A 115343-nucleotide genomic window follows, 5' to 3' on the forward strand; every position below is an offset into this window, starting at 1 on the left:
GCGCTGGCCAAGATGCTCACGATCGGCGGCGCCTACCAGACCTCGGTGGGAGCGGGCATGAACACGACCGTCGCGCTGATGCAGGCCGAGGAGGTGGGCCTTTCCAAGACGGTGGTGGTGGGCCAGAAGATCTCGTTTACGGCCGGCGAGGAATTCAGGATCGAGGTCGGCGACAGCACCTTCGTGATGCGGGCCGATGGCCGCATCGAAATCTCGGGCAAGGAAGTCATCGTCCGCGGTTCGAAGAAGGTCGAGGTGCATGGCGACGATGTCGACATCAACCCGCAAGGCTGACATGCCTGCCATTCCGGATATCCCGCCGCTGCGCTTCAGGAACGACACCGGCTTCGACGCGCTTCACTTCGATACGCTGGACCAGCATGACGTGCCGTTCCATGTGATCGTCGCCAAGACCGGCTACGCGTTCGGCCAATGCGCCAGCGATGGACTGGCCGCGCTGGTCCCGCTCGATCCCCCGGCGCCGCTGCACCAGCAGGACCGCCACTATGATGACGATATCGATTGCAGCGTACGGGCGGAAAGCGACCTGGCGCCGTACAAGCCGCGCTGCGACGTGGTTGTGGTCGGCGATGCGCATGCGCCGGCGGGCAAGGCCGCGGCTTCGTTCCAGGTTGCCTTGCGGGTGCAGTACCCGGACCAGCCGGGGCCGGTGCCGGAACCGCCTCGCCCGCTCAACCCTTTCCAGCCCGTGTCGCCGGCGGCGCAGCAGCGCTGGCGCACAGCGGCGGAGCAGGCCGCGCGGCAAGTCATTCCCGGCCGGAGGCTCATCGACAAGGTGCTCCATGTAACAGGGCCCCGCGAGCTGCGGCGGCGCACGAAGGCGCTTGGCCTGCTGCGGCCGGCCACCCTGGGCGCTGTCGGACCGAGCCCATGGAAGCTCACACGCGCCGCGCCCGCACTGCGCGTGCCTGTCCGCTACGAACATGCCCAGGGCGGCGAGGTCATCGTGGACGGCAACAGCGAGGCTGCGGCACGGGTGCCGCAGCGCTGGCGCCTGGGTGCCGGACAGCAGGCGCAGTACGGGCATAAGGAAACCATGCCCGTCGCCCACGACGCATGCCAGGCCAACCCGGCCGGCAAGGGCTTCGCTCCCGCGTGGTACCTGGATGCCGCCGCCCCGGCAAGCCTTCCTGCGCCGCAGATCGAATACCCCCGCGCGCCTTTCACGGCCGATCTGTTCTGGGCGAGCAGCCGCGGGAAAGCCGGGCTGGCGCCAGCCGGCTTCGGTTTCGTCGGCCGCGCATGGCTGCCGCGCCGGGAGCTTGTCGGCACGGTGGACGGCAAGGCGTCGTGGGATGCCGACGACGTGCCGCGCCTGCCGCCCGACTTCGACTTCGCCTACTGGAACGGCGCGCCGGCCGACCAGCAGTGCGGCCATCTCACCGGCGAAGAGCGCTTCACCCTTGTCAACTTGATGCCGCACGATTCGCCATCCATCCGGACCGATGGCGATGGTAACGGCGTGCTGGCGTTCACGCTGCCGGCGCAGTCGCTGTTCGCGCTGGCGGCCGGCGACGATGGCGCCGTGGCCGCCATGCCGCTTTCCATCGACACGGTGCTGATCGACACGCTGGCCGGCACGGTCGAACTGACGTGGCGGCTCTGCATCGTTGCCGACGGGGCATTGGCCGAAGCCCGCCTGCTGCATGCCAATACCCCCGAGCAGTTGCAGCGGCTGCAGCAGTGGAACGCGCCGTCCGCCGCCGAAGACGCGCCACAAACCGTTCTCGCCTGATTTCCCCGACCGACATGGCCCACGAAACAGTCACGAAATCCAAGCGCTTCTACTGCGTGAGCACCATCCCCGACATCTGCAAGACCCCGGTCGGCAGCAGCGTCGTGCCGATTCCCTACACGATCACCGGCGAATTCTCCGATGCGCAGTCCGTGTCGGCCAACGTGAAGACCCATGGCGAGCCGGCCTTCCTGCACGGCCGCAGCTTCATCCCGGCGGTGAAAGGCGACGAACGGGGCACGGTGGGCGGCATCAAGAGCGGCACTAACCTTAAAAAGGTGGAAAGCCAGGGCAACAGCTCCACCAAAGGCGCCAACGGCGCGCAGACGGTGCAGGAATCGCGCTTCGTGTGGATGAACAATCGCAATACGATCGGCCGCATCTACGAGCGCGGGGTGCAGGCGCCGCGTTCGCGCCTGCAACGCCTGAAGGACATGGCGTGGGAAGGCATGCAGGACGCCGCCCAGTACTACAAGGACAATGTCTCCGCCGACATGCACGCGGCCGGCCAGTACGGGATGGACAAGGGCGGCGACCTCGCCATGGCCAGCGCGGCGACCGGCGTTGCCGGTGTGGCAGTAGGCGCGACCGGCGTGGGCTTGCCGGTGGCGGCCGCAATGGAAACGGGTGCCGCGATCGGCGGTGGCGTCAGCGCCGCGATGGTTGGCGGCGGCTATGCGGCCGACAGCACGGCCACGGTGCTCGACCAGGCGTCGGACTATATCCTGACCGGCAAGACGCCCGATTGGGCCGGCACGGTGGCGGACATGGCAAGCAGCGCGGTGGAGAACCTGGCGCTCAGGAAGATTTCACGCGTCGGCAACCTGTTCAAGAAACTGCTGCCGAAGGGCGGCAAGGACGTACCAGGTTCCACCTCGCCGCCCGCCAGGGCGCCAGCCAGGACGGGCGGCGGCAACGACAAGGATGGCCACGACGGCGGCAAGACCAAGCAGACCAGGGAACCGAAAGGCGACAAGCCCTCCGACTGCTGCCCCAAGAACGGCGCCCCCGGCGGCAAGCCGGTGCAAAGCGCACACCCGGTGCACTTCGGTACCGGCGAGGAAATCCTGCCGCAGACGGACTTCGTGCTGGACGGCCCCACGCCGCTGGACTGGACCCGCACCTATCGCTCCGGCTCGGAGACGGAGGACTGGGGCCTGCTGGGCGCGCGCTGGGCCACGCCCTATACCAGTTCGCTTTCCGATTGCGCGCGGGGCATCGTCTACCACGAAGCGAGCGGCCGCGCGCTGCGCCTGCCGGCGCTGGCGCCGGGCGAGCAGCACGACCACCGCGCCGAAGGTTTCATCCTGCACCGCGACAGCGACACGCAGTTCACGCTGACGTGGCGCGACGGCAGCACCGACACCTTCGTGCTGGGCGGCGACGGCTGGCTGCCGCACGGCTATGATGGCGTGAACGCCATGCTGAAACCCCGCGAGCCGGTACGCACCCGGCGCTTTTATCTGACCCGGCGCGCCGAGCGCGATGGCAGCGGCATCACCATCGAGCGTTTTCAGCAGGCGCGCCCGGGCGAAGTGCTGCTGCGCGTGCGCACGGACGATGGCATGGTGATCGAGGCACTGCGCGACGCTTATCTGCCGGTCGAGATCGAACAGGACCGGGCTGCCGCGCCCCGCATCGGTCAGGTCGATCAGGTACTCGCCGATGGCACCCGCGTGTGCCATGTTCGCTATCGCTATGAGGCCGATGTGCTGCCGCCTGCCGATGCGGCTTCCGGCTCCTTCGACGCACTGCCGCTGCGCTGCGACCTGGTCGAGCAGTTCAATATCGCCAGCCAGTCGCGTAGCTACGCGTATGAACATCATCTGCTGGTGCGCTACACCACGTATTCCGGCTTTGCCCACGGCCTGCAATGGGTGAGCCTGGCCTTCCTGCGCGAGCGCTGGTCCGGCATCTCCCTGGACGACGCGCGGCTGATGGAACGCAATCCGATCGGCCTGCATAACAGCTACCAGGCGCGCGCCGTGCGCACCACCACCGCCGATGGCCGCAACGAAACGGCCATCGCCTATCTCGATGAAGACACCACGCGCGTAACGGAGCCGGACGGCGGCATCCTGGAATACCGCTTCAACGCCAACTGGCTGGCCACCTCCGTGCGCCGCATCGGCCCCGATGGCAGCGTGCGCCAACTGGGCCGCCGCGAATGGGACCGCGACGGCATGCTGCTGGCCGATATCGACGCCGATGGCGCGGCCACGCGCTATGGCTACGATGCCGCCGGCAACCTGACCACCGTCACCGATGCGCAGGGCCACGTCACCCGCATCGACTACGGCGCCGACAACCTGCCGGTAACGGTAACGGACGCGCTGGGCCACGCCACGCACAGCCGCTATGACGCCGCGGGCCGCCTGGTCGAACGCACCGATGCGCTGGGCCGGCGCACCGGCTATGCCTACGACGACAAGGGCCGGCTCGACATGGTGACGGACGCGCGCGGCGGCAACAAGCGCCTGGCTTACGACAGCGCCGGGCGCCTCGCGTCCTACACCGACTGCTCGGGCTTCACGTCGCGCTACCACTACGACGCCAGCCACCGCCTGGCCGAACAGGTCGACGCGATGGGGAACACCACCCGCTATCGCTACGACACAATGGGCCGCGTCGTCGAAGTGATTCACCCGGACGGTACGAAGGAAGGTTTTGAATACGACGCCGACAGCAACCTGCTGGCGCATATCGATGGCAAGGGCCAGCGCATGTGTTACCGCTACGACGGGCATGGCTTACTGGTGGAGCGCATCGATGCCAAAGAGCAGACGCTGGGGTACCGCTACGACAATGCGTTGCGCGTCACGGAACTCGTCAACGGCAACGACGAATCGTATTTCTTTACCTACGACGCCGAAGGGCGCCTGACCAGCGAGACCGGATTCGACGGCAAGGTCACCCGATACCTCTACAGCAACGCCGGCCATCTGGTTGCCAGCGAAAGTGCTGGCGTGCGCGTGGATTTCGCGCGCGATGCGCTGGGCCGGCTGCTGGCGAAAATCGATGCCGATGGCGCCGTGCGCTACGCCTACGATGCGCTGGGCCGCCTGATCGCCACGTCGACGCGCGAAGCCGAGCACCGCTTCATGTACGACGCGGTCGGGCAGTTGATCGACGAGCGCGCGGCCTACGCGCCCGGCCCGGCGCTTCTGCCGGGACAGGAAGCCGAGCCCGTTGCAGCGTTCACGATGACGCATGCCTACGATGAACTGGGCAACCGCATCCAGACCATCCTGCCGAACGGCCGGCGCATCGACACGCTGCGCTACGGCAGCGGGCATTGGCATGGCACGCTGTGGCAGGGTAAGACGCTGGTGGACCTAGAGCGCGATCACCTGCATCGCGAGGTTGTGCGGGAGCTGGGCAGCGGCCGCGAAAGGCTGACGGAGCGGCGCAGCTACGATCCGCAGTCGCGGCTGAGCGGCTTCACGCTCGACCTGGGTTCGAAGCGGCTGCGCGAGCGTCTTTACGAATACGACGCCACCGGTAACCTGGTGCATATCGATGACAAGGTGCGCGGCAGTATCCGCTATACCTACGATCCGTTGGGGCAGCTATTGTCGGCCGTGCAGCGCGATCTGACGGAAACGTTTGCGTTTGATCCGGCGGGTAATTTGCTCGATCCGGAGAGCGCTGCCGCGCCGATCGACACGCGGCAGGTGTTGCGTGAACTGGATGAGCAGCCTGCCGCTGGAACCAGGCCCCCCGCGCGGCTTGCCAAGGTGACGCATAACCTGCTGCGGCAGTACATGGGGTATGCGTACGAATACGATGTGCAGGGCAATACGGTGGTCAAGCGGCCGCGCCTGGCTAGGACGGCGAATGAAGAGGGTGTGCTGACATTTGAATATGACGCCGAGAATCGGTTGACGACGGCTGTGCGGACGTTTGCTACTTCACGTGTCGTTGCGCGGTATAGCTACGATGCGTTCGGGCGGCGGATTGCGAAGCGAGTCCATGAACAGAGGTGGGCGGAAGGGGAGGAGCCGCCACCTGTCGGCAATGCACATACCGGCAAGCTCACGCTGTTTGTGTGGGATGGCGATGTGATGGTGCAGGAGGTTGTGGCCGATAAAACGGTTACTTACGTTTATGAGCCGGACAGTTTTGTGCCGCTGGCAAGAATTGCTTCGGCAGGCGGCATCGACAACTATGCGCCGTTGACCGCGCATGTGAGGCAGATTCCGAGTTGGCAGCTGTCAGCAGTAGATAAGCAGCCGGATGCACATGTGTGGCTATGGCGGAGGCACCTGGACAACGAGCACGAACAGCTCCAACAGGTGCGTTGGCAGGCTCGACGAGCTAATGCCGACATCTCGGGTAGTCACGATGAAAATTTGTACTATCAGTGCGATCAGCTGGGTACGCCACTGGAATTAGTGGACGATCACGGCAGGGTTGCCTGGGCCGTACGTTATCGCGTCTGGGGCAAAGTGTTTCAGCATTTGATCCAGAGCGTTGAACAGCCACTGCGTTTCCAAGGCCAGTACTATGATCCAGAGACAGGTAATCACTATAATCGGAATCGATACTACGATTCGGCTGCTGGTCGCTACATAAGTCAAGACCCAATAAAGCTCAAAGGGGGGCTGAATCTCTATCAGTATGCGCCCAATCCGGTAAGCTGGCTAGACCCGCTGGGACTGGAGAAATACGTTGTAATCGGAGAAGGTCAATCGACAGTGGAGGCGTATGCTGCTGCCATGAGGGTTAAGCTGCCTTGCGTCGAATTTAGAACGATCAAGAAAGACTGGCCGAGAATGATGAAACAATCTGGAGCTCAAGATTTCCCAATTGGTGAATTCGATTGGGAAGCCAGGGCGGTTCAGGCGAATGCGGATTGGATTAAGAAAATGCATTCTGAGGGGTATTCATTCATAGATATCGGCGGAGATGAATCGCCTAATCGAAGCGCATTTTATGCGGTTGAAAAAGATACGTTGAGAGAAATCGGCGCGAAAGTCCATAAAGGCGCATCGAAGGCTATTGCTGAAGCGAAGAAGCTATCAAAGCCAAGTAATCGACCACCTAGCAAGGTATTATGTAAGCTATGACAAACGTAACTATAATTATTCCCGCTGAAAATGTCGCCGAAGTTAAGTCATATTATCGCGATGTGCTGTTATTTGTTGAGGAGGACGGTGTCTTTCTTCTGCCGGTTGGCAATTCGTCGATTGCTTTGCAAGTAATGGCTGTTACTCAAGAATCCATGCAACGCTATCCGCCGAAGAAGAATTTCCCCATATTCAATTGCATGGTAGAGAAAAACTTTCTGTCATACTGTTGGATGATCTATCAAAATGGCGGTTTGTTTGATGAGGTTTGTAAATGTGAAGAGGGTTATTATGCACGCGTTCGCGATCCGGCTGATAACCTGTTTGAAATTTCGTGTGCAAGCTTTGATGAAGATAGTGCCGGCTTTGATGTAGAAGAGATTTCGAAATGCTTGAAGTTAACTTTTAAGCGATCTCAGTCGTGCATGAAAGCTTCTCCGAGTGTCTTTATAATTTTGCCAGTCGATAACTGCGCGGAGGCGAAGCTATACTACCGTGATGTGTTATCGTTCAAAGAGATGAACGGGCTACTTTATTTGCCGGTAGATAATTTTGCGGCCTGTATTAAGTTAACAAAAATTGACGAGCAAGAGGAAAAATTCTTTCCCCCTGAAAGGAGATACATGAGCTTTTCCTATGCGCTGGAAAGAAATTTCCTCTCACATTGTTTAACAATGTACAAAAAAGGCGCTCTATTCGATACGGCGTGTGAGTTGCCGGGAGGCTATTTTGCAAGGGTTTACGATCCTGCAGGGAACCAATTCGAAATATTTTGTGAAAGCTTTGACGAAGACGATGATGCAGTTAGCTCTGCAGAAATGCCATTTTTTTTCCGTTATTAGCCTTACCAGCACGGGGTGCGTCACGTGGCTTGGCTTCAGAATTACTCGGCTTGTCACCGAAATTTCAGAAAGCAGTTAGATCCAGGTAGATCGAGGCGAATCGAATCTATTAGGACGCACGCCCCTCGATTTGAACGGCGCGTTGAGCAACATGAGCCATTGCTTGCTGAGACCAGCATATTCCACAAACAAAACCATGCTTGACACTCAACCTACTAGAAGGTAGGCTGTTCGCATGAACAAGTTGTCCAACACCTCCGAAGAAATCCTTTCCTGCGCGCGAGCCTTGATCGTCGCAGGTGGCTATAACGCATTCAGCTACGCCGATATCGCCGGCGTGGTGGGCATCCGCAAGGCCAGCATTCATCACCATTTCCCCAACAAGGTCGACTTGGTGAAGGCGCTCGTCGTGCAGCATCGACAGGCGACCGAGGAAGGGCTCGGCAATCTGCGCCATGCCATTCCCGACGCAATGGAACAGTTGCGGGCGTATGTCCGGCACTGGGAACAATGCATCGGCGATCTGAGTGCGCCGTTTTGCGTGTGCGCATTGCTGGCTGGCGAGCTGCCGGTCCTGCCGGAAGAAGTAGCGGTAGAGGTACGGTCGTATTTCCGGTTCCTGTCCGGATGGATGGCCTCGGTGTTCCAGCAAGGGGCGTCCCACGGGACGATTCGCTGCACGTATGCCCCGGAGGTCGAGGCGGAGATCTTCATGGCCACGATTCATGGAGCGATGCTGTCGGCCAGGGCGTATGGCGATGTAGCTGTCTTTGCAACGGTGGCGGAAAGCCAGCTGGCTCGTTATTTACCGCAGTCGTAGTTTGTTGCGCTTGTCATCGTATTGACGAGTGCATGGCTGTCGCACTATCCCACGCCATGATTTGGCGCCCAGCAGCGCCATTTCATTTGTCATCAAAGCCTACCAACTAGTAGGTATATACCTCAAACTTCAACGATTGGAGAAACACCATGACCCGACAACAAACTGGATCCGTGCCAGCGGCACCTGAGCACTGGCTGAAGCGCTACTACTTCATGCGCGCGGCGTTTTCGATCACCTGGATTATCGCGGTGCTGACGATCGCACAGTCTTCGGCTATGGCAGGCGCGATCCTGCTGGTCGGCTACCCTGTCTGGGATGCCGTTGCCAACTATCTCGACAGCAAGCGCAGCGGCGGGCTGGCGGCGAACCGCACGCAGTTGCTGAACGTCGTCGTCAGCATCGTCGTGGCGCTGCTACTCGCCGTCACGTGGCCGAACATGCACGGGGTGCTGGCTGTGTTCGGTGCCTGGGCCATCCTGTCCGGGTTGCTCCAGCTCGGCACTGCGATGCGCCGCTGGAAAAACCACGGGGCACAGTGGGCAATGGCCCTGAGCGGCGCGCAGTCCGCGCTGGCCGGTGCCTTCTTCATCTTCCAGGCGCGGATGCCGGCTGAGCCGACTGTTGCTTCCCTCGTGGGTTACGCGGGATTTGGCGCGTTCTACTTTCTGGCATCGGCACTGTCGTTGAGTGTTGTCGGGCGGCGCAAACGCCCATGATACGGCTGCCCTGCGTTGTGGGTCTGCAACCGCCTGATCGCTGGCGCCGGGAAACTGCGCCAGCGAGAGGGTTGCTACCCTCATCTTATTGTGTTCGTCGATTTGATATTTCGCGCTAGTTTGATGAAAAACCTTAACAGATTCTGGTGGGTATTTTCCGTACTTTAAGATTCACACTTGTTGATATCTCAAAAAAGAAACCCGTTAAAGAGTTTAGCAGCTTTCGCGTTTTCGCCTCTTGTAGTTTGAAATATTGACACCTCGCAAACGGGAATAATACGCAGCTGCACAGTAGTTAATTAAGGGAATTTTCTAAAAAATCATGACTTAAATTGGGAATCAATAATCTCGTAGAAAATTTTTCGTTTTTCGCAAAAAAACTACGTTTTGGCTCTGGCTAGTGTAATTTTTTTTTACTTATGATAGTCTTTGATTATTAATGGGAGGTCTATCATGAAGAAGCGTGGTGTCACGCATCGAATTGTTGTACTCTCTATTGCTTTGTTATCAGTGCAGTTGCCACACGGCGCATATGCACAACAAATGTCGCCAGTCGGCGTCCACGTCACTTCGCAGAGCCTGATCGAAGACCTCAGTGCCCCACTCGGCGTTGCGACCTCAGGCACAGCCCGCCCGCTAACTCCAATCACCTTGCTCATGATTAAGGACTTTGAAGGCTGGGCGGCATTGCACTACGACGACCCAGCGGGGTACTGTACTATTGGTTATGGGCACCTTATCTCTCTGAAGCGCTGCATGCATACTCCATTAGGAAAGTTCGCAAATCAACTGTCCTTGGGAGAGGGAAACGAACTTCTGGAGTTCGACACACGAAGCGCACGCCGAACTGTTCAGCAGCTCGTCTCGACAGAGTTGACGGACGATCAATATGGCGCATTGGCGTCTTTTGTCTTCAATATTGGTAAGCGGAAATTTGCAGAGTCCACGATGTTAGCGCTGCTCAACATGAAGGAGTTTGATGCAGCATCTAAAGAATTTCGCCGATGGATAAAAGCGAAAGGAGAGGTGCTCGACGGTCTGGTGGATAGACGAAAATGCGAGGAAGCGCTTTTTAATAAGGTGCTCAGGCTCGATAAGGAGGGTAAATTCAATCGGAATATGTGCCAGTCCTTTGGCGCCGCTCCCTCGGAAAATCTCATCGATATAGAGATAGGTGAGCAACTGAAAGGCGTAAAATGAAGAGCTCACATATTCTGAGGCGCGCGCTTTTCAACTATTTCTTGATAACGCTACTGGGAGCATCGGGCCCCTCGATTGCGCAAGTGCCAACGCTTTGCGTTTCGCAACATCTTGCATTGATAAAAAAGGATGGAAAGCAGCTTGGTATTGCCCCCGATGAGGCATCTGAACTTATCGGTAGAGTTGCGCGTTCCATTGGTTTGAGCCAAACGGTTACGACAGTTCCTTGCCATTTTTTTAGCAAAGCTGCGGCGTGGAATGCCCGAGATAACGCCGGCATTCCTGACGGCGATTACGTAATTTATAATCCGGATTGGGTTCGGGAAGTCATCGGCAGCGATCGGACGCAAGCGATCGCGTTATTTGGCCATGAGCTTGGACATTTCGTAAATCGCCACTTCGATACACGTCAGTACTTAAGCAGTATCGACAAGGAAAAAGAGGCAGACCGATTTGCTGGATGTGCGGTTGCGCGTTTGAAAGGTGATTTCGCAGCGCTTGACAATCTGTTTAAGCGCCTACGCGGCGACGTCAGTGCTGACTACCCGGATCGCTTAAGCAGTCTCGAAAGCGCTAGGGGGGGCTATGGAGATTGTGGTGGGGACGCAGCAAGGCGCTGTCGCCGTCCAGAACACGGGCTGGAGCGGTGGGGCACGGAAACCATTGTCACCCGTAGTTCGAACTGGCGCGGGGGGGGCGGGTCGCAACCGGGTTACTGTGCCGAGCTTGCGGCAGTTGTGCGCGTGCAATCAGCGCCGCTGGCGTTAATTGAAACAATTAATTCCAGCGAAACCTCCCGTGATTCCTGTGCGCCCTTTCGTTGTATTCAGTACGAGTACACTTGTTCTGTATCGGTCAAGCAGGATCCGGTGTATAAGGAAGTTGAATCAGCAAGTTGCCCCTAGTCTGGGAGACGCTTCCAACGAACACATGCGAAATTGTTCCTGATTTTTTTGAGGACGACAAATTAGAGGATCATGATCTCGGCGGCTGGCATAAAGATTTTACGTAATACATTGCCGTTATGATGTCGAACGTACGGTGGCTGACTAGACAAAAATAATCGTATCTGCTGTTAGATGTTTAGGTTTGTGAGATCATATGTCTCGTCGCAGCATGGCTCGGTTCTGCGCTAAAACCATGCTTAACGAGTGATCGCCGGCTGTTCGCCGCGTTCGTCGATGTGTCGCAGCACGTCACCAGCCCGAGCATGAGTTCACCATCCGATCGTGCTGTTGTTACGCCAGACGCTACATCGGCCGCTTGACGACCTGCTCTATATCACCCGACAGTACAGCGACGCCGAGGTATCGCGTTCGGCTATCTCCTACCTACTCAAACGTGATGGCATGGCAAGGCTCGAGAATGTAATTCCCAAGGCCGAAAGAGAAACTGTATCGACGAAGAAGACCATCAAAGACTATGGAGCAGGGCTTTCTTCATGTCGGTATCAACTATTGCCACAAATTGCTGATGAGGGTTCACGCCGCTTTGTCCGTCGCCATCGATCGAGCTACACTCTGGGTGTTCCTGCACATCTATAGCGACATGAGCGATGGCAACAGCGTCGACATCCTGGCCGGCTCACGCTAATATCACCCATCAAATCCAGCAAGATCCTGACCGACAATGACTCGCAATTTATGAACCGTTTTGTAGCGAAAGATAAGAAACCGAGTGATGGAATGCGTTCGACAAAGGCTGCGCCGACATTGACGCGGACCACTGCCTGGCGTCAGCACGACATCTGTAACCAGCGATATGGTCACTGATCTAGTAACAGACACGCTTTGATAGTAGGGCTGACTTGGGAAAGACTTGCCCACTATCCCTAGCTCTACAATCACCATATTCCGTAGCGCGCCATCGGCTCGACAATGCGAGTACATGCTCTCAAAATTGGCAACGCTGGAGCCCGAATTATCTTTAAACACGTCTACGATCAGACGAGACTCGAAAGTTTAAGTACCGCATATAAAAAGAATTCTTGTCATTGCGTGACTCATCGATTGAGGGCGCGAGGGTTCTTGGAGTCCATCCACCTCGGTGAAGTTGGCCGTCTGATTTCTGATTACACTGTCCCGATTGAGAAGTTGTCAACAGCCCGCGATGCCGCGTAGAATGCTGCTGACGCGGGTGTAGCTCAATGGTAGAGCAGGAGCTTCCCAAGCTTAAGACGAGGGTTCGATCCCCTTCACCCGCTCCAGTATTCATACCCAGATCCACAATGTTCGCAGCCAGCCCGCAGGCGAGATCGCCAGTAGCGGGCCAGCCAACCGAAAGTCTTCCGAACAGCCGCATGTTCCCGCGCGTCGCCATTCAACTGCTGCTCTCCCTGCTGTTGCTGGTATCCCAGCAACTGGCGCTGGCGCACGGCTATACGCACGTTCAGCGCATCGGCACCGAGCAACTGCAGGGCAAGGACGATGGCGGCCAGCAGGCGCCCGCCGCGGACAGCCTGTGCGCGCAGTGCCTGTCGGCCGACCAGCTGGCGTATGGGCTTGGCGTTCCCAGTTACCACTTCAGGGTCGCCGGCAACGGCTACCTGCCATCGGAAGAAACGTTCGCACGGCCGCCCAGCGCCAAAGCTGTCCGCGCCTTCCAGCCACGTGCCCCGCCCCGGGCCTGACCAGCACAAGTCATCTGCAACTTGAGCCGCCGCGCATGCACTTGCGCGGCGGCGGCTCGTCATTCTCCCTATCGAGGTACGCATCACATGAACACCCAAAAAACGTTGCTGGCCAGCGCCATCCTGGCCGCCATTTCTTCCATCGCCCACGCCGATACGGCCAGTGCCGATCCGCAAGGCGCCGGTGCACAGGGCACCGGCCAGGTCCAGCAGGTCGTCGTCACCGCCAATCCATTCCGCAGTGCCGAAGGCGACCAGATCCTCACGCCGGCCAAGGTGCTGCAGGGCGACGAGCTGCGCGACAAGGCCGGCAGTTCGCTGGGCGAGACGCTATCGCAGGAACTGGGCGTGTCGGCTTCCGCATTCGGCGCCGGCGCGTCGCGCCCGATCATCCGCGGCATGGAAGGGCCGCGCGTAAAGATGCTGGAGAACGGCATGGCCGTGTCGGACGTGTCCGGCCTGTCGAACGATCACGCCGTCGCGGCTGAAGGTGCCGTGGCGCGCCAGATCGAGATCCTGCGTGGCCCGGCCGCGCTGCTGTATGGGTCCGGCGCGATCGGCGGGCTGGTCAACGTCGTCAACGAACGCATTCCCACCACGCTGGAGCCGAAACCGACCGGCCAGGCCGAAGCGCGCTACAGCACCGTCGATACGGGCAAGAACGCATCCGGCACGCTGGACGGTTCGGTCGGCAAGTTCGCGCTGCACGCGGACGGCAACTGGCGAAACGCGGACGACTACAAGATTCCCGGCACGCGCACGGCCGGCGATCCGGACTCGGGTTCCGGCCGCCTTGCCAACTCGTTCACGCGCGAGCGCAACGCGGGCATCGGCGGTTCGTATGTCGGCGACTGGGGCTATGCCGGTGCCTCGGTGTCGCACCTGACGAACCTGTACGGCATCCCCAGCGCGGAAGGTTCGCGCATCGACCAGGAGCAGACACGCTACGACATCGAAGCCCTGGTCAGGGCGCCATTTGCCGGTTTCGAAAACCTGAAATTCAAGGCCGGCCATACCAGCTACGAGCACGCCGAGCTGGGCGAGAACGATGCGCCCGAAGTCGTCTTCGACAACCGCTCGACCGAAACCCGCGTCGAACTGTCGCACCTGCCGGTGGCCGGCTGGCGCGGCACCTTCGGCCTGCAGACCGAGAACACGCATTTTTCGGCGCTGTCGGCGGAAGGCGGGCCGGATACGGTGCCCGTCACGCGCTCCACGTCGCAGGCCGGCTTCCTTGTCGAGGAAAAGGACCTGGGGCCGGTGCGCCTGTCCGCCGGCGGCCGGCTGGAACACGTAAAACGGCAGCCGATCACGGGGCTGGACCGTTCGTTCGACCTGAAGTCCGGCTCGGTGGGCGCGCAGTGGCCGTTCATGCAGGGCTATGCCGCCGGCCTGACGTACTCGTATGCGCAGCGCGCGCCGGCCACCGAAGAGCTGTACTCGCACGGCCCGCACGATGCGACCGTCACGTTCGACATCGGCAATCCCGATTTCCGCAAAGAGGTGTCGCGCAACGTCGAGCTGTCGGTGCAGAAGACGAATGGGCTGGTGCGGTGGAAGGCGAACTTGTACCGCAACAAGGTCGATGACTTCATCTACGGCAACGTCACCGGGATGCTGGTCGATGAAGAAGGCAATCCAGGCGAGGAACTGCGCGAGCGCATCTTCGAGCAGGCCAATGCGACGATCCGCGGCGCCGAGGCCGAGCTGACGGTCAACGAGCATGGCGCCGGCTGGTCCGGCCGGCTGTTCGCCGACACGTCGCGCGGCAAGCTCGATGCCGGCGGCAGCCTGCCGCTGCAGCCGGCCGACCGTGTCGGCGCTTCGGTTGCCTACAAGATGGATGCCCTGCGTGCCGGTTTGTCGCTGGTACATGCGCGCGGTCAGGACCGGCTCGCGTCGTTCGAAGGTACGCCGACGGACAGCTACAACCAGTTGAACGCCAATCTGTCGTACACGCAAAAGGCCGGCGCCTATGACCTGACCTATTTCCTGTTGGCGAAGAACCTGTTGAACGACGAAATCCGCGTCTCCACGTCGGTGCTGAAGGATATTGCGCCGCTGGCCGGCCGCGGCATCGTCTTCGGCGTGCGGGCGAAGTTCTGATGTTGCCTGATTTTCGGTTACCGGCAGTGCCTTAGCGTTCGTTACAGCACGCCTGCCGCGGGGCCGTGCGCGCCGTCCTGTCCGTTTCGCTAAGATGTTTCGGCATCAGCGTTTGGCATCACAGCGGAAGGAAGCACCGTGGCCCCGCAGCACCTGTACAAATACCGGCCGTTCACCAGCGAATGCGATATCGAGTTCACGCGGCAGATCGTGTGCGACAACACGATCTACTTCGCGCCGCCGTGCACGTTCAACGATCCGTTCGATTCGCGGCCCGCATTCACGTTCGATGCGCCGTTCGACGAGATGAAGGCGTATTACCGCCGCATGTGCAGCAAGCAGATGCCGCAGTTGACCGAGCGGGACTGCGAGGAAGAGCTGGAAAAGATCCTGGCCGATCCCGGCACGGACCTGCGCTCGCCGCAGGGACAGCAGAAGATCCAGCAGCTTCATTCGAGGATCCTGGCCGAGGAGGTGGGTGTGCTGTGCCTGTCCACGGAACGCGACCATATCCTGATGTGGTCGCACTATGCCGACTGCCACCGGGGCATCTGCCTGCGCTTCGATGCGCGCGCGGCATTCCTGCGCGACGCCCGGCCCATCGGCTACGAGCCGCGCCGCGAGCTGATCAATCCATTCCGCGATGCCGACGAGGACATGGCGGCCAAGACCTTCCTGATGAAGAGCCGGCACTGGGTGTATGAGGGCGAGTGGCGGGCAATCCGCTATGACGGGCCGGGGCCGGTGGAGTTCGCGCCGGAAGCGCTGACGGGCATCGTGCTGGGCGCGAGTGCGTCGAAGGAGGCGGAGGAGCAGGTGCGCGAATGGGCGCGGTGCCGCCGCGCACCGCTGGAACTGCTGCGCGCCTATCCGGACCAGCAGGAGTTCCGCCTGCATATCCGCCCGCTGGATCGTTGAAATCGCCGGGCCCGAACTTGCCGCAAGGTGCGTGAGCTAACTGACTATCAACGAGCCGCGCGCGATCCTTTCATGAACGACGTTTGTCGTGCTTCCGTTTATGGATCAAAGGAGAACATCATGTCGGATAACCTGCAAGAGCGCGGTCCGCAGGATCGCAGCCGCATCAACGTCCACGAAGAGTGGGAATTGCGTTACTGGACCAAGGAGCTGGGGCTGTCGGCGGACGAGTTGCGCCAGGCTGTGAAGGATGCGGGCCCCAGCGTCAAGGCGGTGCGCGAGCACCTGGGCAAGCCTGCTTGAACAGTGCTGTCCCCGCGGCAAGCGTGCGCGCGGCACCTGTCGCGCGTGCTAGCATCCGCGCTTTCAAAATGTCAAAGTAGCATGACCGAAGATATCTGGGTAAAGGGTTACGTCTACAGTGTCGAGGTGGCGGAAGAGTCCGGGCGTTATCGCGGCCGCATCCACATCAAGGCGCACCGTTATTCGGGCCGCACGTTCGAGCCCCCCATCGTCATCGATACGCCCGCGCTGTTCAAGCGCGGGCATGCGGCCGAGATCGAGGCGCGCGCACTGGCGCGCGAGCTGATCGACGGCGGCCATCTCGAAGAACATATCACCGCCATCCGGCAGGAAGCCGCATTGCCGGTCACTCCGGCCGCTCAGCCGCTCAGCGATACATCCAGCCACACCGAATAGGCAAGGCGCTTGCCTTCCCACGTGCCGCCGCCGCGCACCGCGGCGTCGGTGGACGTCGGCTTGCCTTCGATCTCATGGCGCGCCAGCATCTGGCGAAATGCCAGCGCATCTTTCGGCGCCAGGTAACCGACCATCTGGCCGGACAGGAACACGGCCACGGCCTTGTCTTCATAGGGGTTGGCATCGTCCGGCAACAGCAGCGCCGGGTGGCGCGCGTCCGCCTTGGTGTCGCCATGTTCGCCGGCCAGCGCGCGGATCGTGTCGCGGTAGCGCGATTCGCCCACCACTTCCAGTTCGAAGCGGCCGCCGTCGGTCCAGTGCCGCACCGGTTCGCCCTCCGGGACCGGTGTGTAGGAGCCGCCGGTGGGATGCCCCTGCCATGGCGCCGGCTTCGGCCGGCCCTTCAGCAGGAAGTACAGCGCCAGCAGCGCCACGATGATGATTGCGATGTTGAGGGCTTGTTGCACGGATCGGTCCGGAAATTGGCGGGGCCGCTATTATCGCAGCCCGGCCGGCGCCGAATAGGTAAATTCCGTGTGGCGGTCGCGCGAGACGACCTGCAGCGTGCCGCCATGGGCACGGGCGATTTCGGCAGCGATGTACAGGCCCAGGCCGAGGCCGCGCCGCGGCTGGGTGTCGTCGTCGCGCCAGTAGGGCTGGAACAGCTTGTCGAGTTTCTCGGGGGCGATCGTCTCGCCTTCGTTGGCCACGGTCAGCACGAATGCGCCATCTTCCACGCGAGCGGACACGCGCACCGGCGTGCCGGGTTCGCCGTAGCGCAGCGCGTTTGCCAGCAGGTTCGACAGCAGTTGCGTCACGCGGTCGCGGTTGCACCACACCGTGCCGGGGATGGCGATATCGCTGGCGACTGTGCGCTGCGGATGTTCGCTCCGGCATTCGATGACGGTCTGCGCCAGGGCGTCGGCCAGGTCGTCCACCGGCTCCAGCTCCAGCGCGATGCCGCCGCCCAGGCGGCCGCGGGTGAAATCGAGCACGTCCTCGATCATGCGGCCGATGCGCTGGCCGCTGCGCTGGATCGTGCGGGCGATCGTCAGCGTGGTCTCGTCGCCGCCGCGCCGCTGCAGGATCTGCGCACCGTGCAGGATCGACGACAGCGGCGTGCGGATATCGTGCCCCAGTACCGCGATGAAGCCCTCGCGCAGCAGGGCGGTGGTTTTCTCGTCCGTCAGCTCGGCGATCCGGCCGGCATGGCGCCGCTCCGCTTCGAGCTGCTTCGAGATCAGCTGCGCGAACAGTTCCAGCGACTTCACCGTCTTCGATTCGGACAGCACCAGCGGGCGCGGATCCAGGCCGCACAGCGTGCCGAAGAAGGCGCCGCTGCCGTCGTAGACGGGAATCGAGATATAGCTTTCGAAACCGTACTGGCGCGGGCAGGGGTGGTTGCGGAACAGCTCGTCCTGGCTGACGTGGTCGATCACGATGACCGCATCGGCCTTGCGCACGCTGTCGCACAGCGTGGTCGCGACATCGAGCGGATCGCCCGGTTGCAGGCCGAAACCCAGCTTGTCGAGCACCGCGCAGGTGGTCCAGCTGGTCGGTGTCACGTGCGCCACGCAGACGAAGCGCAGGCCCGTCATTTCGGCCATGACGGAGAGGATGTCCGGTACGCATGGCAGTGCCTGGACTGCCTGTACCGGAGGCGGCCATGCTTGCGTCATGTTCGTCCCGGAAACTGTTTGAAGGGAAAGTGTAGCAGACCAAGGGGTACGTCCGGCAGGGAGGCAACTGCTATAATCGCCCTTTTTTTCAGCAAAGTTCCATGTCTTCCGAAACCCCACCGAAGGGCCCCGCGCGGTCCATGCTGTACGACCCGACCGAACGCCGCATCAAGAGCTTCGTCACCCGCGCCGGCCGGCTGTCCACCGCGCAGGAGCGCGCGCTGAACGACCTGGGGCCGCAATTCATGATCGAATATGCCAAGGCGCCGCTGGATACCGTGGCCGCATTCGGCCGCACCGCGCCGGTCGTGCTGGAAATCGGCTTCGGCATGGGGCAGACCACCGCGCACATCGCCAGGCACATGCCGGAGAAGGATTTCATCGGCGTGGAAGTGCATACGCCGGGCGTGGGCAGCCTGCTGAAACTGATCGGCGAGGAAGGCCTGGCCAACCTGCGCGTGATCCAGCACGATGCGGTCGAGGTACTGAACAACATGATCCCGGCCGGCACGCTGGCCGGCGTGCACGTGTTCTTCCCGGACCCGTGGCACAAGGCCCGCCACAACAAGCGGCGCCTGATCCAGCCACCGTTCGTGAAGCTGCTGGTCGACCGCCTGCAGCCGGGCGGCTACCTGCACCTGGCGACCGACTGGGAAGACTACGCGGTGCAGATGCTGGAAGTGCTGTCCGCCGAGGAAGGCCTGCAGAACACCGCCGAAGGCTACGCGCCGCAGCCGGCCTACCGCCCGCTGACCAAGTTCGAGAACCGCGGCTTGAAGCTGGGCCACGGCGTATGGGACCTGGTGTTTACGAAGAAGTAAGCCTGCATTCGGTAAGCCTGCATTGCCGTCATGAGCGCGCCGGTGCCGCCCCCGCGGCGGCCGGCGTTTTCGTTTTCGCCGGCAGGAATGCCAGCAGGTTGCCGGCGATGACGAGCGCCAGCCCGGCAAGGGCCATGGCGCTCCACCGGTAATCCTCGTAGACCGACGACACCGTCAGCGCCACGACCGGGAAAAGCACCGTGCAGTAAGCGGCGCGGTCCGGCCCCATCCTCCCCACCAGCAGCAGGTATGCCGTAAAGCCGATCACCGAGCCGGGGATCGCCAGGTACAGCAGCGAACCCAGGTACTGCGGCGTCGGCTCGATACGGAACGGCATGCCCAGCGCCAGCGCGCCGAGCGTGAGGATGGCGGCACCGATGAACATGGCCCACGTGTTCGTCAGCCATGGCGTCAGGCCCAGCGCCTGCATTTTCGACGACAGCAAATTTCCCGCTGAGAAGCACAGCGTGCCCAGCAGCGCCAGCGCCAGTCCCGCCAGCATATCGCCGTCGTGCCAGTGGCCCTGCATCTGCGGCAGGAACAGCAGGGCGATGCCGCCCAGGCCCAGCGCCGCGCCACCCATCACTGTCGGGCGGATCGGCCGCCCCAGGAACAGCCGGCCGTTGATCGCGTTCCACACCGGCGCGGTGGAAAACACCACGGCCACGAGACCGCTCGGCACGTGCGCGCTGGCATAGTAGAAACACAGGAAATTGCAGCAGAACAGCGCCACGCCCTGCGCCACCAGGTAGCGCCACGCGCGGCGCGGCGGCCACACCGGCTTTCTCGTCACCACCAGGATCAGCAGCAGCACCGCCGCCGCCAGCCAGAACCGCCACGCGATCGACACCGGCGCCGGCACCTCGCCCAGCTGCAGCTTGATCGCGATCCAGGTGGTACCCCAGATCAGCACCGTTGTTATGTAAAGAAGAGCATTCATTGCCACATCCAAAAAGTTTCCAAAATTCGGGGTCTGACCCCGGTTTTGGGAAAGATTGCCTTGAGAAAGGTTGCCAGGAACCGGGGTCAGACCCCGGTTTTCGGCAATATTGCGCGGTGGGATCGTTGGCTGGTTGTCTGGTCTTGCGCATTTGCCAGGGCGGACGGTCGGCGAAGCGCGTGAGGGTGCTAGACTTTTCACCATGAACCTCGACTCTCTCCTTGCCGGCCCGATCGACGGCAGCCGCCTGGCGCCGGCGGCGCGGGCGGCGCTCGCGGCGGCGCCGCGCGATGCGATGGGGCATGCGGTGTTTCGCACGATGAGCGGCACCGATGCCAGGCTGGAACGCTTCGCGTGGCTGGGCGATGGCCTGGCGGCGGCGGTGTGGGAACGCCATACGGACGAGCAGCTCACCGTCTACAGCGAGCCCGGCCATCACACGCTGTCGTGCTACCTGACCGGCGGCTACAGTGTCGAGCGCAATGGCGCGCCCGGGCAGTTCGGGGCGCCGCATCGTTTGTGTTCGCTGCCGGACTGGCACGAGTCGCGCTGGCTGGTGCGCGATTCGCTGCGGCTGATGCACATCTACTTCATGCCGGACCAGCTGACCCGCCGGGCCGTGCTGGAACTGGACCGCGAGCCGCGCGAGCTGATGCTGCAGGACCGCACCTATTTCGACAACCCGGCGCTGGCGCGCCTGTGCACATCGCTGCTCGACGCGCCATGGCTGGGCAGCGACGGCCTGCTGCGCGCCAACGAGATCACGCACGAGGCGCTGTCGCAGCTATTGCGCGACCAGGCCACGCTGCGCCCGGACCTGCGGCTGAAGGGCGGGCTCGCGCCTTATCTGCGGCGCCGTCTGGCGGACTGGATCGAGGCGCACCTGCACGAGGCCATCACGCTGGGCCGGCTGGCCGAAGTGGCCTGCCTGTCCGAGTTCCACCTGGCGCGGATGTTCCGCAGGTCGTTCGGCATGCCGCCTTCCGCCTGGATCGCGGGGCGGCGCATCGATCGGGCGAAGATGTTGCTGAAGAGGGGGGCGCTGCCATTGCAGCAGGTGGCCGATGCGTGCGGCTATGCGGACCTGTCCCATTTCAGCCACCGCTTCCGTGCGGCCACGGGCGCGCCGCCGGGGCAGTGGCGCAGCGTCGTCAGCAGCTGATCAGGCCAGGTCGCCGATCAGGCGAACGATGTCCTCGCCGTACGAGGCAAGCTTTTTCTCGCCGACGCCGGAAACACCGCGCAGGTCGTCCAGCGACGTGGGCCTGGCCTTGGCGATCTCCCTCAGGGTGGCGTCGACGAAGATCACGTAGGCCGGCACGTTGTGCTCGCGCGCGGCGCCCATCCGCCAGGTGCGCAGGCGTTCGAAGATGGCCTGTTCCGCCGAGTCGAGATCCATTTCCACGTAGCCCTTCGGTGCCGAGCCGCGTTTCACCTTCACCGGTTTCTGGTACTGCCGCAGCTGCACCTTCTGGCCGCCTTTCAGCACCGGGCGGGCCGCATCGGTCAGTTTCAGTGACATGTACTGGTCGTGATCCACCGTGACCAGGCCCAGCGCGATCACCTGCCGCAGGATGGCGCGCCATTCCTGCTCGCTGCGGTCGGCGCCGATGCCGAATACCGACAGCTGGTCGTGGCGCCAGGTACGGATGCGCTCCGTTTCCGCGCCGCGCAGCACCTCGATCACGTGGGTGGCGGCAAAGCGCTGGTCGACACGGTAGATCGTCGACAGCAGCTTCTGCACCGGCACCGTGCCGTCGAAGGACACGGGCGGGATCAGGCAGGTATCGCAATTGCCGCACGGCGAAGACGCTTCGCCGAAATAATCCAGCAGCCGTACGCGCCGGCACGACAGCGTTTCGCACAGGCCCAGCATCGCATCGAGTTTCGCGCCCAGCACGCGCTTGAAATCCTCGCCCGCCTCGGATTCGTCGATCATCCGGCGCTGCAGCACCACGTCCTGCAGGCCATAGGCCATCCAGGCGCTGGCCGGCATGCCGTCGCGGCCGGCGCGGCCGGTCTCCTGGTAATAGCCCTCGATGCTTTTCGGCAGGTCGAGGTGGGCCACGAAGCGCACGTCCGGCTTGTCGATACCCATGCCGAACGCGATCGTCGCCACCATCACGATGTTTTCCTCGCGCAGGAAGCGGGCCTGGTTGGCCGCCCGTTTCGCATGGTCCATGCCGGCATGGTAGGGCAGGGCGCGGATGCCGTTCTCGTTCAGCAATTCGGCCGTTTCCTCGACCTTCTTGCGCGACAGGCAATACACGATGCCCGAATCGCCCGTGTGTTCGCCGCCGATGAAGTCCAGCAGCTGCTTGCGGCCATTGGTCTTTTCGACAATCGAATAGCGGATGTTGGGGCGGTCGAACGACGACACGAACTGCGCGGCATTGGTGAGATCGAGGCGGTGCGCGATCTCGGCGCGAGTCTGCTGGTCCGCCGTGGCCGTGAGCGCGATGCGCGGCACGCCGGGGAACTGCTCGTGCAGCACCGACAGTTTGATGTATTCGGGCCGGAAATCGTGGCCCCATTGCGATACACAGTGCGCCTCGTCGATGGCGAACAGCGCGATCTTCGAATCCTGCAGCAGGTCGAAGCAGCGCTGCGTCATCAGCCGTTCGGGCGCCACGTACACCAGGTCGAGCTGGCCGGTGCGCACCATGCGCTCGATACGGGCGGTTTCCTCCCACGTTTGGGTGGAATTGAGGAAAGCGGCGCGCACGCCCACTTCGGCCAGCGCATCCACCTGGTCCTGCATCAGCGCGATCAGCGGCGAAATCACCACGCCCACGCCATCGCGCAGCAGCGCGGGAATCTGGTAGCACAGCGACTTGCCGCCGCCGGTGGGCATCAACACCAGCGCATCGCCGCCATTGGCGACCTGTTCGACGATTTCAGCCTGCTGGCCGCGGAAGGCCGAGTACCCGAACACCGATTCGAGCAGGTGAAGGGCGCGTTGGGAGATGTCCAGTTGATCCATTGATATGCTTTTAAACCCGGGATGAGATTCGGCCCGGGCGTGATGCCAGGGTCTCAGTCGACCCAGGCAACGGTACCGGTATAGGCAGTGGCGAGAACCACGATGCCGAACACTATACGGTACCACGCAAAGATGGTGAAGTCATGCGTGCTGATATAACGCAGCAGCCACCGCACACACAGGAAGGCGGAAATGAACGCGGAAATCGCGCCGATGCCGAACAGCGGCAGGTCGGCCGCCGACAGCAGCGCGCGTTCCTTGTACAGCGAATAAAACGTGGCGCCCAGCAGCGTGGGAATGGCCAGGAAGAACGAGAATTCGGTCGCCGCCTTGCGCGACAGGCCCAGCATCATGCCGCCGATGATGGTGGCGCCGGAGCGGCTGGTGCCGGGAATCAGCGCGAATGCCTGGGCGCAACCCACCTTTAGCGCGTCGGCCATCGTCATGTCGTCGACCGAGTGGATGCGCACGGAGACCGGATTGTTCCGGGCGCGGCGCTCCACCCAGAGGATGACCAGGCCGCCGACGATGAACGCGGTGGCCACCGGCACCGGCGCGAACAGGTTTTCCTTGATCAGGCCGCTGAAGAACAGGCCCAGCAGGGCGGCGGGGAAGAAGCCGACGATCACGTTCATCATGAAGCGCCGTGCTTTCGGGTCGGAGGCCAGGCCGGCCAGGACCGCCCCGATGCGCACGCGGTACTCCCAGATCACGGACAGCATCGCACCGCCCTGGATCGCGATCTCGAATACCTTGACTTTCTGGCCGGTAAAGTCCAGCAGGCTTGCCGTCAGGATCAGGTGGCCAGTGGAAGAGATGGGCAGGAATTCGGTAAAACCTTCGACCAGGCCCATGATCAGGGCCTTCAGCGCGAGAACGATATCCATGTGTGTGGCAAGGAGGGTAGAGGGAGATGCGCGCAACATGCGAAACGACCAATGCGGAACGGCGCGCGCCGAAGCTTACCACGTTGCGACCTCGACAATAAGGCGCCAGGGCCGCCGCCCGGATTCCTGTGTGATCAAGGGCTGGTCAAGTCATCATCATGGTCGGCGGTCGGCGACACCTCCGATGATGTTATAAATCAATAATCAAAATTGCCTTATGGATAAAGATGACTTTCCATCTTTTCCAGGAGGCACCCATGAAAAACCATGCCAACGCGGCACGCGCCCATTTCATTTTCGCCGGGTGCTATGTGCTGCCGGTCATCGTACTGCTCGCCGCCGGGCCGCTGCTCGGCATCGAGATCGGCTGGCAACTGCCGGCATGCGCCGCCGCGCTGGCGGCCGTGCATGCAATGATGGGGTGGGGTGCGGCGAAGGCGAAAAACTGGGCGCGCGTGCTGACCCTGGTCCTGGCCTTTCCGGCGCTGCTGGCCGTGCCGCTCGGCACCCTGGTGGCGATCCAGCTGATTTCATACTGCTGGCTCGGCTGGGATGGCCGTCGGGCTTTGCCGGCACTGGCCGGTTTTTCGGCCGCGACGAAGTAAGGCCGTTCATCCGCAGATCCGGCATCGCCGCGTTCATCAGAGTTCCCGCTTTCGCCCTGTTCGGCGCCGTCGCATCGATTGCGACCGCGCGCTTTTTTGTTTTGACTTTCGGCATTACCCGGCTTACTATTTTCAGCAAAATTGGTAGCGGTACCACGGAAGTATTCCGAATAGCGTCCAAAACAAATAATGGAGACAAGATGCTGAACCGTTTTTCCGCTGTCGCCGTGGCCGCGCTGGCATGGCATTGCCTGGCGTTTGCCCAGACCGCCACGCCATCCCACCATCAGACTTTCCAGAACCAGCCCCTGCAAAACCAGACGTTACAGAATCAGACGTTACAGAATCAGACGTTACAGAACATCTACGGCCGCACCCACCAGAACCTCGACGGCCGCTGGCACTACATCGTCGATCCCTACGAAACGGGCTACTACGACTACCGCCGCAAACCCTACGACGAGTCCGAAAAGGGCACCGGCGGCTACTATGACGACCGCCAGCCGAAGGACAAAGGCGACATCGTCGAATACAGCTTTGACGGCTCGCCCACGCTGGCCATACCCGGCGACTGGAATTCGCAGGACGCCAAACTGGAATTCTACGAAGGCACCGTGTGGATGCGGCAGAAGTTCACTGCCGCGCCGAAGGAGGGGAAACGTTATTTCCTGTACTTCGGCGCCGTGAACTACGAGGCGCACGTCTACCTGAACGGCAGGAAACTTGGCAGCCACAAGGGCGGGTTCACGCCTTTCCAGTTCGAGGTCACGGGCAAGCTGGCCGCCGGCTCGAACACCGTGGTCGTCAAGGCCGACAACAAACGCCACCAGGATGAAATCCCCACCGTCTCCACCGACTGGTGGAATTACGGCGGCATCACGCGCGACGTGCTGCTGGCCGAAGTGCCGGACACCTACATCGCCGACTACAAGGTACAGCTGGCGAAGGGCGATGCGCGCCGCATCGAGGGCTATGTGCAACTCGACGGCAGCCGGAAGGAGCAGGAAATCACCGTCGCCATCCCCGAGGCAAACCTGTCGGCCAGGGTGCGCACCGATGCCAACGGCCGGGCGGCGCTCCGCATCCCCGTCGGCAAGCTGCGCTACTGGTCGCCGGAAGACCCGAAGCTGTACGGCGTGACGATCGCCGCCGGCAGCGACAGGGTGGCAGACCGCATCGGTTTCCGCACCATCGAAACGCGAGGCAAGGACATCCTCCTCAACGGCAGGTCGACGTTCTGGCGCGGCGTGTCGATCCACGATGAAAACCCGCTGATCCCGGGCCGGCTGCGCGGCGCCGGCGACATGCGCATGCTGCTGCAGTGGGCCAAGGACATGAACTGCAACTATGTGCGGCTGGCGCACTACCCGCACAGCGAGGAAATGATACGCCTGGCGGACGAGATGGGCCTGATGGTGTGGGCCGAAGTGCCCGTCTACTGGACGATCTCGTGGCAGAACCCGGATACCCTGCGCAACGCCCGGCAGCAGTTGACCGAGCTGGTCGTGCGCGACAAGAACCGCGCCAGTGTCGTGGTCTGGTCGATCGGGAACGAGACGCCGGTCAGCGAGCCGCGCAACGCCTTCATGTTCACGCTGGCCGACACGGTGCGCGCGCTGGACGATACGCGCCTGGTCGGCGCCGCGCTGGAGGTGCACCGCAACGGCAAGGAAGTGACGGTCGAAGACCCGCTGGCGGAAAAGCTCGATCTCGCCAGCTTCAACGAATACGCCGGCTGGTACTGGGCCAGCAACAAGGACATGCTGGACTTCCACTTCAACATCCCGTACGACAAGCCGGTGATGATCACCGAGTTCGGCGCCGATGCGCTGGGCGGCTTCCATGGCGACGCCGACACGCGCTGGAGCGAGGAATACCAGGACCAGCTCTACAAGAACCAGTTCAGGATGCTCGAAGCGATTCCCGGCCTGCGCGGCATCACCCCGTGGGTGCTGGTGGACTTCCGCTCGCCGCGCCGTCCGCACCCGTACTTCCAGGACTTCTGGAACCGCAAGGGCCTGATCTCGCAGACAGGCAAGCGCAAGCAGGCGTTCCACACCCTGAAGGCGTACTACGACAAGAAGCAGCAACAATACCAACAATATCAATAGGAGACCGTCGATGACGTTACGACCCATCGCGCTGGCCGCGTCGCTGATCGCGCTGCCGGCCCTTGCGCTCGCCCAGGACGCGATCGACCGCAAGGTCGATGCGCTGCTCAAGCAGATGACTTTGCAGGAAAAAGTCGGCCAGTTGCACCAGCTGTCCGGTGCCGAGGCCACCGGGCCGGAGGCGGCCAAGCGGGCCAGCCAGAACACCGAGATCCGGGCCGGCAATGTCGGCTCGATGCTCAACATCAAGGGCGCGAAGGAGACGCGCGAAGCCCAGGCGCTGGCGCTGCAGTCGCGGCTGAAGATCCCGCTGCTGTTCGGACTGGACGTCATCCACGGCTATAAAACCGTGTTCCCGGTACCGCTCGGCGAAGCGGCGTCGTGGGACCTGGAAGCGATCGAGCAGTCGGCGCAGGTCGCCGCGCGCGAGGCGGCATCGGCCGGCATCCACTGGACATTTGCGCCGATGGTCGATATCGGCCGCGATCCGCGCTGGGGCCGCGTGATGGAAGGCGCCGGCGAAGACACGTACCTGGGCTCGAAGATCGCCGCCGCCCGGGTACGCGGCTTCCAGGGTGCGAAGCTGGGCGCCACCGACCGCGTGATGGCCACCGCCAAGCACTTCGCCGCCTATGGCGCCGCCGTCGCCGGCCGCGACTACAACGCGGTGGACATGAGCCCGCAGCAGCTGCACGAAGTCTACCTGCCGCCGTTCAAGGCATCCGTCGACGCCGGCGTGGCCACTTTCATGAACTCGTTCAATACGCTGAACGGCATTCCCGCCACCGGCAGCGCGATGCTGCAGCGTGACATCCTGAAGGGCGCCTGGAAGTACAAGGGCTTCGTCGTTTCCGACTGGGCTTCGGTCAAGGAGATGGTGCTGCATGGCTATGCCAAGGACCTGTCCGACGCGGCCGTGAAGGCGATCAATGCCGGCAGCGACATGGACATGGAAGGCGAGGCGTTCATCGCCCACCTGGCGCAGGCCGTCAAGGACGGCAAGGTGCCGCAGAAGAATATCGACGACGCGGTGCGCCGCATCCTCCGCAAGAAATTCGAGATGGGGCTGTTCGACGATCCGTACCGCTTCTCCGATGCGCAGCGCGAACAGGCGGTGCTGGCCGATCCGCGGCACCGCGCCATCGCACGCGACGTGGCACGCAAGTCGCTGGTGCTGCTGAAGAATGACACGCTGCAGGGCACTCCTGTGCTGCCGCTGGCGAAGAATGCGAAAAGCATCGCCGTCATCGGCCCGCTGGCCGATTCGCGCCGCGACCTGGAAGGCGGGTGGGTGGTGTCCGACGTGCGCGGCGAGGTGGTTTCCATCCTCGACGGCATCCGCAATCGTGCGCAAGGCGCGCAGATCGTCCACGCCAACGCCTGCGCGCCGGGCTGCGCCACCGCGGAAGGATTCGACGCCGCGGTCGCCACCGCCAGCAAGGCCGACGTGATCGTGCTGGCCATCGGCGAAACCTGGGACCTGAGCGGCGAAGCGAAGTCGCGCACCGATATCGGCCTGCCCGGCCGGCAGACCGAACTGTTCCAGCGGCTGAAGGCCACGGGCAAGCCGGTCGTTGCCGTGCTGTTCGCCGGCCGGCCAATGATCTTCAACGACATCGCCGACCGCGCCGATGCCATCCTGTACGCCTGGTTCCCTGGTTCCGAGGGCGGCAACGCGGTGGCCGACGTGCTGTTCGGCGACTACAACCCGTCGGGCAAGCTGCCCGCCACGTTCCCGCGCAACCTGGGCCAGATCCCGATCTCGTACGCGCAGTACAACACGGGCCGCCCGGTCACCGACGAGAAGGACATCGTCTACCGTTCGGCCTACATCGATTCGCCGAACACGCCGCGCTACGCGTTCGGCCATGGCAAGAGCTACACGGAATTCGGCTACTCGGGCGTGCAGCTGGACCGCACGATCCTGCGGCCGGGACAGACGGCCACGCTGTCGTTCGACCTGCAGAACAAGGGCAAGGTCGCCGGCACCGAGGTCGCGCAGCTGTACATCCGCGATACGGTGGCCTCGGTGGTCCGTCCGGTGAAAGAACTGAAGGGCTTCACCAAGGTGCACCTGCAGCCGGGCGAACGGCGCCGCGTCACGTTCACGATCGACCGCGACACGCTGTCGTTCTTCAACAATGATTTGAAATGGGGCGCCGAAGCGGGCGAATTCAAGCTGATGGTCGGCAGCGCCTCCGACGACATCCGGCTGGAAACCACCTTGACCTTGCAATGAAAGACAACATGAGCAATACGCCCGTCATCACCGCCGTCCGCGTCATTCCCGTCGCGGGACGCGACAGCATGCTGCTGAACCTCTCCGGTGCCCACGCGCCGTTTTTCACCCGTAACCTGCTGATCCTCACGGACAGTTCGGGCAGGCAGGGCGTCGGCGAAGTGCCGGGCGGCGAAGCGATCCGCAAGACGCTGGAGGATGCCCAGGCGCTGATCGTCGGCCGCGCGATCGGCGACTACAACGCGGTGCTGAACTCGGCCCGTACGGCATTCGCCAGCCGCGACGCGGGCGGCCGCGGCGTGCAGACCTTCGACCTGCGCGTGGCCATCCACGCGGTGACGGCGATCGAATGCGCGATGCTGGACCTGCTGGGCCAGTTCCTCGGCGTGCCGGTGGCGGCGCTGCTGGGCGAGGGACAGCAGCGCGACCAGGTGCCGATGCTGGGATACCTGTTCTACATCGGCGACAAGCATAAAACCGACCTGCCGTATGCCAGCGAACCGGATGCGCCGGACGCCTGGAGCCGGCTGCGCCACGAGGAAGCGCTGACGCCGGAAGCGGTGGTGGCGCTGGCCGAGGCGGCGTATGAACGCTACGGCTTCCGCGACTTCAAGCTGAAGGGCGGCGTGCTGCGCGGCGAAGAGGAGATGGAGGCGGTGACGGCGCTGGCCGAACGCTTCCCGGAAGCGCGCATCACGCTCGACCCGAACGGCGGCTGGCTGCTGGCCGACGCGATCCGGCTGTGCCGCGACAAGGGCGACGTGCTAGCCTATGCGGAAGACCCGTGCGGTCCGGAGAACGGCTACTCGGGCCGCGAAGTGATGGCCGAGTTCCGTCGCGCCACCGGACTGCCGACGGCAACCAACATGATCGCCACGGACTGGCGCGAGATGAGCCATGCGATCGCGCTGCAATCGGTGACGATCCCGCTGGCCGACCCGCATTTCTGGACGATGCAGGGTTCCGTGCGCGTGGCCCAGCTGTGCCAGGCGTTCGGCCTGACGTGGGGCTCGCATTCGAACAACCACTTCGACGTGTCGCTGGCGATGTTTACGCACGTGGCCGCGGCGGCGCCGGGCAACATCACGGCGATCGACACCCACTGGATCTGGCAGGACGGCCAGCGCCTGACGAAACAGCCGCTGCAGATCGCCGGCGGCCTGGTCGACGTGCCGAAGCAGCCTGGCCTGGGCGTCGAGCTGGACATGGACGAAGTGGAGGCGGCGCACCAGCGCTACCTGGGCATGGGCCTGGGCGCGCGCAACGACGCGGCTGCGATGCAGTTCCTGGTCCCCGGCTGGCAGTTCGACAGCAAACGCCCATGCCTGGTGCGCTGATGGCCGACGAAAAAGAGAAGGACAGGGAGAAGGACAGGGAGAAGGACAAGGACGCCGACAACGGGGCCGGCAAGCGCCGGCGCCGCAAGGGCCTCGGGCTGACGCTGCGCGACGTGGCGCGGCTGGCCAACGTGGCGCCGATCACCGCATCGCGCGCGCTGAATACGCCCGATGCGGTATCGGACGAGATCCTCCAGCGCGTGAAAGACGCCGTCGAGCGCACCGGCTACGTGCCGAACCTGCTGGCCGGCGGCCTTGCGTCGCGCCGCTCGCGGCTGGTGGCCGCCGTGGTGCCGACCATCACCGGCTCGGTGTTCCTGGAGACCGTGCAGGCCCTGACGGAAACGCTGGCCGCCAACGGCTACCAGATGATGCTGGGCCAGTCCGGCTACCACGGCTCGCGCGAGGATGCGCTGCTGGAAACCATCATCGGCCGCCGCCCCGATGGCGTGATCCTCACCGGGATCATGCATTCCACGCTGGCGCGGCGCCGGCTGGTGGCCAGCGGCATTCCCGTCGTCGAGACGTGGGACCTGACGCCGACGCCGGTCGACATGCTGGTGGGCTTTTCGCACGACAAGGTGGGGACCGCCGTGGCGCAGTTCCTGCACGCGCGCGGCCGCCGCAAGATGGCCTGCATCAGCGCCAACGACGAACGCGCCATCCGCCGCAACAACGCCTTCGCCAGTGCGGCGCAGGCCCTGGGCGTGGAAGTGGTCCCCACGCACATGGTGCCGGCGCCCAGCTCCGTGGCCAGCGGCCGCGAGGGCTTGCGCGCGCTGCTCGCGAAGGATCCGTCGCTGGACGCGATCTTCTGCAGCTCGGACATGGTGGCGCTTGGCGTGCTGACCGAGGCGCAGGCGCAGGGCATCCGCGTTCCCGAGCAGCTGGCCATCATCGGGCTGGGCGACCTCGCCATGTCGCGCGAGCTGCATCCGGCGCTGACCTCCGTGCGGGTCGACGGCACGCTGATCGGGCATACCGCCGCGCAGTACATCATGCAGCGCGCCGAGGGGCTGGTGGTGGCGGAGCCGGTATGCGATGTGGGATTTACGATCGTGGAGCGGGCGACGACGTAACCGGGTTTATGCGGGCGCCGTCGCCCGCTCCAGCGCCGCCAGCCACACCATCGCGTATTCGCGATTCGTCCCGCACATCTCTTCGGAGGGCTGCAAGCCGCCGCAAAACGCCGGCCGCTCCGGCTTGCCGAACACGCGGCAGCGGTTGTCGTCGTCGAGCTGCACGCAGCGCACGCCGGCCGGCTTCCCGTTCGGCATGCCGGGAATCGGGCTGGTGATGGAAGGAGCGGTGCAGCAGGCACCGCAATGGTCGCGGCAGTTCATCGGCAGTTCGTCGGCGGAGCAGAGCAGGGAAGAGTAGCCGGCTATTGTACCGCGCACGTCCGGCTCAATCCCCGGCCGGCGCAGGCCGATCCCCGCTCAGTGCCCGCCTATCAACAGCGAAATCGTGTACAGCAGCACACCCACGACACCGCCGACCAGCGTGCCGTTGATGCGGATGAACTGCAGGTCGCTGCCCACGTGCAGCTCCAGCTTCTGCGAAATCGTCTCGGCATCCCACTTGTCGATGACCTTCTGCACCACGGCCACGATCAGGCTGCGCCGCTGGACGATCGCCTCGGCGGCGAAGCTTTTCAGCCAGTCGTTCAGTTTCGTCCGCACCGCCTGGTTCTGGGCCAGTGCGGTGCTGAAGATGCGCAGCGCGCCTTGCGTGCGCAGCAGCAGGCGCGATTCGGGCGATTCGCTGGCGGCCAGCAGCCGGGTGCGCAATTCGGTCCACACGCTCGAGACGTATTCGCGGAACAGCGGGTGCGTCAGGCCGCGGGCCAGCAGCCCGCGCAGCTTTGCTTCGTATTCGGGCGACTCTTCCAGCTTGGCGATCAGCTCGGTGACCGCCGTGTGGAAGCGCTCGCGCCATTCGCCCTGTTCGTCGGCCATGTCGTCGAGAATGCTCTGGATGCCGTCCATCAGCCGTTCGTAGAACTTCTCGTCGACCATCTTCGGGATCCATTTCGGACTGTGGTCGTGCACCTTCTGGCGGATGTAGGCGCGGTTCTCTTCCAGCGCGCTGGCGACGAGGCCGAGCACCTTCTGCAGCAGCCGCACGTGCTGGCCGTTCGCCACCAGTACCGACAGGACCTGCCCGGCCAGCGGCGCCAGCTTCACGTCCTTCAGGCTCGACGCCAGCGTGCCGCCCACGAACGTGGCCGCATCGCGGTCTTCGATCATGTTCAGCACAGCGGGAATGGTGCCGACGATGCGCTCGGCCACCGCGCGGTTGTTGGCGTCGTCCGCCAGCCAGCGCGCGCAGATGCCGGACAGGTCGACGTCCTTCAGCTCGTTACGCACCACTTCGGGCGTAATGAAGTTATGTTCGAGGAATTCGGCGATATTGGCGCCGATCCTGTCCTTGTTGCGGGGGATGATCGCGGTATGGGGGATCGGCAGGCCGAGCGGGTGGCGGAACAGCGCGGTGACGGCGAACCAGTCGGCCAGGCCGCCCACCATCGCCGCCTCGGCAAACGCGGCCACGAAGCCCAGCCAGGGGTAGTCGGACTGGAACAGCCGGGCGGCGAGGAACACGCCGGCCATCGCGGCAAGCAGGCAGGTGGCGATGCGGCGGATGCGCCGCAGCCGTCTGAGTGGATCCCTGGACGGCAAGACTGTTCTCCGGAAAAAGTAGGTAGCCCGATGATACGTCGACGCGACGGGACAATACCGTTCGGTACGTCACGATGGGGCGGCCTGGATTAGCATGAAGGCCCATACCCGAGGCGAGACAGGAGGCGAGCATGGATCGTGAACGACCGAAAGCCGGCGACGCGGTGCGGCCGATCGGCTGGCACCAGCAGATGATCGTCATCGCGGTGCGCGGCGACGCCATCGTCTGCCGCTGGAACGATGACGACGGCGAACACGAGCAGGAATTCCCGTCCGGCCAGCTGGAAACGGTACGCCGCGGCGCCGATTTTCCCGCCAATCCACAGCGCAGCCGGATCACGCATCGGCCGTAGGGCCGCCACGATGGTTGCCGCATCCTTGACGTTGCCATAGTGCAGGTCTAGAATTTAATGACCCGTAAGTAAGTAGCAACCCGGTAACAATCCGCCTGCAACCAGGTAGCAGGCAGATCATCGATAAGTGGCACCAACGAGTCATCGGGCAGCACGTCCTCACACAAGCCGTCATTTTCCGCCTCATATGCCATCCGACACGAAACCGCGCTGGGAGCGCCGCAAAGACGCCCGGCCGCAGGAGCTGCTGGCCGCCGCGCTGGACCTGTTCGTGGACCGCGGCTATGCCGCCACCCGCCTGGAAGACGTGGCCCGCCGCGCCGGCGTGTCGAAAGGCACGCTGTACCTTTATTTCGACAACAAGGAAGAGCTGTTCAAGGCGGTCGTGCGCCAGAACATCGTGGAAGTGATCGGCAAGGCGGAAAGCGACGTTGCCGCCGCCGACAGCACCTCCTGTACCGACCTGCTGCGCGCCATGCTGCGGCGCTGGTGGGCCGATGTCGCTTCCACGCGTGCGTCGGGGCTGGCCAAGCTGATGGTTGCCGAAGCCGGTAATTTTCCTGAAATAGCCCGTTTTTATAATGAGGAAGTGATCGAGCGCGGCTCCGCGCTGATCACCTCGATCGTCCAGCGCGGCGTGGAGCGGGGCGAGTTCGTGCCGGTCGATGCCGTCGTGATGACGCGCGTGCTGACGGCGCCCGTCACGATGCTGATGCTGTGGGCGCACAGTTTCGAACCGTGCTGCGGCGGCGTCGACGCCGAAGCGTTCATGGAAACGTACCTGGGCCTGGTCGAGCGCGGCATGGCGCGGCCTGCCTGAAATGGCAATGTTTTCGTAGCTTCAGCCCCGCGAAACTGCAGACTGTCGCAATTTCCTGCCTTATACCGTCGTTATCGTTAATATCCCGTCCAGACCAGTTCAACGATAAAATGACGGATTCTTATTCCTTCACCAAAGTCTAAAAGATGAATATCGAACAAGCCCGATTCAACATGATCGAACAGCAGATTCGCCCCTGGGACGTGCTGGATACCGATATCCTCGATCTGTTGATGGTCGTTAAACGCGAGAATTTCGTACCGGAAGCCTACAGGAAGCTGGCTTTCGTCGACACGTCGATTCCGCTGCCGGGCGGTTCGGCAATGCTGAACCCGAAGATCGAAGCGCGTATCGCCCAGGACGTGCACGTGAAGAAGCATGAGAACGTGCTGCTGGTCGGCGCCGGCAGCGGCTACCTGACCGCTCTGCTGGCGCACCGCGCCCGCCACGTGACGGCCGTGGAAATCGACCCGGCCCTGAAGGACATGGCGCAGAAAAACCTGGCTGCGAACGGCATCACCAACGTGACCGTGGAGCTGGGCAACGGCGCCCAGGGCTGGAGCAACGGCGCACCGTTCGACGTGATCGTGTTTGCCGGCGCGCTGCCGGTGCTGCCGGAAACGGTGCTGCAGCAGGTCAAGCCCGAGGGCCGCATCCTGGCGATCATCGGCGAATCGCCGGCCATGTCCGCGCACCTGATCACCCGCACCGGCGAGTCCAGCTACGACACGAAGAAGCTGTTTGAAACCGACGTGAAGCCGCTGCAGTCCGCGCTCACGCCATCGCATTTCACGTTCTGAAAGCCGGCAATGCAACAGATCACCGCTCCGGAACTGGCCGCCTGGCTGGCCGATGAAAAGCGCGCGCGCCCGTTCCTGCTGGACGTGCGCGAGAACTGGGAATTCGACACCTGCCATATCGAAGGTGCGACCCTGATGCCGATGCAGACCATCCCGGCCCGCATCGACGACCTGGACGAAGACGCGGAAATCGTCTGCATCTGCCACCACGGTGCGCGCAGCCTGCAGGTCGCGGCGTTCCTGGAGCGGCATGGCTTTGCAAAGGTGACGAACCTGACGGGTGGTGTGCACGCCTGGGCGCTGCAGGTGGATGAATCGATGCCGAAGTACTGAAAAGTACTGTGAGCATCGGGATCGGCGGCCGGGCAAAGCATCAAGGCCAACAAAAGCACTCAGGCCAACAAAAGCATTCAGGCCAACAGCAGCACGGCCACTACAAGACTGTTACGACTAGACTTTTGACCACGCGGAGAATGTAAATGCAGAGACCCCTTATCGCCGTGCTGATCGCCAGCGCATTGACGCTTACCGGACAGGCACAGGCGGCCGATCTTATCCAAGTCTACCAGCAGGCGCTGGCGAACGACGCCACATTCGCCGGCGCGCGCAATACGCTGACGGCTGGCCAGGAGCGGATCACCCAGGGGCGTTCTCAGCTGTTGCCTGCCGTGGCGCTGCAAGGCACCCACGCGCGCATTTACGACAGGGTCACGCCGCCCGGCGGCATCAAGGTCGAGAACGACTCGCACCAGAACATCTACACGCTGTCGCTGTCGCAGCCGCTGTTCGACTACGCAGCATGGCAGGCATACGAACAGAGCAAGCTGTCGCAGGCGTTTGCCGAAGTGCAGTTCGCCCAGGTGCAGCAGGACCTGATCCTGCGCGTGGCCCAGGCGTATTTCGACGTGCTGACGGCGCAGGACAACCTGGCGTCGATCCAGGCGCAGAAGTCCGCCACCACCGAGCAGCTGGCATCGGCCAAGCGCAACTTCGAGGTCGGTACGCAGACGATTACCGACACACACGAAGCGCAGGCCGCCTATGACCTGGTGGTGGCGCAGGAATTCGCCGCCATCAATTCGCTGGAAGTGGCGCGCACCGCGCTGCAGCAGATCATCGGTACCGCGCCGGCGGCGGTTTCCACGCTGCGCGCCGGTGTCACGATCGCCCCGCCGCAGCCGGCCAATATCGAGCCCTGGATCTCGGCCGCCGAAGCGGACAACTTCAACGTGGCGGCGCAGCGGCTGAACGTGGAAATCGCCAAGCGCGAGATCGCCCGAAGCCGTGCCGGCCACCTGCCGACGGTGGACCTGACGGCGAATTCGAACCGCACCAGCCAGCCTTCGCTAGGCATCAACCGCGGCAATTCCATCGGCGTGACGTGGACCGTGCCGATCTTTAACGGCTTTGCCGTCACCAGCAAGGTGCGCGAAACCATTGCGCTGGAAGAGCGCGCGCGCAACGACCTGGAAGTGAACCGGCGCGCCGCCGCGCAAAGCGCCCGGCAGGCCTTCCTGGGCGTGAACAGCGGCCTGGCGCAGGTCAAGGCGCTGGAAGCGGCGGAAGTGTCGAGCCAGTCCGCGCTGGAGTCGAACAAGCTGGGTTACCAGGTGGGCGTGCGGATCAATATCGACGTGCTGAATGCGCAGCGCCAGCTGTACTCGACGCAGCGCGACCTGTCGAAAGCACGCTACGACACGATCATGAACGGCCTGCGGCTGAAGGCGGCGGCAGGCACGCTGAAGCCCGATGACCTGGTGCCGGTCAACGCGCTGCTGACGAACTGACCGTCGCTCCAGCCCCAAAAAAAACGCCGGCCCGTGCATTGCACGGCCGGCGTTTTTCATGCGGGCGCAGAACCGTTACCGCAGTCCGCCACCCTCGCCATCGAATGAACGCTCGATCAGCTCGACCTTGTAGCCGTCCGGGTCCGTGATGAATGCGATCACCGTCGTGCCGCCCTTGACCGGGCCCGGCTCGCGCGTCACGTTGCCGCCGCTGGCCTTCGCGGCATTGCATGCCTCGACGATGTTGTCGGTGGAGATGGCGATGTGGCCGTAGGCATTGCCAAGGTCATAGCTGTCGACGCCGTAGTTGTATGTCAGCTCCAGTTCGGCGTGATCCGGATTGGTGCCGTAGCCTACGAAGGCCAGCGTGTACTTGTATTCCGGATTGTCGCTGGTGCGCAGCAGTTTCATGCCGAGCACCTTGGTATAGAAGTCGATGGAGCGCTGCAGGTCACCGACCCGCAGCATGGTGTGCAGGATGCGCATGCCGTTCTTCCTTGTTGCGAAAAACTGCGATTGTAGGGGTTTTCGCGGATCCGCGCCGATCTGCACCGATCCGCGCCGATGTCCGCCGACGATTGCCGAAGGGCCGCCCCTATTTCCCGGCCGGCGCCACGCGCCAGATCGTGTTGCCCACGTCGTCCGCCACCAGCAGCGCGCCATCGCTTGCCACGGCCACGCCGACCGGACGGCCCTTCGCCCGCTCGTCCTTGCTGAGGAAGCCGGTCAGGATGTCCTGCGGCGGGCCGGATGGCTTGCCGTCCGCGAACGGCACGAACACCACCTTGTAGCCGCTGTGCGGCTTGCGGTTCCACGAGCCATGCTGGCCGATGAAGGCGCCGCCGTGGTAGCTGGCCGGGAACAGCTTGCCGGTGTAGAACTCCAGGCCCAGCGACGCCGTATGGCCGCCCAGCGCGTAATCGGGCACGATGGCCTTTGCCACCAGGTCCGGCCGCTGGTCCTTGACGCGGGTATCGACGTGCTGGCCGAACCAGCTGTAGGGCCAGCCGTAGAAGCCGCCATCCTGCACCGACGTCAGGTAGTCGGGCACCAGGTCGTTGCCCAGTTCGTCGCGTTCGTTGACGACGGTCCACAGCGTTTTCGTCTTCGGTTCCCACGCCATGCCGTTCGGATTGCGCAGGCCCGTGGCGAACAGCCGCGACTTGCCGGTGGCGCGTTCCAGCTGCCAGATGGCGGCCCGGCCTTCCTCCTTGTCGATGCCGTTCTCCGCCACGTTCGAGTTCGAACCCACCGTCATGTACAGGAACTTGCCGTCCGGGCTGGCGGTGATGTTCTTCGTCCAGTGGTGGTTCAGCGGGCCGGCCGGCAGGCTCATCAACTTCACGCCGCTGGCGCCGATCGACGTCTTGCCTTCGTCGTAGGGGAAGCGCATCACGGCATCAGAGTTCGCCACGTAGAAGTCCTTGTTCACCAGTACCATGCCGAACGGCGAATTCAGGTTCTTCAGGAAGACGTGGCGCTGCTGAGCGACGCCGTTCGCATCGACGCCGCGCAGCAGCGTGATGCGGTTGGCCGGTGGCGTGACGGCACCGGCCTTCTTCTGCATGTGCTTCATGATCGCGCCCCTGACGCCCTTGCTGTCCTCGGGCTTCGGCGGGGCATTGGTTTCGGCCACCAGCACGTCGCCATTCGGCAGCACGTAGAGCCAGCGCGGATGGTCCAGGTTGCGGGCATAGGCCGTGACCGTGAAGCCGGCCGCGGCCACCGGTTTCTCGTCGCCTTGCCACACGTCCGTCGGCGCCACGTTCACGGTCGGGATCAGCGATTTTTCCGGTGCCGGCAGCTGCGGATTCGGACCCCAGCCGGCGGGATACTGCGTGGTCTGGGCCAGCGCGGCGCCGCTGGCGAGCAGGGCGCCGAGGACGATGATCGGTTTCATGGGGGCTTATGGGCGTGGGTAGGGCGGTCGCGCCTGATCGTCAGTCGCGCTTGATGACCGGCAGCGGGTCGGCTTCCGCCGATTCGCCGGGCGGTACCGGCTTCTGGATACCCGCATCGCGCCCGTACTCGTCGGTGTCGACCAGGCCCTGTTCGATGTCGCGCCCGGCCTGCTCGATGCGCGTGCGCTCCTTCTGGTGCTGGACGCCCTCGGGCGACTCGTCGCGCTCGTGGGGCAGGCGCTTGCCGGCATCGTCCTCGATGTGCACGTTGGTGTTGACCTGGCGGTCTTTCGTATTCGGTTCTCTCGTATTGCTCGTATTGCTCGTATCGCTCGTATCGCTCATGATGCAATTCTCCAATTTCTTAACTGAATCTCATCTTATCGGCAACTTTCAATCACGGTCGCCCGCTTGGAGTGTTGCAATATGGCCATTGCTGTAATGCATAAGCAGTGCATTTCCAACATGGAATCGTTAGCATGGAAGATTCGAAACGTCACTGGAAGCCGTCGCTTGAAACCTGTCGCGAAACATGAACAAGAGCACCAGCACGAGCACGAGCACGAGCACGAGCACGAGCACCACGCCATGCCAGCTGATTGCCCCAATTGCGGCACCGCCGTGTCGGACAATTACTGCGCCCACTGCGGCCAGGAAACCCGGCTGCACATGCCGAGCCTCGGCGAGTTCGTCCACGAATTCATTACCCACTACGTGGCGCTGGAAGGCAAGCTGTGGGGCACCTTTACGCGGCTGCTGTTCAGGCCAGGTGCGTTGACCAATGAGTACCTGGCCGGCCGGCGCCGGCGCTACGTGGAACCGCTGCGGGTCTACCTGACGCTGTCGATCCTGTTTTTCGCGCTGGTCAAGTTCTCCGGCGTGAACGTCTATAACGAAGACGATGTCCCGGCGACGGCGGGTGCCACTGCCGTGCACGGCCAGGCGGCAAGCGGCGGGGCGGGGGATGAGCGCGATGAGCGCGATGAGCGCATACGGCTGGGCGACGCGCTGGCGCCCGACGTGGACCGCTGGCTGCCCGCCGTGCGGCACACCGTCGACCGGTTCGATGCGCTCAGCGCCAGCGACAAGGCAACGGTGCTGAAGGACGGCTTCTTCCGCTACGCGCCCTACGCGATGTTCTGCCTGATGCCCGTGTTCGCGCTGTACCTGAAGGGCCTGTACCTGGGAACCGGCCGCCGCTACGGCGAGCACCTGCTGTTCGCGCTGCACGCGAACGCATTTGCGTATGCGCTGTTCACCGTCTTCCTGCTGATGCCGGACGGCTTCTTCAAGTTCGTGCTGTTCTGCTGGCTGATCGGCTACCTGCCATGGGCGATGCAGCGCGTGTACCGGAAAGGCATGATCGGCACCGCCTGGCGCTGGGTGGTGCTGATGGCGCTGCACCTGTTGTCGATGGCGGCCGCGATCATGGCGGCGATGTTCCTCGGCGTGGCGATGGCGCACTGATCTTGCACAACTGACCAGCGCCCCTTATACTGTTTAAATATACAGTAATCGCGAGCCCGGTTCGGCTGCGCGGATGGTGCTGCATGGCGAAATGGCGGCGAAATGAGTTACCCTTCGCCGTGCACGTATTTTGCATGACAATCGCCTGCAAAAATGATTGCCTGCGAATTGATTGCCTGCAATTAATGCCTGCAATCGATGCCTGCAATGATGCTTGCAATCGATGCCTGCAATTAATGCCTGCAATTAATGCCTGCAATTGATGCCTGCAAAATGATTGCCGCAAGATGACCAATTCCGCCGTCAAAGAGCTCCTTATGCCCGCCACCCCTGCCATGTACAACACGATCGCGCTGGTCGTCCGGCCCAATACGGCCGGCATCGAAGATTCCGTGCGCGATGTTCTCGGCTTCCTGCGCGAGGGCGGCTACAGCGTCGTGTTTGAAACCGACACGGCCGCCCACCTGAACATGCCCGAGATTCCCGCGATGAGCGCGCAGGGCATCGGCGAGAAATGCGATTGCGCGATCGTGATGGGCGGCGACGGTACGATGCTGGGCATCGCCCGCCAGCTGGCGCCGTTCGAGGTGCCGCTGATCGGCATCAACCAGGGCCGGCTGGGCTTCATGACCGATATCCCGCTGGAAGGCATGCTGCCCGTGCTGTCGCGCATCCTGGCCGGCACGCACAAGGCCGAGCGCCGCACCTTGCTGGAAGGGCGCGTGCTGCGCGACGGGAAGGCGATCCACGTCGGCCTGGCCGTCAACGACGTGGTCGTGGCGCGCGGCGCCGGCGCCGGCATGGTGGAGCTGCGCGTCGACGTCGACGATCACTTCATGTACAACCAGCGCTCCGACGGGCTGATCGTTTCCACACCCACCGGGTCGACCGCCTATGCGCTGTCGGCCGGCGGGCCGCTGCTGCATCCCACGCTGGGCGGCATCGTGCTGGTGCCGATCGCGCCGCATGCGCTGTCGAACCGCCCGATCGTGCTGCCCGATTCGAGCGAGATCGTCATCGAGATCAACCGGGGGCGCGACATCACGGTGAACTTCGACATGCAGACGTTCGCCAGCCTGATGCCGCAAGACCGCATCCATATCCGCCGTTCGCCGCACGCAATCACCTTCCTGCATCCGGAAGGCTGGAGCTACTACAACACGCTGCGCGAAAAACTGCACTGGAACGAGTATCCGTCCACGGACGGGAAAATCTAACAAGAAGGCCTTCTGCGAGAGCTATGCTGCGTACACTGTCCATCCGAGATTTCGTCATTGTCGATTCCATCGAACTGGAGTTTTCCGCCGGCTTCACTGTCTTTACGGGCGAAACGGGCGCCGGCAAGTCGATCCTGATCGACGCGCTCACGCTGGCGCTGGGCGGGCGGGGCGACGCAAGCGTGGTGCGCGAAGGCGCTGCGAAGGCCGACATCACGGCCGACTTCGCCGTCACCGACGCCGCGCGCCAATGGCTGGAGGCGAACGAGTGCGCCTCCGAGGATGGCGGCGCGCTGCTGCGCCGCGTGATCGACAATGCCGGCCGTTCGAAGGCCTACATCAACGGCATCGCCGCCACCGCCGCCCAGCTGCGCGAGCTGGGCGACCTGCTGGTGGACATCCATGGCCAGCATGCCCACCAGTCGCTGCTCAAGACCGACGCGCAGCGCGAGCTGCTCGACAGCCAGGCCGGTACCAATGGCAAGGATGTCGCCATCGCCTACAAGGCCTGGCGCGCGCTGGCGAAGCAGCTCGAGGAATTCGAGACCAATGCCGCCAACGTGCTGCTCGAACGCGAGCGCCTGGAGTGGCAGGTCGGCGAGCTCGACAAGCTGGCGCCGAAGCCGGGCGAATGGGCCGAGATCGGCAATGAGCACAGCCGGCTGTCGCATGCGGCCAGCCTGCTGGAAGGCGCGCAGGAAGCGCTTGCCCTGATCTCGGAATCGGACGAGCAGCCGATCGTGTCGCAGCTGTCGTCGCTGAACCAGAAGCTGGCCAAGCTGGTGTCGGTGGATGCGGAAATGCAGCCCATCGTCGACCTGATCGAATCGGCGCGCATCCAGCTGCAGGAATCGGCGTATGCGCTCAACACCTATCTCGACCGCGTGGAGCTCGATCCCGAGCGCCTGCGCGAAGTGGATGCGCGGATGGAAGCGCTGCATTCGTCGGCCCGCAAGTTCCGCGTCGACCCGGACGAACTGCCGGCCGAACACACGCGGCTGGCCGCGCAGCTGAACCAGCTGGCCGATGCGACCGACATCGACAGCTTGCGCAAGCAGGAAGCTAAGCTCAAGGACGAATACCTGGCGGTGGCCCGGCGGCTGTCCGCCACGCGTGCCGCCGCGGCGAAGGCGCTGGGCGGCGCGGTCACGAAAGCAATGCAGGACCTGAACATGACGGGCGGGCGCTTCGAAGTGGCACTGCATCCGTGCGAGCCTTCGGCCAAGGGGCTCGAGCAGGTCGAGTTCATGGTTGCCGGCCATGCCGGCGTGGTGCCGCGGCCGCTGGCCAAGGTGGCTTCCGGCGGCGAACTGGCGCGGATCTCGCTCGCCATCTCCGTCATCACGTCGAACGCGACCACCGTGCCCACGCTGATCTTCGACGAGGTCGACAGCGGCATCGGCGGCGGCGTCGCCGAAGTCGTCGGCCGGCTGCTGAAGCGCCTGGGCCAGGAGCGGCAGGTGCTGTGCGTCACCCACCTTCCGCAGGTTGCCAGCCAGGGCAACAGCCACTTCCAGGTGGCGAAGAGCACGCTGGCCAACGGCAAGACCGCATCGCGCATCGAAGTGCTCGATGCCAAGGCCCGCGTCGAAGAAGTCGCCCGCATGCTGGGCGGCATCGAGATCACCGCCACCACCCGCAAGCACGCCCGCGAGCTGCTGGCTTCCTGATTCTTCCAAAGCAAAGCCATCGCGGCTCGGCCCGTGTCCACCACGGGTCAACCCCGGTTTTCGGACACGAGCTGGGCCGTAAGGTATCGTTGCGTGCATCGTCATGCCGAGCTCGTGTCAGGTTCTGGGGTTGACCCCAGGGTGGACACGGGCTCGGCCATCGGCGCACGTGGCCGAAGCGGCGCTGCGGCGGGCCGCATATAATCGGGGTCTACCCTGATTGATAGAACGATTCCATGGCTTTCGCAAAAGAACCACCCCACCAGCACGGCGCCGTCAGCGGCAGCGCGGTCGTCCTGGTCAACCTCGGCACGCCCGATGCGCCCACCCGCGGCGCGGTACGCCGTTACCTGAAGCAGTTCCTGTCCGACCCGCGCGTGGTCGAGATTCCGAAAGCGCTCTGGTGGTTCATCCTGCACGGCGTGATCCTGCCATTCCGCTCCGGCCAGTCGGCAAAGAAGTACGCGTCGATCTGGACGGAGGATGGTTCGCCATTGCGCATCCACACGCAGAACCAGGCGATGCTGCTGCACGAGGCGCTGCAGGCGCGCGGCCACCAGGATGTGACGGTGGCAATGGCGATGCGCTACGGATCGCCGGCCTTGCCGGACGTGCTGGCCCGCCTGAAGGCCGACGGCTGCGACCGCATCGTCGTGCTGCCCGCCTATCCGCAATATTCCGGCACCACCACCGGCTCGATCTGGGATGCCGTGTTCCGGCATTACCGGAACATCCGCAACATCCCCGAGCTGCGGCTGGTAAAGAACTACCACGACCACGAAGCCTATATCGAGGCGCTGCGGCAGAATGTGCTGTCGCACTGGGAACACCATGGCCGCGCGAAAAAGCTGGTGATGAGTTTCCACGGCGTGCCCAAGCGTACGCTGCTGCTGGGCGACCCGTACCATTGCGAGTGCCACAAGACGGCGCGCCTGCTGGCCGCCGCGCTGAAGCTGCGCGACGAGGACTACATCGTTACCTTCCAGTCCCGCTTCGGCAAGGCTGAATGGCTGCAGCCGTATACCGCGCCCACGGTGCAGAAACTGGCGCGCGAAGGCGTGCGCAGCATCGACGTGATCTGTCCCGGCTTCACCAGCGACTGCCTGGAAACGCTGGAGGAAATCGCCATGGAAGTGCGCCATGACTTCCTGTCCGCCGGCGGCAAGGAATTCCATTACATCCCCTGCCTGAACGAAAGCCCGGCATGGATCGCCGCGCTGGCCCAGATCGCCGAGCAGCACATGATCGGATGGCCGGCGATGGTGTCGCCGTCGCAGCGCGCCATGCGCCAGCACGACGCCGCCATCGGCCGCGACCGCGCCATCGCGCTGGGCGCCGCCGAATAACCCTTCCGCCGCGCTGCAATCGCGCAACATTGCCCGGCTGTTAGTTCAGCCGAGCACTGTTAGCACTTGCCGTCGATGAGTGCCAGCCTGTTAAAATAACAGGTCGGCCGGGGCTTGTCCGGCCATGATTTGCCGGCTTTTTGTCAAGCGCTGTCCGAACAGTGCGATCGTGATCGGGGCGAATACCCCTTGAAATGACATGGGTTAGCCCCAGATTCGGCCAGTGCAGCAAGAGCAATGTCAAACAAACACGATTTTCAGGAGTCAAAGATGCAAGACCAGGAAAACCAGGCCAGCCCGAATCCCGAGGAAGTGCAGCAGGCAGCCCAGGCGCAGCAACAGGCTCCGCAGCAGCAGTCGCCTTTCGAGCCCGCAGCCAATCCGAGCCTGGAAGAGCAGCTGGCCGCCACGGAAGCCAAGCTGGCCGAAATGCATGACGCCTTCATGCGCGCCAAGGCAGAAGGCGACAATATCCGCCGTCGTGCCCAGGAAGACGTGGCCAAGGCCCACAAGTTCGCCGTCGAAAGCTTTGCCGAGGCACTGCTGCCGGTGAAAGACAGCCTGGAGATGGCGCTGAAGGTGGAAACGCCGTCCGTCGAGTCGCTGAAGGAAGGCGTGGAGATGACCTTGAAGCAGCTGACCTCGGCGTTCGAACGCAACAAGCTGCTTGAAGTGGTACCGGCCGCCGGCGACAAGCTGGATCCGAACCGCCACCAGGCCGTGGCCATGGTGCCCGCCGAGCAGGAAGCCAATACCGTCGTTGCTGTACTGCAAAAGGGTTACACGATCGCCGACCGCCTGCTGCGGCCCGCCATCGTCACGGCTGCCCAGCCGAAGTGACCCGTGGAAGCGCTGATTTATTCAGGACGCTTCCTAAGCACTTGAAAAGTAACAAGCTTTTCCGCATATAAGACTTATTCAGAAACTAATCCGTTACGAGGAAGAACAAACCATGGGCAAAATGATCGGTATCGACCTGGGCACCACCAACTCCTGCGTCGCCATCATGGAAAATGGCCAGCCGAAGGTCATCGAGAACGCTGAAGGCGCACGTACGACGCCTTCCATCATCGCTTACCAGGAAGATGGCGAGATCCTGGTCGGTGCGCCGGCCAAGCGCCAGGCGGTCACCAACCCGAAGAACACGCTGTTCGCCGTGAAGCGCCTGATCGGCCGCAAGTTCGACGAGAAGGAAGTGCAGAAGGACATCGGCCTGATGCCTTACTCGATCAACAAGGCCGACAACGGCGACGCCTGGATCAGCGTGCGCGACAAGAAACTGGCGCCGCCGCAGATCTCCGCCGAAGTGCTGCGCAAGATGAAGAAGACCGCCGAGGATTACCTGGGCGAGGAAGTCACCGAAGCCGTGATCACCGTGCCGGCCTACTTCAACGACTCGCAGCGCCAGGCAACCAAGGATGCCGGCCGCATCGCCGGCCTGGACGTGAAGCGCATCATCAACGAGCCGACCGCGGCTGCGCTGGCGTTCGGCCTGGACAAGACCGACAAGGGCGACCGCAAGATCGCCGTGTATGACCTGGGCGGCGGCACGTTCGACGTGTCGATCATCGAGATCGCCGACGTGGATGGCGAGAAGCAGTTCGAAGTGCTGTCGACCAACGGCGATACGTTCCTGGGCGGCGAAGACTTCGACCAGCGCGTGATCGACTACATCATCGAAGAGTTCAAGAAGATCAACGGCCTGGACCTGAAGAAGGACCCGATCGCCCTGCAGCGCATCAAGGCTTCGGCCGAGCGCGCGAAGATCGAACTGTCGTCGTCGCAGCAGACCGAGATCAACGAGCCGTACATCGCCATGGCGAACGGCGCGCCGGTCCACCTGAACCTGAAGATCACCCGCGCCAAGCTGGAATCGCTGGTCGAGGAACTGATCTCCGCCACGATCGAGCCATGCCGCACCGCCATCAAGGATGCCGGCGTCAAGGTCAGCGACATCGACGACATCATCCTGGTCGGCGGCATGACCCGGATGCCGAAGGTGCAGGAAAAAGTGAAGGAATTCTTCGGCAAGGATCCGCGCAAGGACGTCAACCCGGATGAAGCCGTGGCCGTGGGTGCCGCGATCCAGGGCGCCGTGCTGTCGGGCGAGCGCAAGGACCTGCTGCTGCTGGACGTGACCCCGCTGTCGCTGGGTATCGAAACGCTGGGCGGCGTGATGACGAAGATGATCCACAAGAACACCACGATCCCGACCAAGTTCGCGCAGGTGTTCTCGACGGCCGACGACAACCAGCCCGCGGTGACCATCAAGGTCTACCAGGGCGAGCGTGAAATCGCCGCCGGCAACAAGGCGCTGGGCGAGTTCAACCTGGAAGGCATCCCGCCGGCAGCGCGCGGTACGCCGCAGATCGAAGTGAGCTTCGACATCGACGCCAACGGCATCCTGCACGTGGGCGCGAAGGACAAGGCCACCGGCAAGGAAAACAAGATCACCATCAAGGCCAATTCCGGTCTGTCGGAAGAGGAAATCCAGAAGATGGTGAAGGACGCCGAGCTGAATGCCGAAGAAGACAAGAAAGTGAAGGAGCTGGCCGAGTCGCGCAACCAGGCCGACGCGCTGGTGCACTCCACCAAGAAGTCGATGACCGAGTACGGCGACAAGCTGGGTGCCGATGAAAAGGCCAAGATCGAAGCGGCCATCACCGACCTGGAAGGCGAGATCAAGTCCGGCGACAAGGCCACGATCGACTCCAAGGTGGCCGCGCTGACCGAAGCCGCGCAGAAGCTGGGCGAGAAGATGTACGCCGACATGCAGGCGCAGCAGGCTGCGGCCGGCGGCGGTGCCGATGCGGGGGCGGGCGCTGGCGGCCAGCAGGCAGGCGGCGCGGACAACCGCGCGCAGCAGGATGACGTTGTCGACGCCGACTTCAAGGAAGTCAAAGACAACAAGTAAGTGAGGGAACCGCGATCAACCTATTGCGCAACGCCATCTGCTGGTCTGCGGTGCTCCGCTGCGGCGGACCGGCCGTACGTAAAGTACGGCTCCGCGCCTCAACCAGAGCTGACGTCGCTCATTACGGTTTCTCGCGGTCCCGAACGGTCTCGGGACCATTAAAACTTACCGCCGAGCGGAGCGGCCGTAGTACGGTGGCCCGCTCGGCGTTTTTGCATAATCGGCAGGGTTTTGAGGTTGTTTCACAACGCCAACGCCGCAGTCGTCACTGGGCAGCGGCGGCAGGTGGCGGTAACCCCGGCCTCCTGCTAAAGTCCCCCTTCTATTCAGTTCAGTTAGGTGCCTGCATATGGCAAAGCGTGATTTTTACGAGATTCTCGGCCTGGCAAAAAATGCCTCCGAAGAAGAGATCAAGAAGGCTTATCGCAAGCTTGCGATGAAGTACCACCCGGACCGCAACCCGGACAACAAAGAGGCGGAAGAGAAGTTCAAGGAAGTCAAGGAAGCCTACGAGATGCTGACCAATCCGGAAAAGCGCGAGGCGTATGACCGCTATGGTCACGCCGGCGTGGATCCGAACATGGGCGGCGGCGGCTTCGGTGGCGCCGGCGGCTTCGGCGATGCGTTCGGCGACATCTTCGGCGACATCTTCGGCGGCGGTGGCGGCCGGCGCGGCGGCGGACCCCAGGTCTACCGCGGTGCGGACCTGCGCTACAACCTCGAGATCACGCTGGAGCAGGCCGCGCACGGCTTCGACACGACGATCCGCGTGCCGGCCTGGGACAAGTGCGATTCCTGCCACGGCTCGGGCGCCAAGCCCGGCACGTCGCCGGTCACCTGCTCCACGTGCGGCGGCCACGGCCAGGTGCGCATGCAGCAGGGCTTCTTCAGCATCCAGCAGACCTGCCCGAAGTGCCACGGCACCGGCAAGATCATCCCGGAACCGTGCCCCACGTGCTCGGGCGCCGGCCGCATCAAGCGCAACAAGACGCTGGAAGTGAAGATCCCTGCGGGCATCGACAACGGCATGCGCATCCGCTCGTCCGGCAACGGCGAACCGGGTACCAATGGCGGGCCGCCGGGTGACCTCTATGTGGAAATCCACATCAAGGCGCACGCGGTATTCCAGCGCGAAGGCGACGACCTGCACTGCGAAATGCCGATCTCGTTCGCGAAGGCGGCACTGGGCGGCGAAATCGAAGTGCCTACGCTGTCCGGCAAGGTGTCGTTCACGGTGCCTGAAGGTACCCAGTCCGGCAAGACGTTCCGCCTGAAGGGCAAGGGCGTGAAGGGCGTGCGCTCCGGCTATCCGGGCGACCTGTTCTGCCACGTGGCCGTCGAAACGCCGGTCAAGCTGACCGACAAGCAGAAGGAACTGCTGCGCGAGTTCGAACGCGCCACGACCGAAGGCGGCTCGAAGCACAGCCCGCAGTCGAAGACCTGGATGGACAAGGTAAAAGACTTTTTTGAATAAGGCTGCCGATACGGGCGGAAGCCCGTATCGCGTGACCGCTACCAAAAAAGTACGTTCGGCCGACCGGGCATTAATCGGGTAAACTGGCAATTGTATCTACGGCCGCCGCGTTGTGAGGCCTGCAACCGGCGGCCTTGTCACGTCTGAAAGGAAATCATGAACGATACCAAGCCTTCCGACCTGCGGGAACTGCTGAACAACAACCGCCGCTGGGCCGATTCGATGGTCCAGCGCGACCCGGAATTCTTCCAGCGCCTGGCCAACCAGGCTTCCCCCGAATACCTGTGGATCGGCTGCTCGGACAGCCGGGTGCCCGCCAACGAACTGCTCGGCCTGCTGCCGGGCGACGTGTTCGTGCACCGTAACATCGCCAACGTGGTCGTCCACTCCGACCTGAACTGCCTGTCGGTGCTGCAGTTCGCGATCGAAGTGCTGAAGGTGAAGCACGTGATCATCGTCGGCCATTACGGCTGCAAGGGCGTGCATGCCGCGCTGACCGGCGCCCGCGTCGGCCTGGTCGACAACTGGCTGCGCCACGTGGCCGACGTCAGCCAGAAGCACGAACGTTACCTGGGCACCGTGCTCGACGAGCGCGTGCGCAGCGAAAAACTGGTGGAGCTGAACGTGGTCGAGCAGGTCGTCAACGTCAGCTCGACCACCATCCTGCGCGATGCGTGGGACCGCGGCCAGCAGGTCACCGTGCATGGCTGGGTCTACGGCATCAACGACGGCCACCTGCACGACCTGGGCATGACGATCACGCAATTCTCCGAACTGCAGGAGAAGCTGAAGGACCGTCTCACCAACAACTACAGCGCCGCCTGATCGCAGCATCACCAGCGACGCAACCAAATCCGGGACGGACCCTGTTTTTAAGGAAATTTCCTTAAAAACAGGGTCCGTCCCCATTTTTCCTGAACCGCGCCTGACCCGGTTTTCCATGCCCTTCTGCGGTGTCCTGAACAGGACTTCGCTATACTGTATATCTGTACAGTTGGGTGCTGAAAATGGAGCTGAACGACAAACTCGAAATCCTGGCCGATGCGGCGAAGTACGATGCTTCCTGCGCCAGCAGCGGTGCGCCGAAGCGTTCGTCCGAGGGCAAGGATGGCCTGGGGGCCACCAACGGCATGGGGATCTGCCACAGCTATACGCCGGATGGCCGCTGCGTGTCGCTGCTGAAGATCCTGCTGACGAATTTCTGCGTCTACGATTGCCAGTACTGCGTGAACCGGCGGACGTCGAACGTGCCGCGCGCCCGCTTCACCGTGCAGGAAGTGGTGAAACTGACCGTCGACTTTTACCTGCGCAACTACATCGATGGCCTGTTCCTCAGCTCCGGCATCATCCAGTCCGCCGACTACACGATGGAGCAATTGGTCGCCGTCGCGCGCGAATTGCGCGAAGTGCACCAGTTCCGCGGCTACATCCACCTCAAGACGATTCCCGATGCCGACCCCGCGCTGATCGAAGCGGCCGGCCGCTATGCCGACCGGCTGTCCGTCAACATCGAATTGCCTACGCAGGACAGCGTGCAGAAACTCGCGCCGGAAAAGAACGTCCACACGATCAAGCTGGCGATGGGCAATATCCGCCTGAAGCTGGACGAGAAGGAAGCCGAGCCCAGGGCGCCAAAATTCGCACCGGCAGGGCAGAGCACGCAGATGATCGTGGGCGCCGATGCCAGCGACGATGCGCGCATCCTCACCACCGCGGAAACGCTGTACGGCAGTTACAAGCTGAAGCGCGTCTACTACAGCGCCTTCAGCCCGATCCCGGAAAGCCCGAAGAGCGTGCCGCTGGCGCCGCCGCCGCTGCTGCGCGAGCACCGGCTGTACCAGGCGGACTTCCTGTTGCGCAGCTACGGTTTCCAGGCCAGGGAACTGCTGCCCGCATCGGGCAACCTGTCGCTCGACATCGACCCGAAGCTGGCCTGGGCGCTGGCGCACCGTGAACACTTCCCGATGGACCTGAACCGCGCCGAGCCGCAGATGATCGCGCGCATTCCCGGCATCGGCATCCGCAACGCGCAGCGCATCGTCGAGCTGCGCCGCATGCGCCAGGTGCGCTGGGCCGATCTCACCCGCCTGCGCTGCAGCATGAAGAAGGTGGCGCCGTTCATCGTCACCGCCGACTACCGGCCGGCACGCGACACCACGTCGTCCGACACACTGCGCCGCGCCATGGCCGACGTGCCGCAGCAAATGGCCCTGTTCCCCGAACTACAGGCTGCATGACAGCCGACGTCGTGGCGCTGGCATTGTCCGGCCAGCCCGTCGTCGTTACCACGTTCGACGAATGGCGCGCCGCCGCGCGGGCTTTGATCGTGCGCCGCGTTCCGCCCGAATACGTACAATGGGTCTGGCAGGAAGGCGGCGGAGACCTGCTGAGTGCAATGCCTCCAATGGCTGTAGGTATGCTGAATGACTCGGGTAGCAAGGTAGTAGATGAAGTTGAAGTACGCAGCGAAGCAGCAACTGAAGTAGCAAGTGAAGCAGCAACTGTAGTAGCAAGTGAAGCAGCAACTGTAGTAGCAAGTGAAGCAGCAACTGTAGTAGCAGCAACTGAAGCAAGCAGCAAGGCAGTAACCGAGTCGGCAAGTGAATCAGCAAGTAAGTTGGCCAGTGAGGAAACTCATAACCCCGATGAACGATCGGACCCGCCGCCCACGAACTCTTCACCAGGCGCGCAGCCGCGTATCTCCCGCAAGCTGATGGAGATGCTGCAAGGCGCCGCCTGCTATCGCGCCCACGACCGCTGGGCCTTCCTGTACCGCGTGCTGTGGCGCTGGAACGATGGCGAACACGAGGTCATATCGATGGCGGATGAAGACGGCGCGCGCCTCCACCACATGGTGCGGTCGGTGCGGCACGAAGAACACGACATGCATGCCTACCTGCGCTTTCGCGAGCGTCCCGAAGAGGCGGGCGCGCCGCGCTTCGTTGCGTGGTTCGAGCCGGCACATGACGTATTGCCGCAAGTCGCGCAGCACTTCGCAAAGCGCATGGGCAAGACCAGCTGGATGATCGCCACGCCCGAAGCCACCGTGCTGTGGGACGGTGCCACGCTGCACACCGGCGAGGCGCTGGCACGCAGCGCGGCGGACTTCGACGATGCCGGCGAAGCGCTGTGGCTCACCTACTATCGCAGCATCTTCAATCCCGCCCGCCTCAACGCGGACATCATGCACGGCCATATCCGGCAGCGGTTCTGGAAGAACCTGCCGGAAGCGGCCGTGGTGCCGCACATGGTCACGCAGGCCGCGGCTGGTGCCCGCAAGGTGGGGCAGCTCGATACCGTCGGCAAGCGCGGCGGCACCACGATCCCCATCGCCCCCGACAAGGCCGCGCCCGAGCGCCAGCAACCCAGTTCGCTGGACGAATGCCGCCGCTGCGACCTGTGGCAGAACGCTACGCAGGCGGTGGCGGGGCAGGGCGCGCGCCGCGCAAAAATCATGCTGGTGGGCGAGCAGCCGGGCGACCAGGAAGACCTGGCCGGCAAGCCCTTCGTCGGCCCGGCCGGCGATCTGCTGGACAAGGCGATGGATGCAGCGGGCCTGGACCGCCGCACCGTGTATGTCACCAACGCCGTCAAGCACTTCAAGTGGGAGCCGCGCGGCAAGCGGCGCCTGCACAAGACGCCCGCGCAGAAGGAAGTGATGGCCTGCCACTACTGGCTCGAGGCGGAACTGGAAACGGTCGCGCCGCAGGTGCTGGTGGCGCTGGGCAGCACCGCATTGAAGTCGATCCTGCAGACCGGCAGCGTAACGATGAAGGACTACATGGGCGCGCCGTTCGAGCACGAAGGGCGCTGGGTCGTCGTCACCTACCATCCGGCCTATGCGCTGCGGGTGCCCGACCGGGAATCGCGGCAGGCGGCGTTCGCGGCGATCGTCGAGGCGCTGAAAACGGCGCAGCAGATCGCGGGCGGCGCGTCCCAGGGCTGATAAAAACCGCATATCGATATCAAAAAGCATTCGTTTTCATCATGATGCGTGCGGCATAGACTGGTTTCACTCGTCTGGTGCCGTGGCCGTGGAAAGCGCGGTGCCGGGCGAGCTTCCGACCCCGTCAGCTGGAGCGCATCACATGTCCGCAGTATTGAGCGAAGCCGTACCGAGTGCCGCAGTGAATGTCGAAACAGCGGTGGAAACATCGCTCAGAACAGCGCTGCACATTCGCCCGTTCGAGGGTCCCCTTGGCGCTGAAGTAATTGGCCTCGACCTGGCGCGGCCGCTCTCCCGCAAGGATCTGCTGCAGTTGCATGCCGCCCACCTGGAGCACCACGTACTGGTGTTCCGGGACCAGCGCATCACGCCGCAGCAGCAGGTGAATTTTTCCCGCCTGTTTGGTCCCTTGCAAATCCATGTGCTGAGAAATTTCCAGCTGGCGGGGTATCCGGAAGTCCTCGTCGTATCGAATATCGTTGAAGACGGCCAGCCGGTCGGCCTGGGCGACGCCGGCCATTTCTGGCACTCCGACCTGTCGTACAAGGAAAAGCCCAGCCTGGGATCGATGCTGCACGCCCAGGAACTGCCGGCCGAAGGAGGCGACACGCTGTTCGCCAACATGCACCTTGCCTACGACACGCTGCCCGAAGCGGTGAAGCGGCAGATCCGCCACGCCAGGGCCGAGCACAGCTACCTGAAGCAGTATGCCGAACTGCAGCGCCGCAGCCCGTGGCGCCCGAACCTGACGCAGGCGCAGATCGACGAAGTACAACCCGTCGTGCACCCGGTGGTGCGCACGCATCCTGAAACGGGGCGGCAGGCGCTGTTCGTCAGCGAGCATTTCACCACCCGCATCGTCGGCATTCCGGAAGACGAAAGTACCGCCCTGCTGAAGGAACTGTTCGAGCACAGCGTGAAGCCGCGGCACGTGTACCGCCACCGCTGGCAGCCGCACGACATGGTGTTCTGGGATAACCGCTCGCTGATGCACCTGGCCGCCGGCTGTCCGGCCGACCAGCGCCGCAAGCTGTACCGCACCACGATCGAAGGCGACGTGCCTTACTGATCCCGCTCCGATAACCGACGCAGTACCGCCGTCCGGAAATGTTGCAAAAAAACTGGTGCCTGTCACCGGTTTTCCTGCAACGTTTCCCGAAAACCGGTCACAGGCACCTATTTAACTGGAACATTCCATGAAAGCATTTCGCATCGCAGCCGGCGCCCTGGCGCTGGTACTGGCCGCCGGCGCCCAGGCCGAAGGCACCATCCGCATCGCCGAGCAGTTCGGCGTCACGTACCTGCTGCTGAATATCGCGCAGGAACAGAAACTCATCGAGAAATACGGCAAGCAGAACGGTGTCGACGTTGCTGTCGAGTGGAAGAAACTGTCCGGTGGCGCGGCGATCAACGATGCGCTGCTGTCGGGCAGCATCGACATCGCCGGTGCCGGCGTCGGCCCGCTCGTCACGGTCTGGGACCGTACCAGGGGGCGCCAGAACGTGAAGGGCGTGGCGGCGCTGGGCAGCTTCCCTTACTACCTCGTCAGCAACAATCCAAAGATCAAGTCGATCGCCGATTTCACCGACAAGGATCGCATCGCGCTGCCGGCGGTGACGGTATCGGTGCAGTCGCGCATCCTGCAGATGGCCGTGGCGAAGCAGTGGGGCGACAAGGAATTCGCGCGCCTCGACAAGCTCACCCAGTCCCTGCCGCATCCCGACGCCGCCAGCGCCATCATTGCCGGCGGCACCGAGATCACGGGCCACTTCGGCACGCCGCCATTCCAGGAACAGGAGCTGGCGCAGAATCCGAACGCGCGCGTGGTGCTCAATTCGTATGAAGTGCAGGGCGGCCCGTCGTCGTCGACGGTGCTGTACGCCACGGACAAGTATCGCAAGGAGAACCCGAAGACTTACCGCGCCTTCGTGCAGGCGCTGGCCGAGGCGGCCGACTATGCGTCGAAGAACCCGGAAGGCGCGGCCGACATTTATTTGAAGGTCAACAAAAGCAAGGTGGATCGCAACCTGCTGCTGAAGATTTTCAAGTCGCCGGAAGTGCAGTTCAAGATCGCACCGCAAAACACGCTGACGCTGGCGCAGTTCATGCACCGCGTGGGCGCCGTGAAGACCAGGCCGGCCAGCTGGCGCGATTACTTCTTCGAAGACCCGTTGATCGGGCAGGGGAGCTGACATGGCGCCGCTGCAGGTCGTCCGCCCGCCATCGCCCGCCGGGGCACTGTTGAGCGCCCGCGGCGTGACGCTCGAATACCGCAGCGGCGGCAATGCCGTGCGCGCCACGCAGGACGTCGACTTCGACGTCTTCGGCGGCGATCGCTTCGTGCTGCTGGGCCCCTCCGGCTGCGGCAAGTCGTCGCTGCTCAAGGCTGTCGGCGGCTTCATTGCGCCGGCAGCCGGCACGATCACGCTGGGCGGCAAGCCGATCGTGCGACCGGGTCCTGACCGCATCTGCGTGTTCCAGGAATTCGACCAGCTGCCGCCGTGGAAGACGGTGCTGGAAAACGTCACGTTCCCGCTGCTGGCCTCGAAAAGCTGCGGGCGCGCCGAAGCGAAGGAACGGGCGCGGCACTGGATCGCCCGCGTGGGACTGGAACGCTTCGAGAACGCCTATCCGCACACGCTGTCCGGCGGCATGAAGCAGCGCGTGGCGATCGCCCGCGCGCTGGCGATGCAGCCGGCGGTGCTGCTGATGGACGAGCCGTTCGCCGCGCTCGACGCGCTGACACGGCGCACCATGCAGGAAGAACTGACGAAGCTATGGGAGGAGTCGCCGTTTACGCTGCTGTTCGTCACGCACTCGATCGAGGAAGCGCTGGTGGTCGGCAACCGCATCCTGCTGCTGTCGCCCCATCCGGGCCGCGTGCGCGCGGAGCTGAACAGCCACCAGTTCGGCCTGCACAGTGGCGGAAGCGCCGAGTTTCAGCAGGCCGCGCAGCGCATCCACCACCTGCTGTTCGGTGAAGCGCCGGAGGTCCGCCCCGCGGACGAGCAGGAAAGGATCGCCCTGTGAGCGCGCTGGAACCGCCGATCCGCCAGGAATTCCAGTACGACCTGGCGCCCGCCGCGCCGGCATCGCTGCAACGGCGCCTGCCGGCCGCGCAGCGCCTGTGGCAGCAGGGCTGGCTGCGCAAGACGGTGCTGCTGGCCGTGCTGGCGCTGCTGTGGGAGCTGGCCGCGCGCTGGCAGGACAACGACCTGCTGCTGCCGACCTTCCTGCAGACGGCGCGCGCCTTCGCCGATGGCATCGCCAGCGGCGAACTGCTCGAGAAGGTCGAGGTGTCGCTGGCCGTGCTGGTGCAGGGCTATGCCGCCGGCATCGCGCTGGCATTCGTGCTGACGGCGCTGGCCGTCTCCACGCGGCTGGGCCGCGACCTGCTGGAAACGCTGGTCGCCATGTTCAACCCGCTGCCGGCCATCGCCCTGCTGCCGCTGGCCATGCTGTGGCTGGGGCTCGGCAATGCCAGCCTGGTATTTGTCATCGTCCACGCCGTGCTGTGGCCCCTCGCGCTGGGCACCTATGCCGGCTTCCAGTCCGTGCCGGCCACGCTGCGGATGGCGGGCCGCAACTATGGCCTGCGCGGGTTGCCGTTCGTCGTGCAGATCCTGGTGCCCGCCGCGCTGCCGGCCATCGTCTCCGGGCTGAAGATCGGCTGGGCCTTTGCATGGCGCACGCTGATCGCCGCGGAACTGGTGTTCGGCGCCTCGTCCGGCAAGGGCGGCCTGGGCTGGTACATCTTCCAGAACCGTAACGAGCTGTATACCGACAAGGTCTTCGCCGGGCTCGCCGCCGTGATCCTCATCGGACTGGCCGTCGAACACCTGCTGTTTGCCGCGCTGGAGCGCACCACCGTGCAACGCTGGGGCATGCGTTCCAACGGTTGAGCCTGTGTCCCGGTGCCAGGCACGAGGACACGAACTGGAGCGCGCGTTCCAACGGTTGAGCCCGTGTCCCGGTGCCAGGCACGAGGACACGGACTCAGGCATGGCAGGCAGGTTCGTTCACCACTCTGGCACAATTATTGCTCTGCAATAGGGCATGAGCCGCCATCTCCGCATCGTTTTAGTTCACCCTCCGCACGAAAGTGACGCTTCGCTGCGCGCCACTGCGCTGCATGCCGGCCTGATCGAGGCTGGTTACGAGCTGGTGGCGTCGCTGCCGGCCGACTTTCATTTGCCGGAAGAGATCGCCCGCCTGCAGCCGGACATGATCATCGTCGACGCCGAATCGGATGCGCGCGACGTGCTCGAACATATCGTCGTGGCCACCCGCGACGAGCGCCGCCCGATCGTCATGTTTACCGAGGACGACAACCAGTCGTCGATGGATGCGGCGATCGATGCCGGTGTGTCGGCCTATATCGTGGCAGGGCTGAAGCCGGAGCGCATCAAGCCGGTGCTTTCCGTCGCCCTGGCGCGCTTCCGCAAGGAGCAGAAGCTGCTCGACGAACTGCAGGACACCAAGCTCAAGCTGGCCGAGCGCAAGGTGGTCGACCGCGCCAAGGGGCTGCTGATGAGCCGCCATGGCATGACGGAGGACCAAGCCTACCAGCGCCTGCGGACGATGGCGATGAACAAGAAACTGAAGCTGGCCGAGATCGCCCAGCGGATACTGGACGTGGAGGACTTGCTGGGTTGAGCGCACCGCGCAGCCCCGCCGGAGTAGTCATGCAAATCGAAAAGACAACTGTCAACATAGGCTTCAACCCGCTGACCGACTGCGCGTCGGTCGTCATGGCGGCCATGCTGGGCTTCGACGAGAAGCACGGCATCCGCATCGCGCTGTCGCGCGAAACTTCCTGGGCGGGCGTGCGCGACAAGCTGATGACGGGCGAGCTCGATGCCGCCCACGCGCTGTATGGCCTGATCTACGGCACCCAGCTGGGCATCGGCGCCCAGCCGCGCGACATGGCCGTGCTGATGAACCTGAACCGCAACGGGCAATCCATTACGCTGTCGCGCCGGCTGGCCGGGCAGGGCGCCACCGACGGCGCCTCGCTGGCCGCCCTGATGGCGCGCAACGTGGGCGAAAACAGCCGCCAGTACGTGTTCGCCCAGACATTCCCGACCGGGACCCATGCGATGTGGCTGTACTACTGGCTCGCTGCGCACGGCATCCACCCGATGAAGGACGTGCGGGCGATCACCGTGCCGCCGTCGCAGATGGTCTACAACCTCGTCGAGGGCCACATGGACGGCTTCTGCGCCGGCGATCCTTGGGGTCACCAGGCGGTGCTGGACGGCGTCGGCGTCACCGCCACGACCAGCCAGCAGATCTGGCCGGATCATCCGGAAAAGGTGCTCGGCGCATCGCTGGAATTCGTGCGCGCCCACCCGAACACGTGCCGCGCGCTGGTCGCGGCCGTCCTGGAGGCGGGCCGGTGGATCGATGCCAGCGACGAGAACCGCCGTGCCACCGCCGAGATCATCGCCGCCGTGCCTTATATAGATACCGGCAAGGCTGCCATCCTGCCCCGCATGCTGGGCCGCTACGACGACGGCGCCGGCCATGCGTGGCGGGACGAACACCCGATGTGCTTCCACCAGGACGGCCAGGCGAACTACCCGTGGCTGTCGGACGGCATGTGGTTCATGACCCAGTTCCGCCGCTGGGGCCTGCTGAAAACCGACCCCGATTACCTGGCGGTGGCGCAGTCGGTCACCCAGCTGCGGCTGTACCGCGAAGCGGCTGAAATGGCCGGCGTGGCCGTGCCGGAGGGGGTGTTGCGCACGTCGACGCTGGTCGACGGCCACGTCTGGGACGGCACCGATCCCGAGGCCTACGCGGCCTCCTTCCCGGTCCACATGCGAAATTGACATTGCGCTGCACCATAAGCGGGCGGCACTGCACCGCCAGCTTGCATGCCGCCCCGCCTTTTCCCATCCTCGCCCACCCCGCAAACTTCGCGTAGCCCCTGCGCCCCCCTTCGAAGGCCCTGAAAGAAAGCTGGCACGCCTCTTGCAAAGTACAGGGCAAGAGGTCAATGGCGATCTCCTGAACATTGCATAGTCGTCCCAATGGCGGGGCGGCATCAGGACAACGGCGTCCGAGCAGACTTACGAAACATGTTTCTAGAAACACGTTTCCGCAAGAACTGCTCGGGCGCCTTTTTTTTGCTTGTAGCTTCCGATAACAGGGATGAAAAAATGACCAGCAACGTGACCCGCAAAGCTGACAGCATCAAGCTCTTCTCGCTCGCCACGCCGCAGATGCGTGCGTTCCACCTGGCGTGGCTGGCGTTCTTCGCCTGCTTCTTCGCCTGGTTTGCCTGCGCCCCGCTGATGCCCGTGATCAAGGGCGAATTCGGCCTGACGGCCGGGCAGATCGCCAACATCAACATCGCCGCGGTGGCGATCACGATCCTCGTGCGCATGGTCGTCGGCCCCATGTGCGACCGCTACGGCCCGCGCAAGGCGCACACCGCGCTGCTGATCTTCGGCTCCATCCCCGTGTTCGGCGTGGCCGCTTCGCAAAGCTACGAAAGCTTCCTGTTCTTCCGCATGCTGATCGGTGCGATCGGCGCCAGCTTCGTCGTCACGCAGTACCACACGTCGGTGATGTTCGGCCCGCGCGTGGTCGGCACCGCCAACGCCACAACGGCCGGCTGGGGCAATGCGGGCGGCGGCGTCACGCAAGCCACCATGCCGCTGATCATGGCCGCGATCCTGATGCTGGGCGTGTCGGAAACCATGGGCTGGCGCCTGGCGCTGATCGTGCCGGGCGTGCTGATGCTGATCGTCGGCGCGCTGTACTGGAAATTCACGCAGGACTGCCCGCAAGGTAACTACGCCGAGCTGCGCAAGGCCGGCATCGAGATCGAAGGCGGCAAGAAGGGCGGCTGGGACAGCTTCAAGCTGGCCGCCTCCAACTACCGCGTGTGGCTGCTGTTCGTCACCTACGGCGCGTGCTTCGGCGTGGAGCTGTTCATCCACAACGTCGCCGCCGTCTACTACGTCGATCGCTTCGACCTGAGCCTGAAGCAGGCGGGCCTGGCGGCCGGCAGTTTCGGCCTGCTGGCGCTGTTCGCCCGGGCCCTGGGCGGTTACGTGTCCGACAAGATGGCACTGCGCAGCAGCCTGAATGGCCGCGTCACGCTGCTGTTCATCCTGATGGTGGGCGAAGGCGCGGGCCTGATCTGGTTCGCCAAGGCCGATACCGCCACGCTGGCGATCTTCGCGATGCTGTGCTTCGGCATGTGCGTGCACATGGCTTGCGGCGCGACCTACGCGCTGGTGCCGTTCGTCGACAAGCGGGCACTGGGCGGCGTCACCGGCATCATCGGCGCCGGCGGCAATGTCGGCGCGGTCGCCGCCGGTTTCCTGATGAAGGGCGTGGGCAGCACGCAGCAGACGCTGTCGATCCTGGGCTTCCTGGTGCTCATTTCCGCGGTCTGCGCCATCGCGCTGCGGTTCTCGGCCGCCACCAACGAAGAACATGCGCTGGCTCGCGCCGCCGCCTGAATGCATTGCAAGTCTTGAATACTGATTACTGAGTCACGGAGCAGAACATGAAAATCGTCGTCATCGGTCATGGCATGGTTGGCCACAAATTCCTCGAAAGCCTGGCGGACAATCCCGTCGCCGACATGCAGGTCACCGTGCTGTGCGAGGAACCGCGCCCGGCCTATGACCGCGTGCACCTGTCGGAATTCTTCAGCGGCAAGAGCGCGGACGACCTGTCGCTCGTGAAGCCTGGCTTCTTCGACCGTACCGACATGGTGCTGCGCCTGAACGCCCGTGCCGAGTCGATCGACCTGGCGGCGAAAACCGTCACCGCCAGCACCGGCGACGTGCTCCCGTACGACAAGCTGGTCATGGCCACCGGGTCTTACCCATTCGTGCCGCCGATCGACGGCCGCGACCGCAAGGACTGCTTCGTCTACCGCACCATCGAGGACCTGGAAGGCATGGCCGAAGCGGGCGCCCGCCTGAAGACCGGCGTCGTCATCGGCGGCGGCCTGCTGGGCCTGGAATGCGCGAAGGCGCTGCGCGACATGGGCCTGATCACCCACGTGGTCGAATTCGCGCCGCGCCTGATGGCGGTGCAGGTCGATGACGGCGGCGGCCGCATCCTGCGCAACAAGATCGCCGAACTGGGCGTGACGGTCCACACCGGCAAGAACACCACCGCCATCGTCGACGGCGAAGAAGGCGCGCACCGCATGCAGTTCGCCGACGGCACGCACCTCGACGTGGACATGATCGTCTTCAGTGCCGGGATTCGCCCGCGCGACCAGCTGGCGAAGGAAGCCGGCCTGGCCGTCGGCCCGCGCGGCGGCATCACGATCGACAACCAGTGCCGCACCTCCGATCCGCACGTGTTCGCGATCGGCGAATGCGCGCTGTGGAACGGCATGATCTACGGCCTCGTCGCACCGGGCTACGACATGGCGCGCGTGGTGGCGAAGCAGCTGGCCGGCCAGTCGGCCGAGTTCAATGGCGCCGACATGAGCACCAAGCTGAAACTGATGGGCGTGGACGTGGCTTCCATCGGCGACCCGCACGGCAAGGTGGAAGGCGCGCGCAGCTACCAGTTCACCGACGAGCGCAAGCAGGTCTACAAGAAGATCGTCGTGTCCGACTGCGGCAAGTACCTGCTGGGCGGCGTGATGGTCGGCGATGCCGGCGAATACGGCACGCTGCTGCAGATGATGCTGAACCGCATCGAGCTGCCGGAATCGCCGGAATTCCTGATCCTGCCGCAATCGGACGGCAAGGCCAGGCCGGGCCTGGGCGTGGATTCGCTGCCCGATGCCGCGCAGATCTGCTCGTGCAACAACGTGACCAAGGGCGCGATCTGCGCCGCGGTGGCCGACGGCGCCACGTCGATCGGCGCGCTGAAGAGCTGCACCAATGCCGGCACCTCGTGCGGCGGCTGCGTGCCGCTGGTCACGCAGGTGATGAAGGCCGAGATGAAGAAGCAGGGCATGGACGTCAACAACCATGTCTGCGAACACTTCCCGCACTCGCGCCAGGAACTGTTCCACATCATCCGCGCCGGCAACATCAAGACCTTCGACGAACTGCTCGCCCAGCACGGCAAAGGCCTCGGCTGCGACGTTTGCAAGCCGCTGGCCGGCTCGATCCTGGCCACGTGCTGGAACGATTTCGTGCTGAAGAAGGAACACGCCAGCCTGCAGGACACCAACGACTACTACCTGGGCAACATCCAGAAGGACGGCACGTACTCGGTGGTGCCGCGCATGCCGGGTGGCGAAGTGACGCCGGACGGCCTGATCGCCGTCGGCCAGGTCGCCAAGAAATACGGCCTGTACACCAAGATCACCGGCGGCCAGCGCGTCGACCTGTTCGGTGCCCGCGTCGACGAACTGCCGTCGATCTGGGAAGAACTGATCGCCGCCGGCTTCGAGACCGGCCATGCCTACGGCAAGTCGCTGCGCACCGTGAAGTCGTGCGTGGGCTCGACCTGGTGCCGCTACGGCGTGGACGACAGCGTGGGCCTGGCCATCGAGCTGGAGAACCGCTACAAGGGCCTGCGCACGCCGCACAAGATCAAGTTCGGCGTATCCGGCTGCACCCGCGAGTGCGCTGAAGCGCAGGGCAAGGACGTGGGCATCATCGCCACCGAAAAAGGCTGGAACCTGTACGTGTGCGGCAACGGCGGCATGAAGCCGCGCCACGCCGAACTGTTCGCCTCCGACCTCGACAAGGCAACGCTGATCAAGTACATCGACCGCTTCCTGATGTTCTACAGCCGCACCGCCGACCGCCTGCAGCGCACCAGCACGTGGCGCGACAACCTGGAAGGCGGCCTGGAATACCTGCAGGACGTGGTCATCAACGACAAGCTCGACCTGGCCGCCGAACTGGAAGCGGACATGCAGCGCGTGGTCGATACGTATATTTGCGAGTGGAAGGAAGCCGTCAACAACCCGGAAACGCGCGCCCGCTTCCGCCACTTCGTCAACAGCGAGAAGAAGGACGAGAACGTGGTGTTCATCGAAGAGCGCGGCCAGATCCGGCCGGCCACCGTGCAGGAAAAGAAACGCGTCATCCCCATCAAAGCCGCCTGAACAGCTGACTAGGAGCCAACATGAAACGTGAGAACGAAGCCGCCAACTGGACCGCGATCTGCGGCGTGGAAGACATCGTGCCGAACACCGGCGTGTGCGCCCTGCTGAACAACGAGCAGGTTGCCGTGTTCCGCCTGCATGACGGCGTGGATACCCGCGTGTTTGCGATCGGCAACTACGATCCGAACTCGGAAGCCTCGGTACTGTCGCGCGGCCTGGTGGGCAGCCTGGGCGAGCGCCTCGTCGTGGCCTCGCCGATCTACAAGCACCATTTCGACCTGCAGACGGGCGAGTGCCTGGAGGCACCGGAAAACTCGGTGCCCACCTGGCCGGCCCGCATCGAAGCCGGCAAGGTGTGGGTCGGGGCTTGAGGACAACACCATGAAGCCCGCCCTGGTGGTCATCGGCAACGGCATGGCCGGCATGCGCACGGTCGAGGAGCTGCTCGCGCTGGCGCCGGACCTGTACGACATCACCGTGTTCGGCGCCGAACCACACGGCAACTACAACCGCATCCTGCTGTCGCCCGTGCTGGCCGGCGAAAAGTCGGTCGACGACATCATGCTGAACACGCGCGACTGGTACGAGGCGAACGGCATCGCGCTGCACGCCGGCGACCCGGTGGTGCACATCGACCGCCGCCGCCGCATCGTGCGCTCGCAGTCCGGCCATGAAGTGGGCTACGACCGCCTGCTGATTGCCACCGGATCGAAGCCTTTCATCATTCCCGTGCCGGGCCACGAGCTGCCCGGCGTGCTGGCGTTCCGCGATATCGCCGACGTCGAAAGCATGCTGTCGGCGGCGCACGACCACCGCCATGCCGTGGTGATCGGCGGTGGACTGCTGGGGCTGGAGGCCGCCAATGGCCTGCTGAAGCAGGGCATGGAAGTCACGGTAGTGCACGTCACCGATGCGCTGATGAACCAGCAGCTCGACAAGCCGGCCGCGCAACTGCTGCAGCGCGCGCTGGAAGCGCGCGGCCTGAAGTTCATGCTGGAGGCGCAGACCGCCGGGATCGTCGGCCCGGACCGCGTGACGGCCGTGCGCTTCAAGGACGGCACCGAAATACCGGCGGACCTGGTGGTCATGACCGCGGGCGTGCGCCCGAATATCGAACTGGCGAAATCGGCCGGCCTGCATTGCGAGCGCGCGATCGTGGTCGACGACACGCTGCAATCGTACGACCCGCGCGTGTATGCCGTCGGCGAATGCGTGCAGCACCGCCGCGCCACGTTCGGCCTGGTCGCGCCGATCTGGGAACAGGCCAAGGTGTGCGCCGCCCACCTGGCGGGCGCGGGCCACCGCCGCTACGTGCAGCAGGCTTCGCCCACGCGCCTGAAGGTGACCGGCATCGAGCTGTATTCGGTCGGCGACTTCATCGGCGCCGAAGGCAGCGAAGACCTGGTGCTGCGCGATGCGCGCCGCGGTGTCTACAAGCGGCTGGTGCTGGACGGGCCATGCCTGGTCGGCGCCGTGCTGTACGGCGACGTGCAGGACGGGCCGTGGTACTTCGACCTGATCCAGCGCGGCGCGGACATCAGCGCCATGCGCCATCAACTGCTGTTCGGCCCCGCGCTCGCTGCATAAACTCGAGAATTGGAACCATCGTGAACCTGTCCCAGCAACACCTGTCCATCGCCACCACCTGTCCTTACTGCGGCGTCGGCTGCGGCGTCAAGGCCGTGCCGCAGGGGCCGCAGTCCGCCACCGTGTCCGGCGACGTGGATCACCCATCGAATTTCGGCCGGCTATGCGTGAAGGGTGCGGCGCTCGGCGAGACGCTGGGCCTGGAGGGGCGGCTGCTGCATCCGCAGGTGCGCGACGATGGCCAACCAGGCGGCACGCTGCGCCAGGTGTCGTGGGATGAGGCGCTGGACCGCGCCGCCGGCCAATGGCGCGCGATCGTCGACGAGCACGGACCGGATTCGGTGGCGCTGTACGTCTCCGGCCAGTTGCTGACGGAAGATTATTACGTCGCGAACAAGCTGATGAAAGGCTACGTCGGCAGCGCCAACATCGATACCAATTCGCGGCTGTGCATGTCGTCGGCCGTGGCGGGCCACAAGCGGGCCTTCGGCGAAGACCTGGTGCCGGTCAATTACGACGACCTGGAAAACGCCGACATGATCGTGCTGGTCGGTTCGAACCTGGCCTGGTGCCACCCGATCCTGTTCCAGCGCATCATGCGCGCGAAGGAAGCCCGGCCGGACATGAAGCTGGTCGTCATCGACCCGCGCCGCACCGCCACCTGCGAGCTGGCCGACCTGCACCTGCCCGTGAAACCGGGCACCGACGTGTGGCTGTTCAACGGCCTGCTGGCTTACCTGGCGCGCGGCGAAGCGGTCGACGCGGCCTTCATCGCCAACCACACGCGCGGCCTGAACGACGCTTTGGCGTCGGCCGACATCACGCCCGAAGAAGTGGCGAAAGCCTGCCGGCTGCCGGTGGAAGACGTGCTGGCGTTCTACGAATCGTTTGCCGCCACGGCGAAGGTGATCACCGGCTTCTCGATGGGCGTCAACCAGTCGTCCGCCGGCACCGACAAGGTCAACGCGATCATCAACTGCCACCTGGTCACCGGCCGCATCGGCAAGCCGGGCATGGGCCCGTTCTCGATCACCGGCCAGCCGAACGCGATGGGCGGGCGCGAAGTGGGCGGCCTGGCCAACATGCTGGCCGCGCACCTGGATCTCGACAAGCCGGAACACCGCGCAGCCGTGCAGGAATTCTGGCATTCGCCGCGCATCGCCGACAAGCCGGGCCTGAAGGCCGTCGACCTGTTCCAGGCGATCGAGTCCGGCAAGGTCAAGGCCGTGTGGATCATCGCCACCAATCCGATGGTCAGCCTGCCGGATGCCGACCAGGTGCGCCGCGCGCTGTCGAAGGCCGAGCTGGTGATCGCATCGGACGTGGTACGGGATACCGACACCAACGCCTTCGCCCATGTGCTGCTGCCCGCGCTGGCGTGGGCCGAGAAGGATGGCACCGTGACCAACTCCGAGCGCCGCATCTCGCGCCAGCGGGGCTTCCTGCCGGCGCCCGGCGAGGCCAAGGGCGACTGGCAGATCCTGTGCGAATTCGCCCGGCGGCTCGGCTATGACGGCTTCGACTTCCAGCACCAGTCGGAGATCTTTGCCGAGCATGCCCGGTTGTCCGCCTGGCGCAACGCAGCCGATGCGCTGCCCCGCCTGTTCGACATCGGCGCGCTGGCCTCGCTCGACCGTGCCGGCTACGACGGCCTGCAGCCGGTGCAGTGGCCGATCGGGCGCCGCGTGTTCGCCGATCACCGCTTCTCGTTCCCGGACGGGCGCGCGCGCTTCGTGCCGACGGTGCCGCGCCTGCCGGTCAACACCGCCGGCGGCGAGTATCCGCTGGTGCTGAACACGGGCCGCGTGCGCGACCAGTGGCACACGATGACGCGCACCGGCCGCGCACCGAAGCTGGCCGAGCACACGCCGGAATCGTTCGTCGACCTGCACCCCCAGGATGCGCTGCTGTGCGGCGTGCGCGACGGCGAGCTGGCGCGCATCTCGTCGCAATGGGGCAGCATGGTGGCGCGCGTGCGGCACGGCGGCGGCATCGCCCGCGGCAGTGCGTTCGTGCCGATCCACTGGAACGGCCAGAACGCATCCGACGCCCGTGTCGGTGCGGTCGTCAATCCCGTGGTCGATCCCGTCTCCGGCGAACCGGAATTCAAGCACACGCCGGTGATGGTCGAACGCTTCCCCGTGCAGTGGCATGGCTTCGTGCTGTCGCGCACGCCGCTCGACCTGGACAAGGTGGTGTACTGGACCCGTGCGCAGGGCGCCGGTTTCACCCGCTACGAGATGGCCGGCCGCAACCGCATCGGCGATTTCGGCACCTGGGCGCGCGAACTGCTGGGCATTGCCGACGCGGATGCCGACTGGCTCGAGTATGCGGACCGCAGCGCCGGCGTGTACCGCGCCGTGCACATCGTCGACGACCGGATCGCCCAGTGCATCTTCGTGTCGCCGCGGCCCGACCTGCCCGAGCGTGCCTGGCTGGCCGGGCTGTTCTCGACCGAGGCGCTGGCCGATGCCGAGCGCGCCGGCGTGCTGGCCGGGCGTCCGCTGAAGCAGGGCGCCGATACCGGCCCGACCGTGTGCTCGTGCTTCGGCGTGGGCCGCAACACGATCTGCAACGCCATCCGCGACAAGGACCTGAAGACCACGGCCGAGGTCACCGCCTGCGTGAAGGCGGGCGGCAACTGCGGCTCGTGCGTGCCGGAAATCAGGCAATTGCTGGCGCAGATGCGCGTGCCTGCCTGACCTCCCGGGTTCTCCGGTGCCAGCCCTTCGGGGCTGGCGGCGCTAGAATCGCCTGGACTGACAAGCTTTCCAGGAAATCGCCATCATGGAGAAATGCCCCGACTGCGGTGCGCCGGACCCGGTGCACGATACGCACGGCGTGTCCTATACCTACAAGGACCGCCACACCACGATCCCATCGGTCAGTGGCTACCACTGTGTCCAGTGCGGCGGCGTCGCGCTCGATGGCGCGGCGGTCGAGCGCTTCGACGAACTGGTGGCCCGCTTCCACCGCCGCGTCGACGGCGAACTGGCCGATCCAGCGTATATCGCGGCCGTGCGCCGCAGGCTGCGGCTCGATCCGTCCGAAGCGGACGACCTGTTCGGCACCGACACCGGCGCCTTCGCCAGCTATGAAGCGGGCAAGGCTACTCCGCATCCATCCACGATCAAGCTGCTCCAGCTGCTGGAGCGGCATCCCGAATTGCTGGACGAACTGCACGGCTGAGCAGGCTGCCGCCCGTGCGGGCTGCCTGTGATCTGGCGAGGAATCGCCGCAGGTTTGCCCCTGGCATGTCTGGAAGGAGCCTCGATTGTGTACGCGACCGTACAATCGAATATTCCACTTTGTGTTACATTAAATACATCGGTCGTCATCGTTTGCGGAGTTGTATATATGCGCCGTCCCATCGTCCTCGTTCCAGCGTGTACCCGGCAAATCGGGCATTTCCCGAACCATGCCGCACAGAACAAGTATGTGAACGCCGTCGTCCTCGGCGCGCGTTGCATGCCCCTGATCCTGCCCGCGCTGGCCGAGCTGACGGACATGGAAGCGGTACTCCACGTGGCGGACGGCGTCATGCTGACCGGGTCGGCGTCGAACGTGCATTCCGACCTGTATGGCCAGCCGATCCGCAACCCGGACCTGCCGCTGGATGCGGCGCGCGATGCCACCACGCTGCCGCTGATCCGCGCGGCCATCAAGCGCGGCATCCCGCTGCTGGGCATCTGCCGCGGCTTCCAGGAGATCAACGTGGCGCTGGGCGGCACGCTGCACCAGGCGGTGCAGGAATTACCGGGCATGATGGACCACCGCGACCGCGAAGACGATTCCCTGGAAGTGCAGTATGGTCCCGCGCACCCCATCTACCTGACGAAGGGGGGCAAGTTTGCCGAAATGCTGGGCAACCCGGAGGAAATCACCGTCAATTCCCTGCACGGGCAGGGTATCGACCGGCTGGCCCCCGGCGTGACCGTGGAAGCGGTCGCGCACGACGGGCTGGTGGAGGCTTATACCGTGGACGCCGCGCATGGCTTCACGCTGGCGGTGCAATGGCACCCCGAGTGGCGCATCACGGAAAACCCCGACTCGATGAAGATGTTCCTGGCATTTGGCAATGCTTGCCGCGAATTCCAGGCGCGTCGCCAGGAGCGGGGCTGATGACTACCTACGAGGCCTGGGCGGGCGGAATCCCATAGCTGCGCTTCCATGTGAAGTTCGAGGGACGCGGCCCGCACCCGGCTGCGAACATTGACTTATGGAGCAAAGCATGGCTATCCGCGAGAATTTCAGTTATACCGACATGGACGAGTGGCTCAACGCAAAACGAGTCACCGAAATCGAATGCCTGGTGCCGGACCTGACCGGCGTCGCCCGCGGGAAGATCCTGCCGCGCGGGAAGTTCACCCAGGAACGCGGCATGCGCATTCCCGAGGCGATCCTCGGCATGACCGTCACCGGCAATTCCCCCACCGACGACCCGGCCTACGACCGCGCGATCTCGAACATCGATCGCGACATGATCCTGAAGGCCGACCCCGGCACGATCACGATGGTGCCGTGGGCCACCGATCCCACCGCGCAGGTGATCCACGACTGCTATTTCGCCGACGGACGCCTGGTCGATTTCGCGCCGCGCTCCGTGCTGCGCCGCGTGCTGAAGCTGTACGAGGACAAGGGCTGGAAGCCGGTGGTGGCGCCCGAGCTGGAGTTCTACCTGACCGCCAAGATCTCCGATCCGGACCTGCCGCTGAAGGCGCCGGTGGGCCGCAGCGGCCGCGCCGAAACGTCGCGCCAGGTCTACAGCATCGATGCCGTCAATGAATTCGATCCGCTGTTCGAAGACATCTACGATTACTGCGACGTGATGGGGCTGGACGTGGACACGCTGATCCACGAGATCGGCGCCGGCCAGATGGAAATCAACTTCCTGCACGGTGAACCGCTCGGCCTGGCCGACAAGGTGTTCTTCTTCAAGCGCACGCTGCGCGAGGCGGCGCTGAAACACAATATGTACGCCACCTTCATGGCCAAGCCGATGGCCGGCGAGCCCGGCTCGGCGATGCACATCCACCAGAGCGTGGTCGACGCGAAGACGGGCTGGAACATCTTCTCCAACGAGGACGGTTCGCCGTCGCAGCTGTTCAAGCACTACATCGGCGGCCTGCAGCGCTACATGCCTTCGGCGCTGGCGATCGTGGCGCCGTACGTGAACTCGTACCGCCGGCTGGTGCGCCATACGGCGGCACCGATCAACATCCAGTGGGGCGTGGACAACCGCACCGTCGGCTTCCGGGTGCCCGAATCGGGCATCCAGGACCGCCGCGTGGAAAACCGCATCATCGGCTCGGACGCCAATCCCTACCTGGCGCTGGCCGTCACGCTGGCCGCCGGCTACCTCGGCATGACCGAAGGGCTCGATCCCACTGAAATCACCCATGGCAGCGCCTACGAGATGAAGTACGAACTGCCGCAAGGGCTGCCGGAAGCACTGGGCCTGTTGCGCAAGGAAGAAAAGCTGCGCGGGGTGCTGGGCGAGCGCTTCATCGACGTGTATGCTGCCATCAAGGATCTCGAGCACCAGGAATTCATGACCGTCATCAGCCCTTGGGAACGGGAACACCTGCTGCTTCACGTCTGACGACCCACCCAAGCAGAACCGGGGGCAGCGGGTCTGGCTCCCGGTAACGTAAACGGTTTATACTGAATCACTGACCTTGCCCGGTCAGCCGATATTTTCGCCGGCCGCCTGGCCGGCTGTCGCGTGGCCCGCGTGACCGCGCCTTCACCAGGAGGCAATCATGACCACCACCCCGATCGTGCCGGAGCTGCCGGACACCAAGGGCTTGCAGCGGCTCGATGCCGCACACTACCTGCACCCGTTTACCGACCACGCGGCGCTTGCGCAGAAGGGCGCGCGCGTGATGGTGCGCGGTGACGGCATCTGGCTGTGGGATTCCGACGGGCGCAAGGTGCTCGACGCGATGTCAGGCCTGTGGTGCGTCAACGTGGGGTATGGCCGCCGCAGTATCACCGAGGCGGTGGCGCGGCAGATGGATACGCTGCCGTTCTACAACAGCTTCTTCAACACCACCACGATCCCGGCCGTGCAGCTGGCCGCCAAGCTGGCGAAGATCGCCCCCGCCGGCTTCAATCATGTGTTCTTCACCGGTTCCGGTTCGGAAGCGAACGACACCAACGTGCGCATGGTGCGCCGCTACTGGGACCTGGCCGGGCAGCCCGATCGCACGGTCATCATCAGCCGCCATAACGCCTACCACGGCAGTACGATGGCCGGAGCGTCGCTGGGCGGCATGAGCGGCATGCACGTGCAGGGCGGGCTGCCGATTCCCGGCATCGTCCACATCGGGCAGCCGCACTATGCCGACCATGGCGCCGGCATGACGCCGGAAGAATTCGGCATCCACGCGGCCGGCTGGCTGGAAGAGCGGATCAGGGAACTGGGGCCGGACAAGGTGGCCGCGTTCATCGGCGAACCGATACAGGGCGCCGGCGGCGTCATCATTCCACCGTCCACCTACTGGCCGGAAATTCGCCGCATCTGCGACAAATACGACGTGCTGCTGATCGCGGACGAAGTGATCACCGGCTTCGGCCGGCTGGGCACCTGGTTCGCATCGGACCTGTACGGCATGCGCCCCGACCTGATCACATTCGCGAAAGGCGTCACCTCCGGCTACGTGCCGCTGGGCGGCGTGCTGGTGGGCGAGCGCGTGGCGCAGGTGCTGGTCGGGGGCGGCGACTTCAACCACGGCTTTACCTATTCCGGGCACCCGGTGGCCTGCGCGGCCGCGCTGGAAAACATCCGCATCCTCGAGGAAGAAGGGCTGGTGGAACGGGTCGCGCACGATACCGGGCCTTACCTGCAGCAGCGCTTCGCCAGCCTGGCCGCGCATCCGCTGGTCGGCACGGCCGACAGCTTCGGCTTCGTGGCCGGGCTGTCGCTGGTGCGGCGCAAGGCCGCCAACGTGCATCACCAGGTGAAGTTCGATCCCGCGCTGGGCGTGGGCATGCTGTGCCGCGCACACATGTTCGAGAACGGCGTCATCATGCGCGCCGTGGGTGACCGGATGATCATCGCGCCGCCGCTGGTGATGACGCGCGACCAGATCGACGAGATGATCCAGAAGATCCGCTTCTGCCTCGACCTGGCGCTGGCGGATGTGATGGAGCGGGGCTGGCTGGGCTGAAGCGCGCCCCGCGGCGTTTCGCTCAGGCCTTGGCGCCGGCGATGTGTGCCGGCTGTTCCTGCCGGTTCTTCAGCACCTGCGGCGCCAGCGAACCGACGATCATCCCGGCCAGCGCGGCCAGCAGGCCGGCCAGCTGGCCCGGGAATGCTTCACCCAGATCGGAGATCTGCGGGAAGAACAGCAGCCAGACGGCGATGCCGGCGCCGATCGACAGGATCGCGCCCTGCGTGGTGGCGCGCCGCCAGTACAGGCCCATCACCAGCGGGATGAACGCACCCACCAGCGTCACCTGGTAGGCCGACGACACCAGTTCATAGATCGACGTGCCCTGCATCGCGATCGCATACGCCAGCACCAGCGCGGCGAAGACGACGATCGTCACGCGCATCGCCAGCAGTTGCTGCTTGTCGCTCATGCCCGGGCGCAGGTTCTTCAGGATGTTCTCGACGAAGCTCGTCGATGGTGCCAGCAGCGTGGCCGACGACGTGCTCTTGATCGCCGACAGCAGCGCGCCGAAGAACAGGATCTGCATGATCAGCGGCATCTTCGTCATCACGAACGTGGGCAGCAGGCGCTGGTAGTCGTTCTTGGCCAGTTCCATCGCGCTGTCGCCCATCACGACGACCGCGGCGGCCACGATGAACATCGGCACGAAGCCGAAGATGATGTAGCTGGCGCCGCCGATCACCGCGCCGGTGCGCGCGGTGGGCGCATCCTTGGCCGACATCACGCGCTGGAATACGTCCTGCTGCGGAATGCTGCCGAACATCATCGTGATGGCGGCGGCGAAGAAGAACATGATGTCGGTGAACGTCGGTTCCGGCCACAGGCGCCACAGGTCGGCGCTGTGCGCCATGTCGAGCACCTTGCCGGCGCCGCCGGCCAGGTCGGCCGCGAAGAAGGCGATGACCGTCATGCCCACCACCAGCACGATCATCTGGATGAAATCGGTGATCGCCACGGCCAGGAAGCCGCCGACCACCACGTAGATCAGCACGGCCAGCGTGCCGATCACCATGCCCGCCGCCGGCGCCAGCGCGCCGTTCGTCAGTACCGCGAACACCAGGCCCAGTGCGGTGATCTGCGCCGCCACCTAGCCCAGGTAGCTGAGGATGATCGCCACCGAGCAGAACACCTCGATGCCCTTGCCGTAGCGCTGGCGGTAATAGTCGCCGATCGTCAGCAGGTTCAGTTTGTACAGTTTCGTGGCGAAGAACAGGCCGACGAGGATCAGGCAGGTACCGGCGCCGAACGGGTCCTCGATCACGGCATTCAGGCCGCCCTGCACGAATTTCGCCGGCACCCCCATCACGGTCTCGGCACCGAACCAGGTGGCGAATGTTGTCGTGATGACCATGATCAGCGGCAGGCTGCGGCCGGCGACGGCGAAGTCGCTGGTGTTCTTGATCCGCGTGCCCGCCCACATGCCGAGGCCCAGCGTTCCCAGGAGATAGAGCGCGACGAAAATGATCAGGGTGGTGTTCATGCGATTGGAACTTTCGGGGGCGGAAAAATGCGCGCGGAAAATCCCGGATTATAAAGGCAGGATGCGGGCTCCGGAGCAACTTCACCGGGATTTGTGACCGATGTTGTCAGCCGGGGCGGCCCGCCGTTCGTCGGGAAACTTGACGCGCCACCGATGGCGCGCACGCTTTGCGGGGCATGGCGCGCGTGGCATGGCTTATGCGAGATCAACGTGCATGGACGTTCAATTTCCCAGGGAGCCCATCATGAAACAACTTTTGCGGTTGATCGGGACAACGATGCTGTCGATCGCCATGGCGCCCGGCGCCCAGGCGATACCGCTGTCCACGCTGCTTGCCGGCGGCACGCTGAACGCGGGCGGCCTCGCGTTCTCCGACTTCGGCGCCAGCTACGGCGCGTCGGATCCCTTGCGGGTTTTCAATGCCGCCAATATCGACGTGACCGTGACGTCCGACGGGGCGCCGTTGGGTGCGGGGTTGAGGTTCGATATGCGCGGCAACGAGCTGGCGGTGCACGGCAACGGCGTGTACGCCTTTGTCGGCCTGCAGATGAGCTTTCGCGTGGCCATGCTCGATCCGGCCCTGGCCGGCCTTGGCGCCGCGCTGGCGATGGAAAGCCGCACGATCGACATGCGGCACGATGACAGTGGCGTCTACATTGCCGATTCGGTGCGTGGCCGGCCCGGCGGGAATGGCCCGGTGGGGTTCCCCGGCATGGGGTGGGACTGGAATTTTCCGATTCCGTCTTTCCGGACAACGGATCTGGCCAGCCTGGCGCCACAGCCCGGGATATGGGTCGACAAGCACATGCTGGTATGGGCGGTCGACCGCGCGGATACCGTTGCGCTGATGGTTTCCTCGCAGCGCTTCAGTGTTGAATTGCCGGAGCCCGGCAGCCTGCCGTTACTGGCGATCGCGGCGCTCGCGGCGGCGGCCGTACTGCGGAGCAAACGGCCTGCGGTGTGATGCCGCGCTGCTGCGGCATCGGGATGGCGCCGGGCGATCGAAGCAAGGCCCGGCGCTGGCTGATTCGACTTCCGGTGGTGCGCTTAGTCCTTCAGCGCGGCAGCCAGTTCGGCCACCTTCGCACCATCGGCGCCCACCGCCTTCACCAGCCGCTTGCCATAGTCGGCATCGGCTTTATGGAAGTGCGACAGCATCGTGTACAAACTGACCTGGTTCTTCACGCGCTTCAGGTCGCCGGAGAGGTTGGCGATCAGGTCGTCCTTGTCCTGCGCCGACAGGGAGCGGTAGAAGTCGCCGGCCTGCTGGAAGTTCAGCGTTTTCGCGATGCGCTGCTGCTGCGTGGTACCGGTCAGCGGCAGGTTGCTGCTGCGGGCGTTCGGGTCTTCGGCCAGGTTGGCGATGCGGCTGGGCTGGTAGTTCACGGTGCCCTTGCGGCCGTCGATGTTCATCGCGCCATCCTGCTGGTGGTTGCGCACGGGGACCAGGGGCTTGTTGATCGGCAGCGACTGGAAGTTCGCGCCCAGGCGGTGGAATTGCGTGTCGACGTACGAGAACAGGCGACCCTGCAGCATACGGTCTTCCGAAGCCTCGATGCCCGGCACCAGGTTACCCGGCGCCATCGCGACCTGCTCGGTGGCTTCGAAGAAGTTGTCCGGCACCTTGTTCAGCACCATCGTGCCCACTTTGCGCTCGGCGATGTTCGGCCAGGTCTTGGTGGCGTCGAGCGGGTCGAAATCGAACTTGTCGAGGTCCTGCGGTTTCAGGATCTGCACCGTCAGGTCCCAGGTCGGGAGCTTGCCGGCGTTGATCGATTCATACAGGTCCACCGTGGCGTGGCTGGTGCTCTTGCCCTGGATGACCGGGATCTCCTGCGGGCGCAGGTTGCGCTCGCCCTGGCGCGATTTCCACGCGAACTTCGCGTACACATAGTCGCCCTTGGCATTGACCAGCTTCAGCGCATGCACGCTGCTGCCGTTCATCTGGCGGTAGTTTGCCGGCGTGCCCCAGTTCGAATACACGCGGGTCAGCATCGCCGTTGCCTCGGGAACATGCGAGAAGAAGTCGAACACGCGCTCCGGTTCCTGCACGTTGGTGACCGGGTCCGGCTTCAGCGCATGGATCATGTCGGGGAACTTGATCGCGTCGCGGATGAAGAAGATCGGCAGGTTATTGCCGACCAGGTCCCAGTTGCCTTCCTGCGTATAGAACTTGGTGGCGAAGCCGCGCGGATCGCGCGTGGTCTCGGCGCCCGAACGGCTCGGGATCACGGTGGAAAAGCGCACGAAAACGGGGGTAACGGTACCCTTGGCGAACAGCTTTGCCTTGGTCAGGTCGGACAGGTCGTCGGTCGTGGTGAACGTGCCATGGGCACCGGTGCCGGTTGCATGCACCACGCGCTCGGGGATGCGCTCGCGGTCGAAGCGCTGCAGCTTCTGTACCAGGTGCACGTCCTGCAGCAGCGTGGGGCCGCCGGGGCCGGCGGTCTGGCTGTTCTGGTTGTCGCCAACGGGGGCGCCGTTATCCTTCGTCAGGGTTTGGGCATAGGCGCCGGTCGACATCGATGTCAGTGCGGATACGATGGCCATCGCGCACAACAGCGCGCGGCCAGGCCTGGAAGCCATGAACTCCATATACTCTACCTATTAAGTTAAATGTTTGGGGAAGGCTTATACTATCGGGAGGGCTGTCATTATGGAAATTCATTGTGACTATCGATTTGATAGCAATAACTGATCGACAAGCCGGCGGTAGAATCGGCTAACACTGAGTTCGCTCAAACTTGATCGGCCGAACCTGATCGGCTGAAACCTGATCGGCCAAAACCACTGCCCGGAGACCGCCATGAACGATTCCACCAGCTGGCACGAGCGCGCCCAGGCGCTGAACATCGACGGCCGCGCCTTCATCGGCGGCCAGCGCACCTGGGCCCGCGCCGGGCAGCAATTCGACAACCGCTCGCCGATCGATGGCCGCGAACTTGGCCCGGTAGCCCGCTGCGGCGCCGAGGACGTGGAGCTGGCCGTCGCGGCAGCCAGGGCCGCGTTCGAGGATGGCCGCTGGGCCGGCATGGCGCCGGCGAAGCGCAAGCGCATCCTGGTGAAATTCGCCGACCTGATGCAGCAGCATTGCGATGAACTGGCGCTGCTGGAAACGCTCGACATGGGCAAGCCGGTCAAGTACAGCCTGGCGGTCGACGTGGCGGGCGCGGCGAACTGCATCCGCTGGTATGGCGAAGCCATCGACAAGGTGTACGGCGAAATCGCCCCCACGCCGGCCGACAGCCTGGCGCTGGTCACGCGCGAGCCCGTCGGCGTAGTGGGCGCGATCGTGCCGTGGAACTACCCGATGCTGATGGCGTCATGGAAGATCGCGCCGGCGCTCGCGGCGGGCAACAGCGTGGTGCTGAAACCGTCGGAGAAGTCGCCATTGACGGCATTGCGCCTGGCCGAGCTGGCGCTGGAAGCGGGCATTCCCCCCGGCGTCTTCAACGTGCTGCCCGGCTTCGGCAACGAAGCCGGCAGCGCGCTGGCACAGCACATGGATGTCGACTGCATCGCGTTCACCGGCTCCACGCGGGTGGGCAAGCAGATCGTGCAGATGGCGGGGCAATCGAACCTGAAGCGCGCGTGGACGGAACTGGGCGGCAAGTCCGCCAACATCGTCTGCGCGGATTGCCCGGACCTGGATGCGGCGGTGGCGGCATCGATCGGCTCGATCTTCTTCAACCAGGGCGAGAGCTGCAATGCGCCGTCGCGGCTGTTCGTGGAAGAATCGATCCGCGCACGCTTCATCGAGAAGGCGCTGGCCATGGTGCCGGACTTCGCGCCGGGCGATCCGCTCGACGCGAACACGGTGATGGGCGCGATCGTCGACGAAACCCAGCTGGCCACGGTGATGAAATACATCGGCGAAGGCAAGGCCGCCGGCGCGCGGCTGCTGGCCGGCGGCGAGCGCGTGCGGCGCGATACCGGCGGCTATTACGTGGCGCCGACGATCTTCGACAACGTCGGTGCCGGCATGAGCATTGCCCGCGAAGAGATCTTTGGGCCGGTGCTGTCCGTGCTGAGCTTTACGTCGCTCGACGAAGCGGTGCGGCAGGCCAATGCCACGCCGTACGGCCTGCATGCGGCCGTGTGGACGGCGGACCTGTCGAAAGCCATCAGGACCTCGCGCGCGCTGCGCGCCGGCACCGTGCACGTCAACCAGTACGACAACGACGACATCACGGTACCGTTCGGTGGCTACAAGCAGTCGGGCAACGGCCGCGACAAATCGCTGCACGCGTTCGACAAGTACACGGAGCTGAAGACGACCTGGATCCAGGTCGCCTGAGCCTGCCCGTCTAACGGCCGGCTTTCCCGCCGCCTTCGCTCCCCGGCTGCATCATGCGCTCGAGCAGCTCCTGGAGGAGCTGCCGGTCCGCCGCGCCGAGCCGTTCGGTCAGCGGTGCCAGCGCCATTTGGGTTTGCCGGTGCAGGTCCTGGACGAGCCTGGCCCCTTCGCCCGTCAGGAACACATCCGTTGCCCTGCCGTCCAGTGCGTTCGGCGCGCGCGCCACGAGTCCGCGCTTTTCCGCCCGGGCGATGAGCCCCGACATCGTCTGCTTTTCCAGACCCAGGTAGTCGGCCAGTTCGGCCATGCGCGGCCGCCGGTCCCACAAAATCCCCAGCACCCGGATCAGCGTGAGGGACAGGTCGTTCTCGGCGCCGATCTTGTTCAGGACGGCCATCGTGGCGAAGGCGACCGGCACGAGGGCGTCGACCAGGTCCGCGGCGGCCGGCGTGGCGCTTGTTGTCGGTGGCTGCTCTTTCATCATGCCTGCATGTTGACATAGTTCGCAATGCGTATCAATATTAGATCGTAATACGAACCTTTATCGTGCCGCATCCAAGGAGAGTCCCATGAAAGCCGCCGTCGTCACATCGTTCGATCACCCGCCGCGTTATACCGACATCGGCGAACCTGTTCCCGAAATGCCCGGCGAAATGCTGGTCGACGTGCTGGCCGCCGGCCTGCATCACATCACCCGCGGGCGTGCTTCGGGCGCGCATTATTCCAGCACGGGCCGGCCGCCGCTCGTCGCCGGTGTCGACGGAGTGGGGCGCGGCACGGACGGCAAGCTGCGCTACTTCGTCCAGGCCCCCGACCAGCTCGGCACGATGGCCGACAGGACCGTCATCGAACTGCGGCGCAGTATCGAATTGCCGGGCGACTGCGACCCCGTCGCACTCGCCGCCGCGATGAATCCGGCAATGGCGTCCTGGCTGGCGCTGCGTTGCCGCGTGCCGTTCCAGGAGGTCAGGAACGTGCTGATCCTCGGGGCCACGGGCAGTTCGGGAAGCATGGCGGTGCAGGTCGCGCGGCACCTGGGGGCGGTGCAGGTGATCGCGGCTGGCCGCGACGAGCACAAGCTCGCCAGGTTGCGCGAACTCGGCGCCACCGACACCGTGACCCTCGGCGATGCGCGGCTGGGCGCCCTCGCAAGCGATGTGGATGTGGTGCTCGATTTCGTCTGGGGCGAACTTGCCGTGCGCATCATGGAGACGGTCATCCGGCAGCGCAAGGATCGCGGTGCACCGTTCACGTGGATACACATCGGTTCCATGGCGGGCGATATGGCGCCGATTCCGGGCGCGCTGCTGCGTGCCGCCAATATCGAGATCGTGGGCAGCGGGCACGGCTCGGTATCGGATCGGGCAATCCTGGGCGAACTGCCCGCGCTGGCAAGGCAAATCGCCAGCGGCACGTTCCGCATCGACGCGCAGGGCACGCCGCTCAGCAGCGTGGAACAGGCCTGGCGGACGCCGGCCGGCACCGGCGCCCGTATCGTCTTCACTCCATGAAGCAGGCACGGACGGTGCCGGCCAAAAAATACGATTCCAGGAACTTAGAAGCAGTGTTCGGGGGCGGGGAAGCTGCCGTCCTTGACGGCGGCGACGTAGGCGGAAAACGCGGCTTCGATGGTGGGCTGGCCATCCATGAAGTTGCGCACGAAGCGGGCCTTGCGGCCAGGGAAGACGCCCAGCAGGTCGTGCATCACCAGTACCTGGCCGGAGCAGTCGGGGCCGGCGCCGATGCCGATGGTGGGAATCGACAGCGCCTCGGTGACCGCCTTGCCGACGCTGGACGGCACCGCTTCGAGCAGCACGATCGAGGCGCCGGCGGCCTGCAGCTTCAACGCGTCGGCCTTCAGCGCATCGGCGCTTTCCACGGTCTTGCCCTGCACCTTGTAGCCGCCCAGCTGGTGGACGAACTGCGGCGTCAGCCCGATGTGTGCGCACACGGGCACGCCGCGTTCGACGAGGAAGCGCACCGTGTCGGCCAGCCAGCCGGCACCTTCGATCTTGACGATGTGGGCGCCGGCCTGCATCAGCTGCACGCAGCTGGCCAGCGCCTGCTCGGGCGTGCCGTAGCTGCCGAACGGCAGGTCGGCCATGATCATCGCGGACTTGGCACCGCGCGCGACGGCAGCCGTGTGGTACGCCACTTCCTGCACGGTGACCGGCAGCGTGGACGTGTGGCCGTTGCACACCATGCCCAGCGAATCGCCGATCAGCAGGATTTCAACGCCGCTCTTGTCCATCAATGCGGCAAAGCTGGCGTCGTAGCACGTCAGCATGGAGATTTTCTCGCCGGCCGCGCGCAGCGCGGTCAGCGCAGGAAGCGTGACGGCCTTGTTCGCCGCCGCTTTTGCCGGTGCCGGCGTGCCGCTCGTCGTGGGAGTAGCCGCGGACATCTCTTTACCCTGCAGATAACCAGACATGGAAGTCCTCTAATAAAATCGTTACGGCGCGTATTCTAAACCCCGGCGAACGACCGTGCAGAAGTGCAGCCAGGACTCAGGACCGGAAGATGAAGTAGACGGCGCCGATCAGGCAGAGACCCGCCCAGATGTAATCGGTCTTGAACGGCTCGTTCATGTAGATCATCGCGAACGGCACGAATACGGAAAGCGTGATCACTTCCTGCATGATCTTCAGCTGCGCCAGGCTGTATTGCGTGTAGCCGATCCGGTTGGCCGGCACCTGCAGCAGGTATTCGAACAGCGCGATGCCCCAGCTGGCGAATGCCGCGACATACCAGGCCTTGGTGGAGAAATTCTTCAGGTGGCCGTACCAGGCCACCGTCATGAAGACGTTCGACAGGGTCAGCAGGCCGGCGGTCTGCACGATGACGGGGATCTGCATGGGTCAGGCGATGCCCTCGATGCGCTCGATGCGTTGATCGGCAACATCCGGCGCGAACGATGCGGCGGCGCCGAGGCCGGGCACGGCGACGTGCGGTGCGATTTCCAGCAGCGGTACCAGCACGAAGGCGCGCTGCGTCATGCGCGGATGCGGCACCGCCAGCGTGGCGGTGTCGACGATGTCGCCGCCGTACAGCAGCAAATCGAGGTCCAGCGTGCGGGGCGCGTTGCGATAGGGGCGCTCGCGGCCGTGTTCCTGCTCGATCGCGAACAGGGCCTCCAGCAGTGCATGCGGCGCCAGCGTGGTGTCGATGCGGGCCACGGCGTTGATGTAGTCGTCGCCGGAAGAGTCGATCGGCGCCGTGCGGTACAGGCTGGAGACGGCCGTGACGGCGATCCCGGCTACGCGGCGCAGCCGCGCCACCGCGTCGAGCGCATTGGCACGCGCGTCGCCGAGATTGGCGCCGATGCCAACGAACGCTTCCATCAGTCGATGGTCGGCGTGGTCGGCGCCGTGTCCGGCCCGCCGCCTTCGCCACGCTTGCGGCGCGGGCCGCGACGGCGGCGTTTCGGTGCCGCCGCGGCGCCGTATTCGCCTTCGCCCTCGGCATGCAGATCGTCGCCGTCGAAGTCGTCGTCGCCGCCGTGTTCCGCAGCATGGTCGGCCTGGTCGGCGGCCTCGCCGCCTTCCTCAAGGCGCGTGCCGCGGCGCGGCGGCCGCTTGCGCTTGCCGGCGGCGCCGCCGCTCGAAATGGCCGTTACCATCTCGGCGCGGATCGTTTCGTCGGCCTCGTAGAACGCGCTCCACCAGTCGCCCAGCTCCTGCTCGATCTCGCCGGACGAGCAGCGCAGCAGCAGGAAGTCGTAGCCGGCGCGGAAGCGCACGTGTTCCAGCAGCTTGTACGGGTTCTTGCCGTTGCGGCGCTCGAAGCGCGGCTGCATGGCCCAGATGTCGCGCATGTCGGAGCCGATCTTGCGCTGCAACGCCAGCTTTTCGGTCTGCGATTCCAGCACCTCGTCCGCCGCCAGGTGCAGCGCCGGGATCGGGAATTCGCCGGAAGCCTGGTAGGCGTTCCATTTTTCCAGCACCTGGTGCCACAGCAGCGATGCGAACAGGAAGCCCGGCGACACCGTCTTGCCCGAGGCGATGCGCTTGTCCGTCGCTTCCAGCGCCAGCGTCACGAACCTGAAGCCCAGCGGCTGCTCGAGCACCACGTCGAGCAGCGGCAGCAGGCCGTGGTGCAGGCCGGCCTTGCGCAGTTGCAGCAGGCAGGCGAGGGCGCTGCCGCTCATCAGCAGCTTGAGCATCTCGTCGAACACGCGGGCGGCCGGCACGTTGTTGATCAGCGGCGCCATCACGGAGATCGGTGCCGCGGTGGTCGGCTCGATGTCGAACTTCAGCTTGGCGGCGAAGCGCACCACGCGCAGCATGCGCACCGGGTCTTCCCGGTAGCGCGTTTCCGGCTGGCCGATGATGCGCAGCAGCTTCGCGCGCATGTCGCGCATGCCGCCGTGGTAATCCAGCACCTGCTGGGTGGCCGGGTTGTAGTACATCGCGTTGATGGTGAAGTCGCGGCGTTCGGCATCCTCGGCCTGCGTGCCGAACGTGTTGTCGCGCAGCACGCGGCCGTGTTCATCCTTCGGCGCATTGTCGGTGGCGGTGCCGCGGAAGGTGGTCACTTCCAGCAGGTCCTGGCCGAACATCACGTGCACGATCTGGAAGCGGCGGCCGATGATGAAGGCGCGGCGGAACAGCTTTTTGACCTGCTCGGGCGTGGCGTTGGTGGCGATGTCGAAATCCTTGGGCTTCACGCCCAGCAGCAGGTCGCGCACCGCGCCGCCGACGACAAACGCCTCGAAGCCCGCTTCCTGCAGCGAGGAAGTCACGCGGACCGCGTTCGATGACACCATCTTCGGGTCGATGCCGTGCTGCTCCGGGCCGAGGATTTCGGGTTCGCTGTTGCTGTGGGCATCCTTGACGCCCAGGATCTTGCGGATGAATTTCTTAATCATTGAATAATTCGAGTAAAGCCCAGCCGCGCTCGTTGGCGTGGCGGGTCAGGACGGCATTCGGGTTGGTGGCGACCGGATGCGAGACGATCGACAGCAGCGGCAGGTCGTTGTGCGAGTCGCTGTAGAAGTACACGTTGTCGAAGTGCTCGAGCGTTTTCCCCATCTGTTCCAGCCACGCCCGGGTATGCAGGATCTTGCCCTCGCCCTGGGTCGGCTTGCCGCCCAGGCGGCCGGTGATGCGGCCATCCACGATTTCCGGCATTGCCGCGATCAGGTGATCCACGCCGAACGCCTTGGCGATCGGCGCGGTGACGAAGTGATTGGTCGCCGTGACGATGGCCACCATGTCGCCGGCATCGTGGTGGCGCTGCAGCAGCGCGCGTGCCGCGGGCAGGATGTTCGGTTCGATGACTTCGGCCATGAATTGCTGCTGCAGGGCGGCCAGCCGCTCCGGATCGAACGTGGCCAGCGTGCCGAGCGCGAACTCGAGGTATTCCACCGGGTCCAGCGTGCCGGCCTGGTACTGGGCAAAGAATTCGTCGTTGCGGCGGGCGAAGGCGGCGGTATCGACAGCGCCCTTACGGCACAGGAACTGGCCCCATTCATAGTCGGAGTCGATGGGCAGCAGGGTGTGGTCGAGGTCGAACAGGGCCAGGTTCATGGGGAGCTTTAATCTTTTTCCGCCTGCAGCCATTCGCGCAGCAGCGGCAGGGTGATCGGACGTTGGGTTTCCAGGGAATATTGGTCGAGCGAGTCCAGCATCGAGGACAGCGAGCGCATGTCGCGCCTGAAATGGGACAGCAAATAGGGTAACACGCCCGGCGACAGCGTCAAGCCGCGGCTCGCCGCCGCCTGGGAGAGCGCGGCCACCTTCTCGTCGTCGGAGAGCCCGTGCAACTGGTAGATCAGGCCCCAGCCCATCCGCGTGCGCAGGTCTTCGCGCACCGGCAGCACGGCGGGCGGCACGGCGCCGCTGCACACCATCCAGGCATCGTTGGCGCGAATCTCGTTGAACAGTGCGAACGCATCGATCTGCGCCACCGGCGAGAGCTTTTCGCAATCGTCCAGCAGGTACAGGTCGATGTCGGGGGAGTACAGGAATTCGGATTCGATCGAGAACGGCGAAATGTAGCGCGCCCGCTCGGTGGCGGCCAGGGCCCGCAGCAGGTGGGTCTTGCCGGCCCCCACTTCGCCCCACAGGTAAGCGAAATGCTCGCGCGAGCTGCGGCCGGCGAACTGGCGCATCAGCGCCGCCACCTCGGCATTGCGGCCCACCTCGAACGATTCGAGCGTGTGGACCGGCTCGGCCCCGAGGTCCAGCACCAGCTGTTTCATGGCTGCCGCCCTGTTTTTATTGTTATTTCCACAACACGCATTTCATCGCGCATTTCATCATATTCGCTGATCACATCCGGCATTATATAAAAGCGGGATGCTTCCTCCGCTTCCTGCCGCGCAGCGCCCGGGGATACCGGTTGTTCTCGTTGTGCGGTCGGGGCAGGGGGCATGGAGGCGAAATATGGGATTTGGCGGGAACGTTTTGCTAAAATAGCGGACTTGATGGCAAATTCGCGGACTTGATGGCGAAAATGCTGCATCGTCTTCTACGCATCTTATCTATTCTACCGCCTCCGCCGCGAATTACACCATGAGCCAACCTTCCAACGTATCCCTGTCCTACCGTGACGCCGGCGTCGATATCGATGCCGGTGATGCCTTAGTCGAAGCCATCAAGCCGTTCGCCAAGCGCACGCTGCGCGAAGGCGTGATGGGCGGCATCGGCGGCTTCGGCGCGCTGTTCGAGATCAGCAAGAAATACAAGGAACCGGTGCTGGTGTCCGGCACGGATGGCGTGGGCACCAAGCTGAAGCTGGCGTTCGAACTGAACCGTCATGACACGGTGGGCATCGACCTGGTGGCCATGAGCGTCAACGACATCCTGGTGCAGGGCGCCGAGCCGCTGTTCTTCCTCGACTACTTCGCCTGCGGCAAGCTGGACGTGCCGACCGCGACCGACGTCATCAAGGGCATCGCACAGGGTTGCGAGCAGGCCGGCTGCGCGCTGATCGGTGGTGAAACGGCCGAGATGCCGAGCATGTATCCGGCCGGTGAATACGACCTGGCCGGCTTCGCCGTTGGCGCGGTGGAAAAGTCGAAGCTGATCGACGGCACCAAGATCGCCCCGGGCGACGTGGTGCTGGGCCTGGCCTCGTCGGGCGCCCACTCGAACGGTTACTCGCTGGTGCGCAAGATCATCGAAGTGGCCAAGCCGGACCTGGAAGCCGACTTCCACGGCCGCAAGCTGGCCGACGTGCTGATGGCGCCGACCCGCATCTACGTCAAGCCGCTGCTGGCGCTGATGGAATCGATGGAAGTGAAGGGGCTGGTGCACATCACCGGCGGCGGCCTGGTGGAAAACATCCCGCGCGTGCTGCAGGATCACCTGACGGCCGAGCTGGACGGAAAATCGTGGACGATGCCGCCGCTGTTCCAGTGGCTGCAGCAGCACGGCGGCGTGGCCGACGCCGAAATGCACCGCGTGTTCAACTGCGGCATCGGCATGACCGTGATCGTCTCCGCCGACAATGCGGATGCGGCGATCGCCCAGCTGACCGCCGCCGGCGAGACCGTCTCGCGCATCGGCACGATCCGCGCCCGCCAAGAGGGCGAGCACCAGACGATCGTGGTGTAACACGATGAATGCCCGCCTGCCGGAAGAGCGCATCGTCGCCATCCTGCAGGCGGAGCTGGCCGGGCTCCTCGGCGTGTGGCTGTTCGGCAGCCAGGCCAATGGCCATGCGAATGCTGAAAGCGATGTCGATTTTGCCGTGCTCGTTGCCGGCAAAGCCGATCCTTTGCAGCTGTGGGATATAAGCCAGAAACTGGCAGCGGTAACGCAATTACCGATCACGGTAGCGGTGATCCGCGATCATCTCGACGATTTCCTTGTCTTTTCCAGCCAGATGCTGGGCCATTCGTCCGCTGGCTGAGACCTTCAAAACCGGTGACAGGCACCGGTTTTTTTGCAACGAATGTTCCAGAAAAATAGGTGTCTGGGAGGAGCGACGGCCTGCAGGCCATCTCCGCTACGCAGGCGCGAAGCGGCGCTTCTCGAAACCCCTGCTTCGCCACCGGTTATTCTCCGGGTTTCGCGGGTTTCTACGCTTTCAGGATCTTCGGCACCCGCGCGCAGCGCAGCCGGAACGCATCCGGCATGCCCGAGCCCAGCAAAGGCCGCAGGTACAGCCGGAACGCATCGGTGACGTCGGTGCCGGAAGGGGCGATGAATTCGTCTTCCATCGTGCGCGTCTTGCCCGCCACGTCCGATAGAGGCAGCAGCGCGTAGTCGGCCGAATAGAAGCCGCTGCGGCGGATCGCCACCGAGCCGTCGCGGTCACCCCAGAACGCATACTGCACCGCCTTTTCGCCGACCTCGCGGGCTTCGCGCTGGTCCACGTCCGACACGCAGCCGATGAACGAGCGTTGCAGATAGCCGAACGTGTCGCCGCGCACGCGTTTGATTCCCAGCTTCTCCCGGATCTCGTCGCACAGCAGGTCGGCCAGCGCACCGGTGCCGGACAGCTGCACGTTGCCATGCGCATCTCTCTCCACTTCCCTGGCCAGCAGCGTGGCAATCGGCTCGCCGCTGGCATCGTGGATGCCCTCCGAGACGGCGATCACGCAGCGGCCGTACCGATCGTACGCGGCCTTCACGTCGGCCAGGAAGGACTCGATCGAGAAGGTGCGCTCGGGCAGGTAGATCAGGTGGGGCCCATCGTCCGGGAATTTCTTGCCCAGCGCCGACGCGGCGGTGAGGAAGCCCGCATGGCGGCCCATCACCACGCCCACGTATACGCCGGGCAGCGAAGCGTTGTCCAGGTTCGCGCCGGCGAACGCCTGGGCCACGAAGCGCGCGGCCGAGGGAAAGCCGGGGGTATGGTCGCTGCCCACCAGGTCGTTGTCGATCGTTTTCGGGATGTGGATCGCGCGCAGCGGATAGCCGGCGGCGCGCGCCTGTTCGCTGACGATGCGCACCGTGTCCGACGAATCGTTGCCGCCGATGTAGAAGAAATGTTCGATCTCGTGGGCGCGCAGCACGTTGAAGATCTCGGCGCAGCACTTCGCGTCAGGCTTGTCGCGCGTGGAGCCGAGCGCCGACGATGGCGTGGCCGCCACCAGCTCCAGGTTATGGCTGGTTTCCTGCGTGAGGTCGATGAACTGTTCGTCGACGATGCCGCGCACGCCGTGCAGCGCGCCGTACACCCGCGTCACGTCTCGAAAGCGCCGCGCCTCCAGCGCCACGCCCACCAGCGACTGGTTGATGACGGCGGTCGGGCCGCCTCCCTGTGCCACCAGAATCTTGCCTGAACCCATAGCCAGCCTCCTGTCGGATGAGAGCTGCCAGCATACGCCTTTGGCTGCGCGGTGGCCGCTTTCAATCCGGCCGATTCCCGAAATCGGCGCGCGTCGTCAGTTGTCCGCCTTTTGCACGCCGGCCCCGATATTCCGGTCCAGGAACTTCTCCACCCGCGTCCAGAAATCGATGCGGTTCTTCGGCAGCCGCCAGCCGTGGCCTTCCTCGGGGTATTCGACCCACTCGACATGCTTGTTGGTGGCGGCGACGGCATCGCGGAAGCGCGTGCCGTGGGCGCGCGGCACGCGGCGGTCGGCGCCGCCGTAGGCCATCAGCAGCGGCTGGTGCAGCCGGCCGGCCTGCTCGACGGGCGAGACGGCCATCAACTGGTCCGCTTCCGTTTCCAGGTCGCCGATCAGCTTCGGCATGCCGTAGCGGATGTACTGCGCCGGCAGGTCGGAGGTATGGAACCAGCTGCCGCCGTACATCAGCTTGATGTCGGTGACGCCCACCCAGTTGATGCCGCAGCGGTACAGGTCGGGGTCCTTGATCAGGCCCATCAGCGTGGCATACCCGCCGTAGCTGGCGCCGGCGATGCAGATGCGCTTCGGGTCGGCCACGCCCTGTTCGATGGCCCAGCGCGTGCCGTCGGCCACGTCGTCCTGCATGGCGCGGCCCCACTGCCTGAAGCCGGCGGTGAGGTGTTTCGTGCCATATCCGGTGCTGCCGCGGAAGTCCGGCTCCAGCACGGCGTAGCCGCGCGAGGCGAGGAACTGGGTATCGGCGGACCATTCCCAGATCGCCGCCCGCGACCACGGCCCGCCGTGCACCAGCACCACCATCGGCAGCCTGTCGGTGCTCTTCGCGCCATTCGGCAGTGTCAGCAGGGCCTGGATCGGCAAGCCGTCGCGCGCCGCATAAGTGACGAGCTGCTGCCGGCCCATCTTCGTGGCGTCGAGTTTCGGCTGCGACTGGCCGAGCAGGTCCAGCTTGCCGGTGTCGCGGTTGTAGACGAAGTACGTGCGCGGCTGCATGTCCGAATAGGTGGTCACCAGCACGAACGGCGCCTCGGGGCGGCGCGGCAGCGAGATCAGGTTCACCAGGCCGGGCAGCTGCGCATCCACCTTTTCCTGCAGCGCCTTCATGTCGGCGTCGATCCACTCGGTGGCGTGCGTGTCGCCCAGGTAGCGTACGCCGACCAGCTTGTCGCCGCTGCGGATCAGGCGGCCCGAGAAATCGTAGCGCTGGATGGCAAAGCGCGGTACCGGATCGACCTTGCCGGCGGCCAGGTCGAACGTGTGGATGGCGGTCTTGTCGCTGTCGTGGCGCGCCGCCACGTACAGGCGGCCGTCGGCATCGAAGTCGAGCGGTGAAAAGCCGCCGGCGCTGGCCACCCAGGCGTCGAACGTGGTGATGGCGCGCCACTTTTCGCTCATTTTCTCACCCTCGCGCAGCCAGATCGTGCTCTTGCCGTCTTCCAGCGTGGTGGCCAGGCGCGGTTCGCCGCGCGCATCGAGCACCCAGCGCTGCACGTTGCCCGGCTGCGGCACGCCGGTGCTGCGGCCCGTGCGGGTGTCCAGCCGCAGCAGCTGCGTCGAACGCACGCTGCCGCCCGGCTCGAAGCTCAGGCTGCGCACGTACACGGCATCGGAATCCTGCGCGCCGCGCTGCGACAGCATGTAGGTATGCCATGGCAGCAGCCGCGCCGCGGCCGGTGTGGTGATGAAATTGGAGCGGCGCTGCGCCAGCTGGCGGAAATTCCTGCCGTCGCGGTCCACTGCGAACAGGCCCGGCGCGGCGTTGATGTCGCCCACGCCCACGTCGTTGTCGGTGCTGTCGAACAGCAGCCGGCCGTCATTGACCCATTGGAAGTCGCCGACGTCGGCATCGGAAAACTCGGCGACCACCTGCGCCTTCGATGTCGCCAGTTCGACCACGGCCAACCGGTCGCGGCCGCCCGGGCCGGGGACCTTGGCCGCTACGTACTGGCCATTGGGCGACAGCTGCGCGCCGCCGAAAGCGGAAGGGCCGAAGAAGTCCGCGACGGGAGGCGGCGCGGCAGGCGCCGCGTGGGCGCTGCCCAGCAGGCCGGCGACCAGCGACAGCAAGACGAACAAGGGGGAACGTCGAAGGCTCGGTAACATGATGCACGGGGAAGTTTGCAGGATCGCCAACTTATCATGGCGGGCGGCCCTGCTTTCTCTCCGAATGTCACCCGGCCCTTATTTCGCTGCGGCGGCGCCGGCGCCGATGTGCCGGTCGAGGAATTTCTCGACGCGGGTCCAGAAGTCGAAGCGGTTCTTCGGCAGCGTCCAGCCATGGCCTTCGTCTTCGTACTCGACCCATTCGACCTGCCGGTTCGTGGCGGCGACCGCGTCGCGGAAGCGCACGCCGTGCGCACGCGGCACGCGCCGGTCCGCGCTGCCATGGGCCAGCAGCAGGGGCTGGCGCAGCCGGGCCGCCTGCTCGACCGGTGAGGTGGCCGTCAATTGCGCAGCATCCTTTTCCAGGTCGCCGATCAGTTGCGGCATGCCGTAGCGCATGTACTGCTTCGGGAAATCGGAACCGTGCAGCCAGCTGCCGTACATCAGCCGCAGGTCGGCCACGCCGGCCCATGCCACGCCGCAGCGGTACAGGTCGGGGTCGCGGATCAGGCCCATCAGCGTGGCATAGCCGCCATAGCTGGCGCCAGCGATGCAGATGCGCTGCGGATCGGCGATGCCCTGCGCGATCGCCCAGCGCGCGCCATCGGCCACGTCGTCCTGCATCGCCAGGCCCCACTGTTTCAGCCCGGCGGTGAAATGGCGTGCGCCGTAGCCGGTGCTGCCGCGGAATTCCGGCTCGAGCACCGCGTAGCCGCGCGAGGCGAGGAACTGGGCGTCGGCCGACCAGCCCCATTCCGTGCCGCGCACCCAAGGGCCGCCATGCACCAGGACTACCATCGGCAGCTTGTCCTGGCGGCCCGCGCCAGCCGGCAGCGTCAGCAGCCCGGGAACCGGCAAGCCGTCGCGCGCCGTGTACAGCACGTTCTCCTGGGTGCCCATCTGCCGCGCCTGGATGCGGGGATGCGCCTTGCCGACGGGGCTGAACTTGCCCGTCTCGCGGTTGTACAGCAGGAAGACCTTCGGCTGCCGGTCCGAGTAGGTGGTGACCAGCACGTATGGCGTTTCCGGCCGGCGCGGCACCTCGACCAGGTTGACATTGCCGGGCAGCTTGCCGTCGATGGTGGCCTGCAGCGCCTTCAGTTCGGGATCGAGCCACACGGTATCTTCCGAATCGCCCTTGTAGCGGATGCCGGCCAGCTTGCCGGCCACCTGGATCAGGTGGCCGGAGAAATCGTGCCGGTCGAGCGCGAACAGCGCCCTGTCGCCGACCTTGCCGGTGGCCGGATCGAACACGTGCACGGCGCGCCGGTCGCCATTGCGGCGGGCCGCCACGTACAGCAGGCCATCGGCGGCGAATTCCAGCGGCTCGAAGCCGGCGCTGGAGTCGACATAGCCATCGAACGTGGTGACCACGCGCCACCTGCTGTTCTCCAGCAGCCAGATGGTGTGCTTGCCTTGTTCCAGCGTGATGGCCATGCGCGGTTCACCCCGCGCATCGAGCATCCAGTTCAGCACATGGCCGGGTTCCATCACGTCGGTGGTGCGGCCGGTGCGCGTGTCGAGGCGCAGCAGCTCGATCGCCAGCACGGCGCCGCTGGTTTCGAAATGGACGCTGCGCACATAGACGCTGTCCGAATCCTGGGCGCCCGGCTGCGGCAGCATGTAGGTATGCCAGGGCAGCAGCCTGTCGCCGTCGCCGGCGCGAACGAAGCGGCCGCGCCGCTCCGCCAGCGGGCGGAAGTTCCTGCCGTCGCGATCGACCGCGTAGAGGCCGGGCGCGGCATTGACTTCGCCCGGTGCCAGGTCCTTGTCGGTGCTGTCGAACAGCAGGCGGTTGTCGCTGACCCACTGGAAGTGGCCGATGTCGCCGTCCGAGAACGATGCCACCACCTTGGCGTCCAGCGTGGCCAGGTCGACGACGGCGAGCCTGTCCCGGCCGCCCTCCGCCGCGCTGACCTTGGCGGCCAGGTGGCGTCCGCTGGGCGACAGTTGCGCACCGCCGAATTCGGCGTTGTCGAAGAAGTCCTGCACGGGCGGCGGCGCGGCGGCGGCGCGCCCGGACAGCAGCAGGGTCGCAGCCAGCAGGGCGCCGGCCAGGAGAGTGGAAGTCGGCATGGAAGTCGGCAAAAGAACAGGTCTGCGAACTTATCATGCAGCCCGTTCCAGCTTTCTCGCCAAAAGTCACATGATCAATTTTTATTTATTTCATTTATTTCCGGCGTGCGGATGTGGCGCACCAGCGCCGCCTGCCGCGGTGCCGGCGGCGGTGTCAGCAGGCTGACGATCGCCAGTGCCGCCAGCCCGGCCGGCACGCCGAATACGGCGGCCGAGATCGGCGCGATGTCGAACCACTGCGCCGCCGCGCTGCCGCCCAGCGTGGGATTGGTGCGCACCATGTAGAACTGGCAGACCAGGAAGCCGGTCGCCATGCCGGCCAGCGCGCCCCAATGATTGGCACGGCGCCAGAATACGCCCATCACCAGCGCCGGAAACAGCGTGGAGGCAGCCAGCGAAAACGCGGCACCCACCAGCGACAGGATGTCGCCCGGCTTGGTCGATGCCGAATAGGCGGCCACGAAGGCCACGCCGAGCAGGATCAGCTTCGAGATCGTCACGCGCTTTTGCGTCGATGCCTTCGGATCGACGATCTTGTAGTACACGTCGTGCGACAGCGCGTTCGAGATGGCCAGCAGCAGGCCGTCGGCGGTGGACAGCGCCGCCGCCAGGCCGCCGGCCGCTACCAGGCCGGAGATCACGTAGGGCAGGCCGGCGATTTCCGGCGTGGCCAGGACCAGCACGTCGCCGTCGATCGCGATCTCGGCCAGTTGCACGATGCCGTCGGCATTGATGTCGGTAATGCTGATCAGCGGGTTGGTCCGGTCCACGCTGGCCCAGTACGACACCCACGTGGGCAGCTCGGAGAAATGGCTGCCGACCAGCGCGCTGTAGACGTCGTACTTGACGAGCACCGCCAGCGCGGGAATCGTCAGGTAGATCAGCAGGATGAAGAACAGCGTCCAGAACACGGAAACGCGGGTTTCCTCGACCGATGGCGTGGTGTAGGAGCGCATCAGGATGTGCGGCAGCGCGGCGGTGCCCAGCATCAGGCAGAACGCCAGGGCGATGAAGTTGCGGCGCTTGATGTCCGACTGTTCCTGCGTGGCGCCGGGGAAAGGCACCGCATGCGGCGTCAGCGGCCGGGCGCGCCGCAGGTTCTCGTCGCGCGCCGCGCTCCAGGTGGCCACGGCATCCTCGGCATTCTTCGGATAGGCGATCAGCGCGCGTTCGGCGGTGCGGATTTCCAGCAGCGAGGCATTGCGCAGGCGCACGCTGTCCAGGTAGTGCTGCAGTTCGGCGCGGCCGGTTTCCCACGAGGTGGGCAGGCCGTCCAGGCGCTGCTGGTATTGCGCGGCGCGCTCGCGGAACACGGCGCGCACGGCGGTTTCCTTGTCGTCCGCGGCCAGCGCCGCCTCGCGCGCCGACAGTTGCGGCAGCAGCTTGCCATAGGCCACCTGCGGGATCGGATTGCCGCTGTGCTTCGCGGACAGCCACATGGCCGGGATCAGGAACGCGGCAACGATGATGATGTACTGCGCCACCTGCGTCCACGTGATGGCCCGCATGCCGCCCAGGAACGAGCAGACCAGCACGCTGGCCAGGCCGAGGAAGATGCCGACCGAGAAATCGACGCCGGTAAAGCGCGAGGCGATCAGGCCCACCGCATAGATCTGCGCCACCACATAGGTAAACGAGATAAGGATCGTGGCGGCCACCGCGCACAGCCGCACCGCGCGGCCGTTGGCCGGGCCGCCATAGCGCTCGGCCAGGAAATCGGGAATCGTGTACTGGCCGAACTTGCGCAGGTAGGGGGCGATCAGCAGCGCCACCAGGCAGTAGCCGCCGGTCCAGCCCATCACGAAGGCCAGGCCGTCGAAGCCGTTCAGGTACAGCGTGCCGGCCAGGCTGATGAAGCTGGCGGCCGAGATCCAGTCGGCCGCGGTGGCCATGCCGTTGAACAGCGCCGGCACGCGCCGCCCGGCCACGTAGTATTCGGCCACGTTCGACGTGCGCGACACCAGCCCGATCGATGCATACAGCACGATGGTGGCGAACATGAACATGTAGCCGATCCACACGCGCGGCATGCCTTCGCTTTCCAGCACGGCCAGCGACAGCAGGAAGGCGGCGAAGCAGGCGGTGAAGATCAGGTAGTAGCGCGACAGGCGCTGTTTGAACGTGCGCTTCAAGGGTGTTCCCGGTGGCGGCGATCGAGCCGGCGCATGCGCCAGGCGTGGATGCCGATGATGGCGAGGTAGGCCAGCGACGCGCCCTGCGCCGCCAGGTAGAACGACAGCGGCCAGCCGAAGATCGTCAGGTTCGCCAGTTCGCGGGCGAAGAACACGGCCAGGAAGCCGGTGGCGGCCCAGGCCAGCAGCAGGATCGCGGTCAGGCGGCGCGTGGCGCGCCAGTAGTCGTCGTCGCGGTCAGCCATGAAGTCGGGTCGTGAAGTCAGCCATGTGGTCAGCTATATAGTCAGGCAAAAAAAGTCAGCGTGAAAAAGTCAGCCAGTCGTTCAGCCGGGGATTCAGCCAGGGGCTCATCCGAAATACGGTGGCGGCTCGTCTTCGTCGGCCGCCTGCGCGGGCCGCACCGGGAACGTCAGCCGGAACAGGCTGCCGGGATATTTCGGCTGGGTGGCGCGCGGGTTGCTGAAGACGTCGACCTCGGCGCCATGCTGCTGGGCGATCTCGCGCACGATGGCCAGCCCCAGGCCGCTGCCTTCGGCGCTGCTGCCCAGGATCCGGTAGAAGCGCTCGAACACGTGCAGCCGCTCGGCCGCGGGGATGCCGGGGCCGGTGTCCTCGACTTCCAGCACGGGCGATGCGCTTTCGCCGACGCGCACCGTCACGCTGCCGCCTTGCGGCGTATAGCGCAGCGCATTGTCGATCAGGTTCGACAGCAGCTCGCGCAGCATCACGGCATTGCCTTCGATGAGCACCGGCGCATCCGGCCCTTCGTAGCCGAGATCGATGCGGTAGTTGAACGATGCCGGCACCCAGTCGCGCACGGCATTGCGCGCCACCTCGGCCAGGTCGAGCGATGCGAAGGCGGTGCCGGCCTGCGGCTGGTTTTCCGCCCGCGCCAGCGCCAGCAACTGGTTGACCAGGCGGGTGGCCGCCTCCGAGCTTTTCGCCAGCTGCTCCAGCGAGCGGTGGATTTCGTGCTGGTCGGTCTGGCGCAGCGCCAGTTCCGACTGCATGCGCATGCCGGCCAGCGGGGTCTTCATCTGGTGCGCCGCATCGGCGATGAAGCGTTTCTGCATCTCGATCGATTGCGACAGCCGGGCCAGCATGTCGTTGAGCGAGCGGACCAGCGGCGTGATCTCTTCCGGCACCTGGTTCGGCGCGATCGGCGACAGATCGTCGATCGGCCGGGCGCGGATGCGTTCCTGCAGCTCGGCCAGCGGCAGCAGCCCGCGCGACAGCGCGAACCACACGAGCGCCAGCACCACCGGCAGGATGATGAACTGGGGCAGGATCACGCCCTTGATGATCTCGTTGGCGAGCCTGGCGCGCTTTTCCAGCGTTTCGGCCACCTGCACCAGTGCCAGGCGGGGCGGGCGTTCGCGATGTTCTTCCAGGTTCACATACGCATGGGCGACGCGGATCGGCGTGCCGTGCAGGGTGGCGTTGCGGAAGCTGACGACGCCCGGGGGCACCATGTCGTCGTCCGGCTTCGGGTCGGGGCGGGGCAGGTCGCGGTCGCCGTCGAGATGGCGGCCGCGCGGACCGAGGATCTGGAAGTAGACGCTGTCGACATCGTCGGCGCGCAGGATGTCGCGTGCCGCGCCGGGCAGCCGGTGTTCCACCGTGCCGTTGACTTCGCGCACCTGCTGCGACAGCACGGTGACGGCATCTTCCAGCGCGTGGTCGAACGGCTGGTTGGCGATCGACTTCGCCACCAGGTACGTGATGGCGATGCTCATCGGCCAGAGCAGCAGCAGCGGGGCCAGCATCCAGTCGAGGATCTCGCCGAACAGCGAGTGCTGGATTTCCTCCTCTTCCTCGAGGACGGGACTCCATGCCGCATCGGACCGGTCCGCCGGCGAGTTCACTTCGTTTCGGCCGCGGCGGCGCTGGAATATTTCTCGAGGCAGTAGCCGAGCCCGCGCACGGTGGCGATGCGCACGCCGCCCACCTCGATCTTCTTGCGCAGGCGGTGCACGTAGACCTCGATGGCATTATTGCTGACTTCCTCGCCCCATTCGCACAGGTGATCGACCAGCTGTTCCTTCGACACCAGCCGGCCGGTGCGGGCCAGCAGCACTTCCAGCAGGCCCAGTTCGCGCGCCGACAGGTCGAGCATCTGGTCGTTGATGTAGGCGCTGCGGCCCACCTGATCGTACGTGAGCGGGCCATGCTTGACGATGGCGGAGCCGCCGCCCTGGCCGCGGCGTGTCAGGGCGCGCACGCGCGCTTCCAGTTCCGACAGCGCGAACGGCTTGGCCATGTAGTCGTCGGCGCCCAGGTCCAGGCCCGTGACGCGCTGCTCGACGGAATCGGCCGCCGTGAGGATCAGCACCGGCAGCAGCGAGCCGCGCGAACGCAGCCGGCGCAGCACTTCGAGGCCCGGCAGCTTGGGCAGCCCGAGATCCAGGATCAGCAGGTCGAACTCCTGCGTGGACAGGGCGGTATCGGCTTCCTGCCCGTTCTTTACGCAGTCGATGGCATAGCCGGACTGGCGCAGCGAGCGCGTTAGTCCGTCCGCCAGGACGCTGTCATCTTCGGCTAGTAAAATACGCATGTTGGCAATCGGGCATTGAGGCAATTTCATTGTACTCAATGTGTGACGCCCGATCACAAAGCGCTGTAAAAACACAGGATTCCGCTTGCATAAACCACTGGATACATATACAGTACTGTCTGTGCCGGATAGGTACAGCAGTAATCAGGAATCTACCCAGGAATACTTCGGAATCATTGAACAGTTAAAGGTTAAGAGAAATCATGGACGACAAGAAAGCGGCAATACCTGCATCCGAGAAAGCCAAAGCGCTTGCCGCGGCGCTGGCTCAGATTGAAAAGCAGTTCGGCAAGGGCTCCGTCATGCGGATGGACTCTTCCGCGCCGCTGGAAGAAGTCCAGACCGTATCCACTGGCTCGCTGGGCCTGGATATCGCCCTCGGTGTCGGCGGCCTGCCGCGTGGCCGCGTGGTCGAGATCTACGGCCCGGAGTCGTCCGGTAAAACCACGCTCACCCTGCAGACGATCGCTGAAATGCAAAAGCTCGGCGGTACCTGCGCGTTCATCGATGCCGAGCACGCGCTCGATGTCACGTATGCGCAAAAGCTGGGCGTGAACCTGCACGAGCTGCTGATCTCGCAGCCCGACACGGGCGAACAGGCACTGGAAATCTGCGATGCGCTGGTGCGCTCCGGTTCCGTCGACATGGTCGTCATCGATTCCGTGGCGGCGCTGACGCCGCGCGCCGAGATCGAAGGCGACATGGGCGACTCGCTGCCGGGCCTGCAGGCCCGCCTGATGTCCCAGGCGCTGCGCAAGCTGACCGGTTCGATCAACCGCACCAACACGCTGGTCATCTTCATCAACCAGATCCGCATGAAGATCGGTGTGATGTTCGGTTCGCCGGAAACCACCACCGGTGGTAACGCGCTGAAGTTCTACGCTTCCGTGCGCCTGGACATCCGCCGCACCGGCTCGATCAAGTCCGGCGACGAGGTGATCGGTAACGAAACGAAGGTCAAGGTCGTCAAGAACAAGATCGCGCCACCGTTCAAGGAAGCGCACTTCGACATCCTGTATGGCGAAGGCACGTCCCGCGAAGGCGAAATCATCGACCTCGGCGTGGAAGCGAAGATCGTCGAGAAGTCGGGCTCGTGGTACAGCTACGGCGGCGAGCGCATCGGTCAAGGCAAGGACAATGCCCGCAACTTCCTGAAGGAACGTCCGGCACTGGCCCGCGAGATCGAGAACAAGGTGCGTGCTTCGCTGGGCGTGCGTGAACTGCCGCCGGGCGAAGGCGATGCACCGGCACCGAAGCTGAAGGCCGTCGACTGATGGCGGCGGACCGAAGGCTCCGGTCTTCGGTCTGCCCTCCCAACCCATCCTGGGCTGGATCTTCATCGCCACCGACCGCTTTGCGGCGGTGGCGATGTTTTTTTATACTGGCCGATTCTTCATCCCGTTGCTGACAACCGATGCGCGCACCACCCCCCAGCCTGAAAGCCCGCGCCCTGCGCCTGCTGTCCACCCGCGAGCACAGCCGCCTGGAACTGGCCCGCAAGCTGGCGCGCCACGCGGAAGAGGGCGACGATGTCGACGCGCTGCTCGACTGGCTGGAGAAGAACAGGTGGCTGTCGGAAGAGCGTTTTTCCGAATCGCTGATCCATCGCCGCTCGGCGCGCTACGGCAACAGCCGCATCCTGGCCGAACTGCAAAGCCATGGCGTCAAGGGCGAAGCGCTGCAGGAATTGAAGGCCGGGCTCGTTGAAGACGAAGTGGCGCGCTGCTGTGAAGTCTGGCGCCGCAAGTTCCACGGCAAGATCGCCGAGGATGCCGAAGGCCGCGCCAAGCAGATGCGCTTCCTGATCGGGCGCGGCTTTTCGCAGAAAGCCGTGCGCGCAGCCATGAAAGGCTGGGACCCGGATGACGAGTTCGGGAATATCTGATATTCACACATCGTAGAATTCACGCCACGCAGAGCAGCCCCCGGGCTGCTTTTTTTTCACCCCAACCGGCCGAAAACCGGTGACAGACACCAGTTTTTTTGAAATATTTCCCGAAAACCGGTGTCTGTCACCGGTTTTCCGTCTGCGTGGCCGGGCCTGCGTGCCTTCGTTGCCCGCAGTTGTACGATCACGTTGCTATCCAGTGCCTGTCCGGTGTGCTACACTTTTGTGGTTTTATGCAGCACCGCGGGTGCGGTGGTTGTCCGTAGAAGCTGCGGCAACGTACGAAATCAGTACATGGCTGCTTACTAATTTGGCCGCGCAAGCGGCATCGGTGTTATGTCTCTGTCAAATCCTCTGAAGAGTGCGCATTCCCCACTGCGCTCCATGGCTCTCCCAGCGTTCGCGCACGGGAATGCACCATGGGATTTCGGCACCCATTCCATCGTCCCAGTCGACGACACCCTGCTGGCTTCCAAGGTTCCGGTTGCCGCCAGCGCCACGCACCCGCAAAGAAATCGTTTCAGCCAGACGACGGTCACGCCATCTCCATGGATGACGCGCCAATCGTCCGGTCTCGACCCACGCTGGGGGGCGCACATCGCCGCCCCGGCCCAGGTGCCGCACGACTGAAGCAGCAGCAACATTTAAACCCCATTTCAAATTCAGCATCAGAAGGGAAGCCAGCATGAAGATCCATGAGTATCAAGGCAAAGAAATCCTCCGGAAGTTCGGAGTGACGGTTCCGCGCGGCATTCCGTGCCTGTCCGTGGAAGAAGCAGTGAAAGCTGCCGAAACCCTGGGCGGCTCGGTATGGGTGGTCAAGGCGCAGATCCACGCCGGTGGCCGTGGCAAAGGCGGCGGCGTGAAGGTTGCCAAGTCGCTGGAACAGGTAAAAGAATACGCCGACCAGATCCTGGGTATGCAGCTGGTAACCCACCAGACCGACGCTAACGGCCAGAAAGTGCGCCGCCTGCTGATCGAAGAAGGCGCCGACATCAAGAAGGAACTGTACATCTCGCTGGTGACCGACCGTGTGTCGCAGCGCGTGGTGCTGATGGCTTCCTCCGAAGGCGGCATGGACATCGAAGAAGTCGCCGAGTCCCACCCTGAGAAGATCCACAACGTGATCATCGACCCGGCCGTGGGCCTGACCGATGCGGATGCCGACGACGTCGCCCGCAAGATCGGCGTGCCGGAAGGTTCGATCGCCGACGCGCGCGCGAACCTGCAAGGCCTGTACAAAGCCTACTGGGAAACCGATGCATCGCTGGCTGAAATCAACCCGCTGATCCTGACCGGCGACGGCAAAGTGATCGCCCTGGACGCGAAGTTCAACTTCGACTCCAACGCCCTGTTCCGTCACCCGGAAATCGTTGCTTACCGCGACCTGGACGAAGAAGATCCGGCCGAAGTCGAAGCATCGAAGTTCGACCTGGCGTACATCTCCCTGGACGGCAATATCGGCTGCCTGGTGAACGGCGCCGGCCTGGCCATGGCCACGATGGACACGATCAAGCTGTTCGGCGGCGAGCCGGCCAACTTCCTGGACGTGGGCGGTGGTGCAACGGCCGAGAAAGTGACCGAAGCCTTCAAGATCATGCTGAAGAACCCGGGCCTGAAGGCAATCCTGGTGAACATCTTCGGCGGCATCATGCGTTGCGACGTCATCGCCGAAGGCGTGATCACCGCATCGAAGGCCGTTTCGCTGCAGGTACCGCTGGTCGTGCGCATGAAGGGCACCAACGAAGACCTGGGCAAGAAGATGCTGGCCGACTCCGGCCTGCCGATCATCGCCGCCGACACGATGGAAGACGCAGCGAAGAGCGTTGTTGCCGCTGCTGCCGGTCAAGCTTAATTAAGGAACCAACATGTCTATTCTGATCAATAAAGACACCAAAGTCATCACCCAGGGCATCACCGGCAAGACCGGCCAGTTCCACACCCGCGGTTGCCGCGACTACGCGAACGGCCGCGAAGCCTTCGTGGCAGGCGTGAACCCGAAGAAAGCCGGCGAAGATTTCGAAGGCATTCCAATCTACGCTACCGTCAAGGAAGCTGCTTCGGAAACCGGTGCAACCGTTTCCGTGATCTACGTGCCGCCGGCAGGCGCCGCCGCTGCGATCTGGGAAGCCGTTGAAGCCGAGCTGGAACTGGCGATTTGCATCACCGAAGGCATTCCTGTCCGCGACATGATGGAAATCAAGGATCGCATGGCCAAGGCCGGTTCGAAGACCCTGCTGCTGGGCCCGAACTGCCCAGGCCTGATCACGCCGGACGAGATCAAGATCGGCATCATGCCGGGCCACATCCACAAGAAAGGCCGTATCGGCGTCGTGTCCCGTTCGGGCACGCTGACGTACGAAGCGGTCGGCCAGCTGACCGCGCTGGGCCTGGGCCAGTCGTCGGCCGTGGGCATCGGCGGTGACCCGATCAACGGCCTGAAGCACATCGACGTGATGCGCATGTTCAACGACGATCCGGACACCGACGCCGTCATCATGATCGGCGAAATCGGCGGTCCTGACGAAGCCAACGCTGCGCGCTGGATCAAGGACAACATGAAGAAGCCGGTCGTCGGCTTCATCGCCGGTGTTACCGCTCCTCCGGGCAAGCGCATGGGCCACGCCGGCGCGCTGATCTCCGGCGGTGCCGATACCGCCGAAGCCAAGCTGGCAATCATGGAAGAGTGCGGCATCACCGTGACGAAGAACCCGTCCGAGATGGCCAAGCTGCTGAAGGCAATGCTGTAATTCCAGCAAGTTGTTCCATAATGACGGGGGCTGCGGCCCCCGTTATTTTTTGGAGAAGACGATTGGAGGAACTGCGTTGGCCAAGATCCTGATCTCGCGCGACGGCGTGCTGGAAAAAACCGTGCAGCTGACGAAAGAGCGCATGACGGTCGGCCGCCATGGCCATAACGATATCGTGCTGGAACACCAGACCGTGAGCGGCGAACACGCGGCCATCACGACGATCCTCGACGATTCGTTCCTGGAAGACCTGCAGTCGACCAACGGCACCTTCGTCAACGGCCACCGGGTCGGCAAGCATTTCCTGCAGCACGGCGACACGATCAAGCTGGCCAAGTACCGGATCGAATTCGTGGCCGACGGCATACGGCCGATCAGCGGTGTTCCCGCTCTGCCGCTCCCGCTTGCGCCAGCCCGCATCGAGGTGCTGAACGGCAGCAACGCCGGTCGCCTGCTCGAACTGAACAAGCCCCAGACCAGCCTCGGCCGCGCCGGCGTGCAGGTCGTCACCGTCAACCGTACGGAAGCGGGGTATGCCGCCGTGCATGCCGACGGCGACCGCGTGCCGCTGCTGAACGGCGCGCCGCTCGGCAAATTGCCGCAGGCGCTGGCCGATGGCGACGTCCTGGATCTTTCCGGCACGCGAATGACATTCCGGCTGGGCTGACAAAATTCGTCAGATGACGATCCTTGCACCTGACAATCTAGGACATCGATGTGACGGAATTTGTCACTATTTCCAGTGGGAACTGCCACGATTGGCATTTTTCGGCATGGAAATAGGACAAACCGGGCTGGCACGAGGATTGCTCTACATCAATCATCCCAACCCGTTTCGTTTTTTACCTGAAGGAGCAACACCATGAAATCCATGAACCAGAAAGCCCAAGGCGGTTTCACCCTGATCGAACTGATGATCGTCGTGGCGATCATCGGTATCCTGGCCGCCGTGGCGATTCCGGCGTATAGCGACTACACCGCGAAAGCCAAGGTCAGCGAAGCTAGCTCCATCTCGCAACCAGCGCGCCTGGCCATTGCACAAGCTTTCAATGAAGGCTCGCTGAGCGCTACCACCAACAATGCTTCGCTCAACCTGCCGACCAACACGACCATCACGAGCAAGTACGTGACGTCGGTGACCGCTGCTGGCACCTCGGCAACTGCCGGCACCGTAACGGTCGTGATGAAAGACACCAACATCGCCGAAATCGATGGCGACAGCATCGTCTACGACATCGCCTGCGTGGAAGGCGCCCAGTGCACCACCACGGTCAATGCAACCACTAGCACCGTCGCTGACAAGTATCTGCCGAAAATGTAAATATTGTTTTCCAACAAAAAGCCCGGCATTGCCGGGCTTTTTGCATTAGCCGAGAGCAATTATCGCTTAGGCGACTAACTGGTCGCCGACCAGTCCCCCGACTTCCCGCCATGCTTTTCCCGCACGCGGATCTCCGTCATCACCATGCCCCGGTCGACGGCCTTGCACATGTCGTACACGGTCAGCAGCCCCACCTGCACGGCGGTCAGCGCCTCCATCTCGACGCCGGTCTTGCCGTAGGTTTCCACCTGCGCGCGGCAATGTACTGACGATCCGGCTTCATCGGTCTCGAAATCGACGGTCACGCGGGTCAGTGCCAGCGGATGGCACAGGGGCACCAGGTCGCTGGTGCGCTTGGCGCCCATGATGGCGGCAATGCGGGCGATGCCGAGGACGTCCCCCTTCTTGGCGGTTCCCGATAGAATGATGGCCAGCGTTTCCGGTTTCATCCGGATGCTGCCGGTGGCGATGGCGATGCGGTGGGTTTCGGCCTTGGCGCCGACGTCGACCATGTGGGCCTGGCCGGCGGTATCGAAGTGAGTGAGTTCGGACATGCGGACAACCGAGTTACTGATGAATGAACAGGTATCATAGCACCGTGAATGCCATCCGATTTCCCCGCCGCTTCCTCCTGTCCCTCGCCGTTTCGCTTGCGGTGTCGTCCATTTCTCCCGCCGCGCGCGCGCAGGCGCCGACCAACGTGCCGAGCCTGCCGAGCCTGGGCGACACGTCGCGCGAGGCGCTGTCACCCATCATCGAGCGCAAGCTGGGCGAGGAGATCATGCGCGATATCCGCTTCAATCGCGATTATCTCGACGATCCGCCGATCATCGACTACCTGAACAACCTGGGCAATACGCTGGTCACGGCCCGGCCCGGGGCGCGCGGCGAAGCGAACTACGATTACTTCTTCTTCGCCGTGCGCGATCCGATGCTGAACGCGTTCGCGCTGCCGGGCGGCTTCATCGGCGTGCACTCGGCGCTGCTGCTGGCCGCGCAGTCGGAATCGGAGCTGGCGTCGGTGCTGTCGCACGAGATCGGGCACGTGGCGCAGCGGCACATCGCCCGGCAGCTGGGCGAGCAGAAGACCGATGCGCTGATTCCGCTGGCGGCGATGGTCCTGGCGGCGCTGGTCGCCAAGGACAGCCCGGACGCGGCGATGGGCGTGATGATGGGCGGGCAGGGCGTGGCGATCCAGCGCCAGCTGAACTTCGGCCGCGAAGCCGAGCGCGAGGCGGACCGGGTCGGCTTCCAGATCATGGGCGCGGCCGGCTACGAGACCTCCGGCATGGTGGCCTTCTTCCAGCGCATGCAGAATGCAACGAAGATGTACGACACGTCGATGCCGTGGCTGATGAGCCACCCGCTGACAACCGAGCGGATCGCCGACATCCAGGCGCGCATCCGCGAGGCTCCATACCGGCAGCGGGTGGATGCGCTGGATTTCTTCCTCGTCCGCTCGCGTGCGCGCGTGCTGCAGGACCAGTCGACCAAGGGCTATGCCCAGTCGGAAGAATTCTTCCGCAACCAGATGGCGCAGCAAAGCCGCCACGAGATCGCCGCCGGGCAGTACGGCATGGCGTTCCTGGCCCTGCAGCGCGATGACTACAAGGGCGCGCAAAGCTGGCTCGACAAGGCGCGCGTGACGGTCGAACGGCCGCCCGCGCCGGGCGCCTTCAGCTCGCCGCTGCCGAAGGGCATCGCCGAGAGCGTGCTCGCGTACACGTCGCTGGAGATCAAGGTCGACCAGGAGAAGAACCCGGAAGTGCTCGCCCAGGCCATCGTCGAAGGGGAGCAGGCCCACGCCAGGTACCCGCTGTCGCGCGGCATCGCCTGGCAATATGCGGATGCGCTGATCAAGGGCGGCAAGCCGGAGCAGGCCGAGCGCTTCCTGCGCGACCAGATCCAGCAATACCGCAGCGAACCCGAATTGCAGGACTTGCTGGCGCAGGCGTATTCGAAGATGGGCAAGATCGCGCTGCAGCACATCGCGCTGGCCGAATCGTATGCGCTGCTGGGCGGCACCATGGCCGCGCTCGACCAGCTGCAACTGGCGCGCAAGTCGTCCGATGCGTCGTTCTACGAGCAGGCGGTGATCGATGCGCGCGAGCGCGAGTGGCAGGCCAAGCGGCGCGAGGCGATGGGGGAGAAGGGCAAGGACAAGGATTTCGGCAGCGCCTCGTTCCGCGTCAGCGCCGGCACGACTGGCGCAGGCAGTGGTGCCGGCGCAGGTACGGGGACAGGTGCGGCCAAGGACGATCCGTTCGGCCGCAACGGCAACAAGGCGGAGCGGGACTGCGCGGACGTCACCCGGCCGGCGTGGGAACCTTCCGGAAGCCGAAGCGATCCGCTACAGCGTCGCGATCCGTTCTCTGCAACGGCACGCAACTGCCGCTGACCTTCAGCGTGGCCGGGGTGGCCAGCGCGCCGCCTTCGAGCCACGCCAGCAGCGCTTCGTCGCCGAGCGGTTCGCCTGCCGCCTCGACGGTGCCCAGCACCTGGGCCACGTCCCGGTCGTCCAGCTGGGCAACGATGTCGCCCGCCTGCAGGATCAGTTCGCCCGCCTCCGTGATGAACGCCGCCGCGACATGTTCCAGCGGCGCGCCGGTGTGCAGCACGAAACCGTGGACAGGATCGGTGCGGGCGACGAACGGCGTGGTTTCCAGGTTCACGTACACGCGCTGCGGGCCGTTCTGGAAATACCAGCAACCCCGCTCATCGCGCTGGTAGTTGCGGGCAATGAAACCGATCAGCGCCGCGTTCGCGAGCTTGTCGCCGGGCAGCGCATGGCGCTGCGCGTGGTCGTCGCGCATGCGCCAGTTGCCGCGCGCGTCCAGCGCCAGCCAGCCGTAGCAGTGCGGTACATTCGGCCACTTGGCCATGGCCTGTTTGACAATATCATCCATGGCTCAAGCTTCACATAAAGGCGCGGACTGCGGCGCGCCGATGCTGCGGCCGCCTTCCAGGAAGTGCACCATCCGGCGCGGCAGCCACATCAGCGAGCCCGGCAGGCGGCCGGTGGCGAAGCCCACGTGGCCGCCTTCTTCCGGATAGTCGAGCACCACGTGCTTCGAGGCCCGGCGCGGCAAGTGGATACCGGGCAGGAACGGATCGTTCAGCGCGTTCAGCACGAGGGTCGGCACGGTGATGTCGCCCAGCACGTGCTTCGCGCTGGCGCGGTTCCAGTAATCGTCCGTGTTGCGATAGCCGTGCAGCGGCGCCGTCACCACGTTGTCGAACGTGTACAGGTCGCGCGCGGCCTGCATCGCATTGAGGTCGAACAGGCCGGGGAAATGCGCCAGCTTGGCCGCGCACTTCGGTTTCAGCGTCTCCAGGAACATGCGCTGGTACAGGCGATTGAAGCCGCGCCCCAGCGCCTCGCCGCCACGCGCCAGGTCGAGCGGCGCGGAGACGGCCACCGCGGCGTCGACGAATTCCGCAGAGTGCTGCGACTCGCCCAGCCAGCGCAGCAAAGCATTGCCGCCCAGCGATACACCGCATGCATAGAATTTTCCTGTCGCGCGCGGCTGCAGGCGGCGCAGCACCCAGTCGACCTCGGCCGCGTCGCCGGAGTGGTAGAAGCGCGGCGCCAGGTTCAGCTCGCCCGAGCAGCCGCGGAAGTGGGGAATCGCGCCGGACCAGCCGCGCTCCATCAGTTCCTTGCCGAGCGCGCGGCAGTAATGGCTGTCGGACGAGCCTTCCAGGCCGTGGAACAGCACGACGAACGGCTGGCCGGGCACGCCATCGACGAAATCGACGTCGATGAAATCGCCATCCGGCGTATCCCAGCGCTCGCGGCGAAAACGCACCGCCGGCTTTGGAATGCACTTGGCCGGGTAGATCGTCTGGAAGTGGCCGTTGGGCAGCCAGAAGGGAGCGGTGTAATTCATGGGCGCAGGAAAACCGGTGACAGACCACAGCAGCGGACCGTCCAGGTTTCCAGAAACATTTCCCTAAAAATGTGGTCCGTCCCCATTTTTAGGGAAATGTTTCCCGGAAAACAGGGTCCGTCCCTATTTTGGGGATGGCTAGTGGAGTACCTGGCTGGGCGGGTCGGTCGGCACGGGGCCCGGAGCGACCGAGACGTGGTGGACGGACATGCGCCAGCCTTTCGGCGTTTTCAGGTAGACGTTGGTGGCCACCAGGTGTTGCGGCTCGCCGGTGGCGGCGGTGGCGCCTTCGACCACGGTGTGCACGGCGCTCATCAGGTTGTGCATTTCATGCAGCTGGGAGGGCAGGATGTGCAGGCCGCCGTGTTCCAGCAACAGCTCCCACGATTCGCGGATCGCGCGGTGGCCGAGCAGGCGGGTGCCGCCCGGGTGCACGCAGACGATTTCCTCGTCATCGGCCCACAGCGCCATCAGCGCGTCCACGTCGGCGCGGTTCAGCGCGTCGTAGAAGGCCGCTTCGACTTCGGCGGGGCTGCCGTTATGCTGCTTTTTCTTCATGCTGCCTCCGCCCTATTCAATAACAGGGAATGTGGCGAAATCGTTTCGAGACAAGGCGCAAATGGGCGCAAGGCTCAATGCCTTGTGCCCATTTGCAACGCAGTATCGGGACGATTCTCGTCATATTCAGTGGTGACCGACGACCGTGCCCGGCTTCAGGCGATACGTAGTGCCGCAGTACGGGCACTTCGCTTCCTGGTTCTTGGCGAAGTCCAGGAACACGCGCGGGTGCGAGGACCACAGCGGCATGGCCGGGTTCGGGCAGTATGCCGGCAGGTCCTTACCTTCGAGTTCGACTGGCGTGGTGGCTTGGGTCATCTTCTGGTGCTCCGGGTTCAAAAAGCACGATTTTAACGGATTCGGGCGAGCCTGAAGAATCGCCAGTACAATGTCGCGCTCATTCCAGAGCATCTTTCATCCAATCAAAGCCCCGGCCGCCAGCGAGTTTGCGATGTGTGGCGCTGACACCACATGAGCGACCAAGACTTTGACACCCACGACCCCGCCGCCTGGCGCGACGGTTTCCGTACCGGCCTGCCGACCCTGTTCGGCATCGGTGCGTGGGGCGTGGTGGTCGGTGTGGCGATGATCAAATCGGGCCTGACGATTCCGCAGGCCCTGGGAATGACCCTGCTGGTGTTTGCCGGCTCGGCCCAGCTGGCCGCGCTGCCGCTGATCGCCGCCAACGCGCCGGTCTGGGTGATCTTCGTCACCGCGCTCGTCATCAACCTGCGCTTCGTCATTTTCTCGGTATTGCTTGCCCCGCATTTCGCCTCGCTGCCCTGGCACAAGCGCCTGGGGCTCGGCTTCGTGTCGGGCGACATTTCCGTGGCCCTGTACCTGCAGCGCTACCCCGATCCCGAGCCCGCGCCCGGCAAGGTGTCGTTCCTGAAAGGCTTGCTGTACCCGAACTGCGCGGCATGGCAGATCGGTTCCATCATCGGCATTTTCCTCGGCAATGCCGTGCCCACCGATTGGGGGCTGGGCTTTGCCGGCACGCTGGCGATCGTCTGCATCCTGGTGCCGATGGTGGCCAGCAAGCCCGCGCTGTGCGGGGTCCTGGTGGCCGCCGCAGTGTCCGTGCTGGCGGCCGACCTGCCTTACAAGCTGGGCTTGCTGGCCGCGGTGGTGGTGGGGATGGTGACGGCGATGGTGGCTGAGGAAACCGGCGACCGGCGCCAGGCAAAACGCAAGCAAGACAGCAAGCAAGACAGCAAGCAAGACAACAAGGCCAACCATGTCTGACCTGGAAATCTGGATCGTCATCGTCTCGCTGGCGATCGCCACGGCGCTCACGCGCAGCGGCTTCTGGCTGGTGGGCCACAAGGTCACGATCCCGCCGCGGGTGCAGGAGATGCTGCGCTATGCGCCCTCGTGTGCGTTGGCCGCCATCATCGCGCCGGATCTGCTGCTCGATGGCGCCGGCGTCGTCCACCTCGACCTGGGCAATGCCAGGCTAATTGCCGGCATTGCCTCGGTGGCGTGGTTTGCCTGGCGCCGCCGCATGCTGGAAACCATCGTGTTCGGCATGCTGTTCTTCACGGCGTTACGGTTGTTACATTTATACCAATAAGGCCGGGCACCCCCGGGCATGCGGTAAAATAGTGATCTTTCTACCACTTGTCCCATTGGAAGCCATGTCCTTCATTCGTCTCCAGGATCTGATCGCGCAAAACGCGCTGCAAGGCAAGCGGGTGTTCATCCGCGCCGACCTCAACGTGCCGCAGGATGATGCCGGCAATATCACCGAAGATACGCGCGTGCGCGCTTCCGTTCCGGCGATCCAGGCCGCCGTCAAGGCCGGCGCGAAGGTCATGGTCACGTCCCACCTGGGTCGTCCGACCGAAGGCGAGTTCAAGGATGAAGACAGCCTGGCGCCCGTCGCCGCGCGCCTGGCGGAACTGCTCGGCCAGCCGGTCGAACTGAAGCGGGACTGGGTCGACGGTGCCGGCCTGGACAACCTGCAGGACGGCCAGGTCGTGCTGCTGGAAAACGTGCGCGTCAACAAGGGCGAAAAGAAGAATGCCGACGAACTGGCGCAGAAAATGGCGAAACTGTGCGATGTCTACGTGAACGATGCGTTCGGCACCGCGCACCGCGCCGAAGCGTCCACGCACGGTATCGCCAAGTTCGCACCGGTTGCCGCTGCCGGCCCGCTGCTGGCCGCCGAACTCGATGCGCTGGGCAAGGCGCTGGGCGCGCCGGCCCGCCCGCTGCTGGCGATCGTTGCCGGCTCGAAGGTGTCGTCCAAGCTGTCGATCCTGAAATCGCTGGCCGACAAGGTCGATAACCTGGTCGTCGGCGGCGGCATCGCCAACACGTTCATGCTGGCTGCCGGCCTGAAGATCGGCAAGTCGCTGGCCGAGCCCGACCTGGTCGAAGAAGCCAAAGCCATCATCGACATGATGGCCAAGCGCGGTGCGCAGGTGCCGATTCCCGTCGACGTGGTGTGCGCCAAGGAGTTCTCGCCGACCGCGGCGGCGACCGTCAAGGACGTGGCGGACGTGGCCGACGACGACATGATCCTCGATATCGGCCCGAAAACGGCCCAGCAGCTGGCAGGCCAGATCGCAGCGGCCGGCACCATCGTCTGGAACGGCCCGGTCGGCGTGTTCGAGTTCGACCAGTTCGGCGAAGGCACGAAGACGCTGGCGCTGGCGATTGCGGACTCGAAAGCCTTCTCGATCGCCGGCGGCGGCGATACACTGGCGGCGATTGCAAAATACGCCATTACCGATAAAATCGGTTATATCTCCACCGGCGGCGGGGCCTTCCTGGAATTCCTCGAAGGCAAAACTCTCCCGGCAGTGGAAATTTTGGAGTCTCGCTCAAACGAGCGTAGCGCTACCTAAATGAAAAAGCGCAGCGCCTGGTCGCTGCGCTTTTCTCTTTGAACGACTTGAACCCGATCGGTCCCCATCGATCGGCCACGTGATCGACCCACTCTTCGAGGAATCCGCAATGTCTCGTAGCACCAAAATCGTCGCAACCATCGGCCCCGCTTCCACCGACCTGAACGTTCTGATCCGGATGATCCGGGCGGGCGTGGACGTGGTGCGCCTGAACTTCTCGCACGGCAAGGCGCAGGATCACATCGATCGCGCCAACCTCGTGCGGCAGGCGGCGGCGGAGTGCGGGCGGGAAGTGGCGATCATGGCCGACATGCAGGGCCCGAAGATCCGCGTCGGCAAGTTCGAAGGCGGCAAGATCGACCTGGTCAACGGCGACAAGTTCATCCTCGACGCGAAATGGGGCGAAAACGGCGAGCTGGGCAACCAGGAACGCGTGGGCCTCGACTACAAGGCATTGCCGGCCGACCTGCGCGGCAATGACGTGCTGCTGCTGAACGACGGCCTGATCGTGCTGGTGGTCGACAAGATCGTCGGCCACGAGATCTACACCACGGTGAAGATCGGCGGCGAACTGTCGAACAACAAGGGCATCAACCGCCAGGGCGGCGGCCTGACGGCGCCGGCGCTGACCGCGAAGGACATGGAAGACATCAAGACGGCGATGAGCTTCCAGGCCGACTACCTGGCCATCTCGTTCCCGAAAAGCGCCACCGACATGGCGATGGCGCGCCAGCTGGCCAACATCGCCGGCGAGCCGTATGGCCACAAGCCGCAGATGATCGCCAAGATCGAGCGCGCCGAAGCGATTCCGGCGCTGCAGGAAATCCTCAACGCCTCCGATGGCATCATGGTCGCCCGTGGCGACCTGGCCGTGGAAGTGGGCAATGCCGCCGTGCCGGCGCTGCAGAAGCGCATGATCCGCATGGCGCGCGAATCGAACAAGTTCGCCATCACCGCCACGCAGATGATGGAATCGATGATCTTCAACGCCGTGCCGACCCGCGCCGAAGTGTCCGACGTGGCCAACGCCGTGCTGGACGGCACCGATGCGGTGATGACGTCCGCCGAAACGGCGTCGGGCCGCTACCCGGTCGAGACCGTCGAGATGATGGCCGCCGTGTGCGTCGAAGCCGAACAATCCGAATACAATAAGCTGGACGCCGATTTCCTCAACGTGCGTTTCAGCCGCATCGACCAGTCGATCGCCTACGGCGCACTGTTCACCGCGCACCACCTGCGCGTGAAGGCGATCGTGGCGCTGACCGAATCGGGCTCCACGCCGCTGTGGATGAGCCGTCACAACATCGATACGCCGATCTTCGCGCTGACGCCGAGCGTGACCACGCAGCGCAAGGTGTCGATCTTCCGGAACGTGCGCGCGCATTACCTGCTGCAGCAGGGCACCAGCAGCGAAGTGCTGAAACAGGCCGAGGAACTGCTGGTCGAATACGGCATCGCGAAGAAGGGCGACATGATCGTCGTGACCTGGGGCGAGCCGATGGGCCAGGTGGGCGGCACCAATGCGCTGAAGATCGTCAAAGTAGGAGAGTTCTCCTAAAGAATTCAGGAGAGACGCCAGCCAGCAGCCAGGATTGCCCCCCAGCGCGCGCAGTCCTCCCCGCGGCCTCCCGTCTCTCCACACAGGTTTTTATTTGTTTGGAGTATTACCATGTCTCTCGTATCCATGCGTCAGCTGCTGGACCATGCCGCCGAAAACGGCTATGGCTTGCCAGCATTCAACGTCAACAACCTGGAGCAGGTGCAGGCCATCATGGCTGCCGCCGATGCCGTCAACAGCCCGGTGATCATGCAGGCTTCGGCCGGCGCCCGTAAATATGCCGGCGAAGCCTTCCTGCGCCACCTGATCGACGCGGCCATCGAAGCCTATCCGCACATCCCGGTCGTGATGCACCAGGACCACGGCCAGTCGCCGGCGGTCTGCATGGCCGCGATCCGTTCCGGCTTCTCGTCCGTGATGATGGACGGTTCGCTGGAAGCGGACGGCAAGTCGGTCGCATCGTACGAATACAACGTCGACGTGTCGCGCGAAGTGGTGAAATTCGCGCACTCGATCGGCGTGACCGTCGAAGCGGAACTGGGTGTGCTGGGCTCGCTTGAAACGATGAAGGGCGACAAGGAAGACGGCCACGGCGCGGATGGCACGATGACCCGCGAACAGCTGCTGACGGACGTGGCCCAGGCCGCCGACTTCGTCGAGCGCACCCAGTGCGACGCGCTGGCCATCGCCATCGGCACCTCGCACGGCGCCTACAAGTTCACCCGCAAGCCGACCGGCGACATCCTGGCGATCGACCGCATCAAGGAAATCCACGCGCGTATTCCAAACACGCACCTGGTGATGCACGGTTCGTCGTCGGTGCCGCAGGAACTGCTGGCCATCATCCGCGAATTCGGCGGCGACATGAAGGAAACCTACGGCGTGCCCGTCGAGGAAATCCAGGAAGGCATCCGCCACGGTGTTCGCAAGATCAACATCGACACGGATATCCGCCTGGCCATGACGGCGGCGATCCGCAAGTACCTGTTCCAGAACCCGTCGAAGTTCGATCCGCGCGACTACCTGAAGCCGGCGCGCCTGGCTGCGGAAGAAGTCGTGAAGGCCCGTTTCCTGGCATTCGGCTGCGAAGGCCGCGCCTCGCAAATCAAGCCGATCCCGCTGGAAAAGATGGCGGAACGCTACAAGGCCGGTGAACTTGCGCAGATAGTGAAGTAAAATCCTGTCTTTCGGATTTTCGGATCCGGAGACTCTCGATCGGCGGGCGGGAGATTTCTCCTCCCCGCCGGTTTTGCTTTATAGCTTATTGATTGCCGACTACTTGGCAATTATTCAAGATCGCCCCTATGAAAAGCCTCTACCAGACCTCCATTTCCTCCCTGCCATTGCTCGGCCACGGCAAGGTCCGCGATAACTATGCCGTTGGCGACGACAAGATCCTCATCGTTACCACCGACCGCCTGTCCGCCTTCGACGTCGTGATGAACGAGCCGATTCCCGGCAAGGGCATGGTGCTGAACCAGATGAGCGACTTCTGGTTCGAGAAGCTCGGCCACATCGTGCCGAACCACCTGACCGGCGTAGCACCGGAATCGGTGGTGGCACCGGAAGAAGTGGAACAGGTCAAAGGCCGGGCGGTGGTTGCCAAGCGCCTGAAGCCGATCCTGGTGGAAGCCGTGGTGCGCGGCTACATCATCGGTTCGGGCTGGAAGGATTACCAGGCCACCGGCAGCGTCTGCGGCATCGAACTGCCGGCCGGCCTGCGCCAGGCCGACAAGCTGGCCGAGCCGCTGTTCACGCCGGCCGCCAAGGCCGACCTGGGCGAGCATGACGAAAACATCAGCTTTGCCGAGATGGAACAGCGCATCGGCGCCGAACTGGCCGCGAAAATGCGCGACATCTCTATCGAACTGTACAAGACCGCCGCCGATTACGCGGCAACGCGCGGCATCATCATCGCCGACACCAAGTTCGAGTTCGGCCTGGACGACAACGGCGTGCTGCACCTGATGGATGAAGTGCTGACGGCCGACTCGTCGCGCTTCTGGCCGGCCGACTCGTACGCGCCGGGCATGTCGCCGCCGTCGTACGACAAGCAGTTCGTGCGCGATTACCTGGAAACGCTGACGGAGTGGAAAAAGACGCCGCCGGCACCCGCGCTGCCGGCCGACGTCATCGAAAAAACCCAGGCGAAATACTTCGAAGCGATCGAACGCCTGACGGGCGAGAAGCTGAAGGTCGCGTGATGGCCGACACGAATCAACAGCCGAACGCCAGGCCGCTGGTTGGCGTGATCATGGGCTCGTCGTCGGACTGGGACGTGATGCAGCATGCCGTGTCGATGCTGAAGCAGTTCGGCATCCCCTTCGAGGCACAGGTGATTTCCGCGCACCGCATGCCGGACGAGATGTTCACCTATGCCGAAACGGCGCGTGCGCGCGGCCTGCGCGCGATCATCGCCGGTGCCGGCGGCGCCGCCCACCTGCCGGGCATGGTCGCGGCGAAAACCGTGGTGCCCGTGCTGGGCGTGCCGGTGCCGTCGAAGTACCTGCGCGGCGAGGATTCGCTGCTGTCGATCGTGCAGATGCCGAAAGGCGTGCCCGTGTCGACGTTTGCCATCGGCGAGGCGGGCGCCGCCAACGCCGCCCTGACCGCCATCGCCATCATCGCCACGACCGACGATGCCCTGGCCGCCCAGCTGGAAGCGTTCCGCACCCAGCAGACGGCCGCCGCGAAAGCCATGATCCTGCCAGTCAATGAGTAATGTGAAGCTTTCCCCATCCTTGCCCACCGCGAACCCGGCCGCCTGGCTGGGCGTGATGGGCGGCGGCCAGCTGGGCCGGATGTTTGCGCAGGCCGCCCAGAGCATGGGCTACCAGGTGGCGGTGCTGGAACCGTCCGGCGATTGCCCGGCCGGCCAGGTGGCCCAGCGGCTGGTCAACGCCGCATATGAAGATGCGGCCGGCCTCGATGCGCTGGCTGCGCAATGCGTGGCCGTCACCACCGAATTCGAGAACGTGCCGGCCGACAGCCTGTCGCGCCTGGCGCAGGCCGTGTTCGTGGCACCCAACGCCCATGGCGTCTCCGTCGCGCAGGACCGTATCGCCGAGAAATCGTTCTTCGTGTCGTGCGCGCCGAAATCCGGCGTGCTGCCGGCGCCGCACAAGGTGATCGCTTCGCTGGAAGACATCGAAGCGATTGCCGACGACCTGCTGCCCGGCATCCTGAAAACCGTGCGCATGGGGTATGACGGCAAGGGCCAGGTGCGCGTGAAGACCCGCGAGGAAGTGCGCGCGGCGTTCGAAGGCATGGGGCAGGTGACCTGCCTGCTCGAGAAAATGCTGCCGCTGGCGTATGAGGTCTCCGTGCTGACGGCGCGTGGCGCCGATGGCGCATCGGTGGTCTACCCGATCGCCGAGAACGTGCACCGCGACGGCATCCTGTTCACCACCACGGTGCCGGGGCCGAACGTGTCCGCCGATAGCGCTCGCAAGGCGCAGGATGCGGCGCAGGCGATCGTGGCCGAGCTGGGCTACGTCGGCGTGCTGTGCATCGAGTTCTTCGTGCTGGCCGACGGCACGCTGGTCGTCAACGAAATGGCGCCGCGGCCGCACAACAGCGGCCACTACACGATCGACGCCTGCGTGACGAGCCAGTTCGCGCAGCAGGTGCGGGCGATGGCGAAGCTGCCGCTGGGCGACGTGCGCCAGCATTCGCCGGCCGTGATGCTGAACATCCTGGGCGACGTGTGGTTCGACGGCGAGAGCGAGAGCGAACCGGCGTGGGACAAGATCGTTGCGCTGCCCGGCGCCTGCCTGCACCTGTACGGCAAGGACGATCCCCGTCCTGGCCGCAAGATGGGCCATATCACGTTCGTCGCGCCTACGCTGGCGGAAGCCCGGCAGCAGCTGGCGGCCGCCTGCGCCATCCTGGGTATCGCGCCGTGACGGAGGGGGCGATCCTCGACGCCGCCGCGCGCCTGGAAGCGGGCGCGCTGGTGGCGTTTCCCACCGAGACCGTGTACGGCCTCGGTGCCGATGCGGAGAACCCGGCCGCCGTCGCCGCCATCTACGCGGCGAAGGGCCGGCCGCAGGACCATCCGGTGATCGTGCACGTGGCGCCCGGCGCCGACCTCGATTACTGGGCGGCGGAGCTGCCGGACGAGGCGAGGAAGCTGGCGCAGGCTTTCTGGCCCGGTCCGCTGACGATGATCGTCAAGCGCAACGCGCACATTCCCGATGCCGTCTCCGGCGGGCAGGATACGGTGGGCATCCGCTGCCCGTCGCACCCGGTGGCGATGGCGCTGCTGGCCGCCTTCAAGGGAGGCAGGGGCGGTGTCGCCGCGCCGTCGGCGAACAAGTTCGGCAACGTCAGCCCGACCACGGCGCAGCACGTGAGGGACGAGTTCAATGAGGAAGCCGGCGCCGGTGCGATCACCGTGCTCGATGGCGGCTCCAGCCAGGTCGGCATCGAATCGACGATCGTCGACCTGTCGCGGCTGGCCACGCATGGCCCGGTGCTGCTGCGGCCCGGCCACATCGGCGCCGCCGAGATCGCCGCCGTGATCGGTGCCATGCCCGCCGCGCCGGATGCCGCCGCGCCGCGCGCATCGGGCACGCTGGAATCGCATTACGCACCGAAGGCTCCCGTCGCACTGGCCGATACGGGGCGGCTGCCCGGCCTGCTGACGACGCTGGCCGGCCGCGGCCGAAGTGTCGCCGTCATCCGCTATTCGCCGATGCTGGTGCAGGCCAGCGCGCAGGAGCTGCTGCCGAGCGATCCCGCCGGCTACGCGTTCGGCCTGTACGCCGCGCTGCGCACGATGGACCGGGCCGGCGTGGAACTGATCCTCGTCGAAACCCCGCCGCAGCACGACGCCTGGCTCGGCATCAACGACCGCCTGCGGCGCGCCGCCTTCGGCTCGGCCGGCATCGTCGACCAGTTCCTGGCCGGCTGACCTACGGCCGGCAGCCTGCGCTGCCGCCTGCCTGCGCTGCGGCCTGCCTGTGCGCCTGCTTCCGTGCCAGACTGCCGGGACCGGACATTCCACATGAAGCCTTGCCCGGCGTGCATCGGTAGCACGCCGGCAGTGTTGTTTTCGCCAATTTT

The 115343-nt window shown here is 64.4% G+C and carries 103 protein-coding genes, 1 tRNA gene and 2 pseudogenes (1 of these 106 only partly in view); 74 read left to right on the forward strand and 32 right to left on the reverse strand.

Going from position 1 to position 115343, the window contains the following annotated elements; genetic code table 11:
* From FHS02_RS05790 to FHS02_RS05860, 15 genes and pseudogenes are all read left to right on the forward strand, one after another.
* Positions 1-294, forward strand: partial view of a type VI secretion system Vgr family protein gene (locus FHS02_RS05790; protein ID WP_229422253.1) — the end only. 1821 nt of this gene lie to the left of the window's left edge; 294 of the gene's 2115 nt are visible here — the last part of the coding sequence; its start codon lies off the left edge, out of view; the stop codon is at positions 292-294.
* Position 295: 1 nt separating this feature from the next.
* Positions 296-1756: a DUF2169 family type VI secretion system accessory protein gene (locus FHS02_RS05795; RefSeq protein ID WP_175424851.1), complete on the forward strand. Its 1461-nt coding sequence runs from the start codon at positions 296-298 to the stop codon at positions 1754-1756.
* Positions 1757-1770: 14 nt separating this feature from the next.
* Complete coding sequence (locus FHS02_RS05800; RefSeq protein ID WP_137314932.1) at positions 1771-6825, forward strand: RHS repeat-associated core domain-containing protein; 5055 nt, start codon at positions 1771-1773, stop codon at positions 6823-6825.
* Complete coding sequence (locus FHS02_RS05805; protein WP_137314931.1) at positions 6822-7667, forward strand: VOC family protein; 846 nt, start codon at positions 6822-6824, stop codon at positions 7665-7667. The genes FHS02_RS05800 and FHS02_RS05805 overlap by 4 nt, the downstream gene beginning before the upstream one ends.
* Before the next feature lie 235 nt (positions 7668-7902).
* Positions 7903-8487, forward strand: coding sequence for a TetR/AcrR family transcriptional regulator (locus tag FHS02_RS05810; RefSeq protein WP_137314930.1), 585 nt, complete (start codon positions 7903-7905; stop codon positions 8485-8487).
* Positions 8488-8636: 149 nt separating this feature from the next.
* Positions 8637-9206 carry a DUF308 domain-containing protein gene (locus tag FHS02_RS05815; RefSeq protein ID WP_137314929.1) on the forward strand — a complete coding sequence of 190 codons (570 nt, stop codon included), beginning with the start codon at positions 8637-8639 and terminating at the stop codon, positions 9204-9206.
* A 453-nt stretch (positions 9207-9659) separates the two neighbouring features.
* A complete protein-coding gene (locus tag FHS02_RS05820; RefSeq protein WP_137314928.1) occupies positions 9660-10406 on the forward strand; it encodes a lysozyme in 747 nt (248 codons plus the stop codon).
* On the forward strand, positions 10403-11311 hold the full coding sequence (locus FHS02_RS05825; protein WP_183444246.1) for a M48 family metalloprotease: 909 nt from the start codon (positions 10403-10405) through the stop codon (positions 11309-11311). The genes FHS02_RS05820 and FHS02_RS05825 overlap by 4 nt, the downstream gene beginning before the upstream one ends.
* A 321-nt stretch (positions 11312-11632) precedes the next feature.
* Positions 11633-12262 (forward strand): annotated as a pseudogene (locus tag FHS02_RS32165) (transposase family protein); the annotation flags it as partial.
* A 276-nt stretch (positions 12263-12538) separates the two neighbouring features.
* A tRNA-Gly gene (locus tag FHS02_RS05835) sits at positions 12539-12612 on the forward strand.
* Between the two features lie 93 nt (positions 12613-12705).
* Entirely contained in the window at positions 12706-13035 is a 330-nt protein-coding gene (locus tag FHS02_RS05840) for a hypothetical protein (RefSeq protein WP_137314926.1), read from the forward strand.
* An 87-nt stretch (positions 13036-13122) separates the two neighbouring features.
* Positions 13123-15141 (forward strand): TonB-dependent receptor, encoded by a 2019-nt coding sequence (locus FHS02_RS05845; RefSeq protein ID WP_137314925.1) that lies wholly within the window; start codon positions 13123-13125, stop codon positions 15139-15141.
* A gap of 138 nt (positions 15142-15279) precedes the next feature.
* Entirely contained in the window at positions 15280-16059 is a 780-nt protein-coding gene (locus FHS02_RS32040; RefSeq protein WP_137314924.1) for a DUF2971 domain-containing protein, read from the forward strand.
* Between the two features lie 120 nt (positions 16060-16179).
* Positions 16180-16362, forward strand: coding sequence for a DUF3606 domain-containing protein (locus FHS02_RS05855; protein ID WP_137314923.1), 183 nt, complete (start codon positions 16180-16182; stop codon positions 16360-16362).
* 81 nt (positions 16363-16443) lie between these two features.
* Positions 16444-16758: a hypothetical protein gene (locus FHS02_RS05860; protein WP_137314922.1), complete on the forward strand. Its 315-nt coding sequence runs from the start codon at positions 16444-16446 to the stop codon at positions 16756-16758.
* Here the strand turns inward: FHS02_RS05860 and FHS02_RS05865 are convergent.
* Positions 16722-17225, reverse strand: coding sequence for a hypothetical protein (locus tag FHS02_RS05865; RefSeq protein WP_137314921.1), 504 nt, complete (start codon positions 17223-17225; stop codon positions 16722-16724). The two genes, FHS02_RS05860 and FHS02_RS05865, sit on opposite strands and share 37 nt — an antisense overlap.
* Before the next feature lie 30 nt (positions 17226-17255).
* Positions 17256-18437 carry a GAF domain-containing sensor histidine kinase gene (locus FHS02_RS05870; RefSeq protein WP_137314920.1) on the reverse strand — a complete coding sequence of 394 codons (1182 nt, stop codon included), beginning with the start codon at positions 18435-18437 and terminating at the stop codon, positions 17256-17258.
* 140 nt (positions 18438-18577) lie between these two features.
* On the opposite strand from FHS02_RS05870, the gene trmB reads away from it, so the two are divergent.
* Entirely contained in the window at positions 18578-19258 is a 681-nt protein-coding gene (gene trmB / locus FHS02_RS05875; protein WP_137317547.1) for a tRNA (guanosine(46)-N7)-methyltransferase TrmB, read from the forward strand.
* A 28-nt stretch (positions 19259-19286) separates the two neighbouring features.
* Here trmB and FHS02_RS05880 read toward each other — a convergent pair whose 3' ends face one another.
* On the reverse strand, positions 19287-20198 hold the full coding sequence (locus tag FHS02_RS05880) for a DMT family transporter (protein WP_137314919.1): 912 nt from the start codon (positions 20196-20198) through the stop codon (positions 19287-19289).
* Between the two features lie 202 nt (positions 20199-20400).
* Between FHS02_RS05880 and FHS02_RS05885 the strand changes: the two genes are divergently transcribed.
* Complete coding sequence (locus FHS02_RS05885; protein ID WP_137314918.1) at positions 20401-21360, forward strand: AraC family transcriptional regulator; 960 nt, start codon at positions 20401-20403, stop codon at positions 21358-21360.
* Here FHS02_RS05885 and recQ read toward each other — a convergent pair whose 3' ends face one another.
* Both recQ and FHS02_RS05895 read right to left on the reverse strand, forming a co-directional pair.
* Positions 21361-23181 carry a DNA helicase RecQ gene (gene recQ / locus FHS02_RS05890; RefSeq protein WP_137314917.1) on the reverse strand — a complete coding sequence of 607 codons (1821 nt, stop codon included), beginning with the start codon at positions 23179-23181 and terminating at the stop codon, positions 21361-21363.
* 53 nt (positions 23182-23234) lie between these two features.
* On the reverse strand, positions 23235-24068 hold the full coding sequence (locus FHS02_RS05895; RefSeq protein ID WP_137314916.1) for an undecaprenyl-diphosphate phosphatase: 834 nt from the start codon (positions 24066-24068) through the stop codon (positions 23235-23237).
* Positions 24069-24325: 257 nt separating this feature from the next.
* Here FHS02_RS05895 and FHS02_RS05900 point away from each other — a divergent pair, with 257 nt between their 5' ends.
* The 5 genes from FHS02_RS05900 (at position 24326) to FHS02_RS05920 (ending at position 31439) form a co-directional block, all read left to right on the forward strand.
* On the forward strand, positions 24326-24673 hold the full coding sequence (locus tag FHS02_RS05900; RefSeq protein ID WP_137314915.1) for a hypothetical protein: 348 nt from the start codon (positions 24326-24328) through the stop codon (positions 24671-24673).
* Between the two features lie 200 nt (positions 24674-24873).
* Positions 24874-26784, forward strand: a complete 1911-nt coding sequence (locus tag FHS02_RS05905) for a glycoside hydrolase family 2 protein (RefSeq protein WP_137314914.1) — start codon at positions 24874-24876, stop codon at positions 26782-26784.
* 10 nt (positions 26785-26794) lie between these two features.
* Positions 26795-29023: a glycoside hydrolase family 3 N-terminal domain-containing protein gene (locus tag FHS02_RS05910; RefSeq protein WP_137314913.1), complete on the forward strand. Its 2229-nt coding sequence runs from the start codon at positions 26795-26797 to the stop codon at positions 29021-29023.
* Positions 29024-29031: 8 nt separating this feature from the next.
* Positions 29032-30360, forward strand: coding sequence for a glucarate dehydratase (gudD, locus tag FHS02_RS05915; protein ID WP_229422252.1), 1329 nt, complete (start codon positions 29032-29034; stop codon positions 30358-30360).
* The gene (locus FHS02_RS05920; protein ID WP_137314911.1) at positions 30360-31439 is read left to right on the forward strand and encodes a LacI family DNA-binding transcriptional regulator; all 1080 of its coding nucleotides are present in this window, start codon (positions 30360-30362) and stop codon (positions 31437-31439) included. Before gudD ends, FHS02_RS05920 begins: the two co-directional genes overlap by 1 nt.
* Positions 31440-31445: 6 nt before the next feature.
* Here FHS02_RS05920 and FHS02_RS05925 read toward each other — a convergent pair whose 3' ends face one another.
* Together FHS02_RS05925 and FHS02_RS05930 are read right to left on the reverse strand one after the other, a co-directional pair.
* Positions 31446-31703 (reverse strand): YkgJ family cysteine cluster protein, encoded by a 258-nt coding sequence (locus tag FHS02_RS05925; RefSeq protein WP_137317546.1) that lies wholly within the window; start codon positions 31701-31703, stop codon positions 31446-31448.
* Between the two features lie 96 nt (positions 31704-31799).
* A complete protein-coding gene (locus FHS02_RS05930; protein WP_229422251.1) occupies positions 31800-33041 on the reverse strand; it encodes a DUF445 domain-containing protein in 1242 nt (413 codons plus the stop codon).
* A gap of 131 nt (positions 33042-33172) precedes the next feature.
* Here FHS02_RS05930 and FHS02_RS05935 point away from each other — a divergent pair, with 131 nt between their 5' ends.
* The 5 genes from FHS02_RS05935 to FHS02_RS05955 all read left to right on the forward strand — a co-directional run bounded on the left by FHS02_RS05935 (position 33173) and on the right by FHS02_RS05955 (position 36801).
* Positions 33173-33394 carry a hypothetical protein gene (locus tag FHS02_RS05935; RefSeq protein WP_137314910.1) on the forward strand — a complete coding sequence of 74 codons (222 nt, stop codon included), beginning with the start codon at positions 33173-33175 and terminating at the stop codon, positions 33392-33394.
* A 187-nt stretch (positions 33395-33581) separates the two neighbouring features.
* The gene (locus FHS02_RS05940) at positions 33582-34214 is read left to right on the forward strand and encodes a TetR/AcrR family transcriptional regulator (RefSeq protein WP_137314909.1); all 633 of its coding nucleotides are present in this window, start codon (positions 33582-33584) and stop codon (positions 34212-34214) included.
* 146 nt (positions 34215-34360) lie between these two features.
* Positions 34361-35014, forward strand: a complete 654-nt coding sequence (locus FHS02_RS05945) for a protein-L-isoaspartate O-methyltransferase family protein (RefSeq protein ID WP_137314908.1) — start codon at positions 34361-34363, stop codon at positions 35012-35014.
* A 9-nt stretch (positions 35015-35023) separates the two neighbouring features.
* A complete protein-coding gene (locus tag FHS02_RS05950) occupies positions 35024-35347 on the forward strand; it encodes a rhodanese-like domain-containing protein (RefSeq protein WP_137314907.1) in 324 nt (107 codons plus the stop codon).
* A gap of 146 nt (positions 35348-35493) precedes the next feature.
* A complete protein-coding gene (locus FHS02_RS05955; protein ID WP_137314906.1) occupies positions 35494-36801 on the forward strand; it encodes a TolC family outer membrane protein in 1308 nt (435 codons plus the stop codon).
* A gap of 75 nt (positions 36802-36876) precedes the next feature.
* On the opposite strand, the gene gloA is transcribed toward FHS02_RS05955, so the two are convergent.
* The 3 genes from gloA to FHS02_RS05970 all read right to left on the reverse strand — a co-directional run bounded on the left by gloA (position 36877) and on the right by FHS02_RS05970 (position 39047).
* Entirely contained in the window at positions 36877-37287 is a 411-nt protein-coding gene (gloA, locus tag FHS02_RS05960; protein WP_137314905.1) for a lactoylglutathione lyase, read from the reverse strand.
* 109 nt (positions 37288-37396) lie between these two features.
* Positions 37397-38701, reverse strand: a complete 1305-nt coding sequence (locus FHS02_RS05965; RefSeq protein ID WP_137314904.1) for a PQQ-dependent sugar dehydrogenase — start codon at positions 38699-38701, stop codon at positions 37397-37399.
* A 40-nt stretch (positions 38702-38741) separates the two neighbouring features.
* Positions 38742-39047 carry a hypothetical protein gene (locus FHS02_RS05970; protein ID WP_137314903.1) on the reverse strand — a complete coding sequence of 102 codons (306 nt, stop codon included), beginning with the start codon at positions 39045-39047 and terminating at the stop codon, positions 38742-38744.
* A 168-nt stretch (positions 39048-39215) separates the two neighbouring features.
* Here FHS02_RS05970 and FHS02_RS05975 point away from each other — a divergent pair, with 168 nt between their 5' ends.
* From FHS02_RS05975 to FHS02_RS06095, 25 genes are all read left to right on the forward strand, one after another.
* The gene (locus FHS02_RS05975) at positions 39216-40169 is read left to right on the forward strand and encodes a DUF3667 domain-containing protein (RefSeq protein ID WP_229422250.1); all 954 of its coding nucleotides are present in this window, start codon (positions 39216-39218) and stop codon (positions 40167-40169) included.
* 317 nt (positions 40170-40486) lie between these two features.
* On the forward strand, positions 40487-41386 hold the full coding sequence (locus FHS02_RS05980) for an NAD kinase (protein WP_137314902.1): 900 nt from the start codon (positions 40487-40489) through the stop codon (positions 41384-41386).
* Positions 41387-41409: 23 nt separating this feature from the next.
* On the forward strand, positions 41410-43056 hold the full coding sequence (gene recN / locus FHS02_RS05985; protein ID WP_137314901.1) for a DNA repair protein RecN: 1647 nt from the start codon (positions 41410-41412) through the stop codon (positions 43054-43056).
* Between the two features lie 236 nt (positions 43057-43292).
* The gene (gene hemH / locus FHS02_RS05990; protein ID WP_137314900.1) at positions 43293-44402 is read left to right on the forward strand and encodes a ferrochelatase; all 1110 of its coding nucleotides are present in this window, start codon (positions 43293-43295) and stop codon (positions 44400-44402) included.
* 270 nt (positions 44403-44672) lie between these two features.
* The gene (gene grpE, locus FHS02_RS05995; RefSeq protein WP_137314899.1) at positions 44673-45242 is read left to right on the forward strand and encodes a nucleotide exchange factor GrpE; all 570 of its coding nucleotides are present in this window, start codon (positions 44673-44675) and stop codon (positions 45240-45242) included.
* A gap of 112 nt (positions 45243-45354) precedes the next feature.
* On the forward strand, positions 45355-47316 hold the full coding sequence (gene dnaK, locus FHS02_RS06000) for a molecular chaperone DnaK (protein WP_137314898.1): 1962 nt from the start codon (positions 45355-45357) through the stop codon (positions 47314-47316).
* A 349-nt stretch (positions 47317-47665) separates the two neighbouring features.
* Positions 47666-48790: a molecular chaperone DnaJ gene (gene dnaJ / locus FHS02_RS06005; protein WP_131143689.1), complete on the forward strand. Its 1125-nt coding sequence runs from the start codon at positions 47666-47668 to the stop codon at positions 48788-48790.
* A 156-nt stretch (positions 48791-48946) separates the two neighbouring features.
* Complete coding sequence (gene can / locus FHS02_RS06010; RefSeq protein WP_137314897.1) at positions 48947-49615, forward strand: carbonate dehydratase; 669 nt, start codon at positions 48947-48949, stop codon at positions 49613-49615.
* Between the two features lie 182 nt (positions 49616-49797).
* Positions 49798-51027, forward strand: coding sequence for a putative DNA modification/repair radical SAM protein (locus tag FHS02_RS06015; protein WP_137314896.1), 1230 nt, complete (start codon positions 49798-49800; stop codon positions 51025-51027).
* A 179-nt stretch (positions 51028-51206) separates the two neighbouring features.
* Positions 51207-52736 (forward strand): UdgX family uracil-DNA binding protein, encoded by a 1530-nt coding sequence (locus FHS02_RS06020; protein ID WP_137317543.1) that lies wholly within the window; start codon positions 51207-51209, stop codon positions 52734-52736.
* A 142-nt stretch (positions 52737-52878) separates the two neighbouring features.
* Positions 52879-53805: a TauD/TfdA dioxygenase family protein gene (locus FHS02_RS06025; protein WP_137314895.1), complete on the forward strand. Its 927-nt coding sequence runs from the start codon at positions 52879-52881 to the stop codon at positions 53803-53805.
* A 127-nt stretch (positions 53806-53932) separates the two neighbouring features.
* Entirely contained in the window at positions 53933-54928 is a 996-nt protein-coding gene (locus FHS02_RS06030) for an ABC transporter substrate-binding protein (protein ID WP_137314894.1), read from the forward strand.
* 1 nt (position 54929) lies between these two features.
* Positions 54930-55766, forward strand: coding sequence for an ABC transporter ATP-binding protein (locus tag FHS02_RS06035; protein WP_137314893.1), 837 nt, complete (start codon positions 54930-54932; stop codon positions 55764-55766).
* Entirely contained in the window at positions 55763-56638 is an 876-nt protein-coding gene (locus FHS02_RS06040) for an ABC transporter permease (RefSeq protein WP_137314892.1), read from the forward strand. Before FHS02_RS06035 ends, FHS02_RS06040 begins: the two co-directional genes overlap by 4 nt.
* Positions 56639-56792: 154 nt before the next feature.
* Positions 56793-57392, forward strand: coding sequence for an ANTAR domain-containing response regulator (locus tag FHS02_RS06045; protein ID WP_137314891.1), 600 nt, complete (start codon positions 56793-56795; stop codon positions 57390-57392).
* Positions 57393-57421: 29 nt separating this feature from the next.
* Complete coding sequence (locus tag FHS02_RS06050; RefSeq protein WP_137314890.1) at positions 57422-58570, forward strand: CmpA/NrtA family ABC transporter substrate-binding protein; 1149 nt, start codon at positions 57422-57424, stop codon at positions 58568-58570.
* A gap of 330 nt (positions 58571-58900) precedes the next feature.
* Positions 58901-60214 carry an MFS transporter gene (locus FHS02_RS06055; RefSeq protein WP_137314889.1) on the forward strand — a complete coding sequence of 438 codons (1314 nt, stop codon included), beginning with the start codon at positions 58901-58903 and terminating at the stop codon, positions 60212-60214.
* 47 nt (positions 60215-60261) lie between these two features.
* Complete coding sequence (nirB, locus tag FHS02_RS06060) at positions 60262-62787, forward strand: nitrite reductase large subunit NirB (protein ID WP_137314888.1); 2526 nt, start codon at positions 60262-60264, stop codon at positions 62785-62787.
* A gap of 20 nt (positions 62788-62807) precedes the next feature.
* Positions 62808-63158, forward strand: coding sequence for a nitrite reductase small subunit NirD (nirD, locus tag FHS02_RS06065; protein ID WP_137314887.1), 351 nt, complete (start codon positions 62808-62810; stop codon positions 63156-63158).
* Between the two features lie 10 nt (positions 63159-63168).
* Entirely contained in the window at positions 63169-64374 is a 1206-nt protein-coding gene (locus FHS02_RS06070; protein WP_137314886.1) for an NAD(P)/FAD-dependent oxidoreductase, read from the forward strand.
* Positions 64375-64394: 20 nt separating this feature from the next.
* On the forward strand, positions 64395-67076 hold the full coding sequence (locus FHS02_RS06075) for a nitrate reductase (protein ID WP_137314885.1): 2682 nt from the start codon (positions 64395-64397) through the stop codon (positions 67074-67076).
* An 85-nt stretch (positions 67077-67161) separates the two neighbouring features.
* Positions 67162-67563, forward strand: a complete 402-nt coding sequence (locus FHS02_RS06080) for a type II TA system antitoxin MqsA family protein (RefSeq protein WP_137314884.1) — start codon at positions 67162-67164, stop codon at positions 67561-67563.
* Positions 67564-67731: 168 nt separating this feature from the next.
* Complete coding sequence (locus FHS02_RS06085) at positions 67732-68496, forward strand: gamma-glutamyl-gamma-aminobutyrate hydrolase family protein (protein WP_137314883.1); 765 nt, start codon at positions 67732-67734, stop codon at positions 68494-68496.
* Positions 68497-68605: 109 nt separating this feature from the next.
* The gene (locus FHS02_RS06090) at positions 68606-69976 is read left to right on the forward strand and encodes a glutamine synthetase family protein (protein ID WP_137314882.1); all 1371 of its coding nucleotides are present in this window, start codon (positions 68606-68608) and stop codon (positions 69974-69976) included.
* Positions 69977-70136: 160 nt separating this feature from the next.
* Positions 70137-71546, forward strand: a complete 1410-nt coding sequence (locus FHS02_RS06095; protein WP_137314881.1) for an aspartate aminotransferase family protein — start codon at positions 70137-70139, stop codon at positions 71544-71546.
* Positions 71547-71568: 22 nt separating this feature from the next.
* Here FHS02_RS06095 and FHS02_RS06100 read toward each other — a convergent pair.
* Positions 71569-73032: pseudogene (locus FHS02_RS06100) on the reverse strand (high affinity choline transporter 1).
* Positions 73033-73309: 277 nt separating this feature from the next.
* Here FHS02_RS06100 and FHS02_RS06105 point away from each other — a divergent pair.
* Positions 73310-73996, forward strand: coding sequence for a hypothetical protein (locus FHS02_RS06105; protein WP_221403794.1), 687 nt, complete (start codon positions 73310-73312; stop codon positions 73994-73996).
* An 83-nt stretch (positions 73997-74079) separates the two neighbouring features.
* Here FHS02_RS06105 and FHS02_RS06110 read toward each other — a convergent pair whose 3' ends face one another.
* Positions 74080-75627, reverse strand: a complete 1548-nt coding sequence (locus tag FHS02_RS06110; protein ID WP_371861405.1) for a catalase — start codon at positions 75625-75627, stop codon at positions 74080-74082.
* A gap of 211 nt (positions 75628-75838) precedes the next feature.
* On the opposite strand from FHS02_RS06110, the gene FHS02_RS06115 reads away from it, so the two are divergent.
* Positions 75839-77329, forward strand: a complete 1491-nt coding sequence (locus FHS02_RS06115) for an aldehyde dehydrogenase (RefSeq protein ID WP_137314879.1) — start codon at positions 75839-75841, stop codon at positions 77327-77329.
* A gap of 10 nt (positions 77330-77339) precedes the next feature.
* Here FHS02_RS06115 and FHS02_RS06120 read toward each other — a convergent pair whose 3' ends face one another.
* A complete protein-coding gene (locus tag FHS02_RS06120) occupies positions 77340-77813 on the reverse strand; it encodes a MarR family winged helix-turn-helix transcriptional regulator (RefSeq protein ID WP_217496836.1) in 474 nt (157 codons plus the stop codon).
* A gap of 85 nt (positions 77814-77898) precedes the next feature.
* Between FHS02_RS06120 and FHS02_RS06125 the strand changes: the two genes are divergently transcribed.
* Complete coding sequence (locus FHS02_RS06125) at positions 77899-78840, forward strand: quinone oxidoreductase family protein (RefSeq protein WP_137314878.1); 942 nt, start codon at positions 77899-77901, stop codon at positions 78838-78840.
* A 44-nt stretch (positions 78841-78884) separates the two neighbouring features.
* Here FHS02_RS06125 and panB read toward each other — a convergent pair whose 3' ends face one another.
* From panB to FHS02_RS06160, 7 genes are all read right to left on the reverse strand, one after another.
* Positions 78885-79760: a 3-methyl-2-oxobutanoate hydroxymethyltransferase gene (gene panB / locus FHS02_RS06130; protein WP_371870556.1), complete on the reverse strand. Its 876-nt coding sequence runs from the start codon at positions 79758-79760 to the stop codon at positions 78885-78887.
* Positions 79761-79836: 76 nt separating this feature from the next.
* The gene (locus tag FHS02_RS06135) at positions 79837-80184 is read right to left on the reverse strand and encodes a DMT family protein (RefSeq protein ID WP_137314876.1); all 348 of its coding nucleotides are present in this window, start codon (positions 80182-80184) and stop codon (positions 79837-79839) included.
* A 3-nt stretch (positions 80185-80187) separates the two neighbouring features.
* Positions 80188-80670, reverse strand: a complete 483-nt coding sequence (gene folK, locus FHS02_RS06140) for a 2-amino-4-hydroxy-6-hydroxymethyldihydropteridine diphosphokinase (protein ID WP_137314875.1) — start codon at positions 80668-80670, stop codon at positions 80188-80190.
* Positions 80670-82196, reverse strand: coding sequence for a polynucleotide adenylyltransferase PcnB (gene pcnB / locus FHS02_RS06145; RefSeq protein ID WP_137314874.1), 1527 nt, complete (start codon positions 82194-82196; stop codon positions 80670-80672). The genes folK and pcnB overlap by 1 nt, the downstream gene beginning before the upstream one ends.
* Positions 82189-82857, reverse strand: a complete 669-nt coding sequence (locus tag FHS02_RS06150; protein WP_137314873.1) for a histidinol-phosphatase — start codon at positions 82855-82857, stop codon at positions 82189-82191. The genes pcnB and FHS02_RS06150 overlap by 8 nt, the downstream gene beginning before the upstream one ends.
* Before the next feature lie 8 nt (positions 82858-82865).
* On the reverse strand, positions 82866-83531 hold the full coding sequence (hda, locus tag FHS02_RS06155; RefSeq protein ID WP_137314872.1) for a DnaA regulatory inactivator Hda: 666 nt from the start codon (positions 83529-83531) through the stop codon (positions 82866-82868).
* Complete coding sequence (locus FHS02_RS06160) at positions 83528-83794, reverse strand: hypothetical protein (RefSeq protein ID WP_137314871.1); 267 nt, start codon at positions 83792-83794, stop codon at positions 83528-83530. Before FHS02_RS06160 ends, hda begins: the two co-directional genes overlap by 4 nt.
* 50 nt (positions 83795-83844) lie before the next feature.
* On the opposite strand from FHS02_RS06160, the gene purM reads away from it, so the two are divergent.
* On the forward strand, positions 83845-84888 hold the full coding sequence (gene purM, locus FHS02_RS06165; protein WP_137314870.1) for a phosphoribosylformylglycinamidine cyclo-ligase: 1044 nt from the start codon (positions 83845-83847) through the stop codon (positions 84886-84888).
* Between the two features lie 4 nt (positions 84889-84892).
* Positions 84893-85186 (forward strand): nucleotidyltransferase domain-containing protein, encoded by a 294-nt coding sequence (locus FHS02_RS06170; RefSeq protein WP_137314869.1) that lies wholly within the window; start codon positions 84893-84895, stop codon positions 85184-85186.
* A gap of 169 nt (positions 85187-85355) precedes the next feature.
* On the opposite strand, the gene FHS02_RS06175 is transcribed toward FHS02_RS06170, so the two are convergent.
* From FHS02_RS06175 to FHS02_RS06205, 7 genes are all read right to left on the reverse strand, one after another.
* Positions 85356-86570 (reverse strand): 6-phosphofructokinase, encoded by a 1215-nt coding sequence (locus FHS02_RS06175; protein ID WP_137314868.1) that lies wholly within the window; start codon positions 86568-86570, stop codon positions 85356-85358.
* A gap of 96 nt (positions 86571-86666) precedes the next feature.
* Positions 86667-88667, reverse strand: coding sequence for an alpha/beta hydrolase family protein (locus FHS02_RS06180; RefSeq protein WP_229422249.1), 2001 nt, complete (start codon positions 88665-88667; stop codon positions 86667-86669).
* A gap of 105 nt (positions 88668-88772) precedes the next feature.
* Positions 88773-90770: a prolyl oligopeptidase family serine peptidase gene (locus tag FHS02_RS06185; RefSeq protein ID WP_137314866.1), complete on the reverse strand. Its 1998-nt coding sequence runs from the start codon at positions 90768-90770 to the stop codon at positions 88773-88775.
* A gap of 74 nt (positions 90771-90844) precedes the next feature.
* Entirely contained in the window at positions 90845-92902 is a 2058-nt protein-coding gene (locus FHS02_RS06190; RefSeq protein WP_137314865.1) for a sodium:solute symporter family protein, read from the reverse strand.
* Positions 92899-93147, reverse strand: a complete 249-nt coding sequence (locus FHS02_RS06195) for a DUF4212 domain-containing protein (RefSeq protein ID WP_137314864.1) — start codon at positions 93145-93147, stop codon at positions 92899-92901. Before FHS02_RS06195 ends, FHS02_RS06190 begins: the two co-directional genes overlap by 4 nt.
* A gap of 105 nt (positions 93148-93252) precedes the next feature.
* On the reverse strand, positions 93253-94770 hold the full coding sequence (locus tag FHS02_RS06200) for a sensor histidine kinase (protein WP_229422248.1): 1518 nt from the start codon (positions 94768-94770) through the stop codon (positions 93253-93255).
* A complete protein-coding gene (locus FHS02_RS06205) occupies positions 94767-95459 on the reverse strand; it encodes a response regulator (RefSeq protein ID WP_137314863.1) in 693 nt (230 codons plus the stop codon). The genes FHS02_RS06200 and FHS02_RS06205 overlap by 4 nt, the downstream gene beginning before the upstream one ends.
* A 203-nt stretch (positions 95460-95662) precedes the next feature.
* Here FHS02_RS06205 and recA point away from each other — a divergent pair, with 203 nt between their 5' ends.
* The 7 genes from recA to FHS02_RS06245 all read left to right on the forward strand — a co-directional run bounded on the left by recA (position 95663) and on the right by FHS02_RS06245 (position 101418).
* A complete protein-coding gene (gene recA, locus FHS02_RS06210) occupies positions 95663-96733 on the forward strand; it encodes a recombinase RecA (RefSeq protein WP_137314862.1) in 1071 nt (356 codons plus the stop codon).
* 140 nt (positions 96734-96873) lie between these two features.
* A complete protein-coding gene (recX, locus tag FHS02_RS06215) occupies positions 96874-97344 on the forward strand; it encodes a recombination regulator RecX (RefSeq protein ID WP_137314861.1) in 471 nt (156 codons plus the stop codon).
* Between the two features lie 387 nt (positions 97345-97731).
* Positions 97732-97977: a hypothetical protein gene (locus FHS02_RS06220; protein WP_137314860.1), complete on the forward strand. Its 246-nt coding sequence runs from the start codon at positions 97732-97734 to the stop codon at positions 97975-97977.
* A gap of 55 nt (positions 97978-98032) precedes the next feature.
* Positions 98033-99202, forward strand: a complete 1170-nt coding sequence (gene sucC, locus FHS02_RS06225) for an ADP-forming succinate--CoA ligase subunit beta (RefSeq protein WP_137314859.1) — start codon at positions 98033-98035, stop codon at positions 99200-99202.
* Between the two features lie 13 nt (positions 99203-99215).
* Positions 99216-100097: a succinate--CoA ligase subunit alpha gene (gene sucD, locus FHS02_RS06230; RefSeq protein ID WP_137314858.1), complete on the forward strand. Its 882-nt coding sequence runs from the start codon at positions 99216-99218 to the stop codon at positions 100095-100097.
* Positions 100098-100173: 76 nt separating this feature from the next.
* Entirely contained in the window at positions 100174-100764 is a 591-nt protein-coding gene (locus FHS02_RS06235) for an FHA domain-containing protein (RefSeq protein WP_137314857.1), read from the forward strand.
* Between the two features lie 195 nt (positions 100765-100959).
* Positions 100960-101418 carry a pilin gene (locus FHS02_RS06245; RefSeq protein WP_307722158.1) on the forward strand — a complete coding sequence of 153 codons (459 nt, stop codon included), beginning with the start codon at positions 100960-100962 and terminating at the stop codon, positions 101416-101418.
* 74 nt (positions 101419-101492) lie between these two features.
* On the opposite strand, the gene moaC is transcribed toward FHS02_RS06245, so the two are convergent.
* A complete protein-coding gene (gene moaC / locus FHS02_RS06250; protein WP_137314856.1) occupies positions 101493-101972 on the reverse strand; it encodes a cyclic pyranopterin monophosphate synthase MoaC in 480 nt (159 codons plus the stop codon).
* 23 nt (positions 101973-101995) lie between these two features.
* Here moaC and FHS02_RS06255 point away from each other — a divergent pair, with 23 nt between their 5' ends.
* Positions 101996-103816: a beta-barrel assembly-enhancing protease gene (locus FHS02_RS06255; RefSeq protein WP_137314855.1), complete on the forward strand. Its 1821-nt coding sequence runs from the start codon at positions 101996-101998 to the stop codon at positions 103814-103816.
* Here the strand turns inward: FHS02_RS06255 and FHS02_RS06260 are convergent.
* From FHS02_RS06260 to FHS02_RS06275, 4 genes are all read right to left on the reverse strand, one after another.
* Positions 103725-104324, reverse strand: a complete 600-nt coding sequence (locus FHS02_RS06260) for a DUF2946 family protein (protein ID WP_137314854.1) — start codon at positions 104322-104324, stop codon at positions 103725-103727. The two genes, FHS02_RS06255 and FHS02_RS06260, sit on opposite strands and share 92 nt — an antisense overlap.
* A gap of 3 nt (positions 104325-104327) precedes the next feature.
* The gene (locus FHS02_RS06265) at positions 104328-105308 is read right to left on the reverse strand and encodes a YheT family hydrolase (protein WP_137314853.1); all 981 of its coding nucleotides are present in this window, start codon (positions 105306-105308) and stop codon (positions 104328-104330) included.
* A 138-nt stretch (positions 105309-105446) separates the two neighbouring features.
* A complete protein-coding gene (locus tag FHS02_RS06270) occupies positions 105447-105866 on the reverse strand; it encodes a YybH family protein (RefSeq protein ID WP_137314852.1) in 420 nt (139 codons plus the stop codon).
* 126 nt (positions 105867-105992) lie between these two features.
* Positions 105993-106184, reverse strand: a complete 192-nt coding sequence (locus tag FHS02_RS06275; protein ID WP_130187406.1) for a zinc-finger domain-containing protein — start codon at positions 106182-106184, stop codon at positions 105993-105995.
* Between the two features lie 153 nt (positions 106185-106337).
* Between FHS02_RS06275 and FHS02_RS06280 the strand changes: the two genes are divergently transcribed.
* The 9 genes from FHS02_RS06280 (at position 106338) to FHS02_RS06320 (ending at position 115191) form a co-directional block, all read left to right on the forward strand.
* Complete coding sequence (locus tag FHS02_RS06280) at positions 106338-107111, forward strand: AzlC family ABC transporter permease (RefSeq protein ID WP_137314851.1); 774 nt, start codon at positions 106338-106340, stop codon at positions 107109-107111.
* Entirely contained in the window at positions 107104-107439 is a 336-nt protein-coding gene (locus FHS02_RS06285) for an AzlD domain-containing protein (RefSeq protein ID WP_137314850.1), read from the forward strand. Before FHS02_RS06280 ends, FHS02_RS06285 begins: the two co-directional genes overlap by 8 nt.
* 64 nt (positions 107440-107503) lie before the next feature.
* Positions 107504-108718, forward strand: coding sequence for a phosphoglycerate kinase (locus tag FHS02_RS06290; protein WP_137314849.1), 1215 nt, complete (start codon positions 107504-107506; stop codon positions 108716-108718).
* Positions 108719-108827: 109 nt separating this feature from the next.
* On the forward strand, positions 108828-110276 hold the full coding sequence (gene pyk / locus FHS02_RS06295) for a pyruvate kinase (RefSeq protein ID WP_137314848.1): 1449 nt from the start codon (positions 108828-108830) through the stop codon (positions 110274-110276).
* A gap of 111 nt (positions 110277-110387) precedes the next feature.
* Entirely contained in the window at positions 110388-111452 is a 1065-nt protein-coding gene (gene fba / locus FHS02_RS06300) for a class II fructose-bisphosphate aldolase (RefSeq protein ID WP_137314847.1), read from the forward strand.
* Positions 111453-111580: 128 nt separating this feature from the next.
* Complete coding sequence (locus tag FHS02_RS06305; protein WP_137314846.1) at positions 111581-112480, forward strand: phosphoribosylaminoimidazolesuccinocarboxamide synthase; 900 nt, start codon at positions 111581-111583, stop codon at positions 112478-112480.
* Positions 112480-112998 (forward strand): 5-(carboxyamino)imidazole ribonucleotide mutase, encoded by a 519-nt coding sequence (purE, locus tag FHS02_RS06310; RefSeq protein ID WP_137314845.1) that lies wholly within the window; start codon positions 112480-112482, stop codon positions 112996-112998. Before FHS02_RS06305 ends, purE begins: the two co-directional genes overlap by 1 nt.
* Positions 112991-114181 carry a 5-(carboxyamino)imidazole ribonucleotide synthase gene (locus FHS02_RS06315; RefSeq protein WP_137314844.1) on the forward strand — a complete coding sequence of 397 codons (1191 nt, stop codon included), beginning with the start codon at positions 112991-112993 and terminating at the stop codon, positions 114179-114181. Before purE ends, FHS02_RS06315 begins: the two co-directional genes overlap by 8 nt.
* Positions 114178-115191 carry an L-threonylcarbamoyladenylate synthase gene (locus tag FHS02_RS06320; RefSeq protein ID WP_137314843.1) on the forward strand — a complete coding sequence of 338 codons (1014 nt, stop codon included), beginning with the start codon at positions 114178-114180 and terminating at the stop codon, positions 115189-115191. The genes FHS02_RS06315 and FHS02_RS06320 overlap by 4 nt, the downstream gene beginning before the upstream one ends.
* The last annotated feature ends 152 nt before the right edge of the window (positions 115192-115343 follow it).

It is taken from the genome of Pseudoduganella umbonata, assembly GCF_014192225.1.
Classification (GTDB): Bacteria; Pseudomonadota; Gammaproteobacteria; order Burkholderiales; family Burkholderiaceae_D; genus Rugamonas; species Rugamonas umbonata.

Bases quoted from the DNA above. Each gene is read 5' to 3' on its own strand.
- FHS02_RS05795 (WP_175424851.1), top strand. From the start codon at position 296: ATGCCTGCCATTCCGGATATCCCGCCGCTGCGCTTCAGGAACGACACC.
- FHS02_RS05800 (WP_137314932.1), top strand. From the start codon at position 1,771: ATGGCCCACGAAACAGTCACGAAATCCAAGCGCTTCTACTGCGTGAGC.
- FHS02_RS05805 (WP_137314931.1), top strand. From the start codon at position 6,822: ATGACAAACGTAACTATAATTATTCCCGCTGAAAATGTCGCCGAAGTT.
- FHS02_RS05810 (WP_137314930.1), top strand. From the start codon at position 7,903: ATGAACAAGTTGTCCAACACCTCCGAAGAAATCCTTTCCTGCGCGCGA.
- FHS02_RS05815 (WP_137314929.1), top strand. From the start codon at position 8,637: ATGACCCGACAACAAACTGGATCCGTGCCAGCGGCACCTGAGCACTGG.
- FHS02_RS05820 (WP_137314928.1), top strand. From the start codon at position 9,660: ATGAAGAAGCGTGGTGTCACGCATCGAATTGTTGTACTCTCTATTGCT.
- FHS02_RS05825 (WP_183444246.1), top strand. From the start codon at position 10,403: ATGAAGAGCTCACATATTCTGAGGCGCGCGCTTTTCAACTATTTCTTG.
- FHS02_RS05840 (WP_137314926.1), top strand. From the start codon at position 12,706: ATGTTCCCGCGCGTCGCCATTCAACTGCTGCTCTCCCTGCTGTTGCTG.
- FHS02_RS05845 (WP_137314925.1), top strand. From the start codon at position 13,123: ATGAACACCCAAAAAACGTTGCTGGCCAGCGCCATCCTGGCCGCCATT.
- FHS02_RS05855 (WP_137314923.1), top strand. From the start codon at position 16,180: ATGTCGGATAACCTGCAAGAGCGCGGTCCGCAGGATCGCAGCCGCATC.
- FHS02_RS05860 (WP_137314922.1), top strand. From the start codon at position 16,444: ATGACCGAAGATATCTGGGTAAAGGGTTACGTCTACAGTGTCGAGGTG.
- FHS02_RS05870 (WP_137314920.1), bottom strand. From the start codon at position 18,437: ATGACGCAAGCATGGCCGCCTCCGGTACAGGCAGTCCAGGCACTGCCA.
- trmB (WP_137317547.1), top strand. From the start codon at position 18,578: ATGCTGTACGACCCGACCGAACGCCGCATCAAGAGCTTCGTCACCCGC.
- FHS02_RS05880 (WP_137314919.1), bottom strand. From the start codon at position 20,198: ATGAATGCTCTTCTTTACATAACAACGGTGCTGATCTGGGGTACCACC.
- FHS02_RS05885 (WP_137314918.1), top strand. From the start codon at position 20,401: ATGAACCTCGACTCTCTCCTTGCCGGCCCGATCGACGGCAGCCGCCTG.
- recQ (WP_137314917.1), bottom strand. From the start codon at position 23,181: ATGGATCAACTGGACATCTCCCAACGCGCCCTTCACCTGCTCGAATCG.
- FHS02_RS05895 (WP_137314916.1), bottom strand. From the start codon at position 24,068: ATGGATATCGTTCTCGCGCTGAAGGCCCTGATCATGGGCCTGGTCGAA.
- FHS02_RS05900 (WP_137314915.1), top strand. From the start codon at position 24,326: ATGAAAAACCATGCCAACGCGGCACGCGCCCATTTCATTTTCGCCGGG.
- FHS02_RS05905 (WP_137314914.1), top strand. From the start codon at position 24,874: ATGCTGAACCGTTTTTCCGCTGTCGCCGTGGCCGCGCTGGCATGGCAT.
- FHS02_RS05910 (WP_137314913.1), top strand. From the start codon at position 26,795: ATGACGTTACGACCCATCGCGCTGGCCGCGTCGCTGATCGCGCTGCCG.
- gudD (WP_229422252.1), top strand. From the start codon at position 29,032: ATGAGCAATACGCCCGTCATCACCGCCGTCCGCGTCATTCCCGTCGCG.
- FHS02_RS05920 (WP_137314911.1), top strand. From the start codon at position 30,360: ATGGCCGACGAAAAAGAGAAGGACAGGGAGAAGGACAGGGAGAAGGAC.
- FHS02_RS05925 (WP_137317546.1), bottom strand. From the start codon at position 31,703: ATGAACTGCCGCGACCATTGCGGTGCCTGCTGCACCGCTCCTTCCATC.
- FHS02_RS05935 (WP_137314910.1), top strand. From the start codon at position 33,173: ATGGATCGTGAACGACCGAAAGCCGGCGACGCGGTGCGGCCGATCGGC.
- FHS02_RS05940 (WP_137314909.1), top strand. From the start codon at position 33,582: ATGCCATCCGACACGAAACCGCGCTGGGAGCGCCGCAAAGACGCCCGG.
- FHS02_RS05945 (WP_137314908.1), top strand. From the start codon at position 34,361: ATGAATATCGAACAAGCCCGATTCAACATGATCGAACAGCAGATTCGC.
- FHS02_RS05950 (WP_137314907.1), top strand. From the start codon at position 35,024: ATGCAACAGATCACCGCTCCGGAACTGGCCGCCTGGCTGGCCGATGAA.
- FHS02_RS05955 (WP_137314906.1), top strand. From the start codon at position 35,494: ATGCAGAGACCCCTTATCGCCGTGCTGATCGCCAGCGCATTGACGCTT.
- gloA (WP_137314905.1), bottom strand. From the start codon at position 37,287: ATGCGCATCCTGCACACCATGCTGCGGGTCGGTGACCTGCAGCGCTCC.
- FHS02_RS05965 (WP_137314904.1), bottom strand. From the start codon at position 38,701: ATGAAACCGATCATCGTCCTCGGCGCCCTGCTCGCCAGCGGCGCCGCG.
- FHS02_RS05970 (WP_137314903.1), bottom strand. From the start codon at position 39,047: ATGAGCGATACGAGCGATACGAGCAATACGAGCAATACGAGAGAACCG.
- FHS02_RS05980 (WP_137314902.1), top strand. From the start codon at position 40,487: ATGCCCGCCACCCCTGCCATGTACAACACGATCGCGCTGGTCGTCCGG.
- recN (WP_137314901.1), top strand. From the start codon at position 41,410: ATGCTGCGTACACTGTCCATCCGAGATTTCGTCATTGTCGATTCCATC.
- hemH (WP_137314900.1), top strand. From the start codon at position 43,293: ATGGCTTTCGCAAAAGAACCACCCCACCAGCACGGCGCCGTCAGCGGC.
- grpE (WP_137314899.1), top strand. From the start codon at position 44,673: ATGCAAGACCAGGAAAACCAGGCCAGCCCGAATCCCGAGGAAGTGCAG.
- dnaK (WP_137314898.1), top strand. From the start codon at position 45,355: ATGGGCAAAATGATCGGTATCGACCTGGGCACCACCAACTCCTGCGTC.
- dnaJ (WP_131143689.1), top strand. From the start codon at position 47,666: ATGGCAAAGCGTGATTTTTACGAGATTCTCGGCCTGGCAAAAAATGCC.
- can (WP_137314897.1), top strand. From the start codon at position 48,947: ATGAACGATACCAAGCCTTCCGACCTGCGGGAACTGCTGAACAACAAC.
- FHS02_RS06015 (WP_137314896.1), top strand. From the start codon at position 49,798: ATGGAGCTGAACGACAAACTCGAAATCCTGGCCGATGCGGCGAAGTAC.
- FHS02_RS06020 (WP_137317543.1), top strand. From the start codon at position 51,207: ATGCTGAATGACTCGGGTAGCAAGGTAGTAGATGAAGTTGAAGTACGC.
- FHS02_RS06025 (WP_137314895.1), top strand. From the start codon at position 52,879: ATGTCCGCAGTATTGAGCGAAGCCGTACCGAGTGCCGCAGTGAATGTC.
- FHS02_RS06030 (WP_137314894.1), top strand. From the start codon at position 53,933: ATGAAAGCATTTCGCATCGCAGCCGGCGCCCTGGCGCTGGTACTGGCC.
- FHS02_RS06035 (WP_137314893.1), top strand. From the start codon at position 54,930: ATGGCGCCGCTGCAGGTCGTCCGCCCGCCATCGCCCGCCGGGGCACTG.
- FHS02_RS06045 (WP_137314891.1), top strand. From the start codon at position 56,793: ATGAGCCGCCATCTCCGCATCGTTTTAGTTCACCCTCCGCACGAAAGT.
- FHS02_RS06050 (WP_137314890.1), top strand. From the start codon at position 57,422: ATGCAAATCGAAAAGACAACTGTCAACATAGGCTTCAACCCGCTGACC.
- FHS02_RS06055 (WP_137314889.1), top strand. From the start codon at position 58,901: ATGACCAGCAACGTGACCCGCAAAGCTGACAGCATCAAGCTCTTCTCG.
- nirB (WP_137314888.1), top strand. From the start codon at position 60,262: ATGAAAATCGTCGTCATCGGTCATGGCATGGTTGGCCACAAATTCCTC.
- nirD (WP_137314887.1), top strand. From the start codon at position 62,808: ATGAAACGTGAGAACGAAGCCGCCAACTGGACCGCGATCTGCGGCGTG.
- FHS02_RS06070 (WP_137314886.1), top strand. From the start codon at position 63,169: ATGAAGCCCGCCCTGGTGGTCATCGGCAACGGCATGGCCGGCATGCGC.
- FHS02_RS06080 (WP_137314884.1), top strand. From the start codon at position 67,162: ATGGAGAAATGCCCCGACTGCGGTGCGCCGGACCCGGTGCACGATACG.
- FHS02_RS06085 (WP_137314883.1), top strand. From the start codon at position 67,732: ATGCGCCGTCCCATCGTCCTCGTTCCAGCGTGTACCCGGCAAATCGGG.
- FHS02_RS06090 (WP_137314882.1), top strand. From the start codon at position 68,606: ATGGCTATCCGCGAGAATTTCAGTTATACCGACATGGACGAGTGGCTC.
- FHS02_RS06095 (WP_137314881.1), top strand. From the start codon at position 70,137: ATGACCACCACCCCGATCGTGCCGGAGCTGCCGGACACCAAGGGCTTG.
- FHS02_RS06105 (WP_221403794.1), top strand. From the start codon at position 73,310: ATGCTGTCGATCGCCATGGCGCCCGGCGCCCAGGCGATACCGCTGTCC.
- FHS02_RS06110 (WP_371861405.1), bottom strand. From the start codon at position 75,627: ATGGAGTTCATGGCTTCCAGGCCTGGCCGCGCGCTGTTGTGCGCGATG.
- FHS02_RS06115 (WP_137314879.1), top strand. From the start codon at position 75,839: ATGAACGATTCCACCAGCTGGCACGAGCGCGCCCAGGCGCTGAACATC.
- FHS02_RS06120 (WP_217496836.1), bottom strand. From the start codon at position 77,813: ATGATGAAAGAGCAGCCACCGACAACAAGCGCCACGCCGGCCGCCGCG.
- FHS02_RS06125 (WP_137314878.1), top strand. From the start codon at position 77,899: ATGAAAGCCGCCGTCGTCACATCGTTCGATCACCCGCCGCGTTATACC.
- panB (WP_371870556.1), bottom strand. From the start codon at position 79,760: ATGTCTGGTTATCTGCAGGGTAAAGAGATGTCCGCGGCTACTCCCACG.
- FHS02_RS06135 (WP_137314876.1), bottom strand. From the start codon at position 80,184: ATGCAGATCCCCGTCATCGTGCAGACCGCCGGCCTGCTGACCCTGTCG.
- folK (WP_137314875.1), bottom strand. From the start codon at position 80,670: ATGGAAGCGTTCGTTGGCATCGGCGCCAATCTCGGCGACGCGCGTGCC.
- pcnB (WP_137314874.1), bottom strand. From the start codon at position 82,196: ATGATTAAGAAATTCATCCGCAAGATCCTGGGCGTCAAGGATGCCCAC.
- FHS02_RS06150 (WP_137314873.1), bottom strand. From the start codon at position 82,857: ATGAACCTGGCCCTGTTCGACCTCGACCACACCCTGCTGCCCATCGAC.
- hda (WP_137314872.1), bottom strand. From the start codon at position 83,531: ATGAAACAGCTGGTGCTGGACCTCGGGGCCGAGCCGGTCCACACGCTC.
- FHS02_RS06160 (WP_137314871.1), bottom strand. From the start codon at position 83,794: ATGCAGCATTTTCGCCATCAAGTCCGCGAATTTGCCATCAAGTCCGCT.
- purM (WP_137314870.1), top strand. From the start codon at position 83,845: ATGAGCCAACCTTCCAACGTATCCCTGTCCTACCGTGACGCCGGCGTC.
- FHS02_RS06170 (WP_137314869.1), top strand. From the start codon at position 84,893: ATGAATGCCCGCCTGCCGGAAGAGCGCATCGTCGCCATCCTGCAGGCG.
- FHS02_RS06175 (WP_137314868.1), bottom strand. From the start codon at position 86,570: ATGGGTTCAGGCAAGATTCTGGTGGCACAGGGAGGCGGCCCGACCGCC.
- FHS02_RS06185 (WP_137314866.1), bottom strand. From the start codon at position 90,770: ATGCCGACTTCCACTCTCCTGGCCGGCGCCCTGCTGGCTGCGACCCTG.
- FHS02_RS06195 (WP_137314864.1), bottom strand. From the start codon at position 93,147: ATGGCTGACCGCGACGACGACTACTGGCGCGCCACGCGCCGCCTGACC.
- FHS02_RS06205 (WP_137314863.1), bottom strand. From the start codon at position 95,459: ATGCGTATTTTACTAGCCGAAGATGACAGCGTCCTGGCGGACGGACTA.
- recA (WP_137314862.1), top strand. From the start codon at position 95,663: ATGGACGACAAGAAAGCGGCAATACCTGCATCCGAGAAAGCCAAAGCG.
- recX (WP_137314861.1), top strand. From the start codon at position 96,874: ATGCGCGCACCACCCCCCAGCCTGAAAGCCCGCGCCCTGCGCCTGCTG.
- FHS02_RS06220 (WP_137314860.1), top strand. From the start codon at position 97,732: ATGGCTCTCCCAGCGTTCGCGCACGGGAATGCACCATGGGATTTCGGC.
- sucC (WP_137314859.1), top strand. From the start codon at position 98,033: ATGAAGATCCATGAGTATCAAGGCAAAGAAATCCTCCGGAAGTTCGGA.
- sucD (WP_137314858.1), top strand. From the start codon at position 99,216: ATGTCTATTCTGATCAATAAAGACACCAAAGTCATCACCCAGGGCATC.
- FHS02_RS06245 (WP_307722158.1), top strand. From the start codon at position 100,960: ATGAAATCCATGAACCAGAAAGCCCAAGGCGGTTTCACCCTGATCGAA.
- moaC (WP_137314856.1), bottom strand. From the start codon at position 101,972: ATGTCCGAACTCACTCACTTCGATACCGCCGGCCAGGCCCACATGGTC.
- FHS02_RS06255 (WP_137314855.1), top strand. From the start codon at position 101,996: ATGAACAGGTATCATAGCACCGTGAATGCCATCCGATTTCCCCGCCGC.
- FHS02_RS06260 (WP_137314854.1), bottom strand. From the start codon at position 104,324: ATGGATGATATTGTCAAACAGGCCATGGCCAAGTGGCCGAATGTACCG.
- FHS02_RS06265 (WP_137314853.1), bottom strand. From the start codon at position 105,308: ATGAATTACACCGCTCCCTTCTGGCTGCCCAACGGCCACTTCCAGACG.
- FHS02_RS06270 (WP_137314852.1), bottom strand. From the start codon at position 105,866: ATGAAGAAAAAGCAGCATAACGGCAGCCCCGCCGAAGTCGAAGCGGCC.
- FHS02_RS06275 (WP_130187406.1), bottom strand. From the start codon at position 106,184: ATGACCCAAGCCACCACGCCAGTCGAACTCGAAGGTAAGGACCTGCCG.
- FHS02_RS06280 (WP_137314851.1), top strand. From the start codon at position 106,338: ATGAGCGACCAAGACTTTGACACCCACGACCCCGCCGCCTGGCGCGAC.
- FHS02_RS06285 (WP_137314850.1), top strand. From the start codon at position 107,104: ATGTCTGACCTGGAAATCTGGATCGTCATCGTCTCGCTGGCGATCGCC.
- FHS02_RS06290 (WP_137314849.1), top strand. From the start codon at position 107,504: ATGTCCTTCATTCGTCTCCAGGATCTGATCGCGCAAAACGCGCTGCAA.
- pyk (WP_137314848.1), top strand. From the start codon at position 108,828: ATGTCTCGTAGCACCAAAATCGTCGCAACCATCGGCCCCGCTTCCACC.
- fba (WP_137314847.1), top strand. From the start codon at position 110,388: ATGTCTCTCGTATCCATGCGTCAGCTGCTGGACCATGCCGCCGAAAAC.
- FHS02_RS06305 (WP_137314846.1), top strand. From the start codon at position 111,581: ATGAAAAGCCTCTACCAGACCTCCATTTCCTCCCTGCCATTGCTCGGC.
- purE (WP_137314845.1), top strand. From the start codon at position 112,480: ATGGCCGACACGAATCAACAGCCGAACGCCAGGCCGCTGGTTGGCGTG.
- FHS02_RS06315 (WP_137314844.1), top strand. From the start codon at position 112,991: ATGAGTAATGTGAAGCTTTCCCCATCCTTGCCCACCGCGAACCCGGCC.